This is a genomic window from Anaerorhabdus furcosa (genome assembly GCF_900167375.1).
Classification (GTDB): domain Bacteria; phylum Bacillota_I; class Bacilli_A; order Erysipelotrichales; family Erysipelotrichaceae; genus Anaerorhabdus; species Anaerorhabdus furcosa.
Genome location: NZ_FUWY01000001.1, coordinates 461369 through 576711, shown reverse-complemented (window position 1 = coordinate 576711; position 115343 = coordinate 461369). Strand labels below are relative to the sequence as shown.

At 32.3% G+C, this 115343-nt stretch carries 121 protein-coding genes and 2 other annotated features (2 of these 123 running past the window's edge); of the genes, 98 read left to right on the top strand and 23 right to left on the bottom strand.

The annotated features are described in order from the left end of the window. Positions 1 to 715: the 3' portion of a UDP-N-acetylmuramate dehydrogenase gene (gene murB / locus B5D14_RS02870; RefSeq protein ID WP_078711071.1), read on the top strand. Its footprint begins 203 nt before the window's first position; 715 of the gene's 918 nt are visible here — the last part of the coding sequence; its start codon lies beyond the left edge, outside the window; the stop codon is at positions 713 to 715. Between the two features lie 28 nt (positions 716 to 743). On the opposite strand, the gene B5D14_RS02865 is transcribed toward murB, so the two are convergent. The 3 genes from B5D14_RS02865 to B5D14_RS02855 all read right to left on the bottom strand — a co-directional run bounded on the left by B5D14_RS02865 (position 744) and on the right by B5D14_RS02855 (position 2954). Then, on the bottom strand, positions 744 to 1277 hold the full coding sequence (locus tag B5D14_RS02865; RefSeq protein WP_078711070.1) for a methylated-DNA--[protein]-cysteine S-methyltransferase: 534 nt from the start codon (positions 1275 to 1277) through the stop codon (positions 744 to 746). Positions 1278 to 1285: 8 nt separating this feature from the next. Continuing rightward, on the bottom strand, positions 1286 to 1927 hold the full coding sequence (locus tag B5D14_RS02860) for a DNA-3-methyladenine glycosylase family protein (RefSeq protein ID WP_078711069.1): 642 nt from the start codon (positions 1925 to 1927) through the stop codon (positions 1286 to 1288). Positions 1928 to 2018: 91 nt separating this feature from the next. Beyond that, on the bottom strand, positions 2019 to 2954 hold the full coding sequence (locus tag B5D14_RS02855; RefSeq protein WP_078711068.1) for a glycerophosphodiester phosphodiesterase family protein: 936 nt from the start codon (positions 2952 to 2954) through the stop codon (positions 2019 to 2021). A gap of 189 nt (positions 2955 to 3143) precedes the next feature. Here B5D14_RS02855 and B5D14_RS02850 point away from each other — a divergent pair, with 189 nt between their 5' ends. The 15 genes from B5D14_RS02850 (at position 3144) to B5D14_RS12350 (ending at position 17814) form a co-directional block, all read left to right on the top strand. Next, the gene (locus B5D14_RS02850) at positions 3144 to 3365 is read left to right on the top strand and encodes an acyl carrier protein (protein WP_078711067.1); all 222 of its coding nucleotides are present in this window, start codon (positions 3144 to 3146) and stop codon (positions 3363 to 3365) included. Between the two features lie 31 nt (positions 3366 to 3396). Continuing rightward, the gene (gene accB / locus B5D14_RS02845) at positions 3397 to 3819 is read left to right on the top strand and encodes an acetyl-CoA carboxylase biotin carboxyl carrier protein (RefSeq protein WP_078711066.1); all 423 of its coding nucleotides are present in this window, start codon (positions 3397 to 3399) and stop codon (positions 3817 to 3819) included. Further along, the gene (gene accC / locus B5D14_RS02840) at positions 3819 to 5186 is read left to right on the top strand and encodes an acetyl-CoA carboxylase biotin carboxylase subunit (RefSeq protein WP_078711065.1); all 1368 of its coding nucleotides are present in this window, start codon (positions 3819 to 3821) and stop codon (positions 5184 to 5186) included. Before accB ends, accC begins: the two co-directional genes overlap by 1 nt. Then, positions 5170 to 6042, top strand: coding sequence for an acetyl-CoA carboxylase, carboxyltransferase subunit beta (gene accD / locus B5D14_RS02835; RefSeq protein ID WP_078711064.1), 873 nt, complete (start codon positions 5170 to 5172; stop codon positions 6040 to 6042). The genes accC and accD overlap by 17 nt, the downstream gene beginning before the upstream one ends. Further along, positions 6039 to 6959 carry an acetyl-CoA carboxylase carboxyltransferase subunit alpha gene (locus tag B5D14_RS02830; protein WP_078711063.1) on the top strand — a complete coding sequence of 307 codons (921 nt, stop codon included), beginning with the start codon at positions 6039 to 6041 and terminating at the stop codon, positions 6957 to 6959. The genes accD and B5D14_RS02830 overlap by 4 nt, the downstream gene beginning before the upstream one ends. Next, the gene (locus tag B5D14_RS02825; protein WP_078711062.1) at positions 6952 to 7896 is read left to right on the top strand and encodes a beta-ketoacyl-ACP synthase III; all 945 of its coding nucleotides are present in this window, start codon (positions 6952 to 6954) and stop codon (positions 7894 to 7896) included. The genes B5D14_RS02830 and B5D14_RS02825 overlap by 8 nt, the downstream gene beginning before the upstream one ends. Continuing rightward, complete coding sequence (locus tag B5D14_RS02820) at positions 7896 to 8843, top strand: DUF561 domain-containing protein (RefSeq protein WP_078711061.1); 948 nt, start codon at positions 7896 to 7898, stop codon at positions 8841 to 8843. The genes B5D14_RS02825 and B5D14_RS02820 overlap by 1 nt, the downstream gene beginning before the upstream one ends. After that, entirely contained in the window at positions 8822 to 9886 is a 1065-nt protein-coding gene (locus B5D14_RS02815) for an NAD(P)H-dependent flavin oxidoreductase (protein WP_078711060.1), read from the top strand. The genes B5D14_RS02820 and B5D14_RS02815 overlap by 22 nt, the downstream gene beginning before the upstream one ends. Then, positions 9883 to 10818 carry an ACP S-malonyltransferase gene (locus B5D14_RS02810; RefSeq protein ID WP_078711059.1) on the top strand — a complete coding sequence of 312 codons (936 nt, stop codon included), beginning with the start codon at positions 9883 to 9885 and terminating at the stop codon, positions 10816 to 10818. The genes B5D14_RS02815 and B5D14_RS02810 overlap by 4 nt, the downstream gene beginning before the upstream one ends. Next, positions 10815 to 11543: a 3-oxoacyl-[acyl-carrier-protein] reductase gene (gene fabG, locus B5D14_RS12205; RefSeq protein ID WP_078711058.1), complete on the top strand. Its 729-nt coding sequence runs from the start codon at positions 10815 to 10817 to the stop codon at positions 11541 to 11543. Before B5D14_RS02810 ends, fabG begins: the two co-directional genes overlap by 4 nt. Continuing rightward, positions 11544 to 12770 carry a beta-ketoacyl-ACP synthase II gene (gene fabF, locus B5D14_RS12200; protein WP_078711057.1) on the top strand — a complete coding sequence of 409 codons (1227 nt, stop codon included), beginning with the start codon at positions 11544 to 11546 and terminating at the stop codon, positions 12768 to 12770. Position 12771: 1 nt separating this feature from the next. Next, positions 12772 to 13203 carry a 3-hydroxyacyl-ACP dehydratase FabZ gene (gene fabZ, locus B5D14_RS02795; protein WP_078711056.1) on the top strand — a complete coding sequence of 144 codons (432 nt, stop codon included), beginning with the start codon at positions 12772 to 12774 and terminating at the stop codon, positions 13201 to 13203. Between the two features lie 9 nt (positions 13204 to 13212). Then, the gene (locus tag B5D14_RS02790) at positions 13213 to 13530 is read left to right on the top strand and encodes a holo-ACP synthase (RefSeq protein WP_078711055.1); all 318 of its coding nucleotides are present in this window, start codon (positions 13213 to 13215) and stop codon (positions 13528 to 13530) included. Next, entirely contained in the window at positions 13523 to 14218 is a 696-nt protein-coding gene (locus B5D14_RS02785) for a lysophospholipid acyltransferase family protein (protein WP_159443702.1), read from the top strand. The genes B5D14_RS02790 and B5D14_RS02785 overlap by 8 nt, the downstream gene beginning before the upstream one ends. A 170-nt stretch (positions 14219 to 14388) precedes the next feature. Continuing rightward, positions 14389 to 17814 carry a vWA domain-containing protein gene (locus B5D14_RS12350; protein WP_078711053.1) on the top strand — a complete coding sequence of 1142 codons (3426 nt, stop codon included), beginning with the start codon at positions 14389 to 14391 and terminating at the stop codon, positions 17812 to 17814. A gap of 78 nt (positions 17815 to 17892) precedes the next feature. Here B5D14_RS12350 and B5D14_RS02775 read toward each other — a convergent pair whose 3' ends face one another. After that, positions 17893 to 18417: a DUF1836 domain-containing protein gene (locus B5D14_RS02775; RefSeq protein WP_078711052.1), complete on the bottom strand. Its 525-nt coding sequence runs from the start codon at positions 18415 to 18417 to the stop codon at positions 17893 to 17895. Positions 18418 to 18527: 110 nt separating this feature from the next. Here B5D14_RS02775 and B5D14_RS02770 point away from each other — a divergent pair, with 110 nt between their 5' ends. The 3 genes from B5D14_RS02770 (at position 18528) to B5D14_RS02760 (ending at position 19935) form a co-directional block, all read left to right on the top strand. Next, positions 18528 to 18818, top strand: coding sequence for a hypothetical protein (locus B5D14_RS02770; protein ID WP_078711051.1), 291 nt, complete (start codon positions 18528 to 18530; stop codon positions 18816 to 18818). Beyond that, entirely contained in the window at positions 18808 to 19347 is a 540-nt protein-coding gene (locus tag B5D14_RS02765) for an NUDIX domain-containing protein (RefSeq protein WP_078711050.1), read from the top strand. Before B5D14_RS02770 ends, B5D14_RS02765 begins: the two co-directional genes overlap by 11 nt. A 69-nt stretch (positions 19348 to 19416) precedes the next feature. After that, entirely contained in the window at positions 19417 to 19935 is a 519-nt protein-coding gene (locus tag B5D14_RS02760; RefSeq protein ID WP_200804740.1) for a QueT transporter family protein, read from the top strand. A gap of 37 nt (positions 19936 to 19972) precedes the next feature. On the opposite strand, the gene B5D14_RS02755 is transcribed toward B5D14_RS02760, so the two are convergent. Together B5D14_RS02755 and B5D14_RS02750 are read right to left on the bottom strand one after the other, a co-directional pair. Beyond that, the gene (locus B5D14_RS02755) at positions 19973 to 20980 is read right to left on the bottom strand and encodes a sugar ABC transporter substrate-binding protein (protein ID WP_078711049.1); all 1008 of its coding nucleotides are present in this window, start codon (positions 20978 to 20980) and stop codon (positions 19973 to 19975) included. Beyond that, positions 20977 to 23181, bottom strand: coding sequence for a bifunctional diguanylate cyclase/phosphodiesterase (locus tag B5D14_RS02750; protein WP_143254374.1), 2205 nt, complete (start codon positions 23179 to 23181; stop codon positions 20977 to 20979). The genes B5D14_RS02755 and B5D14_RS02750 overlap by 4 nt, the downstream gene beginning before the upstream one ends. A 242-nt stretch (positions 23182 to 23423) precedes the next feature. Here B5D14_RS02750 and tmk point away from each other — a divergent pair, with 242 nt between their 5' ends. The 11 genes from tmk (at position 23424) to B5D14_RS02695 (ending at position 32428) form a co-directional block, all read left to right on the top strand. Further along, entirely contained in the window at positions 23424 to 24056 is a 633-nt protein-coding gene (gene tmk / locus B5D14_RS02745) for a dTMP kinase (RefSeq protein WP_078711048.1), read from the top strand. Next, the gene (locus B5D14_RS02740) at positions 24043 to 25020 is read left to right on the top strand and encodes a hypothetical protein (protein ID WP_078711047.1); all 978 of its coding nucleotides are present in this window, start codon (positions 24043 to 24045) and stop codon (positions 25018 to 25020) included. The genes tmk and B5D14_RS02740 overlap by 14 nt, the downstream gene beginning before the upstream one ends. Next, positions 25020 to 25901 carry a PSP1 domain-containing protein gene (locus B5D14_RS02735; RefSeq protein WP_078711046.1) on the top strand — a complete coding sequence of 294 codons (882 nt, stop codon included), beginning with the start codon at positions 25020 to 25022 and terminating at the stop codon, positions 25899 to 25901. Before B5D14_RS02740 ends, B5D14_RS02735 begins: the two co-directional genes overlap by 1 nt. Positions 25902 to 25936: 35 nt before the next feature. Next, positions 25937 to 26755 (top strand): 16S rRNA (cytidine(1402)-2'-O)-methyltransferase, encoded by an 819-nt coding sequence (gene rsmI / locus B5D14_RS02730; RefSeq protein ID WP_078711135.1) that lies wholly within the window; start codon positions 25937 to 25939, stop codon positions 26753 to 26755. 323 nt (positions 26756 to 27078) lie between these two features. Next, positions 27079 to 28251 (top strand): hypothetical protein, encoded by a 1173-nt coding sequence (locus tag B5D14_RS02725; protein WP_078711045.1) that lies wholly within the window; start codon positions 27079 to 27081, stop codon positions 28249 to 28251. A gap of 39 nt (positions 28252 to 28290) precedes the next feature. Beyond that, complete coding sequence (locus B5D14_RS02720) at positions 28291 to 29049, top strand: hypothetical protein (RefSeq protein ID WP_078711044.1); 759 nt, start codon at positions 28291 to 28293, stop codon at positions 29047 to 29049. A 177-nt stretch (positions 29050 to 29226) separates the two neighbouring features. Next, positions 29227 to 30180, top strand: a complete 954-nt coding sequence (locus B5D14_RS02715; RefSeq protein ID WP_078711043.1) for a glycosylasparaginase — start codon at positions 29227 to 29229, stop codon at positions 30178 to 30180. A gap of 12 nt (positions 30181 to 30192) precedes the next feature. After that, a complete protein-coding gene (locus tag B5D14_RS02710; RefSeq protein ID WP_200804739.1) occupies positions 30193 to 30930 on the top strand; it encodes a copper homeostasis protein CutC in 738 nt (245 codons plus the stop codon). A gap of 86 nt (positions 30931 to 31016) precedes the next feature. Then, complete coding sequence (locus B5D14_RS02705) at positions 31017 to 31499, top strand: MarR family winged helix-turn-helix transcriptional regulator (RefSeq protein ID WP_078711042.1); 483 nt, start codon at positions 31017 to 31019, stop codon at positions 31497 to 31499. Then, positions 31489 to 31881 carry an FMN-binding protein gene (locus B5D14_RS02700; RefSeq protein WP_078711041.1) on the top strand — a complete coding sequence of 131 codons (393 nt, stop codon included), beginning with the start codon at positions 31489 to 31491 and terminating at the stop codon, positions 31879 to 31881. Before B5D14_RS02705 ends, B5D14_RS02700 begins: the two co-directional genes overlap by 11 nt. Before the next feature lies 1 nt (position 31882). Beyond that, entirely contained in the window at positions 31883 to 32428 is a 546-nt protein-coding gene (locus tag B5D14_RS02695; protein ID WP_078711040.1) for a flavodoxin domain-containing protein, read from the top strand. A 375-nt stretch (positions 32429 to 32803) separates the two neighbouring features. Here B5D14_RS02695 and B5D14_RS02690 read toward each other — a convergent pair whose 3' ends face one another. Beyond that, a complete protein-coding gene (locus B5D14_RS02690) occupies positions 32804 to 34003 on the bottom strand; it encodes an IS30 family transposase (protein ID WP_078711039.1) in 1200 nt (399 codons plus the stop codon). Between the two features lie 195 nt (positions 34004 to 34198). On the opposite strand from B5D14_RS02690, the gene B5D14_RS02685 reads away from it, so the two are divergent. Beyond that, the gene (locus B5D14_RS02685; protein WP_078711038.1) at positions 34199 to 34591 is read left to right on the top strand and encodes a Fur family transcriptional regulator; all 393 of its coding nucleotides are present in this window, start codon (positions 34199 to 34201) and stop codon (positions 34589 to 34591) included. 13 nt (positions 34592 to 34604) lie between these two features. Next, positions 34605 to 35144 carry a rubrerythrin gene (gene rbr, locus B5D14_RS02680; protein WP_078711037.1) on the top strand — a complete coding sequence of 180 codons (540 nt, stop codon included), beginning with the start codon at positions 34605 to 34607 and terminating at the stop codon, positions 35142 to 35144. A 527-nt stretch (positions 35145 to 35671) separates the two neighbouring features. Here rbr and B5D14_RS02675 read toward each other — a convergent pair. Beyond that, positions 35672 to 35992, bottom strand: coding sequence for a putative heavy metal-binding protein (locus B5D14_RS02675; RefSeq protein WP_078711036.1), 321 nt, complete (start codon positions 35990 to 35992; stop codon positions 35672 to 35674). 103 nt (positions 35993 to 36095) lie between these two features. Beyond that, the gene (locus B5D14_RS02670; RefSeq protein WP_078711035.1) at positions 36096 to 36296 is read right to left on the bottom strand and encodes a cold-shock protein; all 201 of its coding nucleotides are present in this window, start codon (positions 36294 to 36296) and stop codon (positions 36096 to 36098) included. A gap of 336 nt (positions 36297 to 36632) precedes the next feature. Next, positions 36633 to 36835 (top strand) — a binding site (T-box leader). A gap of 37 nt (positions 36836 to 36872) precedes the next feature. Between B5D14_RS02670 and metG the strand changes: the two genes are divergently transcribed. The 9 genes from metG (at position 36873) to B5D14_RS02625 (ending at position 45621) form a co-directional block, all read left to right on the top strand. Beyond that, positions 36873 to 38795: a methionine--tRNA ligase gene (gene metG, locus B5D14_RS02665; RefSeq protein WP_078711034.1), complete on the top strand. Its 1923-nt coding sequence runs from the start codon at positions 36873 to 36875 to the stop codon at positions 38793 to 38795. Positions 38796 to 38835: 40 nt separating this feature from the next. After that, on the top strand, positions 38836 to 40071 hold the full coding sequence (locus tag B5D14_RS02660) for a Gfo/Idh/MocA family protein (protein ID WP_078711033.1): 1236 nt from the start codon (positions 38836 to 38838) through the stop codon (positions 40069 to 40071). A 99-nt stretch (positions 40072 to 40170) separates the two neighbouring features. Beyond that, positions 40171 to 40884, top strand: coding sequence for a type II secretion system protein (locus B5D14_RS02655; RefSeq protein WP_078711032.1), 714 nt, complete (start codon positions 40171 to 40173; stop codon positions 40882 to 40884). A gap of 187 nt (positions 40885 to 41071) precedes the next feature. Beyond that, complete coding sequence (locus B5D14_RS02650) at positions 41072 to 42388, top strand: GNAT family N-acetyltransferase (RefSeq protein ID WP_159443701.1); 1317 nt, start codon at positions 41072 to 41074, stop codon at positions 42386 to 42388. A 3-nt stretch (positions 42389 to 42391) separates the two neighbouring features. Then, positions 42392 to 43096 carry a DUF5131 family protein gene (locus B5D14_RS02645; RefSeq protein WP_078711030.1) on the top strand — a complete coding sequence of 235 codons (705 nt, stop codon included), beginning with the start codon at positions 42392 to 42394 and terminating at the stop codon, positions 43094 to 43096. Between the two features lie 79 nt (positions 43097 to 43175). Beyond that, positions 43176 to 44060 carry a helix-turn-helix transcriptional regulator gene (locus B5D14_RS02640; protein ID WP_159443700.1) on the top strand — a complete coding sequence of 295 codons (885 nt, stop codon included), beginning with the start codon at positions 43176 to 43178 and terminating at the stop codon, positions 44058 to 44060. Between the two features lie 6 nt (positions 44061 to 44066). Then, positions 44067 to 44783 (top strand): GyrI-like domain-containing protein, encoded by a 717-nt coding sequence (locus B5D14_RS02635; protein ID WP_245289551.1) that lies wholly within the window; start codon positions 44067 to 44069, stop codon positions 44781 to 44783. Between the two features lies 1 nt (position 44784). Beyond that, on the top strand, positions 44785 to 45198 hold the full coding sequence (locus B5D14_RS02630) for a DUF3788 family protein (protein WP_078711027.1): 414 nt from the start codon (positions 44785 to 44787) through the stop codon (positions 45196 to 45198). A gap of 9 nt (positions 45199 to 45207) precedes the next feature. Further along, complete coding sequence (locus B5D14_RS02625) at positions 45208 to 45621, top strand: DUF3788 domain-containing protein (RefSeq protein WP_078711026.1); 414 nt, start codon at positions 45208 to 45210, stop codon at positions 45619 to 45621. A gap of 23 nt (positions 45622 to 45644) precedes the next feature. Here the strand turns inward: B5D14_RS02625 and B5D14_RS02620 are convergent, their stop codons facing one another. From B5D14_RS02620 to B5D14_RS02600, 5 genes are all read right to left on the bottom strand, one after another. Next, positions 45645 to 46460 (bottom strand): MerR family transcriptional regulator, encoded by an 816-nt coding sequence (locus tag B5D14_RS02620; RefSeq protein ID WP_078711025.1) that lies wholly within the window; start codon positions 46458 to 46460, stop codon positions 45645 to 45647. Between the two features lie 112 nt (positions 46461 to 46572). Then, positions 46573 to 46917 carry a DsrE family protein gene (locus B5D14_RS02615; protein ID WP_159443699.1) on the bottom strand — a complete coding sequence of 115 codons (345 nt, stop codon included), beginning with the start codon at positions 46915 to 46917 and terminating at the stop codon, positions 46573 to 46575. Next, positions 46914 to 47324, bottom strand: a complete 411-nt coding sequence (locus B5D14_RS02610) for a VOC family protein (protein ID WP_078711023.1) — start codon at positions 47322 to 47324, stop codon at positions 46914 to 46916. Before B5D14_RS02610 ends, B5D14_RS02615 begins: the two co-directional genes overlap by 4 nt. An 87-nt stretch (positions 47325 to 47411) precedes the next feature. Beyond that, positions 47412 to 47957: a DJ-1 family glyoxalase III gene (locus B5D14_RS02605; RefSeq protein ID WP_143254373.1), complete on the bottom strand. Its 546-nt coding sequence runs from the start codon at positions 47955 to 47957 to the stop codon at positions 47412 to 47414. Further along, positions 47954 to 48496, bottom strand: coding sequence for a CYTH domain-containing protein (locus tag B5D14_RS02600; RefSeq protein WP_159443698.1), 543 nt, complete (start codon positions 48494 to 48496; stop codon positions 47954 to 47956). The genes B5D14_RS02605 and B5D14_RS02600 overlap by 4 nt, the downstream gene beginning before the upstream one ends. Before the next feature lie 49 nt (positions 48497 to 48545). Between B5D14_RS02600 and B5D14_RS02595 the strand changes: the two genes are divergently transcribed. From B5D14_RS02595 to B5D14_RS02580, 4 genes are all read left to right on the top strand, one after another. Beyond that, a complete protein-coding gene (locus tag B5D14_RS02595; RefSeq protein WP_078711021.1) occupies positions 48546 to 49316 on the top strand; it encodes an NAD kinase in 771 nt (256 codons plus the stop codon). Further along, a complete protein-coding gene (locus B5D14_RS02590) occupies positions 49316 to 49885 on the top strand; it encodes an NUDIX hydrolase (RefSeq protein ID WP_078711020.1) in 570 nt (189 codons plus the stop codon). Before B5D14_RS02595 ends, B5D14_RS02590 begins: the two co-directional genes overlap by 1 nt. A 42-nt stretch (positions 49886 to 49927) precedes the next feature. Further along, positions 49928 to 51475 (top strand): PTS sugar transporter subunit IIBC family protein, encoded by a 1548-nt coding sequence (locus B5D14_RS02585; protein ID WP_078711019.1) that lies wholly within the window; start codon positions 49928 to 49930, stop codon positions 51473 to 51475. Between the two features lie 82 nt (positions 51476 to 51557). After that, positions 51558 to 52583 (top strand): PH domain-containing protein, encoded by a 1026-nt coding sequence (locus tag B5D14_RS02580; protein WP_078711018.1) that lies wholly within the window; start codon positions 51558 to 51560, stop codon positions 52581 to 52583. 52 nt (positions 52584 to 52635) lie between these two features. On the opposite strand, the gene B5D14_RS02575 is transcribed toward B5D14_RS02580, so the two are convergent. Further along, a complete protein-coding gene (locus B5D14_RS02575) occupies positions 52636 to 54030 on the bottom strand; it encodes a hypothetical protein (protein WP_078711017.1) in 1395 nt (464 codons plus the stop codon). Then, positions 54027 to 55451, bottom strand: coding sequence for a hypothetical protein (locus B5D14_RS02570; protein ID WP_078711016.1), 1425 nt, complete (start codon positions 55449 to 55451; stop codon positions 54027 to 54029). The genes B5D14_RS02575 and B5D14_RS02570 overlap by 4 nt, the downstream gene beginning before the upstream one ends. A gap of 183 nt (positions 55452 to 55634) precedes the next feature. Here B5D14_RS02570 and B5D14_RS02565 point away from each other — a divergent pair, with 183 nt between their 5' ends. The 14 genes from B5D14_RS02565 to B5D14_RS02500 all read left to right on the top strand — a co-directional run bounded on the left by B5D14_RS02565 (position 55635) and on the right by B5D14_RS02500 (position 71814). Further along, positions 55635 to 56306, top strand: coding sequence for a hypothetical protein (locus tag B5D14_RS02565; RefSeq protein ID WP_078711015.1), 672 nt, complete (start codon positions 55635 to 55637; stop codon positions 56304 to 56306). A gap of 307 nt (positions 56307 to 56613) precedes the next feature. Beyond that, positions 56614 to 57963, top strand: a complete 1350-nt coding sequence (locus B5D14_RS02560; protein ID WP_078711014.1) for a hypothetical protein — start codon at positions 56614 to 56616, stop codon at positions 57961 to 57963. Beyond that, a complete protein-coding gene (locus B5D14_RS02555) occupies positions 57953 to 58657 on the top strand; it encodes a Bax inhibitor-1/YccA family protein (protein WP_159443697.1) in 705 nt (234 codons plus the stop codon). Before B5D14_RS02560 ends, B5D14_RS02555 begins: the two co-directional genes overlap by 11 nt. Before the next feature lie 27 nt (positions 58658 to 58684). Next, entirely contained in the window at positions 58685 to 59338 is a 654-nt protein-coding gene (locus B5D14_RS02550; RefSeq protein WP_078711012.1) for a hypothetical protein, read from the top strand. Between the two features lie 20 nt (positions 59339 to 59358). Further along, positions 59359 to 60453 (top strand): hypothetical protein, encoded by a 1095-nt coding sequence (locus B5D14_RS02545; protein ID WP_078711011.1) that lies wholly within the window; start codon positions 59359 to 59361, stop codon positions 60451 to 60453. 188 nt (positions 60454 to 60641) lie between these two features. Beyond that, positions 60642 to 62873 (top strand): formate C-acetyltransferase, encoded by a 2232-nt coding sequence (gene pflB / locus B5D14_RS02540; protein WP_078711010.1) that lies wholly within the window; start codon positions 60642 to 60644, stop codon positions 62871 to 62873. Next, entirely contained in the window at positions 62873 to 63586 is a 714-nt protein-coding gene (gene pflA / locus B5D14_RS02535) for a pyruvate formate-lyase-activating protein (RefSeq protein ID WP_159443696.1), read from the top strand. The genes pflB and pflA overlap by 1 nt, the downstream gene beginning before the upstream one ends. A 61-nt stretch (positions 63587 to 63647) precedes the next feature. Next, a complete protein-coding gene (locus tag B5D14_RS02530; RefSeq protein WP_078711008.1) occupies positions 63648 to 66461 on the top strand; it encodes a PTS sugar transporter subunit IIA in 2814 nt (937 codons plus the stop codon). 64 nt (positions 66462 to 66525) lie between these two features. Beyond that, positions 66526 to 67155, top strand: a complete 630-nt coding sequence (locus B5D14_RS02525) for a bifunctional 4-hydroxy-2-oxoglutarate aldolase/2-dehydro-3-deoxy-phosphogluconate aldolase (RefSeq protein ID WP_078711007.1) — start codon at positions 66526 to 66528, stop codon at positions 67153 to 67155. A gap of 4 nt (positions 67156 to 67159) precedes the next feature. Further along, on the top strand, positions 67160 to 67615 hold the full coding sequence (locus tag B5D14_RS02520) for a PTS sugar transporter subunit IIA (protein WP_078711006.1): 456 nt from the start codon (positions 67160 to 67162) through the stop codon (positions 67613 to 67615). A gap of 18 nt (positions 67616 to 67633) precedes the next feature. Then, entirely contained in the window at positions 67634 to 67912 is a 279-nt protein-coding gene (locus B5D14_RS02515; protein ID WP_078711005.1) for a PTS sugar transporter subunit IIB, read from the top strand. Between the two features lie 22 nt (positions 67913 to 67934). Beyond that, complete coding sequence (locus B5D14_RS02510; protein ID WP_078711004.1) at positions 67935 to 69287, top strand: PTS galactitol transporter subunit IIC; 1353 nt, start codon at positions 67935 to 67937, stop codon at positions 69285 to 69287. A 48-nt stretch (positions 69288 to 69335) separates the two neighbouring features. Next, complete coding sequence (ilvD, locus tag B5D14_RS02505) at positions 69336 to 70970, top strand: dihydroxy-acid dehydratase (protein ID WP_078711003.1); 1635 nt, start codon at positions 69336 to 69338, stop codon at positions 70968 to 70970. Between the two features lies 1 nt (position 70971). Next, the gene (locus B5D14_RS02500; protein ID WP_078711002.1) at positions 70972 to 71814 is read left to right on the top strand and encodes an HAD family hydrolase; all 843 of its coding nucleotides are present in this window, start codon (positions 70972 to 70974) and stop codon (positions 71812 to 71814) included. An 80-nt stretch (positions 71815 to 71894) separates the two neighbouring features. Here the strand turns inward: B5D14_RS02500 and B5D14_RS02495 are convergent, their stop codons facing one another. Beyond that, entirely contained in the window at positions 71895 to 72827 is a 933-nt protein-coding gene (locus tag B5D14_RS02495; RefSeq protein WP_078711001.1) for a helix-turn-helix transcriptional regulator, read from the bottom strand. A 97-nt stretch (positions 72828 to 72924) separates the two neighbouring features. Between B5D14_RS02495 and B5D14_RS02490 the strand changes: the two genes are divergently transcribed. Next, positions 72925 to 73410, top strand: coding sequence for a cysteine hydrolase family protein (locus B5D14_RS02490; RefSeq protein WP_078711000.1), 486 nt, complete (start codon positions 72925 to 72927; stop codon positions 73408 to 73410). Positions 73411 to 73548: 138 nt separating this feature from the next. Further along, positions 73549 to 74871: an HdeD family acid-resistance protein gene (locus tag B5D14_RS02485; protein ID WP_078710999.1), complete on the top strand. Its 1323-nt coding sequence runs from the start codon at positions 73549 to 73551 to the stop codon at positions 74869 to 74871. A 33-nt stretch (positions 74872 to 74904) separates the two neighbouring features. Here the strand turns inward: B5D14_RS02485 and B5D14_RS02480 are convergent, their stop codons facing one another. After that, a complete protein-coding gene (locus tag B5D14_RS02480) occupies positions 74905 to 75615 on the bottom strand; it encodes a zinc metallopeptidase (RefSeq protein WP_200804738.1) in 711 nt (236 codons plus the stop codon). A 127-nt stretch (positions 75616 to 75742) separates the two neighbouring features. Between B5D14_RS02480 and rapZ the strand changes: the two genes are divergently transcribed. The 11 genes from rapZ (at position 75743) to B5D14_RS02425 (ending at position 86227) form a co-directional block, all read left to right on the top strand. After that, positions 75743 to 76609, top strand: a complete 867-nt coding sequence (gene rapZ, locus B5D14_RS02475) for an RNase adapter RapZ (protein ID WP_078710997.1) — start codon at positions 75743 to 75745, stop codon at positions 76607 to 76609. Then, complete coding sequence (locus B5D14_RS02470) at positions 76599 to 77585, top strand: gluconeogenesis factor YvcK family protein (protein ID WP_078711132.1); 987 nt, start codon at positions 76599 to 76601, stop codon at positions 77583 to 77585. Before rapZ ends, B5D14_RS02470 begins: the two co-directional genes overlap by 11 nt. Beyond that, positions 77564 to 78517 carry a DNA-binding protein WhiA gene (gene whiA / locus B5D14_RS02465; protein ID WP_078710996.1) on the top strand — a complete coding sequence of 318 codons (954 nt, stop codon included), beginning with the start codon at positions 77564 to 77566 and terminating at the stop codon, positions 78515 to 78517. Before B5D14_RS02470 ends, whiA begins: the two co-directional genes overlap by 22 nt. Positions 78518 to 78551: 34 nt before the next feature. After that, positions 78552 to 78857, top strand: coding sequence for a hypothetical protein (locus B5D14_RS02460; RefSeq protein ID WP_078710995.1), 306 nt, complete (start codon positions 78552 to 78554; stop codon positions 78855 to 78857). Then, complete coding sequence (locus B5D14_RS02455; protein WP_078710994.1) at positions 78844 to 79767, top strand: DUF2156 domain-containing protein; 924 nt, start codon at positions 78844 to 78846, stop codon at positions 79765 to 79767. Before B5D14_RS02460 ends, B5D14_RS02455 begins: the two co-directional genes overlap by 14 nt. After that, the gene (locus B5D14_RS02450) at positions 79760 to 80674 is read left to right on the top strand and encodes a GNAT family N-acetyltransferase (protein WP_200804736.1); all 915 of its coding nucleotides are present in this window, start codon (positions 79760 to 79762) and stop codon (positions 80672 to 80674) included. The genes B5D14_RS02455 and B5D14_RS02450 overlap by 8 nt, the downstream gene beginning before the upstream one ends. A 65-nt stretch (positions 80675 to 80739) precedes the next feature. Continuing rightward, a complete protein-coding gene (locus B5D14_RS02445) occupies positions 80740 to 81906 on the top strand; it encodes a MalY/PatB family protein (protein WP_159443695.1) in 1167 nt (388 codons plus the stop codon). Positions 81907 to 82081: 175 nt separating this feature from the next. Next, positions 82082 to 83098, top strand: a complete 1017-nt coding sequence (gene gap, locus B5D14_RS02440) for a type I glyceraldehyde-3-phosphate dehydrogenase (RefSeq protein WP_078710992.1) — start codon at positions 82082 to 82084, stop codon at positions 83096 to 83098. 185 nt (positions 83099 to 83283) lie between these two features. Continuing rightward, positions 83284 to 85245, top strand: coding sequence for a helix-turn-helix domain-containing protein (locus B5D14_RS02435; protein ID WP_078710991.1), 1962 nt, complete (start codon positions 83284 to 83286; stop codon positions 85243 to 85245). Continuing rightward, positions 85238 to 85432, top strand: coding sequence for a GYF domain-containing protein (locus tag B5D14_RS02430; RefSeq protein WP_078710990.1), 195 nt, complete (start codon positions 85238 to 85240; stop codon positions 85430 to 85432). Before B5D14_RS02435 ends, B5D14_RS02430 begins: the two co-directional genes overlap by 8 nt. A 75-nt stretch (positions 85433 to 85507) precedes the next feature. After that, the gene (locus tag B5D14_RS02425) at positions 85508 to 86227 is read left to right on the top strand and encodes a DUF2238 domain-containing protein (protein WP_078710989.1); all 720 of its coding nucleotides are present in this window, start codon (positions 85508 to 85510) and stop codon (positions 86225 to 86227) included. Positions 86228 to 86260: 33 nt separating this feature from the next. Then, positions 86261 to 86446: a binding site (T-box leader), on the top strand. A gap of 107 nt (positions 86447 to 86553) precedes the next feature. Here the strand turns inward: B5D14_RS02425 and B5D14_RS02420 are convergent. Continuing rightward, positions 86554 to 86910, bottom strand: a complete 357-nt coding sequence (locus tag B5D14_RS02420; protein ID WP_078710988.1) for a VOC family protein — start codon at positions 86908 to 86910, stop codon at positions 86554 to 86556. 217 nt (positions 86911 to 87127) lie between these two features. On the opposite strand from B5D14_RS02420, the gene cysS reads away from it, so the two are divergent. The 20 genes from cysS to B5D14_RS02320 all read left to right on the top strand — a co-directional run bounded on the left by cysS (position 87128) and on the right by B5D14_RS02320 (position 106592). Then, complete coding sequence (cysS, locus tag B5D14_RS02415) at positions 87128 to 88462, top strand: cysteine--tRNA ligase (protein ID WP_078710987.1); 1335 nt, start codon at positions 87128 to 87130, stop codon at positions 88460 to 88462. Then, positions 88462 to 88845 carry a Mini-ribonuclease 3 gene (locus tag B5D14_RS02410; RefSeq protein ID WP_078710986.1) on the top strand — a complete coding sequence of 128 codons (384 nt, stop codon included), beginning with the start codon at positions 88462 to 88464 and terminating at the stop codon, positions 88843 to 88845. The genes cysS and B5D14_RS02410 overlap by 1 nt, the downstream gene beginning before the upstream one ends. 1 nt (position 88846) lies before the next feature. Beyond that, positions 88847 to 89566 carry a 23S rRNA (guanosine(2251)-2'-O)-methyltransferase RlmB gene (gene rlmB / locus B5D14_RS02405; RefSeq protein WP_078710985.1) on the top strand — a complete coding sequence of 240 codons (720 nt, stop codon included), beginning with the start codon at positions 88847 to 88849 and terminating at the stop codon, positions 89564 to 89566. Between the two features lie 12 nt (positions 89567 to 89578). Further along, positions 89579 to 90199, top strand: coding sequence for a sigma-70 family RNA polymerase sigma factor (locus B5D14_RS02400; RefSeq protein ID WP_159443694.1), 621 nt, complete (start codon positions 89579 to 89581; stop codon positions 90197 to 90199). Positions 90200 to 91479: 1280 nt separating this feature from the next. Further along, positions 91480 to 91818: a hypothetical protein gene (locus tag B5D14_RS02395; RefSeq protein ID WP_078710983.1), complete on the top strand. Its 339-nt coding sequence runs from the start codon at positions 91480 to 91482 to the stop codon at positions 91816 to 91818. Next, positions 91805 to 92473: a hypothetical protein gene (locus B5D14_RS02390; protein ID WP_143254372.1), complete on the top strand. Its 669-nt coding sequence runs from the start codon at positions 91805 to 91807 to the stop codon at positions 92471 to 92473. Before B5D14_RS02395 ends, B5D14_RS02390 begins: the two co-directional genes overlap by 14 nt. A gap of 446 nt (positions 92474 to 92919) precedes the next feature. Next, a complete protein-coding gene (gene rpmG, locus B5D14_RS02385) occupies positions 92920 to 93075 on the top strand; it encodes a 50S ribosomal protein L33 (RefSeq protein WP_078710981.1) in 156 nt (51 codons plus the stop codon). Positions 93076 to 93087: 12 nt separating this feature from the next. After that, positions 93088 to 93273 carry a preprotein translocase subunit SecE gene (gene secE, locus B5D14_RS02380; RefSeq protein WP_200804735.1) on the top strand — a complete coding sequence of 62 codons (186 nt, stop codon included), beginning with the start codon at positions 93088 to 93090 and terminating at the stop codon, positions 93271 to 93273. Position 93274: 1 nt separating this feature from the next. Beyond that, positions 93275 to 93847, top strand: a complete 573-nt coding sequence (gene nusG, locus B5D14_RS02375; RefSeq protein ID WP_078710980.1) for a transcription termination/antitermination protein NusG — start codon at positions 93275 to 93277, stop codon at positions 93845 to 93847. A gap of 86 nt (positions 93848 to 93933) precedes the next feature. After that, entirely contained in the window at positions 93934 to 95022 is a 1089-nt protein-coding gene (gene msrB, locus B5D14_RS02370; protein ID WP_078710979.1) for a peptide-methionine (R)-S-oxide reductase MsrB, read from the top strand. 159 nt (positions 95023 to 95181) lie between these two features. Beyond that, complete coding sequence (rplK, locus tag B5D14_RS02365; protein ID WP_078710978.1) at positions 95182 to 95604, top strand: 50S ribosomal protein L11; 423 nt, start codon at positions 95182 to 95184, stop codon at positions 95602 to 95604. A gap of 3 nt (positions 95605 to 95607) precedes the next feature. Further along, positions 95608 to 96285: a 50S ribosomal protein L1 gene (gene rplA, locus B5D14_RS02360; protein WP_078710977.1), complete on the top strand. Its 678-nt coding sequence runs from the start codon at positions 95608 to 95610 to the stop codon at positions 96283 to 96285. Between the two features lie 163 nt (positions 96286 to 96448). Next, entirely contained in the window at positions 96449 to 96880 is a 432-nt protein-coding gene (locus B5D14_RS02355) for a hypothetical protein (RefSeq protein ID WP_200804734.1), read from the top strand. A 38-nt stretch (positions 96881 to 96918) separates the two neighbouring features. Then, a complete protein-coding gene (locus B5D14_RS02350; protein ID WP_078710976.1) occupies positions 96919 to 97581 on the top strand; it encodes a helix-turn-helix transcriptional regulator in 663 nt (220 codons plus the stop codon). A 281-nt stretch (positions 97582 to 97862) separates the two neighbouring features. Beyond that, positions 97863 to 99065 carry a MalY/PatB family protein gene (locus B5D14_RS02345; protein WP_078710975.1) on the top strand — a complete coding sequence of 401 codons (1203 nt, stop codon included), beginning with the start codon at positions 97863 to 97865 and terminating at the stop codon, positions 99063 to 99065. Beyond that, positions 99062 to 100264, top strand: coding sequence for an amidohydrolase (locus tag B5D14_RS02340; RefSeq protein WP_078710974.1), 1203 nt, complete (start codon positions 99062 to 99064; stop codon positions 100262 to 100264). The genes B5D14_RS02345 and B5D14_RS02340 overlap by 4 nt, the downstream gene beginning before the upstream one ends. A 3-nt stretch (positions 100265 to 100267) precedes the next feature. After that, complete coding sequence (locus B5D14_RS02335; RefSeq protein ID WP_078710973.1) at positions 100268 to 101452, top strand: hypothetical protein; 1185 nt, start codon at positions 100268 to 100270, stop codon at positions 101450 to 101452. A 301-nt stretch (positions 101453 to 101753) separates the two neighbouring features. Next, on the top strand, positions 101754 to 102773 hold the full coding sequence (locus B5D14_RS02330; protein ID WP_143254371.1) for a hypothetical protein: 1020 nt from the start codon (positions 101754 to 101756) through the stop codon (positions 102771 to 102773). Next, the gene (locus tag B5D14_RS02325; protein ID WP_078710971.1) at positions 102767 to 103270 is read left to right on the top strand and encodes a flavin reductase family protein; all 504 of its coding nucleotides are present in this window, start codon (positions 102767 to 102769) and stop codon (positions 103268 to 103270) included. Before B5D14_RS02330 ends, B5D14_RS02325 begins: the two co-directional genes overlap by 7 nt. A 10-nt stretch (positions 103271 to 103280) precedes the next feature. Beyond that, positions 103281 to 106592, top strand: coding sequence for a glycoside hydrolase family 2 TIM barrel-domain containing protein (locus B5D14_RS02320; RefSeq protein WP_078710970.1), 3312 nt, complete (start codon positions 103281 to 103283; stop codon positions 106590 to 106592). A gap of 54 nt (positions 106593 to 106646) precedes the next feature. Here the strand turns inward: B5D14_RS02320 and B5D14_RS02315 are convergent, their stop codons facing one another. The 4 genes from B5D14_RS02315 to eda are packed head-to-tail and all read right to left on the bottom strand — an operon-like array spanning position 106647 to position 110130. After that, a complete protein-coding gene (locus tag B5D14_RS02315; protein WP_078710969.1) occupies positions 106647 to 107285 on the bottom strand; it encodes an RpiB/LacA/LacB family sugar-phosphate isomerase in 639 nt (212 codons plus the stop codon). Positions 107286 to 107302: 17 nt separating this feature from the next. Further along, complete coding sequence (locus tag B5D14_RS02310; RefSeq protein WP_078710968.1) at positions 107303 to 108112, bottom strand: gluconate 5-dehydrogenase; 810 nt, start codon at positions 108110 to 108112, stop codon at positions 107303 to 107305. Between the two features lie 10 nt (positions 108113 to 108122). After that, positions 108123 to 109142 (bottom strand): sugar kinase, encoded by a 1020-nt coding sequence (locus B5D14_RS02305; protein WP_078710967.1) that lies wholly within the window; start codon positions 109140 to 109142, stop codon positions 108123 to 108125. 10 nt (positions 109143 to 109152) lie between these two features. Beyond that, entirely contained in the window at positions 109153 to 110130 is a 978-nt protein-coding gene (gene eda / locus B5D14_RS02300; RefSeq protein ID WP_078710966.1) for a bifunctional 4-hydroxy-2-oxoglutarate aldolase/2-dehydro-3-deoxy-phosphogluconate aldolase, read from the bottom strand. A gap of 216 nt (positions 110131 to 110346) precedes the next feature. Here eda and B5D14_RS02295 point away from each other — a divergent pair, with 216 nt between their 5' ends. The 6 genes in view from B5D14_RS02295 to B5D14_RS02270 are tightly spaced (at most 60 nt apart) and all read left to right on the top strand, a layout consistent with a single transcriptional unit that may run on beyond the window. After that, a complete protein-coding gene (locus B5D14_RS02295) occupies positions 110347 to 111528 on the top strand; it encodes a glycoside hydrolase family 88 protein (protein ID WP_078710965.1) in 1182 nt (393 codons plus the stop codon). Positions 111529 to 111543: 15 nt separating this feature from the next. Then, on the top strand, positions 111544 to 112032 hold the full coding sequence (locus tag B5D14_RS02290) for a PTS sugar transporter subunit IIB (protein WP_078710964.1): 489 nt from the start codon (positions 111544 to 111546) through the stop codon (positions 112030 to 112032). A gap of 12 nt (positions 112033 to 112044) precedes the next feature. Beyond that, positions 112045 to 112824: a PTS mannose/fructose/sorbose/N-acetylgalactosamine transporter subunit IIC gene (locus tag B5D14_RS02285; protein WP_078710963.1), complete on the top strand. Its 780-nt coding sequence runs from the start codon at positions 112045 to 112047 to the stop codon at positions 112822 to 112824. After that, a complete protein-coding gene (locus B5D14_RS02280; protein ID WP_078710962.1) occupies positions 112811 to 113629 on the top strand; it encodes a PTS system mannose/fructose/sorbose family transporter subunit IID in 819 nt (272 codons plus the stop codon). Before B5D14_RS02285 ends, B5D14_RS02280 begins: the two co-directional genes overlap by 14 nt. A 60-nt stretch (positions 113630 to 113689) precedes the next feature. Beyond that, the gene (locus tag B5D14_RS02275; RefSeq protein ID WP_078710961.1) at positions 113690 to 115165 is read left to right on the top strand and encodes a heparinase II/III family protein; all 1476 of its coding nucleotides are present in this window, start codon (positions 113690 to 113692) and stop codon (positions 115163 to 115165) included. A gap of 35 nt (positions 115166 to 115200) precedes the next feature. Further along, positions 115201 to 115343, top strand: the 5' portion of a protein-coding gene (locus B5D14_RS02270; protein ID WP_159443693.1) for a hypothetical protein. Its footprint extends 241 nt past the window's final position; 143 of the gene's 384 nt are visible here — the first part of the coding sequence; it begins with the start codon at positions 115201 to 115203; the stop codon falls past the right edge of the window.

Genomic DNA, 115343 nt, shown 5'->3' with positions numbered 1-115343 from the left:
ATCGAATGTTTTATTTAAGGATAAAGTGTATGAAGGAGTAGTATTAGTTTTAGCTAGGAATTTTAAATATGTAGAAGTAAAGGGAAATAAAGTAGTTGCGCAAGCAGGAGCAAACCTAATGGATGTTTGCGAGGTTGTATGTGAACATAGTTTAACAGGACTTGAATTTGCATATGGGATTCCAGGAACTATTGGTGGAGCAATCTATATGAATGCAGGTGCATTCGAAGGAGAAATTAAGGATGTTGTAAAAGAGATAGAATATTTGGATGAAGATGGAACTTTTCATAAAATCCAAGTAACACCAACAGATTTCTCTTATCGTAAAAGTATGTTTACAGATACTCATAAAATTATTCTAAGTGTTGTTCTAGAATTAGAACAGGGTGATTTTACTGAAATAAGATCACTCATGGATCGTTACTTACAAAGAAGAAAAGATAGACAACCATTAGAATATCCAAGTGCAGGATCCGTCTTTAAAAGACCTGAAGGAAATTATGCAAGTGCACTTATTGATCAGTGTGGATTGAAGGGAAAGATGTGTGGTGGTGCTATGGTATCTGAAAAACACGCAGGGTTTCTAATTAATTATAATCAAGCAACAAGTAATGATTTCATTGATCTTATTGAATATGTTCAACAAGATGTTAAAAATAAAACTGGATATGAACTTGAATGCGAAGTGAAAATTATTGCGAATAAGAAAAAATAAAATCACAAATAAAGTGATTTTATTTTAATTACAATGCAGTTCCTTTAGTGGGAAGCTTGTATTGATTAATATTAATTTTTTCTAATTCTAATAAACTCACTTTGAGATGAATACCTCCAGCATAGCCAGTTAGACTCTTGTTTGCTCCAACAACACGATGGCAAGGTATAATGATAGAAATTGGATTATGACCAACAGCTCCGCCAACAGCTTGTGCAGACATGGTCTTTTTATTATGTCTTTGTGCAATTTTCTTAGCAATATCACCATAGGTACAAGTTGTTCCGTAAGGGATATCAAGAAGAACCTTCCATACATCCTCTTGAAACTGAGTACCCTTTGTTGCAAGGGGTAAATCAAAATCAGGTTGTTCTCCAACAAAATAAATGTCTAACCATTTTTTAGCATCATTAAAAATAGAAAGATTTTTTTGCGAGGTTTCTTTTGATAATGTACGAGCAAAGTATTTTTGGTTTTCAAACCACAAACCAGTAATTGCCACGCCATCACTAGCAAGCGTAATATTACCTAAAGGCGACTTATAAAGCGTTGTATATTCCATAAGAATACCTACTTTCTTTTCTTGGGTGCATAGTCTTTATAGCCTTCGTATTTACCACTTGCAATGGCCCAAAAATAAAGACTTGCGACACTGCAATAAGGAGTAAATTTTCTTCGATATGATTCAAATAATTTACGATCAATTTTGCGATGATGATAAACCATACGTAAACCACGTAGAATTGCTAAATCGTTGTAGCTAAACACATTAGGGCGTTCTAAACTAAAAAGTAACATCATTTCTGCAGTCCATTCCCCTATGCCTTTTAGACTTGATAGTTGATTGATGATTTCTTGATCAGATAAGGTGGGTAATAAATCCAAATTAATTTCATTGTTTTTAACCTTATCTGCAAAATCAACAATGTATTGAACCTTGCGATAACTCATACCGAGTGATTGTAATTCATCGATAGTCACAGATAAAATGGTATCCGCATGAATATCTCCAAGTAAGAGATTCATTCTTTCGCATATCGTTTGTTGTGCTTTAGTTGAAATTTGTTGCCCAACAATACTATTCACAATACAAGAAAATAAATCATGATTAACTGATCGTTGAATATGTCCAACTTGGTGAATCACCTGAGCTAGTTTTTCATCTTTGTTTATTAGATAATCTTTTTCTTTGTTTCCATATTTAAAGTACATACATTATTCCTCTAAACTATTTATACAACAAAACTTGAATATGTTTCAACTCTTATTAAGAATAAAAGAAAAAGTTAACAAGAAGTTAACTTTAATAGCCCATATCATTGAGTAAATTAATGAGTAAATCAGGACGATCTGTAATTATTCCATCGGCTCCAACTTGAATACATTTTTTCATATCGCCAATTTCATTGATTGTCCAATAGTGTACAAACATATCATTTTTATGTATTTTGTAAACAAGATAAGACGTATCTAAAGGAATTCCAAACTTGTTCATAGGCAACTGAAATCCAGATTGTGGATAATTCATAAAAATACCATACCCCAAATAATTCGCTATTACAAAGCTAGTTGCTGTTCCCATGTCAAAAGAGGTAATTATTGTTTTAGGAGCAATGGAAATAAAATAATCTAAAGTAGCTTTATCAAAGGATGCAACACAAACATAATTCTCCATATCATATTGTTTGATTAATTCTAGAATTCTTTGTGCAGATTTTTGACCAAGTTCACCATAGTTCTTTAACTCACAAATATATAAGACATCTTTTCCATATTTTTGAAACATTTCTTCTAAATTAGCAGGAGTTAAAGCATCACCATAAGTAATTCTTTCTTGTTCGGTTAATGTTTTATAAGGAAGATTACCCTCTAAATCTTCAAAGTTTTCACCAAAATTATATTGTTTTAAATCAACATAGTTATGTTCAGATACTAGACCCTGTGCATTTGAAAAGTCTTGTAAAGCATCATTATGATAGGTTACTAGTTGATTGTCTTTTGTGATTTGTAGATCCATCTCTAGTACATCAACACCAAGATTGTAGGCATAATCATAAGCCATCCAAGTATTCTCAGGATTCATTAGTTTAGCTCCACCATGTGCAATAACTAAAGGTCTTGATCCAGGTTCTATTTTAAAGGGATTATCCACCTTATTCTTACCAAAAGGGATTACCTGTAATATGACATAAACCACGATAAATACAACTAAAACAGTAAAAAATATCTTCTTTTTCATCTCAAACCTCTTTTTTCATCATTCTATCACAAATGAGATTATACCTTTAAATAAAGGGTTTTACAACGAAAATAGCGCTTTCAAAGTAATATCGCATAGATTGTCATCTATTTTTTAATAAGAGATGATGTTTACAAGTAAAATCGTGAATGCTATAATCAATATGCTCAAAAGAAATGGAGATTATTTATGTTTGAAAAAATTAGAGATGTATTAGTAGAAACCCTAAATGTAGATGCTGACTTAATCACACCTGAAGCTTCATTAAAAGATGATTTGGGAATTGATTCATTGGCAGCTGTTGAATTGTCATTGGAATTAGAAAGCAATTTTGACATCAAAATTGAAGATGAAGAACTTGTTCAATTAAAAACTGTTGGCGATATCGAAAAACTATTAGCGGGGAAATAAAAGGGATTAACTCCCTTTTTTACTAACAAAGATGAAAAAAGAAGATTTAAAAGAACTAATACGCGAATTTGAAGGAACTTCACTTACTAAATTGAGTATTGAAGAAAAAGACTTCAAAGTATGCTTAGAAAAAAACATGGGGAATGCACCAGTTGTTTATGCCAACGAACCACAAGTGCATGCGACTCCAATTGAAAATAAACCAGAAGTTAAGAAACAAATGAAAACAATTAATGCACCACTAGTAGGTACATTTTATTTAACGCGTTCACCTGAAAGTAAAGCGTTAGTTACTGTAGGACAAAAAATAAATATTGGTGATACTGTCGGTATCATTGAAGCAATGAAAGTCATGAATGAAATCCAAGCTGATAAAGAAGGAATTGTAAAAGCAATTCTTGCACCATCAGGTAAACTTGTTGAGTTTGACCAACCGCTACTTGAAATCGAATAATGATTAAAAAGATTTTAATAGCGAATCGTGGTGAAATAGCAGTAAGAATTATTCGTACTTGTAAACTGTTGAATATTAATACTGTAGCGGTATATTCAACAGCAGATAAGGAAGCATATCATACACAACTTGCAGATGAAAGTATATGTATAGGAGATGCTCCAAGTAAGAATAGTTATCTTAATATGGACTCAATTATTGAAGCAGCAAAAGGAACAGGAGCAGATGCTATTCATCCAGGCTTTGGATTTTTGAGTGAGAATAGTACTTTTGCTAGAAAAGTTATTGATGCTGGTATTATCTTTATTGGACCAGAACCAGAAGTTATTGATCGCATGGGTGATAAGTCCAATGCGAGAGCATCAATGATTGCAGCAGGTGTATCTGTAGTACCAGGATCAAAAGAATGCATCGCAACAAAAGATGATTGTATCGAGATGGCAAATAAAATAGGATATCCAGTTATCATCAAAGCCAGCAGTGGTGGCGGTGGTCGTGGTATGCGTATCGTATATGAAGAATCAGACTGTGTTACTGCGTATGAACAAGCCCGTAGTGAAGCGCTAATCTCTTTTGGTGATGATAGTGTTTATATGGAAAAATACTTAGTTAACCCAAAACATATTGAAGTACAACTACTTGGTGATAAACATGGAAATGTTGTTCATCTTTTTGAACGTGATTGCTCAATGCAAAGACGTAATCAAAAAACGGTAGAAGAAGCGCCTTGTGATGTCCTAACACAAGAAGCAAAAGAAAGATTATATGCAGATGCAATTAAAGCAGCAAAATATGTAAATTATGATAGCGTTGGTACCATTGAATTTTTGGTAGATCATCAACAAAATCATTACTTCATGGAAATGAATACACGGATTCAAGTGGAACATACAATTAGTGAAATGATCACGGGGTTGGATTTGATTAAACAACAAATTCGTGTTGCAGAAGGAAAACCACTGGAATTTACACAAGATGAAATCACGTTACAAGGACATGCCATTGAATGTAGGATTAACGCTGAAAATGTGAAAGCAAACTTTGCACCCAACCCAGGGACAATTAAAACTTTCCATGTACCAGGAGGACAAGGAATACGTATTGATAGTGCAGTTTATGCAGGTTATACAATTCCGCCTTTCTATGACTCAATGATTCTTAAATTAATTGTTCATGCACCTACACGATTAGAGGCAATCAAGAGAATGCGAGTTGCATTAGAAGAATTGCTAATTGAAGGAGTAGAGACAAACATAGAATTTCAATATTTATTATTCCATGATCCGATTTTTGTAAGTGGACGATATGATACATCATCTCTTACTAAATTCATTGAAGAGGTAAAGAAAAATGAACTCAGCCTTTAAGGAAAGAAAAGATAGACTACAAGTATTTAGAGACTATCGAGAAAAGTTACTTTCCAAACCTATAAAAAAGATGAATCATCCAGATACATGGCAATGCAATAAATGCGAGAGTGTATTTAATTATCAAGAGATAAGTAAACATTATTTTGTTTGTCCTCATTGCCAACATGTTCATGCCTTAACTGCGCAACAAAGATTAGATTATATCTGTGATGAGAACAGTTTTATCGAAACATTTCATTCGTTAAAAAGAGTAAAGAAAAGTAATTTCCCAGGCTACGAAAATAAAATTTTAAAACTACAAGAAACTCTAAATATGAATGAAGCAGTTGTTTCAGGAGTTGCGAAAATTGGAACTTACCGCGTAGCATTATGCGTGATGGATAATCGATTTTTGATGGGTAGCATGGGTGAAGTTGTTGGAGAAAAAATTACTCGCCATATTGAGTATGCAACAAAGAAAAAGTTACCACTAATTATCTTCAGTTGCTCAGGTGGAGCACGTATGCAAGAAGGAATACTTTCATTAATGCAAATGGCAAAGACAAGTGCAGCATTAGCCAAACATGATGAAGCAGGATTACTCTACATCTCTTATTTAACACACCCGACAACAGGAGGCGTGAGTGCAAGTTTTGCAATGCTTGGTGATATTCAATTAAGTGAACCACAATGTTTAATTGGCTTTGCAGGTAAACGTGTTATTCAATCAACTGTAAATGAGAAATTACCAGATGATTTTCAAACTGCAGAATTTTTGGAGAAAAAAGGATTCTTAGATCAAATTGTTGAACGCGAAAATATGAGATCAACATGTATTCAATTACTGAAGATTCATGAAAGAGGTAAAAAATGAGTTGGTCAAAAACAGAAGAAAAAATACTACTTCTAAGAGAAAAGTTAGAAAACTGTTCTAAAGAAGAAGCAAGTTTAATAAAAAAAGAAATTGAGCAACTAAAAAAAGAAGCGTATTCTCATTTAGATGCTTGGGATATTGTGTGTTTAGCTCGTCATCCAAAACGAATTAAATCAATGGATTTAGTTGAGAGTTTATTTACTGATTTATTCGAACAAAAAGGTGATCGACTTTATGGAGAAGATGGAGCACTTTGGGGAGGAATTGGTAGTTTCTTAGGGAAGCCAGTAACAATTCTTGCGCAAAGAAAAGGAAAAACATTACAAGAAAATATGGAATGCAATTTTGGGATGATGAATCCTGAAGGATATAGAAAAGCATTACGTTTAGCAAAGCAAGCAGAGAAATTCAACCGTCCAATTATTACAATCGTAGATACATCAGGAGCATATCCTGGTAAAGGTGCTGAAGAAAGAGGACAAGCTGAAGCAATTGCTCAATGTCTTAAACAATTTATGACATTAAATGTTCCAGTAATCACGATTGTATTATCTGAAGGTGGTAGTGGAGGAGCATTAGCACTTAGTGTTTCTGATCACATCATGATGTTTGAAAATGCAATTTATTCTATTTTGTCACCAGAAGGATTTGCAAGTATTCTATGGAAAGATGAAACAAGAGTTAAAGAAGCAGCAAAAATGATGGAGTTAACATCAAAGGATTTATATTTAAAAGGTATCGTTGATCAAATCATCAAAGAACCTTTAGGTGGGATACAAGAAAATCCAAATTACTGCATTGAACAAGTTAGACAAGGATTATATGAACAATTAAATAAACTTCAAACTCAAAATGAAAAAGTAAGAAGTAAAAATCGCTATGAGAAATTTAGAAAGTTAGGTGCATGCCATGAGTAAAATTTTGTCAGTTGCAAGTTATGCACCCAATAAAGTATTAACTAATGATGATTTAAGTAAGATGGTTGATACAAATGATGAATGGATTGTTCAACGAACAGGAATACAAAGAAGACATGTTGTCGAAAATGAAACCAATTTGGATATTGCAACAGAAGCTGCAAAAAAAGCAATACTTAAATCAGGGTTAGATAAAGAAGAAATTGATGTTATTTTATTCGCTACAATCACACCAGATTTATTTACACCCTCAATGGCTTGTCAATTAAAAAGAAGACTAGATATTGATCGTAAAAATTTATTGGCGTTTGATATTAATGCAGCGTGTAGTGGATTTGTGGTTGCATTAGAAACTGCACATCACTTACTAAGTAGCTACAAGAATATTTTAATTGTTGCGAGTGATACAATGAGTCGCATTATTGATTGGACTGATCGTGGGACTTGTATTCTCTTTGGTGATGGAGCAGGTGCTGTTGTCTTAACACAAAGTGATTATGAACCAAAGTTTCATAGTTTTACTGAGCATGATATAACTGATAGTTTGAAAACCAATTCAATCTATGATGAAAAAACAAGACTATCTATGAAGGGTACAGACGTGTTTAAGTTTGCGGTGAACGCACTTACAACATGTATAAAAAAAGAATTAGATGATGCACAAATTACAATTGATCAAGTAGATTATATTGTTGCACATCAAGCAAATGTAAGGATTATAAGTCTAGCTAGTAAACAGTTAGGAATAAGCGAAGATAAATTTTATAAAAACATTCAGGAGTATGGAAATACCTCAAGTGCAAGTGTTCCATTGGTTCTTGCGGAAATGGTAGATAAAAAATTAATTCAAAAAGACCAAACGATATTATTTGTAGCATTTGGTTCAGGGTTAACTTATAGCAGTTGCCTTTGGAAGTTAGAAGGAGAAATTAAATAATGAATATCAAAGAAATATTTAATGTAGAATATCCAATTTTACAAGGAGCAATGGCTCATATTGCAACACCTGAATTTGCAGCAGCAGTATCAAATGCAGGAGCACTCGGAATTATTGCAACAGGTGCAATGAAACCAGAAGAAGTAAAAGAAGCAATTAAGAAATGCAAACAATTAACAGCTAAACCATTTGGTGTAAATCTAATGTTAATGAATCCATATTCTGATGAAATTGTAGATATCATCTTAGAAGATAAAGTTGCTTTTGTAACAACGGGTGCTGGAAATCCTGGTAAATATTGTGCACGATTAAAAGAAGCAGGTATAAAAATTTATCCTGTAGTAAATAGTGTGGCACTTGCAAAACGTTTAGTAGACTCAGGTGTTGATGGCATTATTGCAGAAGGCACAGAATCTGGCGGACATGTAGGTGAATTAACAACAATGGCACTTGTTCCACAAATTGTTCAAGCTGTTCATGTTCCAGTTATTGCAGCAGGAGGAATTGCAAGTGGTGCACAACTTAATGCATGTTTAGCACTAGGGGCAGTTGGTGTGCAAATTGGCACAAGATTCCTTGTGAGTGAAGAATGTCCAGTTCACAAGAATTATCAACAAGCAGTAATTAAGGCAAAAGACTTAGATACTATTGTAACTGGAAGAAATCTAGGGGCACCAGTAAGAATTCTAAAGAATCAAATGGCACTTCAATATCGTAAACTTGAACAAGCAAATGCAGAAAAAGAAGAATTAGAAGTTATTACTTTAGGTGCATTACGTCGTGCAGTATTTGATGGTGATATGAAACATGGATCTGTCATGATGGGACAAGTTGCAGGTATGTGTAAAAAAATTCAACCAATTAAAGAAATCCTTGATGAACTAATGCATGAAGCAAAAACAAACAAAGAAGAGTTAAGTAACATATGGCAAGAACTTTCGATTTAACTTTGAATAAATTAGAAATCCCATTAATTCAAGGTGGAATGGGAGTAGGTATATCACTAGGAAGCTTAGCGGGAGCAGTGATGAAGGAAGGTGGAATGGGAGTAATCTCGTTAGCACATCCAGGTTATCGTGATCCAGATTTTATGAAAGATCCATTTAGTGCAAACGTAAAAGCATTAAAGGAAGAAGTAAATAAAGCAAGAGCAATTAGCGAGGGAAAAGGATTACTTGCGATCAATGCAATGTGTGCAATTAATCGTTATGACGAATATGTACAAGCAGCAATTGATGCAGGAGTGGATGTCATTATCAGTGGTGCTGGATTACCTTTATCTTTACCATCACTAACAAAAGATAGAGATTTGCTTGTAGCACCAATTGTTTCAAGCGCTAAAGCTGCACAACTTTTATTAAAGAGTTGGGATCGACATTATAACTGCACAGCAGATTTCATTGTAATTGAAGGTCCTGATGCAGGAGGACATTTGGGATTTAAACCCGAAGAGTTATTAGAACATAGTGCAAAAAATGTTTTAGATATTTTAGAAGAAACAAAACCAGTTGTACGTGAATATGAAGAAAAATATAATTGCATAATTCCTATTTATGTTGCAGGTGGAATGAATACAAAAGAAAAAATTCAAGAGGCAATAAACAAAGGTGCAAAGGGTGTACAAGTTGCAACATCATTTATTCCAACTATTGAATGTGATGCAGATATTAAATTCAAAGAAATGTTTTTGAATCATGATCAACAAGAATTAACATTAATTAAAAGTCCAGTTGGCTATTATGGTAGAGCAATAGCTAATCCATTATCTAAACAACTTGAAAAAGGAAGAGTAGCACCTACTTATTGTGTAAATTGTATTAAGCCTTGTGATTTCAAAGTGACACCATTTTGTATTACAGAAGCATTAATTCAAGCAGCAAAAGGAAATACAACAGATGGATTGATATTTAGTGGAATAACGATTCCAACTCAAACAAAATTACGTTATGTAAAAGAAGTTATTCATGACTTGATGGGAGATATAAAATGAAAATAGCATTTGTATTTGCAGGGCAAGGATCACAATACCTAGGAATGGGTAAAGATTGTTTAGAGAATTCTAATAGTTTTAAAGAAGTATTTGACGTATGCAATAAGAATAATGACTTAGTACATGTTTGTTTTGAAAATAGTGAAAGATTAAATACAACAAGAGATGCACAATGGGCTATTTATAGTATTTCTATGGCTGCAGTAAATATGCTTAAAAATGAAGGAATACATCCCGAAGGTTGTATTGGATTAAGTTTGGGTGAATACAGTGCATATGGATGCGCTGGAGCATATTCAATTGAAGAGGGTATTGCACTAACTAAAAAAAGAGGTGCATTAATGCAAGAAACAATTGAAAAGACAACAAGTGGTATGGCTGCAATTCTATCACTAAGTGCGGATAAGATTGAGCAAGCTTGTCTTGATGCAAGTGATGTGGGCATTGTAAGTGTTGCGAATTACAATGCACCAGATCAAATTGTAATTACTGGTGAAGAAGCAGCACTTGAAAAAGCAATTCAAAATTGTATTGATTTAGGTGCAAGACGTGCAATTCGTCTACAAGTTAGTGGAGCATTCCATAGTACTCTTTTAAACTTAGCAAAAGATGAATTGAGAAAAGCACTCAATGAAGTAAAGTGGAATAAACCACAACTACCAGTTTATACAAATCTAACTGGTGAGGTTACTGACAATATTGTAGATAGTTTAACAGAACAACTTGTATCACCAGTAAGATTTCAAAAAGGAATTGAGAAAATGATGGAAGATGGATTCGATACATTTATAGAAATTGGTCCTAAAACAACATGCTCAAGTTTCATTAAGAAGATTGCACAAGCAAATGAAAAGATAGTAACAATTTGCAATGTGGATGATGTGAAGAGTTTTGAAAAAACAAAAGAGATGATTCAAGGAGGTCAAGTATGACAAGAAAAGTTGCTTTAGTAACAGGGGCAAGTCGTGGTATTGGTGCAGCAATTGCGAAATGCTTAGCCGCAGATCATGATGTAATAATTAATTTTGCAAGTAGAGAAGAACAAGCACTCCAAGTATTGAATACATTACCTACTGGTAATCATTCTATTTATAAATGTGATGTTCAAGATCATGAAGCAGTAAAAGAAATGATGAAATCATTAGTTGAGAAATACGGAAGAATCGATGTGTTAGTAAATAATGCAGGAGTTACTCGCGATAATTTAATGCTAAAAATGAGTGATGAAGATTTTGATAAAGTCATGGCAATCAACACAAAAGGTTGTTTCAATTGTATACAAACAGTAAGTCGTATCATGATGAAACAAAGAGAAGGTAAGATTATCAACATTGCTAGTGTTATTGGATTGATTGGAAATATTGGTCAAGTAAATTATGCAGCTAGTAAAGGTGCTATCATTGCAATGACAAAAGCAAGTGCTAAAGAATTAGGTTCGCGTAATATCCAAGTGAATGCTATAGCTCCGGGGTTTATTGAAACAGAAATGACACAAGTATTAAATGAAAATCTTAAAAATAAAATGATGGATGTTATTCCTTTGAAACGATTTGGACATGCAGAAGAAGTTGCAGGTGTCGCAAAGTTTCTAGCAAGTAAAGATGCAGATTATATTACAGGACAAGTAATTGTAATCGATGGCGGGATGGTGATGTAAATGAAACGTAGAGTTGTTATTACAGGAATGGGTGTTGTATCACCGATTGGAAATACAGTTGAAGAAGTAAAGCAAGCAATCATGGATGGCAAGTGTGGAATTGGTCCAATAACAGCATTTGATACAACAGATTATCGAGTAAAGCTTGCAGCTGAAGTAAAGGACTTAAATATGGATCAATACTTTACAGCTAGAGAACTTAAGTTTAATGATCGATTTACACAATTTGCAAGAATAGCTGCAAAGCAAGCAATTGGTGAAGCAAAAATTGATGAACTAGATAAAGATCGTATTGGTATTATTTTAGGTTCAGGAATTGGTGGGTTATCATCAATTGAAAACGCAACAAAAACTTTGGAAAGTCGTGGACCAACACGTATCTCTCCTTATTTCATACCGATGTCATTGATTAACTTGGCTGCAGGTGAAATAGCAATTGATCATCAAATACATGGTAATGTTCAATGCATCGTAACAGCATGTTCATCAGCAACAGATTCAATTGGTTTGGCATATCAACGCATTCGTGATGGATATGAAGATGTGGTTGTTGCAGGTGGATGTGAAGCAAGTATTACTCCTGTAGGAATTGGTGGATTTATGGCAATGCGAGCATTGTGTGAAAGTACTGACCCTAATCGTGCAAGTATTCCTTTTGATAAAGAAAGAAATGGATTTGTCATGGGAGAGGGTGCAGGAATCTTAGTGTTAGAAGAACTTGAGAGTGCACAAAAACGTGGTGCTAAAATACTTGGTGAAGTTGTAGGGTATGGAAACACATGTGATGCAAATCATATTACTGCACCCGCAGAGCAAGGAGAATTTGCAACCAAAGCAATGCGCAAGGCAATAGAGGATGCAAAGATTAATCCAAGTGATATAAACTATGTCAATGCACATGGGACATCAACAAATCTAAATGATAAAACTGAAAGCAAAGCCATGAATCATTGTTTTGGTGAGCATAAACCTTATGTATCTTCAACAAAATCAATGACTGGACATTTGCTTGGTGCAAGTGGTGCAATTGAAGGAATCATTAGTGTATTAGCATTAGCAAACCAATTTGTTCCACCAACAATTAATCATCAAAATATTGATGAGGAATGCAATGTGAATTTAGTTTTAAACAAAGGTATTCAAGCTGAGTTAAATTATGCAATGTCTAACTCATTTGGGTTTGGTGGACACAATGCTTCAGTAGTGTTCAAAAAGTGGGAGGATTAATATGATTTATAGTAGTGATGATATAAAAAAAATTATTCCTCATCGTTATCCATTTTTATTAGTGGATACAATTGAAGCTATTGAAGGAGAAAAAATAACTGGCAAAAAATGTGTAAGTGCGAATGAAATGCATTTTGTGGGTCACTTTCCAGAAAAGCAAGTGATGCCAGGGGTTCTAATTTTAGAATCGCTAGCTCAAACAGGAGCAGTTCTTTTGCTTTCAATACCAGAAAATAAAGGAAAGATTGCGTTATTTGCGGGCATAAACAAAGCTAGATTTAAACGCCAAGTTGTACCTGGTGATGTTTTGACATTAGAAGTAGAATTAGTAAAAGTACGAATGGGAATCGGTTTTGCAAATGCAAAAGCACTTGTTGATGGTGAATTAGCTTGTGAAGCTGAATTAATGTTTGCGATTGACAATTCTAAATAGAGGTAAAAAATGATAGTTGGTATTGGATGCGATTTATGTAAAATAGAAAGAATTGATGAAAAGATTGCACAAAAAATCTTAACAGAGAATGAGTACAATGAATTTCAAAATCTTTCAAAAACAAGACAAAAAGAATGGCTAGCAGGTCGATTTGCAGCAAAAGAAGCGATTATTAAAGCAACAGTAATACAAACGATGAAAGTTATCGAAATTCAAACAACAAGTGAAGGAAAACCAATCTGTTTAATGGATTATTATAAAATTAATTTATCAATTAGTCATGATGGTGAATATGCAATGGCAATGGTGGTGGCTGAAGATGTTTAGATTAATATTAGGTGCTATTTATGTTTTATGCAGTTATCCTAAAGCTAAAAATGTCAAAAATGCATCATTTGATGTACGTTATTTTGAAGCACGACAAGCTTGTTTAAAGTTTTTGAAGATTGTAAAAACTCCTGTTGAAGTAAATGATATTGAATTACCAGAAGGTCCAACTCTTTTTGTGTCAAATCATCAAGGGACAATTGATCCACTGGTCATTGTTGCAGCATTGAATAAACCAACAACATTTATATCAAAGAAAGAAAATAAAAAAATTCCAGTGATAAGTACTTGGGCTGAAATATTAGATTTAATTTATTTTGATCGAGATGATCAAGCAAGTGCCATCAAGATGTTAAGAGAAGCAACCCGTTGGATGAAAGCAGGTAACTCGGTTTTAGTATTCCCAGAGGGAACTCGTTCAAAATCTAGCGTTGTAAATAATTTTCATGAAGCATCATTGAAACCTGCATATCTTGCAAAAGCAAATATAGTACCGATTACTCTGCACAATGTTTATGGCGACTTCAAAAACATCAAAAATAAAACACCCTATCGCATAACGATTGGAGAAGCAATTTGTTATGATGACTATAAAGACAAAAGTTTAACAGAACTTGCAACATTTTTGCATGATAATATTGATGAAACTATAAAGAAAGTAATTATACAAAGTGGTGTAGAAATATAAGGATATTTAATCAAAACTAGACTAAAAATCTAGTTTTTTTCGATTATTTTTCAAATGTTGGCACATTTTCTGTCTTATTCTAGTCATATTAGAAGATGTTAGAGATATCATCATGTATAATCCCTACTGGGAAAATATAGAGTCAATAGACCAAGACTGGAGTGAGCCAAATGCGTAATAAAATATTAAAAATTTTCTTGTCATTAGCTTTAATGGCAGCATTACTTCCTGTAAATAGCTTTTCTGTTTTTGCTAGGACAATAAATCAAACTGAAGATACAATCGTAGATATGCTTGAAGAAGAAAAAACACCAGAGGAAGATGTAAAACAAGAATCAACAGCATCTCTGAAAGTGATTCATATTTATATTGATGGTGATACCCAAGAGGAAGAAGAAGTTGTTATCGATGATCTACCTATTGGTGAGATGATTAATACGAATGACTATGTTCAACTTAAAGAAGGGTACCAATTGATTGAAAAAGATCAAGAAGAAATAGAAATAAAAGAAACTGGAAATGCAGTTATTTTTAAGTATTTATATATAATTCCAACAGAAGAAGCAACTGATTTAGAAGAATTTGAAGAAGAAATGGTAGATAATTTAGTAAGTATCCATGCATCCAATGCAGATCCAGGAGCTGTTTTTAGTACGAAAGAAGCTTATTGGGTAGATGAGAGTAAAGGAGAAGCTAGAATTGATTTTTCTGTCTTTGGTAATTCAATTCAAGCCCCTTCAGATGTTGTACTTATTTTGGATACATCTGGAAGTATGGCAGCAGCCGATACATATCGGGTTGATGCATTAAAAGAAGCAGTTAAAGATTTAGCAGACATTGTAATTACACCTGAATCCAATATTCGGATAGGGGTAGTTGATTTTGATAGTCAGGCAGGTTATTTAGCAGATAACTTTGGTGGATATGGACCAGAACAAAAAATTGAAATATCCAATTTCTTGCAAGGAACGAAAGATTATTATGAAACCGTAGATTTTTACACCAATGTAATATGGAGCAGGATTAGGTTTGAAGGAGAAACGAACTATGCAGCTGGTATGGAGTATGCTTATAAATTAATCCAATCAAGACCAGAGTCAGAAAAAAATAGGCTTGTCTATGCGATATTTTTGAGTGATGGTGTACCTAATAAAGATGTAGGACTAATTGAATCAAGATCAAACCAACTTAAAAGTGTTGCAACAGTCTATTCCATTGGACTTGAGGTTGGTGAGAAAGCATTTAATGATAATTTAGTGTCTCTAGCTTCTGAACCAAGCTTTGCAATAAATGTAGCAAATAAAAATGATTTATCTGCGGTATATACAAAAATCGCAAATGAAATTCGTATAGCTGGTACCGATGCGGTTATTCGAGACATTATAAATGATGAAGTATTTGAAGTGATGGTTGATGCTGGGGGAGAGCCTCGTTTGAGCACTTCTACAGGAGATGCATCGTATAATCTTACTACCCACGAAGTAGTTTGGAATGTGGGGAATATTTCAGAAGAGAAAGAAACACTATCAATTTATATTAAAGTTAAAGATGATTTTAAAGAAAGTGGATTATTTGAAACAAATAAATCTGCGTCATTAACATACACGGATTATAACAATGATAGTCAAACAAGAGATTATGAAAATCCAACGTTGAATATAGGTAATACTGGATCGATTCATATGAATTTCTATTTAGTAAATGATTCAGGAAAACTTATTGATCAATCAAATAAAATAATTACAGAATTTTCAAAGAGAGTGACACTGCAAAATAAATACTATCTTGAAAACAATAGCCCTGATTTGAGTTTTAATAGTTACTCAGTAATACCTCCACAAACAATTGAAGTTTGGGGTAAATATTATGAGTATGTTCCAAATGCCATAGGGGCAAGTATGGCAACAATTTATTCAGTTGATGCAAGTAATAAACAATATAGTTTATATTATGGATATAAAGAGAGATTAGCACCACTTACATTTGATTATATTGTAGAATATTATTTACAAAATGAAGATGGAACATATACTTTACAAGAACCAACAGAAAATGTTGATGTACCTTACATTGCTGGTGCAGAGGTATTGGCAAGTAATCATGTAAAGAATTTTCAATTCTATACATATACTCCAAATCATCAAGATGCAATCAACTCCATTCAAATGGATAGTGGAGATAATACTTTAAGACTTTACTATGATCGAAATATGGAGACGATTCAATATACAGTCCATCATGTAACTGAAAATCATATAGAATCAAAAATTTATGAAAAAGAAATATGGCAAGGGACATTAGATAAAAGTTTAGAAGTATCAACCAATTCACTTAATTCATTAACGACAGCTGATTATGACGGATATGAAATTAATACAATTCAGGATATCCTTGGAAATGAGATTCACGCTAATGATATCGTAATCAATGGAACAGAAATTACGATAGCCTACAAAAAAATCTTAGTAGAAGTGAATTATAAAGTTGAATATTCCTATGAAGGAAATATAGATTCTAATTTAGAAGAAATTTATACCAATAATGCTTGGATTAATCAACAAGTGATTTCAATTGGAAGGCTTGAAGACAAAGCGAAAATCGGATATAAACTAGAAGGATTTTATGATGGAGTTAACCCAGTTAATTTAGGAGATGAAATTACATCAGGAACTAGTTTAATTGCAAAGTATGTTAAAGATGATGCAATAACAAAACCAATTAAATATGTCGTAGAGCATTGGTTAGAAGGAAACTCAGTAGCGAGTTCAACGGATGTAGTTGAAATTAATGTTTGGATCAATGATCAAGATCAATTGTTAATTACAAGTGATTCTATTTTACCAAAGAAATTTACGGGATATTCCTATTCAAATATGGAACCAGCATTAAAAGCAGGTGACTTAATTAATAACAATAAAGTTATCAAATTGTTTTATATAAAAAATTCAACAATAGTACCAACACCGACAACACAACCAGATGATCCAACACCCAATCCAACGGCAACACCAATTCCAACAAAGACACCAACACCTAATGCAACAACAAATCCTAAAAATCCACCAGTAGAGAAAACACCATCTTTAGAGGTTGTGGCATCACCTGAAACTAAAGATGAAGTAGCGGTTATTGTTAAACCACAAAACCCACCTACAAGTGGTGGTAATAATAACTTAATGATTATTGGTGAAAATGGTATGCCGACAATGGGTATTCTTGGTAATGGGCGCAGTTGGGCATTAGTTAATTTAATAGTAACACTGATTGGACTTTTGTTCACACTACTTTTAATCTTCTCAAAGAAGAAAGATGTGGATGAAGTTGATGAAAACGGAGAGCAATTAGAGGAAAGAAAAGAATGGTATAGAAAACGCATCTATAAAGTTCTGGGCATACTTATTACATTATTTGCATGTATTCTATTTGTACTTACTGAAAATATATTCTTACCAATGGTATATGTTGATAAGTACACACTCATCATGATTGTATTCATGCTATTTAATATTGTAATTTTCTATTTAGGAAGAAGATGGTACGAGGATGAAAAAATAAATAAAGAAGCAATAAAAGAAACAAGTCATAATTTAAAGTAACTCATAAAAAAAACTGTATAAAGTAGAATCGTTATCAAAATGATAATTACATTCTAAGTCAATACAGCTTTTTCATCATTAACTCTTTTTTTGTCTAAGTTCAGGATTTTGCAAATCATTTTGAACACTTAATTTTGTGCAAATACTCATAACTAAATTGCGAATAATATAAACCGCATCTCTTCCTTCATCAAGACTTGGTGTATGTTTAATAGGTTGTCTTAAACATAAGTTTTTAAAACATGATTCAAACTCGGTAATGAAATAATTATAAGCTTGCTCATCTGGATACATTGAAATTTGATATTTAAATAAAGATGAAATCTCTTGAAGACTGAAGACTTGTTTCATAATACAAACAACAACGAGATAAGCTAAATGTTTATTTGAATATCTTTTATTTTCAGGTGCATGAATAATTCCTTGATTAACATAATTATTTATCATTGTTTTTGTAATAAAACTTTCTTGTCCTGAAATCATCAATACACCAAGTACTTGTTGAAGATAATCAACTACTTGATCCATATATAAGTTTAAACTTGGCAATTCATTCCAACGAGGTAAATGCAAATCTTTGATTTCTTGTTCATTTAAGTACATGGTTTTGTTCTCCTTTACTAACTATTATATAAAACAACTTGAATTATAGTCAAACCCAGTTGGGAAAATAATAGAAAAGGTGTATAGTAAATGAAGAAAAGAGGTAATCCATGGAGCGCTTAACAAAGAAAATAAATGGTAAATATGCAGTAGAAAATTTAAATGAAGAAAATGGAAAATTTTATGGTGAAGCAATCGAGAGATTAGCTATTTTTGAAAATATGGTTGAGAAAATCCAACAAGAACAAACTGAATATACAAAGCAAATTGACAATTTGAAAGATCCCTCTTCGAGTAAAGTTCATTGGAGGGTGAAAGAATTAATGGGTAAAAAACTAACGAATAAAGGTATATTATTAGCGTTAAAATATCAGGGTATAGAGGTAGAAGATGAAGCTTAAAGAAATTACATTAAGTAAAGAAATTAAATTTAAAGGTAGATTAATTAATGTTAGACATGATGAGGTTGAGTTGCCCAATGGAGATAAGGGTTTACGAGAAGTAGTAGAGCATCCAGGAGGTGTGGCAATAGCTTTACAAGATATTGATGGAGATTTCTTTGTTGTTAGTCAGTTTCGCTATGCTCAACAAAAAGTATTAATGGAATTTCCAGCTGGAAAGATGGAAAAAGGTGAAGATCCATTAGAAACCGCAAAAAGAGAAGTAATTGAAGAAACGGGATATAGTGGAAAAGATTATCTTTATTTAGGACGAATGATTCCAACAGGTGCTTACTTGGAAGAAAAAATAGAAATGTATTATGCAAAGGTCGATGAATTTAAAGGTCAAAACTTAGATGTAGATGAATTTATGAATGTGACAAAGAAATCAATTCATAATTTAGTAGAAATGATAATGAACAAAGAAATTGAAGATGCAAAGACAATTGCAATGACATTCATGATTAAAGAAATGATGGAAAGAGAATAAAAAAAGTGCTAAACTAGTAAACAGTCAGTCGCGATTCCCTGACTTAAAATAAAACAAGGAGGATTTTTTGTGAACGCTCGATTAAAAAGATTTACAATCATTGCAATGATTGCAGCAGTATACACGGTTGTATCTGTAGCACTTGCACCAATTACTTATGGCAATATACAGGTAAGGATTGCTGAAGCTTTAACATTATTACCAATTATTTATCCACCCGCAATATGGGGAGTAACTCTTGGTTGTGCACTTACTAATTTAGTAGGAGCAATGACGGGGATGAATATCCTAGGATTCATGGATGTCTTTGTGGGTACATTTGCAACTTTCTTAGCGGCAGTATGTACATACCGATTGAGAAACATAGAATTCAAAGGATTACCATTATTGGCTGCGTTTATGCCAGTGCTATTCAATGCAATTATTATTGGATTGGAATTAGCTGTGGTTTTCTTCCCAGCGACAATAACTTCAGGATTTATTATTAGTGCTTTAGAAGTTGGGTTTGGTGAATTGGTATCCTGTTTTGTGATTGGTATTCCATTGATTAAAGTCTTAGCAAAAACTAAAATATTCAAAGAAATTTGATATAAGAAAAGGCGCCTAATTTTAGGTGCCTTTTGTTTTAATTGCCATAAACTTCAGCGTGTGTATAAATTCCTGCTTCAATGATTTCCTTATCAATATTTTCTTTAACAATTACTTTTCCTGCAATTAGATGAGCATTAATTACTTTTGTATAACCTGTATCGACTTCAGAATTAACGGTAGTAGGATTTCCTGTAGCTATATTATAGGCTTCCTGAATTGCCACATTAGCAAGTTCCTTTAAATCTAAACTAAGTGTCATATTTTGTTCACCATTTACAATTCTTTTAATAGCATCAAGGTCAGCATCCATACCTGTTATAATAACAGGATGATCCATATTGAACTCTTTAATTACCTCTGCACAGGCACCAGCAATTTTATCATTTGGTGCTAAGATTGCATCCACATTACCATGATTACTTATAATTGCATCTCTAACGAGTGTCTTTGCTTCATCTGCAGACCAGTTAGGAACAGATGTATCCAAGATAATGTTTATATTATCTTTAATGGGTTCAAGATATCGCATTGCACCATTATAAAGATCAAGTGCATTGTTATCATTAGGATCACCACTTAATAAAATATAATCACCTTGATAAGCTGTTTCTGATAAATATTGTCCCATTGATTGACCAATACGATTACTATCATAGCCAACAATCAAATCAATTGGATTATTCATAATTGTTCTAGCATAACTAATAACAGGAACATTCTTCTTCTTTGCGTAATCAAGTATTTCATCAACATTAAACGCATCTCTTGGTATAAGAATTAATACATCAATTCCGCTATCAATCATTTCTATACAATCTTCTGTTTGAGTTAATGGCGTATCTGTTTTATTTAGCCGAGTTTCAATTTTAATGCCTAACTTGTTTGCTGCTTCTTCCATATATCCTTTTTCTTTTTCCCAACGGATAGCTTCACCAACTCCAAAGGATACACCGATATAAACCTCTTTTTGTTTAGTGGAACAACTTGATAAAGGAATGATAAATACGAAGGCAATTACTAATTTTAAAAATTTTATTTTCATAGTTTACCTTCTTTAAATATGATTTCAAATTGATCGATTGGCATTGGCTTTGCATAATAATAACCTTGAGCTATTGTGCAACCATATTCTTTCATTAAGTTAACATTTTCTTGAGTTTCTACACCTTCAACAACAACTTTGATACCTAAACCAACAGCCATGTTGGTAATTGCTGAAAGAATTACTTTTTGTCTTTCACTCTTCTGAGTATCTTGCAAGAAACCTCTATCAAATTTAATAACATCTATTTCAATATCCTTCAACATATTTAGTGAAGAGTACCCACTACCAAAATCATCCATAGAAATCTGTAAACCATGTTCATGTAAATGGTTAATGAAATCTTCAATGATTTGATAATTATCAAATATTACAGTTTCTGTTAATTCTATTTCAATTAGTTTTGGAGGAATTTGGTATTCATTGATTTTACTTATTAATCGAACAATGAAGTCATGACTCATAAGATGCATTCTAGAAAAGTTGATAGAAATAGGAGTGCAATTAATTCCATCATCAAGACACTTCCTTAAGAACCTTAACGTTTTCTCTAAAATAATAAAATCAATTTCATGAATAAGACCAGTTTTTTCTGATAAAGGAATGAAATCACTTGGCGGAATAATGATTCCTGCTTTGGTAATCCAACGCGCAAGAGCCTCAGCACCTTCAATCTTATTTGTATTAATATTTATTTTAGGTTGGAAGAAAGGAACAATTTCATCATCTTGAATTGCTTTTTCTATGGCACGTTTTGCTTGCTCATTTTGAATAAGTTTCTTATCTAGTTCAACATTATAAAATTCCACTTTCTTGTGGTGGGTACCTTTTGAATTTTTGGAAGCTAAGTTTGCTTTGTCTACCATCAAGTTTACATTTTCATTTGAATCAGTTATTTCGTAAATACCTGCAGACAAATAAACGATGATATTATCAATTGTAATCTCTGAACTAAATAATGAATTTAATCGTTGTGTACTTGCGTCTTCTAATAACATGACAAAGTGATCACTATAAAGACGAGCACATAGTTCATTTGACAATAGTGTTTCAGAGTATAGTTTGTGGATAATTGTAAGAATACTATCACCAATGTTGTATCCATAATAATTATTTATATACTTAAAGTTATCTACATCAAAAGTAAATATAAAGAATTTTTTAGTTGGATTTGATTGGAGAATGCTTTGTAAATCAAATTGGAATTTTGTATATGTATCAAGTCCAGTAACAGGATCAATAAAAGCTAATTTTCTTAGTTTCTTTTCTTGCTCTAATCTTGAATAGAAAAAATAAGATGAAGACAAAAGGAATCCAATAAATAAAACAAAGAGTACAACGTAGAATATTTTAACCACAGTTTGTACATTGGGCAGTACAGCGTTTGTTTTTACACTAGACACAAGATACCAATCATATACTTTGTCTAACGGTGTGTAAGAAGCATATATTTTTGTGCCACGATATGAAACCTTCATAAATCCAGTGGTGTTCGTATTTATATGCTCTTGTAAAATACGTGTTTCATTAGGATTGTCTATAAATAATAATCTAAATAAATTATCAGATTCAGGAGTGTATTCTTCATCTTGTGAACCTATAATGATATACCCATCACTATTTATAATGTAAGTATATCCCTTATCAGTATAGAGGGAAGATGAACATAGATCATACATTTGCTCAAGAGTAAATTGACGTTGAATTGTACCAATGATTTCATTGTTGCTAGTAATTGGAGCACTCATAACAAAGAGAGTTGAACCGTTTGCTCTAGATATCAAACGATCAGAGATGTTACTTTGACCCTCTAAAGCTAAACGAAAATACTTCCTTCCATTAATATCGAGCGATCCTCCATCCGGCAAGTAGGCAATACCATTTGGTAATGCAATAAATAATTGAGATTCATTTTTATCATTCGCGAATTCCGTAAATATCTGTTCTAAAGGAATTTGTTTTTGTGAGTATCTTTCAGACAATTGACTTGAAATAAGGTTTAATTTGTTAACTTCGTTACTAAGACTGTTGTTTATGACATCCTTATTTTGTATAACAATTTCATTTAAATTAGTTTGAATATCAGAATTTAATAAATTTTGTGCATATCCCATCAAGGAAAAAATAGTTAATACTAAAAGCGAATTAACTAAAACTAGTAACAATAAAGGTATATTTTTTACAATTTTGTACTTATGCATATAAAATTAGTTTCTCCCTAAATAAAAACGCATCTAATGGAATCGAGGTATTTGTGAAAAAATAGATATATATACATCTTACACTATTTTTCTCGGTATTTGGGGCAGAGGATGTGTTTTTAATGACATATTGACCAAATGAGCAATGAAAAGTGCACATATTATAAAATAATGCAGTGAAATCGCCTTCTTTATGATAGATTAAAACCATGATATAATTGATAAGAAATGATGGTGAATTTATGAAAAAAGGAATATTTATAACATTTGAAGGACCCGATGGAAGCGGTAAAACAACTGTTTCAAAAGGTGTTTATGATAAATTAATAGCGAACGGGATTGATGCAATATATACCAGGGAACCTGGTGGTATTGAAATTGCAGAAAAAATTCGAGATATTATCTTGGATCCAAAGCACACAACAATGGATGCGAAAACAGAAGCATTACTTTATGCTGCAAGTAGAAGACAGCATCTTGTGGAAAAAGTAAAACCAGCATTGGAGCAAGGTAAAGTAGTTATTTGTGATCGTTTTGTGGACAGCTCGCTTGCATATCAAGGGTGCGGAAGACATCTAGGAATCGATGAAATATGGTCAATTAATAACTTCGCAATTGAAGGGTTCATGCCAGTAAAAACAATTTACTTAGATTTAAGTGCTGAAGATGGATTAAAACGAATTGAAAATAGAGAATTTAAAGATCGTTTGGATCAAGAAACAATTCAATTTCATCATGATGTGCAAGAAGGGTATAAACAAATAGTTGAAAGATTTAAAGAGCGCATGTTAATTGTGGATGCATCAAAAGATGTTGAAACCGTTGTAGATACTGCATATAACCGTGTTCTGGAGATTATCCATGATCAGGGATAAACTTCAAGAAACGCAACCCATTGTATATCAAACATTAAGCAATGCAATTAAAAATAGAAAATTTGCCCATGCTTATTTATTTACTGGTGTAAAAGGCACACCAAAAAAAGAAGCAGCACTGTGGTTTGCTCAAAACTTAATTTGTGAACATACTGAAGATGGCTTTGCGTGTGAACTGTGTGATGAGTGTAGAAGAATAACTGAAAATACATATGCAGACTTAATCTACCTTGATGGAAACGATGCTACGATTAAGAAAGATAGTATACTTCACCTTCAAGAACAATTTTCTAAAACAGCCTTAGAGAAAAGTGGAAAAAAATTCTATATTCTAGATATGGCTGAAAATGCAACAACAGAAGCTTTAAATAGTTTATTGAAATTCTTAGAAGAACCTAATGGTCAAGACACCCAAGCAATTTTAATTGTAGATAGTATTGATCGATTATTGCCAACGATTATTTCTAGATGTCAAATAATTCCATTTAAGCCTTTGAATGTAGAACATTATTATGAAAGTGGTTTAGATTCAGGATTGAGCTCTTTGGATAGTTATGTGTTAAGTCATATTGTTAAAGATGTTGATTATATGAAAGAAATGAGTGAAACAGAAGAATATCAAACAGGCATGGTTGTTGCAGAGAGATTTGTTTCCTTATTTGATGTAGATATCCATCGTTTCTTAGTTTGGTTTGAAACAGAAGTGTTAGGAAATAAAGACAAAGATAAAGATATTGTAAAAATGTTTTTAGAAATTTTACTTATATTCTTTAGAGATGTTGTTTCAAATAAAGAGAGTCAAACAGGATGGTTTGAAAGAGAAGTAAATCGAGTTGCAAATAAAAACATTGCAATAGAAAAAATCTTGTTAATTCTGTTAGAGAGCAAAGACAAATGCAATCGTAGTTATAATTTACAATTAGTTATCGAACAAATGATTTACGAGATAAAGGAGGTTATGTAATGGAAGAAACTATAAATCAAGTTCCAACACAAGAGAGTTATAAATATGTTATTTCTATTCGCTTTAGAAATACAAACAAATGCTATTCTTTTGGAACAAACAATGAAGAAATTGAATATGGTGATTATGTTGTGGTTGAAACTGCAAGGGGTGTTGAATTAGGAGAGGTTGTAAGTCCACTTCGCGAACTTAAAGATGTTGAAGTACGCACACCGCTAAAACCAGTATTAAATAAAGCAACAGCTGAAGATCGTCAACGTTATGCAGAAAACATTGAACTTGCAAAAGAAGCATACACTTATTGTCAAAAAGAAATTGAAAGACTTCAATTGGATATGAATTTAATAAGTGCAGAATATACTTTAGATAGAAGCAAGGTTTTATTTGTTTATGTTGCAGATGAAAGAGTAGACTTTAGAGAATTATTAAAACAACTTGCAAGTGGATTACATTGTCGTATTGAACTTAGACAAATAGGATCACGTGATAAAGCAAAAATTATTGGAGGCATTGGACCATGTGGCATGGAAACATGTTGTTCAAGATTTATGGATGAATTTGATGTTGTTTCGATTAATATGGCAAAGAATCAACTACTAGCTCTAAATATTCAAAAGTTATCAGGGCAATGTGGGAAATTAATGTGTTGTTTAAAATTTGAAGATGATGCATATAAAGAGTTAAGACAAGGATTACCAAAACTAAATGCACAAGTGGAGTATGAAGGGCAAACATATCGAGTTACTTCGATGAATGTTATAGCTCAACAAGCTAAACTTGAAAATCGTGAAACGGTTCAATTTATTTCTTTAGATGATTTAAAGAATAAAGCAAAAGTCAAAAAAGTTGAACCACCTCAACCTAAAAAGGAGGCTGAATAGCCTTGGTTCATCGTCAAAAAAGTTTTGGGAATGAAATGCCAACTCTATATATTGTACCCACTCCAATTGGTAACCTTGATGAAATGACACCACGTGCCATTGAAGTCTTAAAAAATGTTGATGTCATTGCATGTGAAGATACAAGAAATTCAATGAAGTTATTGCAATACTTTGATATCCATACACGCTTTGTACAATATCATAATTTTAATGAACAAGAATCATCAAAAGGATTACTTCAATTATTAGAACAAGGAAAAAATGTTGCAGTTATTTCTGATGCGGGGTATCCATTGATTAGTGATCCAGGACAAGTCATCGTCAACAAAGCAATTGCTCTTGGATACAATGTTGTGCCACTTTCAGGATGCAATGCAATGCTAAATGCCTTGGTTGCTTCAGGGCTCATTACACAACCATTTACATTCATTGGATTTTTACCAGCAAACCAAAAAGAAAGTGTGAAAACTTTAAATTTATATAAACACTATCCAATGACATTGATTTTTTATGAAGCACCACATCGAATTGAAAAAATGCTTGCAAGTGTTCTAGAAGCACTGGGTGATCGTCAAGTATGTGTGGCACGAGAACTAACAAAGAAACATGAAGAATTTATTCGTGGTTGCTGTAGTGAAGTTCTTGAAGAAATAAAAGGTGCTAAAGGAGAAATGGTTGTCGTAGTTGAAGGATTTAATGAAGAATTAAAACCAGCAATTGATATGGGAGAAATTACACTTCTTGTTGAAGAAGCTATTAGCCAAGGTTTAAGTAAATCAGATGCAATTAAAGCAGTAGCTAAACAAACAGGAATGTCGAAAAACGAAATATATAATTACATACATCAAAATTAAATTTCGTGATATCAAAATTTACAAGCTCAATTCAAAGATACATTGTTTTTATAACTTATAAGAAGTTGAAGAGAGGTTAGCTAACCTCTTTTTTATATGAATATTTCAATAATAAAATATTGACACGAAAAGTCTACTGATGTAGAGTGGTAGAGGGAGTTACTTTTATAATATAAAAGTAAGAGATGATATGAACAATTTGAGTAGCGCAAAGAAAATTAAATTGATAATGAATATATTACTATTTATAATTCTTTCTATTTTGTTATTGATATACATCAATTATAACTATTATTCATTGATGAGTAGATATTGGTAAAGCTATGAATAAAATACTTATACGACGCATTATTTTATTAATTCTATATTTCTTGTTATTTATAAATTCACTAGGCGATTATTATGATTATAGAAATTATGCAGATGCCAGAAATTATATACAGTTTACAATTTATTTGATAAGTTTATTCTTTATTGGGTTTGTTACTATTTTTCGCAAAAGATATCAAGGTTTACAAGCATATTTTTTTACTCTGTTTTTAATTTTCATTACTACAATTTATATCATAAGAGACCAATTAGGATTGATTCCAAGAATGATTTTAATTGTGTTTATTATCTTAATTTATTTAATAGAAATATTTGGTAAACATGATGAGGAAGTAATAGATGAAAATATTTTCATAAAAATACTTACGAGTAATTCACTGCTTATTTTTTTGTTGTTATTTGTAATTTATTTTCTTGATGGTTCGGAATTCAAAAACTATTTGAAAGTACAGAGTATTAAAAAAATTGATATATATGATTGCATAAGCAGTTATAAAATTGTAGGACCTTTGGGGTATACAAATTTAAAATTAGAAACAAGCAATGATGAATTGCTTAATTATGCATGTGGTTCACCAATTGTATTGGTTAATGGAGAACCTCTTGAAAAATGGCAATCACCATATACCATAAATTATTTGAACCCAAGAGATGAAGTTATTGTTAAGATGAGTACAAATCAAGAAATAATAGAACATTTTGGCTGGACAATTAATGAGAATATAATGAGAATTATAATTGATGATCGACCAAAAGGTTTATCCAGTTTTGTAGAAATAGAAAACCAATTTGATGTGATAATAGATGAAATTAACGAAGAAAATATTGAGCAGGTACACTCTTTTCTTAACAATAATTCATTGCAATATAAAAAAGATTATGGTGACAAAAACATGATTGACGCAGTATTTTATCATAAACATGAAAAGGATGAGGATGTTTATTTGTCATTGTTTTACAAGATGGAAGATAGGATACTTGAAATAACCATCCTTAATCCATATATTAGTAATGAAGGTAAAATTGAATATACAAATAGTTTTGTATCTAACTATGGTGTCAACAAAATGGTTGAAAGTGTCCTTGAAGAAAATAATGCAAAAGGAATCGATTCTTATCGTAATGAATCCTATGAAAATAGTATTCTTGATGAAGAAAGACATTAAAATGGTTTTATATATTTTTAGAAAATACGGGGCTATATTATGAATAAATTCAGCAAAATTTTACTGTGTATTAGTATTCCGTGCTTGTTATATTCTAGTTTGCTAATTTATACTTTTTATTTTATCGATACAACATATATTGAGATATGGGGATTATTCAAAGCACTATTAATCGTAATGACTTTGATTTTTGTTATCTATTTAGTAATAAAGAATAAAGTATATGGACATCAGAAGTTAATACTAATTTCATTAAGTATACTTCATTTAGCAATGTATTTTTCATTTCTCAAAAATGTTTTCGATGCATTACTAATATATGTATTTCCAATTCAATGTATTATGATCTTTCTTGCAGCGACATTTATGATAAAAGGCAAGGTTGAAAAAGTATCAATATTTGAAGAAATATTAAGTAGTGAAATGTTGAGTTATGTAATTATTATTAGTTATGTTTTTCTATTGCAAAGTAATGGAGTTAGAAATTTGTTAATAGTTGTTTTAGAACAACCAGTAAATGTAAGACAATGTCTAAATTTAAACTGGTATACAGAAGATGTTTTTGGTTTAAATTATAACAATGATGCAAGATGTTCTATAAGGGAAATAGAAGCTTATATAGATGGTGAAGAAGTGAATCTAAATTCTGTGAACTATTTAAGTCCAGATAAGAATATCACATTTGTATTTGGAGAACACTTTCGCGATAGTATACGGTTTGACTTTAAGTTTGATTTTAGCCCAATATCACTAAAACTGGAAAAGAAAGAAATTAGAGATACCTTCAATGAATACTAAGAAAACTAATATACTATTACTTATTGTTTTAATTTTAATATTTCTTATCAGTATTTGGTTTAATCCAAACTATATTATATAAAATCGGGGAAATATGTTGATTAAAATTTTAAAAATTATTATGCTTAACTTAATAAACAGATATATAGTAAACATCTAGTAAAAGGAGAATAAATTATGTGGGGTATCATAGCAACATGGAGAATGGCAAAAGAAGGGCTTGAAAAAAGCGCAATTAGTTTAGAGCAAGGTGGTACTTCTTGTGATGCTATTGAACAAGCGATTATGGAAGTAGAAAATTTTCCGTATTTTAAATCTGTTGGGTATGGTGGACTTCCAAATGAGGAGATGGAAGTAGAATTAGATGCAGCTTATATGGATGGAGATACATTGGATATTGGTGCAGTTGCTGCAATAAAAGATTATGCTAATCCAATTAGTATTGCTAAACGCTTAAGTAAAGAAAAAGTAAATTGCGTGCTTGTAGCAGAAGGTGCTGAAAAGTTTGCACATAAAGAAGGCTTTGAAAGAAAGAACATGCTTACTGATCGTGCAAAAATATTTTATCGTAAGCGTATAAAAGAAATTAAGGAACAAGAATTAAAACCATATAGTGGGCATGATACTGTAGGAATGGTTTGTTTGGATAGACAAGGGAAATTAACGGCAGCAACAAGCACGAGTGGATTGTTTATGAAAAGAAAAGGTCGTGTAGGTGATTCACCAATCGTTGGTTCTGGTTTCTATGCAGATTCAAAGGTTGGAGGAGCAACAGCGACTGGACTAGGCGAAGATCTAATGAAGGGGTGTATATCCTATGAAATTGTGCGGTTAATGAAAGATGGACATCATCCTCAAGCAGCATGTGAAATAGCGGTGAATCAGTTGGATAAAGAATTAAAAGAAAGAAGACAAAAAGCAGGCGATTTATCGGTTATCGCAATGAATAATAAAGGTGAATGGGGAGTGGCAACTAATATTGATGGATTCTCATTTGCAGTTGCGACCGAGAATGAAAAACCAACAGTATATCTAGTTAAAAACACAGATGGAAAATGTATTTGTGAAGTTGCATCACAAGAATGGCTAGATAATTATTTAACTGTTAGAATGGCACCAATAGAAGAATAAAGAGGAAGTAAGATGAAAATTGTTGAAATCTGTTGTGGAAGTTATGAAGATTGTTTAGCTGCATATCATGGAGGAGCTAAACGTGTTGAATTAAATAGTGCTCTACATTTAGGCGGATTAACTCCAAGTGTTGCAAGCTTAGTCAAATCAAAGCAAGATACAGAATTAAAAATAATCGCAATGGTAAGACCACGAGCAGCGGGGTTTAACTATAGTAAAGAAGATATAGAAGTGATGTTTATGGATGCGAAGATACTACTTGAAAATGGCGCTGATGGAATTGCGTTTGGGTTTTTAAACCTAGATGGAACAATTGATATTGAAAATACAAAGAAAATGGTGAATCTTATTAAATCATATAATGGAAAAGAAGCGGTTTTTCATAGAGCTTATGATTGTGTAAAAGATCCATATGTTGCAATTGAACAGCTAATTGAATTAGGTGTAAATCGAATTTTAACAAGTGGTCTTAAAGAAAAAGCAATTCAAGGGAAAGCAATGATCAAGGAACTGGTTTCTAAATATGGTAACAGGATAGAAATCCTTGCAGGAAGTGGAATCAATGATACCAATGTAATTGAATTTATTAAAGAAACGAATATTCAGCAAGTTCATTCATCTTGTAAAGACTGGAAGATTGATCCAACAACGACAATGAATGGCGTGAGTTATGCATATCATAATGAAAATGATTATGAAGTAGTTAGTCTTGATAAAGTAAAAAAAATAATAGAACTTATAAAAGAATGAAGTCTAGAAATAGATTTCATTTTTTATTTGACATACTAGTAACTAGTTACTATAATAATGGTAATAAGTTACGTATGAGGTGCGATATGGAAATTAAACAACTTGCAAAGAAATATGAAGATTCAAGACTTAATCAAGCGAAAGGTATTTTTGCACAATTGAATATTATACAAAATTTGTTGCAAACAACGTTTGATAAAACGTATGGAGTAGTAACGCTGAAACAATTTATGTTGATGATTATGGTGAAACAAAGTACAGAATTTAATGAAGAACTTACTTTGACTGACTATGGTAGATTGTTAGGCTGCTCAAGACAAAATATTAAGAAACTAGCGATTCAATTAGAAACTAAAAATTTTGTAACGGTTAAGCAAAGTAAACATGATCCAAGAGCATTAGCAATCGAATCAAGAAAAGAGCTACATAAATACTTTAAAGAAGTTAATCAAGAAAACAATGAAATATTGCTTAAGTTATTTTCGATTTACAATGATAAAGAATTAGGCATGTTGTATAAGTTACTTGATAAATTACATGAAGGAATTGAATTGATAAATGAAAAATAAAATACTTAGGCGTTTAATTGTTGTGGTTTGTTGTATCTTGGGTTTTGTTATTGCGGTATTTATTGGTTTTGATTTATTTGCAAAAGATGTAATTGGTAAAGTTACAATTGATAGTATTGACCATTCAAATCTTGAGGATGGGGAATATGAAGGTGTAGCAACAGTTGGGCCAGTACATGTTAAATTAACAGTAGTAATGAAAGAAAAAAAGATAGATCAAATTCTAATCACAGAACATATCAACGCTCTTGGAAAGAAAGCAGAAACAATTGTGGAAGAAGTCATTCTCAAGCAATCGATTGATGTTGATTCAATATCTGGGGCTACTACAAGTAGTGTGTGCATTAAGAAGGCAATTGAAAATGCCATAGGAGGAAATTAAGATGAAAAAAGGAATTGTAGTTTTTGGCTCACATTATGGAGCAACAGAAGCGTATGCAAGAGAAATAGCTAAGAGATTAGATTTTGATTGTAAGAACTATAAAGAAGTATCAAAACTAAATGATTATGAAGTGGTTGTTATTGGTGGTGGTCATTATGCAGGTGGTATTACTGGACTGAAAAACACAATAGAAAAAGTAGATACAAATAAAACGTTGGTTTATATTTATTCGGTTGGGCTATCAAGTAGAACAGAAGAAAACTTAAAAGCGATTAGAGAAGCAATACGAAAAGTTGTTCCTGTTGAAAAAGCAGATGATTCAAGAATTTATTATTACCGTGGAAATATGGATTTAAATAAATTAGGATTTATACATCGAAATATGATGAAAATGATGATAAAGATGACAAAGAAGATACCAGAAAATGAAAGAACGGATGATAATCGTGGTGTGATTGAATTAACTGAAAAAAGCATTGATTTCATTCAAGTAAATGATGTCGAAGATATGGTACAACAAATTAATGAACAAATGGAAAAGAAGTAAATAATTGCCCATAGTGCAAGAACCATACAGATGGTAAATGCACATGGGTTTTATTTATAATAGAACAAGTTTGAAACTTCAAAGCAAATAGTTATTTTGCATGGATTTGTGCTTTCTTATCAAAGAAAATTGATTTCGCTTAAATATCAAGGTAAAAGAAACACCCAAGAAAACGCAACAAGAGAAAGGGAAGAACTGAAGAAATCAAAAGAAGAAACAGATTTTTTTCTATGAAAAAAGAGTAAAAGTAGTACAATGAAGATATAAATCAAGGAATGAAGGTATGACAAAAACGAAAGTGGAATAAACGTTTCAAGAAAATGCATCACTTTCGTATTAGTGGATTACCTATGTTTGATGATAAAATAGGATAGCCTATTTTCTAAATAAACTTGGATTTGAAATTACTTGTTGAGGGGCAATTTCGGTATAGCCAAGTTTTTTTATTGCAGTAATTTGAGATTTAGTAAGACATTCAAAAGGTGATTTATCATTTAAACTAGAGCGTTTTGTGGAATTAATGTGATTCATCATGATATCTACATCACACTGACTTAAATGATTGAAAGATGTGCCTTGAGGAAGATAGTAACGAATGAATTCGTGATTTTTTTCTAACTTACCTTTTTGTTGGGAGGCACGAGCGTCACAATAAAAGAAGTTACAACGTTGCAGTTTTCTGTGATTAGCTTCTAAAGCATCCACGTAAGCAAATTCAGAGCCGTTATCACCAAGAACAACGTGGAAGAGAGAAGCGAATTTAGCAAAACCTAAAAGTGATTCCAAGCGATCAAAGATATCGACAACACTTTGGGCATCATTATGATTGCGAAGGAAAGCTAACATAAAATTAGAATTACGGAAAAGCAGAGTAAGCAATACTTTTTCATCTTCACCTTTAGACCCAATGACAGAATCAATTTCACAGATGTATTTACATTTATTATTTTTGATAAAGGTGAGGAAGTCTAGATAAGTCCTATGAATGCGTATCGTTGTATCTTTTGTTACAGTTGATTTAGAAGAACGATGAGGTTTATAACGAACACGACGAGGTAAATCAATATTTTTGATATCATTCAGATAACCTTTGTCAATGTAACGATAAAGGGTACTTTTACTAATACCAAGTTGATTTGAAATGGAAGCGAAAACATGATTAAAAGATTGCCCCTTATCTTTGATTAAAGGGAGTAATAAATCGTTTAGATAATCAAAGGCATCAGAACCACAACCTACTTTATGACGAGAAACAATGAGAGTAGAACGATAATCTTGATCAGCAAACTTAGGAGTATAGAGATATTTATCTTTTTGGCAATGGCCATATCGGTTACAGCCATGGCAAACCCAAGGAGCAGAAGCTAGACGAGAACTATGACAAGAATTAGAATCTCGTTTACGATTAAAACTTTTGGCTTCTGAAAGATAGCGATGATGGGATAGTTCTCTAGAAATAGTGGAAGCACTATAACCAAGGGTTCTACCTATTTTACGCATGGATTTATTTTCGGTAACAAATTGAAGAATAGAAATACGATCATTTAATGATAGATGTTTACTTGATTTAGACATAACAATGTCCTCACTTTCTTATATAGTCAGTTATCACCAAGCATAGGTACATTTATTATAACTGTTTCACCTAACTGCAACACTCTGTTGCGTTTATCTTGAAATTTAAATGAAAATTGATTTCTTATTTTAGAGTATTGTAATCTTAAACAAAAGTGCTATAATGATAACAGTTATCAATAAGGAGGTGACAATATGACCTATAGACAAACTAAACAACGAGAGGAAGTTCTTCAAGTTGTGCAAGGTGTTGATAAACACATGACAGCAGAAGAAGTTTATCAAGAAATTGCGAAGATAAATCCAAATATAGGAATTGCGACAGTTTATCGTAATCTAAATCGTTTAGTGGAAATGAATGTTATTACTCGCATCATTGATAAGGATATTTCTTATTATGATGGGAACAATAAACCTCATTATCATATTCATTGTGTTCAATGTGGAAAATTTCATGATGCTCCAATGATGTACAATGAAACACTTGATCTAGACATAGAGAGTAAGTTGGGTATATCAATATTAGGACATAGTGTTACCTTTGAGTGCATTTGTGATGAATGCAGCAAAAAAATTGAAAAAAACTAGGAGGAAAACAAAAATGGAATTAAAAGGATCAAAGACAGAACAAAATTTACAAACTGCTTTTTCAGGAGAAAGCCAAGCTAGAAATAAATATACTTATTTCGCAAACATGGCTCGTCAAGAAGGTATGGAACAAATCGCAGCTATATTTGAAGAAACTGCACGTAATGAACAAGAACATGCACGCCTATGGTTCCAAGCTCTTCATGGAGATAAAATGCCTAACACAATGGAAGGCTTAAAAATTGCTGCTGAAGGTGAACACTATGAATGGACTGATATGTATGCAGGCTTTGCAGCTACAGCTCGTGAAGAAGGATTTACTAAGATTGCAGCACAAATGGACATGGTTGCTAAAGTTGAAAAAGAACATGAAGAAAGATATTTAGCTCTTCTTAAAAATGTTGAAGAAGGTACAGTATTCTCTAAATCTGAAGACGTTGCTTGGCAATGTGAAATCTGTGGATTTACAATGGTAGGAAAAAATGCTCCTGGAGCTTGTCCTCTATGTGGATATCCAAAATCATTCTTTGAAGTTAGAAAAACAAATTACTAAAAATTAAAAAGTTGATGTATTGAACTACATCAGCTTTTATTTTGAAAAAAAGTACGATTATGAGATTATTTTTATTGTAATTTTCATGAAATATAGTTATTCTATTAATGTAGAAATTAGGAAAAGTTTCTACATGGAGATTATAAAGAGTATTGACTGATTTATTTGTTGCATTGACACAAATTGGTACCCAATGTGTGAATGGAGCAAAGGCAAATCTTGTTCCTTGAAGTTAAGATAAATATACCAGAATTATATCCAAACCCAGCATTATCCAAACACTAGTTATCATACCAATACCTGAATTATCTCTAAATTCTAGAATGTCCCAACTCTCCCTGTTGATATTCTAAGCTAAATTATAGTTGAATGGTAATCTTTAAATTCTTCTCATCTTAACTTCAGTAATTGGAAGATGATTATCAGAAAACTAAAAACAGATGAATCTTAAAGGTTGATAACATGGTGCACCCCATTTGGGGTGCACTTTTATATATAAAAAAGAATTGCAGTCATGCAATTCTTTCTTATTCTACAGTTACTGCAGTTCCAGAAGCAGTTACCATTAACATAGCATTATCTGCACCTAAAACTTCATAATCAAAATCAATGCCAATCACAGCGTTTGCACCATATTTGGTAGCATTTTGCTTTAATTCCTCTAGTGCTTGTTGACGTGCTTCGATTAATTCAGATTCATAACCCTCTGATCTTCCACCAAAGAAATTTCTAAAACCTGCGCCAATATCACGTATAAAGTTTACACCAGTGATGACTTCGCCGAATACGATGCCATGATAAGTGATAACTTTCTTACCTTCAATTGCATTTGTAGTAGTTACTATCATAAATATCTACCTCCATATATAAAATTGTAATGGAGTTAAAATGATAAGTCAAAAAGAAAAGATATCATCGATATCTTTTCAGTTAGCTACTTAATAATATAAATTAAAGTTTCACTACGTTTGTTGCTTGAGGACCGCGATCGCTAGTTGTAACGTCGAAACTTACTGTTTGACCTTCATCTAATGCTTTGAATCCTTCAGTTTGAATTGCAGAGAAATGTACGAAGATGTCTTGACCATCATCACCTGTGATGAATCCGTAACCCTTCTCAGCGTTGAACCATTTTACTTTACCTGTACTCATTTTGTACCTCCATAACCTGTATAGCAAATCTTAAAAAAAATACATCTCAATCAACACTGACCTCGATGTGAAATCCCCGATATTGCTTGAATACGTTTTCATCATAGCATGGTAAAGTCATCGTGTCAAACGATAATGTGCATAAATAAGGGCTTTTTTGAAGATGTGGTGGTTAATTTGATGAATATAGTACAAAGATGAATCATTATTGTAAGAATAAGAGAGTTTATTATCAATCTATTTAGATAAGTAAAAATAGAATTATACAAATTATATAAGAACAATTGAAAAAAGAAGTTATTCTTTACTTAATATCACTTACTATATATAATATCGGTACAGGCTAAGAATAGAAGAGTATCTTGATTATAAAGCAAAGAGAGTATGTGGTTGGTGTAAACATACATGAAATAACAAGAGAACATGGTCTAGGAGCCGATCATTTGATAAGTAAAATGAGACGTGCCTTCGCGTTAAGAAGTTGAGTGTATACTGTAAAGTATAAATTAAGGTGGTACCGCGTAAATCACGTCCTTAGGTTTAAGGGCGTTTTTATTTTATTAGGAGGAAAGCAAAATGGAAAACAAAGGAAAGTATTATATTACAACGGCAATTGCATATACATCAGGAAAACCCCACATTGGGAATGTATATGAAATTGTTTTAGCAGATGCAATTGCACGCTATAAAAGATTAGTTGGATATGATGTTCGCTTTCAAACAGGAACAGATGAACATGGACAAAAAATAGAAGATAAAGCAAAAGAAGCAAATAAAACGCCACAAGAGTATGTGGATGGTGTGGCTGAAATCATAAAGCAACAATTTGATGGTATGAATGTATCCTATGATAAATTTATGCGCACAACAGATCCTTATCATGAAAAACAAGTTCAAAAGATTTTTAAGAAATTGTATGAACAAGGTGATATTTATAAATCAGAATATGAGGGTTTATATTGTAAAGATTGTGAATCATTTTTTACAGAGTCTCAATTAATAGATGGTAAATGTCCAGATTGTGGTAGAGCTGTTGAACCAGCTAAAGAAGAAGCTTATTTCTTTAAGATGAGTAAATATGCAGATCGTTTAATGAAACACATTGAAGAAAATCCTCATTTTATTCAACCAGAATCACGTAAGAATGAAATGGTTAATAATTTTATTAAACCTGGACTACAAGACTTGTGTGTTTCTCGTACATCATTTAAGTGGGGAATACCAGTTGATTTTGATCCAAAACACGTTGTTTATGTTTGGATTGATGCACTTACAAATTACATAACAGGTCTAGGATTTGATCTTGATGGTAATCATGATGAGCTATTTAAACATTACTGGCCTGCAGATGTTCATTTAATTGGTAAGGATATCTTAAGATTTCATACGATTTACTGGCCAATTATGTTAATGGCTTTAGATATTGAACTACCAAAACAAGTATTTGGTCATCCTTGGTTACTTGTAGGTGAGGGCAAGATGAGTAAATCAAAAGGAAATGTGATTTATGCAGATGACTTAAGTCGCTACTTTGGTGTTGATGCGGTTCGTTATATCATGCTACATGAAATGCCATTTGCTCAAGATGGAACAGTAACTTATGAATTAATGATTGAAAGAATCAATTCAGACTTAGCTAATATTTTTGGTAATTTAGTTAATCGTACAATCTCAATGACCAATAAATATTTTAATGGATTAGTTGAGAATACAAAATGTGTTGGTGAGTTTGATGAGGAATTAATACAAGTTGCAAATGATACAGTAATTCATGTAGATAAAAAAATGGATGAATTAAAAGTTGCCGATGCAATTGATGAAATTATTACTTTATTAAGAAGAAGTAATAAATATATTGATGAAACAACTCCTTGGTCTTTAGGAAAAGATGAAGCCCAACATGATCGCTTAAAAACAGTTTTATACAATCTACTTGAAAGTATAAGAATTGCAGCAATATTAATGAAACCATTCTTACCTGAAACATCTGAAAAAATTCTTAATCAAATAAATACAAACAAACGTGATTATGAATCAATTCAAAATTTTGGACAACTTGAATCTGGAATTCATGTAACAGATAAACCAGAAATATTATTTGCACGTTTAGATGAAAAAGAAATACTTGAAACAATTGAAGCAGAAACTGTAAAACCACAAGTTAAGGTATCAAAATTACCTGAAATCACTATTGATGATTTTGCGAAGGTTGAAATGGTTGTTGGACAAGTTATTTCATGCCAAAAACATCCAAAAGCAGATAAGCTACTTGTGTCTCAAATTGATATTGGTGGAGAGATGAGACAAATCGTTTCTGGAATTGCTCAAAGTTACAAACCAGAAGACATGGTGGGTAAGAAAGTAGTTGTGATTATTAATCTTAAACCAGCAAATCTTCGTGGTGTTGAATCTCAAGGGATGATACTTGCAGGAGCAACAGATAAGAAAATTGAAGTGTTAAATATCCAAGATTTACCTCTGGGAACACAAGTACGATAAAGCTCGATTATTCGAGCTTTTATAATAAGGAGAAAAGACAATGAAAACATGCGCAGTAATTGGAGCGGGACTTAGAGGTCAATACGCATACCCACCTTATGTCAAAGAAAATGGCGGACTAAAATTTGTTGCGGTTGCTGACTTAATTCCAGGAAGAGTTGAGTCATTCAAGAAGGAATATCATATTCCAGATAAAATGTGTTTTGAAAGTGGTGAAGAATTGCTAAAACAAGGGAAACTTGCGGATGCAGTTATCATCGCAACGATGGATCAAGATCACTATGCTCAAACAATTGAAGCCATTAAATTAGGTTATGATATTTTACTTGAGAAACCAATTTCACCAAATCTAAAAGAGTGCTTAGAAATTGAAAAACTTGCAAAAGAATACAATACAAAAATTATTGTTTGTCATGTATTGCGCTATACACCTTTCTATAAGAAGATAAAAGAACTATTGGATGAGAAAACAATAGGTCAAATTATTAACGTAGAAGCAATGGAAAATGTAGGGCATTGGCATCAAGCCCATTCATTTGTAAGAGGTAACTGGAGAAAAGAAGAAACATCTTCTCCAATGATTTTACAAAAGTGTTGTCATGATTTAGATATTTATACTTGGCTAATTGGTAGCGAGGCAGAGTCATTATCTAGCTATGGTGATTTAGCTTACTTTAAAAAAGAAAATGCACCAAAAGATGCACCGATTTGTTGTTTAGATCATTGCCCAAACAGAGATAACTGTCGGTATGATGTATATAAAACATATCTAACAGAACATATTGGATGGCCAACGAATGCGATAGGTACAGATATGAGTTTGGATGGAAGAGTAAAGAGCCTTAAAGAAACGATGTATGGTCATTGTGTATTTCATTGTGATAATGATGTAGTAGATCACCAAACAATAAACATTAAATATAAGAATGGTGTTATCATGACATTCACAATGACAGCCTTTACTGAAGAATGTGATCGTACATTAAGAATAATGGGGACACATGGAGAAATAAAAGCAGCTATGAATTCTGGAGTAATTGAAATAACAGAATTCTTAGGTGGAAATAAGACGATAGTGACAATAGAAAAACAAGATAAGGGACATGGTGGCGGAGATTATGGCATTATGCATAATTTTATTGGCATATTAAATGAAGAAATGACGAACTCTAATCCAATAAGCGGATCTGTTCATTCACATGTTTTAGCATTTGCATCAGAAAAGTCAAGAAAATCTGGGGAAACGATAAACATTAAAGAGTATATAGGAAAGTAAGCAAATAACCATTTTTTGACATAAACAGTAAATAAAGTTAAAATTAGGGTGTAAAATTTATGAAATTCATTGAAATGATGTTAGTTGGGAGAAAATATCATGAAAAAGAAAGGATTTACACTTATCGAGTTAATCGTAGTGATTGCGATACTCGCTGTTTTGGGCTTGCTTATTGTACCAAAGGTATTTGGATATATTGAGGCTGGAAAGAGTACAACATGTGCTAATAATAGAAAACTAATAGAACGAGCTATTCTTGTGGCTGAAAGTAAGGGAGTTGATTCAAGAACACTTACAACAGTTGATGCAATTCAAAATGTAGATGGCGGATTATATGCTGGTGGAGAAGTTTGTCCAGATAAAGGTAAAATTGCTATCAATAAGGGAAAAGTATATTGCACAATACATACTGGTATGACAATTGGTGTCGATATTTTTGATATAAACCACGATCTGGAAGATTTATCTACAATTGGTGATTTAAACATAGGTAATGGTGATGTTATATTTTGGAATGGTACTTACTATATAAATGTAAAGGGTAAACCTAATTCAATTACTCCTGCTGATAAGGCGGAAATTGAAAGAATTAAAAAAATGAGTCCAGAACAGTATTTAAGTGAATATTGCGTAAAGGTCAATTTTGATAAGTACTATGATGAAAGTTCAGGAGAAAAACCAAAAATTGGGGATATTAGGAAAAATACTGATATTTCTGGAGATCATTATTTTGTATATTATCCAAATGAATCAAATGTGGATGACCGATATAACTGGATTTATATTCAGCCGAAACCACGAAAATCAAAGTAAGATCTAGTTATTAATAATGAATAAAACAATAAAATGAATGAAACTTGTAGATTTAACAAGAAACATTCATTTTTTTTATTTGTAAATTATTATTAGAATTCTCATCTTTTCTTTTAGGTTTGAAGTAAATGGTTTATTATAATATAAACATGTTTTTTCTTGTTATAGAATAGTGAAGGTGATGTATGTGAAAACATTAGAAACTAGTCGATTAATACTTCGACCATGGAATTTAAAAGATTTAGATGACTTATATGAGTATGCATCAATGGAGGATGTGGGAATACATGCAGGTTGGCTAAAACATGATTCCATTGAAGTCAGTCAACAAATATTGCAATGTTTTATCCAAAGTCATAGTGAATATGCAATTGTATTAAAAGATATAAATAAAACAATCGGATCAATTGGAATTAAAAATGAAATACTCGAAAAATATAAAGACCTTGATCAAAGAGCCATTGGATATTGTTTAAGTAAAGATTATTGGGGTCAAGGAATAATGACTGAAGCTGTTAATCGTATTCATCAATATTTATTTGATGATGTAGGTGTCGATTTGTTGTGGATTGAGCATTTTAAAGGAAATGATAGATCAAGTCGAGTAATCATAAAAACTGGGTATCACTATGAAGAAGATGCTATATTTGATGCAGTGCAACTTGATAAAAAAATTGAATGCAAACGATATGTTATGTTCAAAGAGGATTATCTGAAAAAAAATGGTTTAAGAAAAGAATTTCCTATTTTGGAATTTGATTCCAATCCCAATGCATTTATCAATCCTTCAATTGTGGAAGAAGACAGCAAACCACTGTCAAAAAATCTAGTTGTGTGTTTCTTTCAAGATGTTTTAAGAGCACTACTAGCTGAAGGAATTATTGAATTATATGAAATGATTTCAGGTGAGAATCCTTGTCCAGTGTATCGCTTTAAAGATTATGACTGTATGATTATGCAAGGTGCAGTAGGTGGAGCAGCGTGTGGTGGTGATTTAGAAGAAACCATTCAACTAGGTGCTAGAAACATCATGTTTTGTGGTGGAGCAGGTTCATTGCACAAAGATATTACAGTGGGCAAAATTGTGTTGGTTGATTCCGCAATAAGAGATGAGGGGTTATCTTATCATTACATGGCACCATCAAGAGAAGTTCGATGCAATGATCGAGTATTATCTTTTGTAGAAAATCAGCTTAAAGAGAGAGAAGTGTCATATATAAAGGGAAAAGTATGGACTACGGATGCATTTTATAGAGAAACAAAAGATAAGATTGCATTACGCAATAATGAAAATTGTCTAATGGTTGAAATGGAACAAGCAGGATTATTTGCAGTAACCAATTTTAGAAATGTTAATTATGCCGCACTAATTTATGGTGGCGATGATTTAACTAGTGATAAGTGGGATCAACGCGGATGGAAAAACCGTAGTGATGTTAGAAGAGATTTATTGTTTCTGTGTAAGGATATAGTTCTTGATATAGATAAACATTATAAGGAGTAAAGTATGGCGATGTGGAACTTGTGGCATGGATGTCACAAAAAAAGTGAAGGATGTTTGAATTGTTACATGTTTCGTGGTGATTTTAAACGAGGAAACAATCCTGAAGATATCCACAAAACAAACTCATTTTATGCACCCGTTGCAAAGAATAAAAAAGGGGAATACAAAATAAAAAAAGGATCCATGATTTGGACATGTTTTACGTCAGACTTTTTTATAGAAGAAGCTGACCAGTGGCGTGAAGAAGCATGGCAGATGATAAAAGAGAGAAGTGATTGCCAATTTTTCTTTATCACGAAAAGACCAGAGAGAATTGAAAAAAATCTTCCTGCAGATTGGTTAGATGGTTATGACAATGTATGGATAGGGGTAACTTGTGAAACACAAAAACGTGCAGATGAAAGACTACCCATTTTTAAAGCTCTACCAATTAAAAAGAAAAATATTATTTGCGAACCGATGCTAGAAAAAGTTGATTTCAGTAAATATTTGGATGATGATATTTATCAACTTGTCTGTGGAGGAGAATCAGGAAGTAAGGCAAGACCATGCCATTTTGATTGGATATTGGATTTGAAAATGCAATGTGAGAAAGCAAATGTCAATTTTTGGTTTAAACAAACAGGATATCGATTTGTGAAAGATGGAAAAATGTATCTTGTTCCACGAAAATTTCAACATTCCCAAGCAAGAAAAGCGAATTTGTAGAGCCACGAATGTGGTTCTTTTTTAAATATGACAAAAGATGTCAAGTTAAATGTATAATAATAATTACAGAGGTAATCATATGTCAGCTGAAAGATTATTTAAAATATTAAATCGATTAATCGATAAAAACACATGTACAGCACAAGAACTTGCAGAAGAATTAGAAGTATCGATACGTACAATTTATCGTGATATTGATACACTAACACTTTCTGGTATTCCAGTTATTACAACACAGGGAAAAGGTGGAGGGATTACATTACTAGACAATCACATCATCAATAAAACCTTCCTAACATCAGTTGAGCAGGAACAAATCATTATGGCATTGCAAAGTATTCAAAACACTTCTGCCAGTTCATCAGAACTTGTTTTGAAGTTAAAAAATTTATTTCGTAAGGATACAACGAACTGGATTGAAGTAGACTTAGATGATTGGGGTATGACCAATAATGTATTTGAAATCCTAAGAGAAGCGATATTAGAAAAGTATGTAGTTGAATTATCTTATTGGGGATTAAGTGGAAAAAACACGATAAGAAAAGTAAAACCAGCACGACTGGTATTTAAAGGTAAAGCTTGGTATTTACAAGGGTATTGTTTAAATAGAAAAGATTATCGTACTTTTAAACTTGTAAGAATAGAGAAAGCTCAAATTACAGAAGAGAGATTTACAGATATTCTTAATCCACCCAAAATAATATCAGAAGATGATTCGAATTATGAGAAAGTAATTTTACATTTTGATTATCAATACAAAATGCGTATATTAGAAGAATTCATGGAGTCACAAATTCAATTTTTAGATAACTGGATAGAAGTAGTGATGGAGGTACCCATTGATACTTGGATTAAAGGATACGTTCTATCATTTGGATCACATGTGCAAGTAATCGAGCCTACACATTTAAGACAAGAAGTTGAAGAAGAAATAAAGAAAATGATAGAAAATATTAGTCACTGACAAAAGATGTCATATTTAATATGTGAAGATGAAGTAGTAAAGGAGAAAGTAAGAAGAAATTCTTACTATAAACAGTATATGGTAAACAGTATAGATTATAAGAAATTAGAAAAGGAGTATTACATTCCATCTACAAAACCAAGTATTATATCAATTCCAAAGATGAAGTTTATTGTAGTTGATGGTAAAGGAAACCCAAATACGTCAAAAGAATATAAGGATGCACTTGAAATACTTTATGGATTATCTTATGCAATTAAAATGAGTAAAATGGCAGGAAATCAACCAAAGGGATACTTTGATTATGTTGTACCACCACTTGAAGGATATTGGTGGTTAAAAGATAATGTCTTTAATGGAATCGGTGTCTTTGATAAAGATGATTTTGTTTGGCGATCAATGATTCGTCAACCAGATTTTGTAACAGAAGAGGTATTTGAGTTTGCGAAACAACAAGTATTAAAGAAAAAACCAAACATCGATTTTAGTAAGACAAAATTTGAAGAAATTGAAGAAGGATTGTGTGCTCAAATCATGCATAAAGGGTCATATGATGATGAGCCTGAAACGGTACTTCAACTAGTAGAATTTATTAAAGAAGAAGGATATATTGAAGATATGGAAGAAAGACATCATCATGAAATCTATCTAGGAGATCCAAGAAAAACAAAACCTGAGAATTTGAGGACAGTAATAAGACATCCAATTAAGAGGGCAAAATAATATGATGGTAAATGAACTTAATCAAGAAGAATTAGAGTCGATTATTGGTAAAAAGAAAACCAAGCTTTTTAAAAAATTAAATAGTCAAATTCATAGGTTTTATCAACTGGATGAACTTTGGTGTACTGGGGGTAAAAATTGGGACTATGAGTACAAGATAAAAAGTAAAAGCAAGTCTTTTTGTTCGTTTTTATTTAAAGAAAACGTTCTTGGATTTATGATAATATTTGGTAAAGATGAAAGAGTTAGTGTAGAAGAAAAACGTCTTCAATTTTCAAAAGAAATTTTAGAAAAATATGACAATGCTTCGACATTCCATGATGGCAAATGGGTTTTGTTTGAAATAAATAGTGATAATCTAAATGATCAATTTTTAAAACTCTTAGAAATAAAAAGAAAACCAAATGTGAAATAGGAGATTCATATGTGGAATAAAGAAGATAGTAAACAAGAACCTTCCCTTATCGATTATAGTGAGCATGTTAGGAATAGGAATTGGGATAAATTCATTGAATATATGATGGATGAATATCATATAAAACCTAAATTTGAATTTAGTAAATGTTGCCCCTATGGTTGGAATATAAGCTTTAAAAAATCAAGCAGAGCATTGTGTAGATGTTATCCACTAGATGGATACTTCATTGTTCTTGTTGTGATAGGGAAAAAAGAAAAAGAGCGATTTGAATCAACGCTAAATTCATTCTCGCCATACATGCAAGAATTAGCTCGTTCAACAAATGAAGGAATGGGTCAAAAATGGCTCATGATAGAAGTTGAGGATGAATCCATTCTTGCTGATGTTAAACAATGTATAAAAATAAGAAATGAAAACTGATGCCTATTTCCGCATCAGTTTATTTAATTAATAGGGTAACAAATCTCTGTGACAAATTCATTTGGGTTTTGAGTTTGTCCATAACCCACATGATAGATTGAAAAATCAGGTCCAATAATTTCGTAGTTGTGTTCTGAGATCCAAGTAGCGATATGGATACATACTTCTGTAATATGTTCATATCCACCAGTAAAGGTAACTGATGCTACTTTCATTGGATCAATTGTTTTGAACTTTATATTTTCTGTATCTTGATAGTTTCCAGAAACTTGAATTCTAATTTCGGCATCAACATCTTTTTCTTTATAACCATCATCGTAAAAAACAGTCATTGTCTTTGAATCATTTGGATAATTAATTTTCATATCAAGTGCACTTAATTCACTGGTTAATCCTTTCCATAACAAACCTTCATCTTGGTAAGTTGGAATGATTCCTCGTTTTGCCATGACTTTCATAGCAGGTAATTCTTTTACTTCAACTTTATAACTCATCAACGTTTCCTCCTGTTTGATTTTGTTAATTGTTTTTGTTAAAGAATCAATTTTCTCATTCAAGGATAGTTTTTCATCTTTCATCTCATCTAGCTGTACTTCAAGATATTGGATAATATCTTTCCCGTTTTGAAAAGTAGATAGAATACGTTTTATTTTTACTGTAGAAAAACCAAGATAACTTAAGTAATGAATATGCATTGCAGTTTTGAGTTGTGTTGGTTCGTAATAGCGATAGCCATTATCCTTTACTAAGATTGGTTTTAATAAATCTTGTTCATCATAAAAACGCAACATTCTTATACTAATTCTGGATAGTTTTGAAAAGTCTGATATCTTTAACATTTGGAGGTCCTCCCTCTGAGCTCAACTATAGTGTAAAGTATATCATCATGGTAGAGTCAATGGTTATTTCAAAATAAAAATTCTGTTTGAAATTAATCAAACAGAATCGTTGTTATGGTTTAATGTATGAATAGCCGTTGAATTGTTTTTCAGCTAAATAAACAACACCAGAGGGAATCGTGTGAATATTTTCAAACAATTCTTTTGGATTGATACCTAGGCCTTTCAATGAATGCTCACAGGCTACTACTTGAACATGGAGAGAAATACAATTCAAGAGTTCTTTTTTATAGACAAAGGATGGATTGACTAAATCTGCAACAGCAATACTATTCGCAAGAATATCAATTTCATAACTTAACTGATGTTTTGAATAATATTCGATCATGTTGTGTACATTACTAATTAATAGACCCCATGAATCTGGATGGTCAATATGAAAAACTACTTTTCTCATTGAAATACCAATTGCCATGTTACTTGATATTTATCAGTAACCCATGCACATTTTGTAATGTTAATGGTATCTGTAATTATAGACTCTGGGCCCATCATAACAGTTCCATCCTTAGATAACTTATTGAATAAATCATCAAACTCTTTCTCCTCTTCAAGTTCCATATAGAAAGATGTTGCCCAAGATGTAGTAGGACAATACTCTCTTTCCATATCCATGGCCATAAACGGAGTATCATAAAGCGTAAAACTTGCATTAAGTACATCGCCTTCTACACCACGATCTTCGTTTGTAACATAGATAATGGATTCGATATTTGAGTTAGGGAAAATACTTACATAGAAGTCAATTGCTTCTTTAGTTTGACCACAAAAGGTAATAAATGGAATAATTTTATTTGGATACATATAGGTGCTCGTTTCTAATGAGGTTATCTCATAATTTCATAGTAAAACAAGATGAAAAAGAATGCTAATGATATGATATGCATTCTTTTAATATTGGATTTGTTTTAATACTGTTTCAGCTGTTTCTTTATCTTGAATATTGTTAATAATGCATGCAGCAAACTCGATTGCAGCACCTAATCCTTTACCTGTAATTATATTTCCATCTTGCACAACTTTCTCATCGCTTAGTAATGCACCAGTGCATTTATCTCTAAAAGTAGGGAAACAAGTTGCTTTTTTATTTTGTAGTAAACCTAAAAAGCCAAGGATACTAGGTGCTGCACAAATAGCACAAAGTAGTTTTCCCATTGCATGATGATTTAAAATTACTTTTTGAAGTTTTTCGTTTTCTTGTAGATGGGTAGTACCGGGTTGGCCACCAGGTAAGACAAGGACATCATATTCATTAAAATTAATATCCATAAAACATTCATCCGCAATTATTTTTACGTTGTGTGAACTAATTACCTCTAATTCTTGATTCATTGAAACAATATCGATTTGAATGTTTGCTCTACGCAACAAATCTGTAACAAGCAATGCTTCACATTCTTCAAATCCATTGGCACAAAAAATAGCACATTTCATCATGAAGTCCTCCTTGTTTCTAAGCAGCGTTGTATTTTGGTTCTTTTGTTGGGTATATAGGGAATTTGTGTTTCGTTTAAGATAGTCATAAATTCATTGAACGTATCAACAGTGGAGTCTTTTAATTCGTATTCTACTTCATAATCCACAAGATCATTGTATTCATTTTTATCAATACACAATTCTGCATGTTCAAATTCAACTAAATGCCGAATTGTAAAAAGGGAACCTTTTTCTTCAAGACCATTAATGTGGTATTGATTTAAAACTTCTTGTACAGAAGGCAAACTTAAATCGTTTGATTCAATAGGGAATTCAATTTCAGTGTTTCCCTTTTCTTGTTTAATCTTTAATGTAAAATAATATTGATCATTAATCTCGCGTATTCTACAAGCCATGCCTCGTTCTTTAAGGGAAGGTGTTGTATCGTAGTAAGTATTATTTTGAAATATTACGTTATGATTTGGATAATGTTCAAGTAATCGATTAAACTGTTCTAGAGTCAAAGATACTTTGTATTCAATCTCCAATTTTGAGTGCATTTTATCACTTCCTTCTATGATATAATAACACATATAAGGAAGTGAGTTTATGAAGTCATTCGTTGTTGTACACCGCCCAGATCCACAATCAGAACAATTAGCGATTTATTTAAAAGAAAAACTAAGTTGTTCTCTTGCGTGGGATGAGGAAAATCCCGAGATTTGTTTTACAATTGGGGGAGATGGCACATTTATATATGCAGTAAAAAAATATTGTGAGAAGTTAAACACAGTAAGCTTTGTAGGAATCCATAGCGGGACTTTGGGTTTTTTCACAGACTATCTTAATTCAGAAATTGATGAGTTAATTCAAGATGTATTAAACAAAGATGGAAAGATTGTGGAATCACAACTTTTAGAAGTAACAATAGATCAAAAAGAAAAAGTATACGCAATCAATGAAATGCGTGTAGAGAATAGTATTCGCACACAGATATTGGATATTTATATTAATGATGAGAAACTTGAAACCTATAGAGGTACCGGAATTTGTGTTTGTACACAACTAGGTTCAACGGCGTATAACCGTTCTGTTCAAGGCGCAATTATTCAAGAGGGATTACCTGTGATTCAGGTAGCTGAGATTGCAGGAATACATCATCGAGAATTTCAATCACTTGGTTCACCCATTGTTTTAAAAGAAGATAGTGTAGTCCGACTTGTATCTGATAATTTTGAAGGGGCACTTTTATGTACTGACTCAAATAGTCAAAAACTTGATGGTAAAAGTGAAGTTGTGTGTCAATTAAGCAATCGAAGTGTTCGCATGATGCGCTATCGCCATGTATCTTATTTAGAAAGATTGAAGACATTATTCTAATGATAGGAATTGAAGCAATCAAAAACTATATACCTCAAGATAAACAAGAAGAAGAGGATAAGAAATATATTTTAGAAATGGCTGAAACTCATAGCAATATCTTTACACGAGATTGTTTAGAAGGTCATATGACAAGTACAGGGTTTGTGGTAAATCAAGAACATAACAAAGTCCTCATGGCATTTCACAATATTTATCAATCCTATTCTTGGACAGGTGGGCACAACGATGGCGATGAAAACTGGGCTTACGTAGCTGAAAAAGAGGTACTAGAGGAAACAGGATTAGAAGAAGTAAAACAAATATCATCGATTATTTCATTGGATGACTTACCAGTTGAAGCTCACATTAAACGTGGCAAACCAGTGATAGCACATCGTCACTTTAATGTAACTTATGTCTTCGAGGCAGATGAAGAGGCAGCTCTATGCATTAAAGAAGATGAAAATAGTGCATTAAAGTGGATTCCATTTGATGAGATTGAAAAGTGGGTAAGTGAAAAAGAAATGATTGTCGTATACAAAAAAATCATTGAAAGAGTGAAAAACCTTTCACATTCCTTACGTTGAATCAAAAAGGCAAAAATGATATGATAGACTGCGAGGTGGCGTATGAAGAGATGGCATACATTTTATGAAGTATTACAATTACCATTGAAAATGCTTTTTCTTGCGATTCTATTCCTAGGAATAGGGAACTTAATTACAAATCCTGTATTTAGTCCTTATTGGAGCATAGATAATCAATATGTAATATTATTTGCGGAAGCAATCACAAGAATAGGCAATTTCCTTGTAATATATTTTCCTTTCCTTTTCTTCTTACGGTTAGTATCAAGAAAAAGTAATGGGATTACTACAATTCTTATTGGATTGATGGGGTATTTTACATTTATTATTTTTACAATTTTCTTTGCAAGTTCAACTTTACCTTCAACTGCATTCTCATCGTTGTTTGGTATTTCACTACCAACATCACAATTAGCTGCATTTGCAGGGAAGATACAATATCCTGTTCAAACAGGAATGGTTGGAGTTATTTTAATTACAATTACAACACGTATTGCTTACAAACAATCAAGAAATAAATCTTCTTATGGTTTATTTGCGTTTGTGGATCGTGATATGTGGGCAATGATTTTAAATTTTATTTACTCAATAATTGTTGCGTTTGTGGTTTGTTTTATTTGGCAATATCTATTTCAAAGCATTGATCAAATGTCTAAATTTATTGCGAGTGATATATCAAACCCAATTAATATTTTCGTTTATGGGGTATCGGATCGTTTGTTCTCGGTATTTGGCTTAGGATCATTTATTCGTTCACCATTTTGGTATGGTAGTCTAGGTGGTACTTGGATTAATTTAGTGGGAGAAAGTATTGCGGGCGATGTTGGAATTTGGACAACAATGGTTTCACAAAACCTTGTACCTGCAACAGCTGGCCGATTTATTACTCCATATTATGTATTGAATTTATTTGCTATTCCTGGAATGATTTGGGCTTTCTATACGGTTTATACAGATAAAATTGAGAAAAGAAGAATTAGGTTATTCTTTGTTTTAGCAACAATTGTTTCGTTGTTTTCAGGAACACTATTACCTTTAGAAATCTTATTAATCTTGCTTTGTCCATTACTGTTCTTGTTCCATATCACCTATACAGGGATGTTGTTTGGATTATTCCAAGCCTTGAAAATCGCATTGGGATTTAGTTATAGTGGCAATGTCGTTATAGGACTCCCGGGAAATATCTTGGAATTTATGAATTTTGTTCGTAATCCAAATTATAGTAATGTTGTTATTACGATTGCAATTGTAGGTGTCATTAGTTTGATAGTATATTTCTTAGCTACGAAAGTATACTTTAAATATCTAGCGGTTGATTTATTCAACAGTGGGTCAAGTCGTCATGTTGTTGACAAGACAATTGAGGCGATGGGTGGCACAAGCAATATCAAAATGCTTCAAGCTTCAATTAATCGTTTAACAATTCAAGTTTTTGATCCATCCATATTAAATTTATCAATTCTAGCTGATTTAGGTGCAACACGAATAGTAGAAACTAGGGCAGGATATTCTATTGATTATGGAGCAGGTTCAACCATGATTAAGCGAGGAATTGAAAAGCAATTAAGAGCTGTTCAAAAAAACACATAAACCATCAGAAATGATGGTTTTTTTCAAAGGTTGCATAAAATCGATGTACAATGTAAACTATTTAAATGCATAGGAAGGTTGAATGTCTATGAATGAAAAACAAGGGATATTACCAATCGTTATTACAATATTAAGATACATAGGCACTTTAGTTTGTATTGGTGTTGGTATTTTTATAAGTTTGGGTAATACAAATTCTATGGTTGGAGCAACAATGGCTTTTATGTGTGCTATTATGTTGTGCCCACTTGTTGATTGGGTATTAAATAAGATGAATTTGCACTATGACACGTCATTTAAAGCACTCGCGGTAATTATCATTGTAGTAGTGGATATTGTGTCATCTAAAAGTCAATATTGGTTATGGATTAATTTAGGTGTATCACTAGTTTTGATAATTTCGTTTGGAATTTTATCCAATATCAAAAAGCCGAATAAAGCTAAAAAAGAGCGTATACACAAAGAGGAATCTAGAGAAGAAGTGGTTTCACCTTATCAAATGCCAATTGAAAATTATGGATATAGTCCAGAACCACAATTTCAAAATGAGATAAAAACACCATTACCAGAAAAACCTAAACAACCTGAAAAATCACTATTAGAGAAATTCACAATCTTTGAGGAAGAAGAACCTGTTCAAAAACCTGCCAAGATTGAGTTGATTGATACACCAGAGAAGTGTTATGAATATATTATGAACCACGGGTATGGTCAAGGCTTTGACGAAAGTGTAATTCTTGAAAACACGGCGTTAATTCTACATGTACTATCACCAAAAGAGAAAATCTTATTCACATTTATGGGCAACCATCAATATGTATCTGAATTTAATCATTTAGGTGCTTATGCATATGCCCTTACAAACCGTAGATTAATCTTTGCGAAAAAAGGAAGTAATGGACAAAGTATTCAAGCAATGCCACTTAGTAAAATGGAAAGTGTTACTCTTAGAAAAGGAGTAATTGATAGTGTTATGACAGTTAAGTCAGGTAATACGACAATAGCTGTAGGAATGGATAATGATAGTTGTAGAAAAATTGCAGCTAGAATTCACCGCTTTATTGAAGAAATTCACCGCTTAAAAAAAGCACAAGAAAAGAAAATCTAAATAAAGAACCCCATAAAGCTCACTCGCTGTGACTTTTATGGGGTTTTATAATTTATAAGGATTTTATCGATACAATTTTAGGTGTGTCACCCGCTGTATCAATTATAATCTCAAGAGAATCAAATTGATTTTTAAGAGAATTAATTACTTCAGGTAATGAACTTTTTTTATGAATAAGGAAAAAATTTCCTAAGTTATTGAGTATATAATCGTTATTTCTAACACCTGCATAGTCTTCTCTTACAAAATAAGGTAGCACAGTGTAAATATGTGATGTTCCATTAGTTTTTATTGATTCAATGTAGATGCCATTCAGTGTCATTTTGTAGTCACTTGCGTAATGAAGTAACGTAATATAAGCGTCTAAATCCAAACTTTGGCTTACATAGTAAGAAAGCAGACGATCCTTATCAATTTGGAAATGTATATTTGATGAGAAGCGTTCTGTAAATAATTGATTCAGATAATTAGTAGAATAAAAGGTGTAACGTTGATTGTCTGGGATATCTATCGATGTAAGAGGAAATAGTTCACTTGTGTTGGAAAAATAGCATGAAGTATTTTTACTTTTAATGCGAAGTGATTCTAATTGAGAATAATATGGATCGGATGTATTTTCCGGTTTATAACAGGTATATTCACCGGGATACAGTTGATTAATATAAGAAAAATAAGTTTCAAATGAAATATCATCAAAAGAAGTTATGGGGCTATCAATAAATGATGCAAACGCCACCAATTGCATCTCTTTATCTAAGTTAAGTATTTTTGTAGGTTCATCATCATTAATTCTTAATGTGATATGAGAATATGCTGAACTAGGCAAGAATCGGAAAAATTCAGAAGTTTCATCTATTATGGGAAATGTTTTATATTTATACAAAACGATTTCATCATGAATGATAGAGGAAGCTAACGAGTTGGCAGAAGCGGTGGAATTGAAGAGGGAGTTATATTCAATGTATTGATTTTTGAAGTAGGGTAGCAGGTTTAGTTGATAGGATTCGTCTAAAAGTGCAGGAGTATTTGTTTTTGTATTCAATATGATATCCGACGTAGGATCATATGAGAGAAATAAATCTGGTTGATTGTTTTGTCTTAATACTGAATGGATAAGCTTATCAGTTAATCCTTTTTCCGTAAATTCATATGAATAAATAAGAGTATGTATTTTTCCATCAATGATTAATTTATCTTTTATCTTTTGTTTAAAATCAAATCCTTTGGAATAATTCAAAGAAATATAAAGATTATCTGAACTTAATATTAAGGATTTATTTCCTATTTTGTAACTTAGAAAATCATTGTGATGATGAAAGTCCTCATTTTGTACAATCGATTGGATAATTATCTTTTTTTCTTTATCTTTTAAAATGACATTTGTATTGTTTGAGGTACATCCACCTAAAAGTAATAAAGTACATAGTAACAAAATTATTTTTTTCATTTTGACTCCAATCTAATTTTTTTTGCTGAAAGTATTCGATAGAAATCCAAGGCATCGTTATTTTCTAAAGTAAGTTCCCAGGATTGAAATTTATCTAAATGATCCACAATATACTCATTCATATTGACTTCATTAAAAATTAGTTCAGGATATAGTATTTCACCTTCACCTGTTTCAATATAACAATCTTGACTATTTAATAACCAATTAAAATTAACGCGATAAGGTGTGACATGTAATAACAACTTATTATTGGAATTACTAATTACTTCGATATATAATTTATCAAAAGCTTCATAGTTTAAGTAACTCTTTTTATGATTAATAAAATATGCATTATTTTCTTCGATTTGAACAATTCCATCAACTCTAAGTAGTGTTTGTTCAATGTTGAAATTTTGAAAATTTGCAAAAAGTGCAGATAATTGTAGGTTTAATGTTGTTACATCCAAACCTTGGATGAAATAAAGGTTCAAATTTTTATCTAACGTGAATGTGAATTCATTCGTTTCGAAATTCGTTGTGCATTTCTGCTTAATACAGAATATGTTTGGCTTAATAGATAGTAGTGTTTGGAGTAAACTATCTCTTTGATAACAAGTTGAATCGTTAATTTCATTCTCCAAGTAAAATAAAATAGATGCAGTATTGTATAATTTCGCGGTATCCCAATTTGAAACTGAGAAGTATTCATCAGGAACTAAAAAGAGAAGTTTATCAAAATGAGGGGTGTATGCCGTATCATAATTCGCGTTATCAGAATCAACATTATATATGGTTGAGATTTTTTCAATGTTAGGATTATAATACAAAGGACCAAAATTGATTAAAGATAAAAAACTATCTTTAAAGGATTGCAATGATAATAAGAATAAATGAAAACTTTGATATTCATCAACCACTTGATGAATGATTTCCAATTGTAGACGATCATCGAGTTCAAGATTCGTAGTATTGTAAAAATTGTAAGACAGCGTGTTGTTGTTATTATAGACAATATCAAAAGGTTCATCCTGATTTAATTGCACCTTAAGATAAATGCCTCGAAAGTATGCTTCGCTATCAATGGATAATTCCAAATTAACTAAAGTAGAACTGCCCTTTTCATCATATGTAAAAGAAATATCATCAAAATTATATACCAAATCAATTTCACCTTCATAATTAATAAGAACCTGTATCTTTCTTGACCCATTTAAGTTAATGGATAATCCTAGTTCATTGATATCCCAGTTTATATCATCGAGGCTATTTACAAAAGGTGTGAAATAATTATCTTCATTAAAAAGTTTTTTTATTTCATTTTCTTCATAGGTTGTAAGCTTAAAAGTGGATGAATCTGTTGAAACCAGAAGATTATTTTGAGTAGAACATCCACAAAGGAGTAATCCACAAAGTAAATAGTTAACTAAATTTTTCATATATTACCTCTAATAAAGTTTACATCAGTAGACTCGAAATAGTCAACAAGAGGTTATGGTTATATGAATGTTTAACTTTTATCAAAATTGCATCAATTTGGCAACTAAAAACTAACTTTTCACAACTTTGACAAGAAGAGGCAATATGGTATAATGATTAGGCACGCAAAGGAGAAATAAAACATGAAGAAATTCATTTTTATGCTCTGTTTGTTGGTCTGTTTCTTGGGTTTAAGTGGATTTAAGTCTGAGGAATTTACAATAGAAAATCTAGATCAATACAACAAAGAGTTTAAAACAGAAGAAATTGAAGTTTGTTCTACATCTTCAACAAAAACATATATGCCTTATACTGCGATTACTGCAAAAGGGTCAAAGCAATATAAATACATTCAAAATCACATGACTGTGGATCCAACTACAGGTATGTTATATGATGAGGATGGATTTATAGGTGCGGCACTTGGATACAGTTTTGGTGATATTGGATCAAGATATTACTTTACACTTGATTCAGGCATTATCTTACCTATCGTTAAAGTTGATGCAAAAGCTTCGCAAGATGCTCCTAATGGATGCTCACACGCAGCTGACGCAAGTGTAATCGAGTTTGTTATTGATTCAGCTATCGCAACAGAATACTTTGGAGCTGGTCCTACAGGATTAGTAAAACAAGGTAACTTCAACAATGATTCTCGATTCAAAGGAAGCATTACAAAGATTGAAAAAGTATTGGGCGAAAAAATTGAAGAAGGTGTTTACTACGAAAAATCAGTAGATACTCAAGAAAGTGAAAAAAATCTTATCGGTGAAGCTGATACAGAACTTCAACTTGTTGGCGGAATAACACAATAAAGAGTTAAAATAAAGCCTGTTGACTTAAAAATAGTCAGCTGGTTTTTTTGTGCAATTGGATGAGTGAATTTATAATTAAAAACATGTAATTAACCAGTAAAACGAGCAAATTAACCTAATCTAACCATAATATAACCAGAAAAAAGTAAACTAATTAAGAACATACTGCGGATTTTAAGAAATCGGTAAGTATACTTTTGATGATATTTGAAGAAGTTAAACTAAAAATAGCTTCTTAACAATAGATAGCGATGTTTTCTAAAAAAATACATTGAAGGTCAAATTAATTTGTAGGGGAGAATAAGTAATGAAAAAAATAAAGTCACTGTTATTTAACAGTTCTAAAAAACTTTTGATTTCTTTAGTGGTATCATTGGTTTTATTAGTAATTGTTCCAGTGCTAGGCTCAACAATAGGGCAGTCAAATGAATCGCTGGAGTTTGTATTTATAATAGCGTTGGTATTAGTAATATACGCTGCATTGATTTTCTTAATTTTAGTAATCATTGGATTAATTCGATATTTAACAACAATGAACCTTTTTAAGAAAAGAATAAAAGAAGAAGGTATTGAAATTGATGAAGAAGAATTTGAATTAGTTCATAAACGTCTTTATGTTTCTAAAAATTATATTCTTTATAACTTATTAGGGGGATCATTTGTCTTACATAAAACTTGGATTGATCGAATAGAAGACAAAGAAATATTTAAAGGGAATACATTTTTACCAGTTATAGAAATAATGGCGAAAAATAAAAAGTACATGATTCAATATAGCATGAAAAAGAAATCGAATCGTGAACTTGCAATGAATAAATTGCAATCAATGGTAAATCCACTTGCGATTGTTCAAAAATCAACCGAGGAAAATGTACAACCAAATCAAAAGACAAGTGTTAACCTTACAGAGAAACAAGGTGGATTGAATCTAATTACATTTGCGTTGTTATCAGTAATTTTATTTGTCATCTTTGGCTTTGGTTACTACTATGTCAGTGAAAATTTTATGAGTAAGCAAAGTCCTACCATAAAAGATGAATCAAATAATGATAGTCCGTTTAGAAATGTTGATTTTAGTGAAAATGGTGAAATAGAAGTAACATATGAAATCATCGATAATGAGACAGTACTATATTTCTATAACAATTCAGAATATGCATTTAAGGGTAAACTCATGGTTACAACAGATAGTGCCATGGAAAACATTGAAACTTATTGGATAAGACCACAAGGATATGATTATGTACCATTGAAAAACAAAGGTACACCAGAGCAATACAACATTAATGTTGAGCTATATCGTGAATTGGTGAAACCAAGTACAGTGGATTATTATATTTATTTCTCTACACTAGTGGATGGTTATGCATTCGATGTAGTTGTAGATGAAAGCATGTCATTAGATTCAATTAAAGAAATTGCAATTGATCAAGGAATGTATTCGAATTTGGAAGAAGTGGCAAGTCTTAAACTACTGTTCCATGATATGGATGTAGCAACTTTTCTGCAAGAGTCACCACCTGAAGACTTAAGTACACTTCGATATATTGTCGAAATTAATACAGGAACAAAAGAAGCGGTTATCTATGAAGCGACACAAGATAATCAACAAGAGATTGAAAGATTCAATTATGAGGAGGCTTACAATGAAAGATAGTTTATATTTAGATGCTTATTCTTTACAAAAGCACATGGTTAAAAGTTTTATTTGGATGGCATTGGGACTAATTATTACAGCAGGGGTAGCGTTTGTTATGTATGACACAGGTGCTTACTTCCAAATTATGTATAGTTTAGCTCAATCAGGACTAAGTATTCTATTTTTATTACCATTATTTATTCAATTAGGGGTAGCCATCTTCTTATCATCAAGATTATATAAAATGGCTCCAATAACTTCAAAAGTATTATTTATTGTTTATTCAGTAATCACGGGTGTAACGTTTTCAACACTACCAGTTATCTATGGTATGTCACAAATATTTACAGCTTTCGCATTGACATCGATTTTGTTTGTATCCTTGGTATTCATTGGGATGACATTAAAATTTGATTTAACAAAATATTCAAGTCTATTACTGGGTGGGCTAATCACATTAGTTATCGCATCAGTAATTGGTATGTTTATGAGAATTGCAGCTTTTGATATGTTCATCTGTTATGGAGGGATCTTCTTGTTCTTGGTGATTACTGCATACGATGTACAAAAGATGAAGAAAAATTATGAAATTGCACAACAGGATGAAACCATGTTGGATAAGTTAGCTATTTATGGAGCGTTCGAATTATATTTAGATTTTATTAATATCTTCTTATATGTACTTCGAATTCTAGGAAGAAAAAGCAACTAATTGCAATTTGTAGAGAGAGGGAAGAAAATGAAGAAAATAATCTTAAGTTTATTGGCATTACTTTTAATTACAGGATGTACAGCAGCACCAAAACCAGTAGCAACACCAGAACCTACAGTTGAACCAACAGTGGAACCAACACCTACTGCTAACACAGAGACAGGTAATTATGAAAAAGGAACATGGACAGATACAGCGTATGAAAGTAAAACATTAAACATTCGTTTTACATTACCAGAAGGTTGGGCTATACAAAGTGATGAATACCAACAAGCTATTTTAGATGCTGGTTCAGAAGTAATGGGAACTGAAGGAGAAACTCAAGAAGATCTTTACTTAGAGTTCTTATTAACATCAGCAAATGGAAAAGCTAATGTTCAAGCTATGTCTTCATATGTTGGACCTATGGCTAAATCATTTTCTCTTACATTATTGTCAGAGACTATGAAAGCTCAATTAACTGCAGTTGAAGAATTTAACTATGAAGTTGTTGAAGAAGGAACAGTTAATCTTGGTGGAGAAGAATATGGATTTATCTATCTACATGAAACAAACTATGATCTACACCAAAAAGTTTATTTTAGAGTTGTAGGAGAATACTTGTTCAATATTACTGTAAGTGCAGATGAAGCAAATATCGCAGATGCTGATGCATTTATTAGTAGTATTGCAGCATATTAGTGATAAAGGGCACGGGAAAAATGAAAAAAATTTGTTTGGCTTTACTGGCATTACTTTTGATTACAGGTTGTTCAACTGGTGGTGGAAAACCAACGCTTGTAAATCAAAAATCAAATGAGGATGCATACCAAACATTAATGGAAGCCAAATTGTTATCAGAAACTGAAACTAAAGATGGTGAAGAAACAATTAAAATGATTGCATATATTCCTGAAACTTCAAATAGTAGTAACTATGGAGATAATGCTTATTCTTATTTAAATGGCGTTATGGTAAATGTATCATTTAATGGCTACTATTATGAAGATGGTGATTATGCTGATGATGTAGTAAAAGAAGAATTAGAGTATATTGAAGAAACATATGATTTAATTGAAACAGTTTCAGTATCAGAAGTCACAGTAGATGATAAAAGAGAAGAAGCTTATTTTGAAGCATCTCAACTCGTTGAAAATTATAACTATGAAGCAAGTGGAGTTTATAAATTTGTCTATGCGAAAGAATTATCAAAAGATCAACGATTTGTTCTTCGAATTGAAATAGAATTAGATGAATGTAATAAAAATACTGCTCAAGTTATTACTGAGTTAGAAGAATACTATGGAATTAAATTAGGGTTCAATCAAGAAGAATTACAGAAAGCAGTCGATGAATTTAATGCTAATCCACCAGCAACTAAAACAGTTTCTGAAGGTGGGTTAAAATATGATATTCCAAGAGAATTTGATTTGGATTATGCTGAAACTGATATTTCCGATGATTACTATGCTTATGGTTTAGATGGTGATTCTTATGATGTTGAAAACAATGTATCTGTGATGATTCTATCAGAAGTGAAAGTCACATTAACAAATGAAGAATTACTAGACACTGTAAAAAGTTTACTTGCAGATGATGAAAGTGGTGCATTTACAGTGACGGCTTCAGACATTACACTTGATGGTATTGCTACTGCTAGATGTACAATCGTGGATAGTGGTATTAAGCGTGATGGCTATGTGGTTAATGTTGATGGATACTTGGCTTATGTCTTTACTGATGGTTCAGAAACAATGCCACAAGAACAGTTAGATGTAGTGGTACAATTAGTAAAATCCATTAAATCTGCATATTAATTATTTAACAAACTTGACTTTAGTTTCTGAAATGATAAACTAGGGTAGTAAAAGCGAATACTTGCCTATTGCTGATGGAATGTGAGCACACAATGCAATAGGGTAAACAAGCAAAGTCGACCATCTGGGCAATTCAATTTCTTTTGAATTGCCTTTTGTTTATACTAGTGCATAGGAGGGTAAAGTTTATGACAAATGCATACCGTGAGTTTAAAGGAAATAAATGGCAAGAAAGCATTGATGTAAGAGATTTTATAATTTCCAATTACAAAGAATATACTGGAGATGATCAATTCTTAAAAGATGCAACAGCACGCACAAATAAATTAATGGAAGAAGTTAACTCATTGTTAAAAAAAGAACACGAAAACAATGGGGTTTTAAGTGTAGATACAGAAGTAATTACTTCATTAACAAATTATGAACCAGGTTATATTGATAAAGAATTAGAACTTATTGTTGGGTTACAAACAGATGAACCACTAAAGCGTGGCGTTAATCCATTTGGTGGTATTCGTATGGCTAGAAGTGCAGTTGAAGCATATGGTTATAAGTTATCCGATACAATAGAAGAACAATTCAAATATAAAACAACTCACAATGATGGAGTTTTTAGAGCATATACAGATGAAATGAGAGCTGCTCGTAAAGTAGGTCTTATTACAGGATTACCTGATGCTTATGGTAGAGGAAGAATCATTGGAGACTATCGTAGAGTAGCGTTATATGGTATTGATAAATTAATTGAAGAGAAGAAAAAAGACAAAAATGCTTTAGGACAAGTAAGTCTAGGGCAAGATGAAATTCGTCAATTGGAAGAGTTATATCAACAAATTACATTCTTAGGTAAACTTAAAGAGATGGCTCAAATGCATGGATATGATATTTCTAAACCAGCACAAAATGCAAAAGAAGCTATCCAATGGACATATTTTGGTTATCTTGGTGCAATAAAAGAACAAAATGGTGCTGCAATGTCATTAGGTAGAGTTAGTACATTCTTTGATATTTATTTTGAAAGAGATATCGAAGAGGGGACACTTACTGAAGAAGAAGCACAAGAGTTAATGGATCAATTTGTTATTAAATTGCGATTAGCTCGTCATTTAAGAACACCTGATTATAATGAACTATTTGGTGGAGATCCAATGTGGATTACCGAGGTATTAGGTGGTATTTCACTTGAGGGTAAGAGTTTAGTAACAAAGTCTAGTTTTCGAATGTTGCATACACTCATTAATCTAGGCTCAGCTCCTGAACCAAATTTAACAATTTTATGGTCTCAGAAATTACCAGTAGGATTTAAAAACTTCTGTAGTAAAATATCAATTCTTACAGATTCTATTCAATATGAAAATGATGATGTGATGCGTCCAATTTATGGTGATGATTATGCAATCGCATGTTGTGTATCGGCTATGAAGATAGGTAAGCAAATGCAATTTTTTGGTGCTAGATGTAATTTGCCTAAATTATTACTACTTGCGCTCAATGGTGGAATCGAAGAGAAAAAAGGTGTTGAACTAGGACCTAAAATGGATTCACTTGCGAATGGGCAACCACTTCGTTATGAAGAAGTAGTTAGCCGTTTAGATTCATACATGTCTTGGCTTGCTGGTTTGTATGTAAATACAATGAATATCATCCACTATATGCATGATAAATATGCATATGAAAAAACACAAATGGCATTGCATGATACTGAAGTAGAACGCTTCATGGCATTTGGTGTTGCAGGAATTTCTGTAATTGCGGATTCATTAAGTGCAATTAAATATGCTAAGGTAACACCAGTTTTAGGTGAAAATGGAATCATTGAAGATTTTACAATTGAAGGTGATTTCCCTAAATATGGTAATGATGATGACCGTGTCGATTTTATCGCTAAAGAATTAGTAGAAAAATTTATTACAGAGTTAAGAAAACATAAAACATATCGTAAATCAATTCATACATTATCAGTTCTTACAATTACATCGAATGTAGTTTATGGTAAGAAAACAGGTGCTACACCTGATGGTAGAAAAGCAGGAGAAGCTTTTGCACCTGGTGCAAATCCAATGCACAATAGAGAAACAAATGGAGCAATTGCTGCATTAAACAGTGTGGCAAAGATTCCATATGATGCATGTCGTGATGGAATATCAAACACGTTCTCAATTGTTCCAAACTCATTGGGATCTAAGGAAGAAGAGAGAATAGTTAACTTGGTGAACTTAATGGATGGATACTTTATCCAAAATGCACATCACTTAAATGTGAATGTATTAAACAAGGAACAACTTATGGATGCTTATGAGAATCCAGATAAATATCCTAATCTTACAATACGTGTATCCGGTTATGCTGTAAATTTTCATCGCTTATCTCGTGAACAACAAAAAGAAGTAATTCAACGTACATTCCATACAACATTATGATGGGTAGAATAAATTCATTTCATTCCTTCTCAACGAGTGATGGACCTGGCATCCGTGCAGTTATTTTTATGCAAGGATGCCCGCTTCGATGCAAATGTTGTCATAACCCGGAAACATGGGAATTTGAAAATGGCATTGAAATAAGTATTGAAGAAGTTATTGATAAAATTAAAAAAGGAATTACCTTCTATAAAAATGGAGGTGTAACTTGTAGTGGTGGAGAAGCATTACTTCAATCACAATTCGTTACAGAATTATTTAAAGAATGTCATAAACTAAATTTACACACTGCACTTGATACTAGTGGATGTGTATTAAATGATGATGTCAAAGAACTAATTAAGTACACGGATTTAGTTTTATTGGATGTTAAAATGACCACAGAAGAAAAGTATGATGCTTTTGCAAAAGGTTCCTTAAAACAAACTCTGGAATTTTTACAATATCTTGAAAAGATTCAATGCAAGACATGGATTCGTCATGTTGTTATACCGACAATCAATGATACGCAAGAAGAAACAAGGCAACTGAAAGACTTACTTCAAGGATATACATGCATAGAAAAGGTAGACTTCCTGCCTTATCGATCCCTGTGTGATTCTAAGTATGAAGAATTAAATATTGCTTATCCATACATTGATATACCGGATGCAACAAATGAAGATATAGTAAGAATCGAACAATGGTATAATAATGAACCACTTCAAAATTAGAAGTGGTTTTCTTTTATTCTTGAGCTATAATAGTGTGGACTGAGTATTGGGGTGAACTAAAGTGAATATTAAAAACGAAATTAATCATTGTATTGAAATTGAAGATAAAAAAAATCCGTTTACTGATGAAAATATTGCAGATAAATTAGATCTTTCCCGTGAGGTTGTAACAAGAATTAGAAAAGAATTAAAAATACCTGATTCAAGAGAAAGAAGAAAAAATGAATTGGTTAGAGTAATACAAGAATATCTAGCTAAAGATGCAACCTTATCAGATCGCGCATTAACTAAATGTTTAAATGATTCCCAATTTGTTGTTGGTAAATATGTAGTAGCCAAAATAAGATCGGAATTAAAAATAAAAGAACCAAAATCAAATGATTCGGGAAATTCTTTTAGTCATATATTAGGAGAAAAAGGATCGCTTAAAAATGTAATTCAACAAGTTGTGGCAGCAGTTAGTTATCCTCCCTTTGGATTGCATTGTTGTTTATCAGGTGGGTTTGGTAGTGGAAGAAGTATTATTGTCTATGCGATGGCGGAGTATGCGAAGTCACTTAATCAAGATAAAACAGTTTATGTTTATGAAGTTGATTGCATTGATTACTTAGAAAGACCTCTTGATTTGCTAGAGTTTTTATTTGGTAAAGAATCTCAAAAAGGTTGTATAGAACAAGAAGAATTGAATTTTGTGTATATCAAGAACATTGAATTCTTTCCACCACAGGGATTAGAGTCATTGTATCGATATCTTGATAAAAGACAGTTGACTAGACTAAATGATAATTTAACAATACGAACGAGTAAAGCGCTTATTATTGCAAGTATTCATGCAAAGGCATCATCAACAGTCAGTAAAGAAGTATTGCGTCATTTTGCGATGAAAATAGAAATGCCGAGATTTATTGAGCGATCTCTTCTAGAAAGAATAGAATTCATAAAACAAGCTTTTATGCTTGAAAGTCAACAAATGAAATTGGATATCACTGTTAAAAGAGATGTATTGATTGCTTTAGCAAGCCAAGATTATGCCGAGAATATGCGACAGTTATTTGCGGAGGTTAAGATAGCTTGTGCAAAAGCGTTTGTTGAAAGTAAAGTTACTGAGAAAAAAGAGTTAATCATAGAATCAAGATTTTTAAGCGAAACCTTTATAAATCAAAGAGTACAAGTTGAAAAAGATGTTAACACATGGATAAGAGGAGATTTGGTCTTCATTTCAAAAGAAGAGAAAGTTTTTTCACGTACAAAAATAAATGATAGTTGGGATAATTACAGCAAACTAGAAAAGAGATTCTCAGAATTAAAACAAGCAGGGCTTCCTAGTTTGGAAGTTGAAAAACAATTATCAGAGGAAATTGAAATTAGTCTTCTACAACAAATCCGTGATGTTCAAAAAAATAAACTTTCTAGAGAAGAAATATCAATAATAGCAGGCGAGGAAATATTGAACTTATCACAATCAATTTATGAAAGAGCGAAATTGGAATTACCATTTTTAAATGAAGCAATTGTTTTCCCACTCGCAGTTCATTTGAAAATGTTGAAAGATCGACAATCAACAAAACAACATGTATCAAGTGAATTGAAACAAATTAAAGATAACTGTCCAAAAGAATTTTTTGTCGCAAGAAATATCTTAGAGAATTTGTCCACAAAAGTAAAAATTCCTCATTTGAATGAAGAAGCAGGTTATTTGGCAATTTACTTTCAAAAGTTTCAAAGCAACTACAATGTAGACTCAAAACGAATTGCGGTGTTAGTGGTATCGCATGGTCATGTTGCAACAGCAATGGCAGAAGCAGCTAATGTTATTTTAGGTGAAAATCACGCTCATGGATTAGATTTAGAATATGAAGATACACCAAAGATTATGTGTGATAAAGTCATTGCTAAAGTAAAACAAATTGATGAAGGGAAAGGAACGATTATCTTAGCGGATATGGGTTCTTTGCTTCAGGTAAGAGCGAAGATTGAAGAAACTTTGGATATTCATGTAGGCGTGTTGGGAAGAACAGACACACTTTTGGTAATTGAATGCATGCGAAAAACATTGTGGACTCAAGACTCATTGGATGAGATTTTAACATCCATTGATTCCAAAGAAACAATGAACATTTATGAAAATCAAAATTCACCAAAATCAAAAAAGCCAGCTATACTTACATGTTGCATAACAGGAGAAGGAGCAGCGATTCACTTAGAGAATTACATTCGTCATCAATTCGAAACAGTATTTAAGAAGTTGGAGTGGTTGCATATTGGGTATGTTGATGAGTCGAAGATTCAAGACAAGATTAATATGCTATCAAAAGAATATGATCTTGTTGCGTGTGTTGGAACAATCAATCCCAATGTAATTGATTTACCATTCTTCTCAGCAGAAGAGATTCATCAAAGAGAAGGATTGGAGCGATTAAAGAATTTGGTTATTAATAATACAAATTTCTATAATCCACTGGAAGATGTATTGCATGAAGATTGTATTCTAATTGAACACAGCAAAGTTAGTAAAGAGGAAATATTGGATAAAATTGTTAAAAAATTATCGATGGATGGTTATGTAACAGAATCTTTTTTACTAAGTGTTTATAAAAGAGAAGCATTTTTGCCAACATATTTAAAAGGAAACATGGCAATTCCTCATGGAGAAACAAAATTTGTTACAAAATCAGTCATTCATATCACAAAATTAGACAAACCAATCTGTTGGGATGGAGATAATATGGTCGACTTTATCTTCACGATTGCGATAGATGAAAGCCATAGAACAGCCTTTGAAGAGTTATATCAACACATTAAAGAGCCTGAATTTATGGAGTTATTAAAAGCGTGTAAATCAGAAAAAGAAATATTTAAAAAATTCTTTGGATAATACAGTATTGGACAATGAAAGGTCCCTCTTCGCACATATACTAATAGCGAAGGGGGACTTTTATATGACAGAGATTTTAGATTTCCCTAAAGTTACTGTAATTTTAAGAGGATATAACTATGAAAGTGTTCGTGCTGTTGTTAAGTCGATGGTTGGAACAAGATTACGTTCTGTTGAAATTACGATGAATTCTGAAGGTGCAATTGATATGATTCGGAAGATTGTTGATGAATTTGGTGGTCAAATCTTAGTTGGTGCAGGAACAGTTTTAACACTAGAGCAAGTTAAGCAATGCATTGATGCAAAAGTAAAATTCATCCTATCACCAACCATGTTAAGTAAAGAAATATTAGATTATTGTAAAGCCCATCATGTGGTTACAGTACCAGGCGCATTTTCACCTACTGAAATTAAACAATCATTTGAAGACGGTGCAGACATTGTAAAAATATTTCCAGCAGCTCGTTTAGGTTCAAAATATATCCAAGATATATTTGCGCCACTTGGGGTTATGCCCATCATGGTAGTAGGTGGAATTAATTGTGAGAATGTTAGTGAATTTTTACAAGCAGGTGCAAGCTATGCAGGTATTGGATCAGGGATATTCAATAAACAAGATATTATTGAATGCAATGAAGAAGAATTAAAGAAACAAATTGAATATTTCGAATCAAAAATGAATTGGGGAGAGTAGATGAATGACAAACTATAATGAATCACAAATCATAGTAATTGAAGAAGAATTACCTAAAGAAGAAGTTCTTCAAAAAATGGCAAAACTTCTAGAAAGTAAGAAATTGGTTAAGGATACCTATTTAAATGCAATTTTGGAAAGAGAAAAAACATATCCTACAGGTATTGATACAGAAGGAATCAATGTAGCAATCCCTCATTGTGATATTGCAAATGTGAATGAAGCAGCTTTGTGCGTTGGGGTTTTAAAACATCCAGTAGAATTTGCGAAAATGGATGATCCCGATACAAATATTAAAGTATCTATGGTGATTATGATGGCCCTTACTGAGCCACATGGACATATTGAAATGTTACAAAAAATTATTGCTTTGATTCAAGATCAGGATATATTATCGAAGATCACAATGACAAATGATCCGAAAATAGTCTTTGACTTGACTAAAGATAAGTTAATTTAACGGAAAAGGAGAGAGAAAATGAAAAGAATTTTAATCGCATGTGGAAATGGTGTTGCAACATCAACAGTAGTCGCTAGCAAAATCAAAGATAAATGTGAAGCTGAAGGTATTGCTGTAAATGTAGTACAATGTAAACTTTTAGAAGTTGAATCAAAAGCATCAGATTTTGATTTACTAGTCACTACAGGTAAATATTCTAATGATGATATTAATATTCCAGTTGTGGGTGCTATTGCATTACTAACAGGAATTAATGAAGAAGAAACATTAGAAAATATTGTAAGTCATTTGAAATAAGGAAAAAGGGAGATAGACAAAAATGGAAGCAATTTTAGATATAATCTATGCAGGGTTCCAAACAATCTTAAATGCAGGATCACTAGTTATGCTACCAATAATCATCACATTAATTGGATTAATATTTGGTGTAAAATTTTCAAAAGCATTTAAGTCTGGGGTAACAATTGCAATTGGTTTTGCAGGTATTAACTTAGTTGTAAATTTATTAAAAAGTAATATTGGACCAGCGGCACAAGCAATGGTTCAAAACTTTGGAATTAATCTAGATATTATTGATGTTGGGTGGGGTGCAATTGCATCAGTAACTTGGGCATCACCAATTATCGCTATTCTAGTATTTGAAATTTTATTTATTAACATTGTTATGCTTACTTTTAAGTTAACAGATACAATGGATGTGGATATTTGGAATTACCACCACATGGCAATTGTTGGGATTATGGTGTACTTCTCAACGAACAGTGTGTTCTTAGCAATGGGAGCATCTGCAGTAATGGCAGTTGTAACATTTAAATTATCTGACTGGACACAACCACTCGTTGAAAAATATTTTGGGATACCGGATGTATCCTTGCCAACAGTATCAGCAGTATCATCAGTTATTATTGCAGCACCAATGAACTGGTTAATTGATAGAATTCCAGTAATCAATAAAATTGATTTCTCTATTTCAAGTGCTAAAAAATATTTAGGATTCTTTGGAGAACCAATGATGCTAGGTATTATCTTAGGTGTTGGGATTGGTTTATTAGCAAAATATGATCTTGCTCAATCATTTAATTTAGGTGTTAACATGGCAGCAGTCATGGTATTGATTCCAAAGATGACTTCATTATTTATGGAAGGGTTAATGCCGATTTCTGAAGCAGCAAAAAAATTCACTCAATCAAGATTCAAAGGAAGAAAATTATTTATTGGTTTAGATGCAGCAGTTGTTGTTGGTAATGAAAATGTTATTACAACTTCTCTAATTTTAACTCCACTTGTTATTGCATTAGCAGTTATTCTTCCAGGAAACCGTGTGTTACCATTTGCAGATCTTGCAGTATTAACATTCCGTGTTGCTCTTGTTGTTGCAATTTGTAAAGGTAATTTATTTAGAAGTATTATTATAGGATTAGTTACAATGGCAGCAGTTTTATTAGCAGGAACAATTACATCACCAGTTCTTACAGCTCTTGCTACATCAGTAGGATTACAATTTGATGGTGGTATCGCTTCGTTTGCAGCAACAGCACTGACTGAAAGTTTCTTAGTGTTTGAAGCATTTACAAAGAACCCAATGATATCTATACCAGTACTTCTACTTGTCTTTGGAATCGTATGGTTCTTTATGAGTAAAAAGAAGAAAGTAGCACAAACTGAAGAATAATTAAAAGAGGGTGAAAATCCTCTTTATCTATTTGAAAAAGGAGAACATATGAAAAGAGCAATTGATAAATTAGAACCATTTCAAAAAGCAATATCAAAAGCACATCTAGCAGCTGCAGGAGTATCAATTGATGCTCTTAATGAGAAACCATTAATAGCAATTGCGAATAGTTGGAATGAAATTTGTCCAGGACACGAACCTCTAAGAAAATTAGCAGAAGAAGTAAAAAAAGGAATCTTAGAAGCAGGTGGCGAACCAGTTGAGTTCAATACAATTGCAATGTGTGATGGTATAGCTCAAGGACATTCAGGAATGCGATATTGTCTTCCTCATCGTGAAATTATTACTGATTCTTGTGAAGCAATGATTGTTGGAGAAGGTGTGTTTGATGGTGTTGTCTATTTAGCAGCATGCGATAAGATTGTTCCTGCAATGCTCAATGCAGCAGCTCGAATAAATCTTCCAAGTATACTTGTAACATCAGGTCCATGCTATGCAGAAATCAAACCGAATGAATCAAAAGAATTAAGACAAAAATTTCTTCGAGGTGAAATAAGCGAACGAGAAGTTATTGAAGGAACATTAAAATATTATACAGGGCCTGGTATTTGTCCTTTCTTAGGCACTGCCAATACAATGGGCTGCTTATGTGAGGCGTTAGGAATGATGCTACCTTATGGATCACTCATTCCAAGTTCAACAAGTATGAGACGTTTTAGCGCTAGAGATAGTGGGATTGCATTGATGAATCTTGTAAGAAATGGCATTACCCCTTCCCAAATCATGACACAAGATGCACTAAACAATGCAGTAACTGTTTTGAGCGCAATTGGAGGCTCTTTGAATGCACTGATTCATTTGCCAGCGTTAGCACATGAATTGAATTTAAAACTTGAATGGAAAGACTTTGCAGATACAACAAGTCGAGTTCCAGTTATTTGCAATATTGTTCCAAATGGAAATTTAACTTGTGTTGATTTGTACAAAGCAGGAGGAGTACCTGCAATTATGAAATCAGTTGAACAGTTCTTAGATACAGATTGTCTAACTGTAACAGGGAAGACAATAAAAGAAGAATTGAGTAAAAAAATAGATGTGGATCGAAATATAATAAGGACGGTTGATGATGAAAAATCAGTTGCTAATGGAATCCAAGTTTTATATGGTAACTTAGCACCAGAGGGAGCATTGGTAAAAACAAGTGCAGTACCTACTGAATTGCATCAATTTGAGGGTGTTGCAAAAGTATTTAATTCTGAGGAAGAATGTTTTGAAGCATTCAATAAGAAGTTAATACAATCAGGAGATGCATTAATCGTTCGATATGAGGGGCCAAAAGGTGGTCCTGGTATGAAAGAACTTCATCGTATTACAGAAGTTATGAAAGCTATTCCCAATACAGCTATTATCACCGATGGTAGATTTTCAGGTGCCTCTGGTGGTTTGAGTATAGGCTATCTATGCCCTGAAGCTGCCGAAGATGGTCCAATATCAATCATTGAAGATGGCGATAAAATACAGGTTGATTTGGCGCAAAATAAAATTTCTGTTGATTTAACAGACGAAGAGATACAAAATAGAATAAGGATGAAAAAAACATTTAGCCATCAACAAGAAAAAGGTTTACTTGGACGTTATGCAAAATTGGTAAATTCTGCAAAAGAAGGAGCAATACTTAAATAGTATGTTGAAAATGATTGTATCAGATTTAGATGGAACTTTTCTTACAGAAGATAAAAAAATATCTCAAGAAAATCATGAGTTATTAGAAAAGTGTCATCAAAATAATATTTTATTTATACCTGCATCAGGAAGACTTTTGTCTGGGATGAGTCATGAAATTATTAACCACCCAAGTGTTTTGTATGCAATCTGTGGAAATGGTTCATCTATCTATAGTGTTAAAGATAAAAAAGAATTATTCTTTTGTGGACTTTCGAACAACTTGGTTATTGACTTATACAACAAGTTAAACCATTTTGATATTACTTTTGATATTTTTTCAGATAATGAAGTATATACACAAAAAAGTGTAATGGATCGACTTCATGAGTTTAATTTAGATCAAGGAATTTATCATTATGTAGTATCAAGTAGAAAAGTTGTAGAGAGTGACATGATTCAATTTATACGATCATGCCCACAAATAGATCGTTTGAATATTTTTTATAAAGATGAAGATACCAAACGTAAAGTAATTGAGATTATAAAGCAATTCTCTGAACTAACAACATCGTCATCACTTAAAACTAATATAGAAGTTATGAACAAAAAAGCATCAAAGGGCAATGCGCTAAAGTGGTTATGTGAACGTCTTGATGTGAATTGTAAAGATGTAGTTGCGTTTGGAGATGCGAATAATGATGTTACCTTACTTCAAAATGCGGGAATCAAAGTAGCAATGGAAAATGCATGCATTGAATTAAAATTAATTGCGGATACAATCACTACCTCAAATGAAGAATCGGGGGTAGCGAAGTATTGTTTCAAACACTTTGAAGAATTTAAAGATAGTAATTTAGAATAATATGTAAAAAGACTTACAGGTGAAGTGTACTTCATTTGTAAGTCTTTCTTTGTAAAAAAATGTAAAGGAGCAAACTCATATTAATCTTTATAAAGAGAAAGTGTATCGTATAGTTTACTCTTCAAATTTGTACGGAAATGTGGTGGTTCCAAACATTCGCATTTATCAGCAAAACTTAAAAGTATATCGTAGTGATAATCATTTTCTACAAAAGGAAAATCAACAATAAAGTAGTCATCTCCATCTGGGGAGAAATTGTCATAACTACAATAATCAAGAACTCTATCTAAGATGCATTTGTGAATACGAATTTTTATTTTTGTTTGCATTGTTTGTAAAACTTCAGAGAATTCTAATTGAGGTTTTTGGTAATCGCGTCGTATAAAGCATTCATTCTTAATTTGTAGATTTAGCATGCGGGATAATTTGAACATGCGAAAGTCGTTTCTTTGATAGCAGTATCCATAGAGATACCAATGACTGTTCTTCAAAACTAATTGATAGGGTTCAACAATACGATTTGTTATATTTCCATGATGAGCTATGTATTCAAATGAAGTTAGATTGTTTGACTGCAAAGCTGTTTTGATATCTTCTAAGTAGGGTTGAATATTTGAATTAACATTCCATGAGTTTAAATCAACATAAATTTGATTTACTTTTAGTTCAATTTCTTTTGCTCTTTCAGGGGGGATAAAGCTTTTAATTTTAGCAAGGGCGTTCATTAACTCATCGCCTTTTATCATGTTGGTAAGACTAGAAAGTCCAGTAAGAATTGCAGTAAGGTCAGAGGGTGAAAAAACGTTTTTATCTATTTTGTAATTTGGCATAATTTCAAAGCCACCACCAACACCCGGAGTTGAATAAATAGGAACACCAGCTAAATCAATGGCATCGATATCACGGTATATTGTACGGAGTGAAACTTCAAACATATCCGCCAACTCTTTTGCACTAATACGTTTTTTATCAAGGAGAACGAAGACAATACTCATGAGTCGATCGATTTTCATTAGATGACCACCTTCCAAATTTAACTAATTATATATTGTTGACATAATGATGTCAACAATCGTCTGATATACTCAAAATATGAAAAGGAGATTTAAAATGCAAAAGAAAGCTTTAGTTGTAATTGACATTCAAAATGATATGACAAAGAATTATAAGGACATTATTGAGAAGATAAATAATTCTATTAATTGGGCGGTCCAAAATGATATTTATGTGATTTACATAAAACATTTCAATCTATCAGAAGGAACGAGAACATTTAAACCAGATACAAAGGGATCAGAATTAGTTCCTGATTTAAATGTAGTGTCCAACAATATTTTTACAAAGACAAAAGGCAATGTATTAACCAGTGAGGGATTTGTCGACTTCATAAATAAAAATGAAATAGGCGAGTTTTATATAGCAGGAGCAGATGCAGTGGCTTGTATTAAATCAAGTACATATAATTTAGCAAAAGCAAATTATATCGTACATGTAGTAGCAGATTGTATAACTAGCTATGATAAAAAGAAAATAAGTGAAATGCTTCGTTATTATGAGAGCAAGGGATGTAAATTGATTGACTCAACTCAATTATAGATGATGTTAAGCTCCTTTTTTATAATGACAACGTATCAAATTTATTATAGTATTAACAGAAATAAAATATGAAGAGTGTCCTATCACAATTTTTTCGGATTTCGAGTTATACTAAAAATAAAGAGGAGTATTAAAATTATGGAAAAAATAGAAGGAAAATTGGTGCGTCAATATATTGGAGTAGGCTCTTTGGGGTTTACAGCTTTGCTCTATATTATATCGGGTATTTCATTTTTGATTTGGAAAACAGAAATACCTAAAATTGTACGACTTATTATCTTTGGATATTCAATGGTTATGGGGATTACAGGGCTTTTGGGATGTTTAAATAACTTTAGTTTTTCAAAAGTTATCCGTGGTGTGATGCCGATTGTCTTTGGGATTACAATCCTTGCCTTTATTAATCAATTCTCAACGCTCTACGCTTTGTTTTTAGGAATTTATATTTTAATTATTGCGATTGTAAAAACGATTGACTATGTAATCCAAAGATCGAATAAAACTCCTGGAAGAAGCATGGTTTTGCTTAGTGCAATTGTGATTTACTTATTTGCATTACCTTTGTTATTTGCACCAGGAATAAATCAAAGAAGAGCATTTTTAATTACAGGAATCTTCTGTATATTTTATGGGTTCTCTTTGTTAGGAGATTTTATAGTAGAGGTAGCACCAATTAAACAAACAAATCGTTTCAAAAAAAGAATTCGTGTTAATTTGCCAGTCTTCATGACAATGTTGATGCCAAAAAAAGCAATTAGTTACATCAACAACCTCGTTGCGGTTGATGATGATGGAGTAATTGAAGAAGATAGCTTTAAAGTAGATAAAATACCTGACATTGAAATTTTTGTGCACGTTACAGAAAAAGGATTTGGAACAATAGGCCATGCAGATTTATATTTTGAGGGTAAAGTATATTGTTATGGAAATTATGATTTTCAATCAACAAAACTCTTTGGTTCTATTGGAGATGGTGTCTTATTTACAGCCAACAATCGTGATGAATATATCAAGTTCTGTGCTAAGGCTACAGGAGATTCAATTTTTGCATTTGGTTTAAGTTTAACGGACAAACAAAAACAAGCAATTAGAGATCGCTTGAGTGAGTTATTTACACATGTGTATCCATGGGAAAGTTTGTATCAAAAATATGAAGAAGGTAAATATCAAAGTGAAACAGTTCCAAATGACTATGCAAGTGAATTATATAAAGCAACTCATGCATCAATGTATAAATTTAAGGACACAAGTTTCAAAACATATTTCGTTCTAACCACAAATTGTGTAAAACTATCAGACTATGTAATTCGTGCTACTGGAATTGCTGCTGCAAATCCAAATGGTATTATGTCACCTGGATCATATTATGATTACCTCAATGAACAATATCGTTTAAAAAATTCGATTGTCATATCGAAACAAACTTATCATCACAGTGTTGAAATTGAACATGAAAAATAATAAATGTGCCAAGCAAGTGCTTGACACATTTTTTTAATCTCGATTGCCTCTTCTTCCTACTAATAAAAGTAGTCTTAAGAATTGCATAACTGTTACAGATAGTGCAGCAACATAGGTTAATGCAGCAGCATTCAATACTTTTCTAGAACCTTCAATTTCATCGGCATCCAAAATAGCACTGCTTTCAAGAGCGGCTATGGCACGATGGCTTGCATTGTACTCTGTAGGAAGAGTAACGAGTTGGAAAACTACACAAAGTCCAAACAATGCAACCCCAATGTAAGCAATATTAACCCAAATTTGTCCACTTGCAGAGAAGAGAATTCCTAATAGAATTAATGGGATTGATAATTGAGAACCAATGTTTGTTATATTTACAATGGCAGCACGAAATTTAATGGGACCATAATTTTGTGCGTATTGTATTGCATGCCCAGCTTCATGACAAGCAACCCCTATCGCTGCAGTAGAAGTGCTACCGTACACAGCGTCGGATAAGCGAATAATATTTTGGCGTGGATCATAATGATCAGTTAAGTGACCTTGTACACGTACAATTTGTACACTACCACAACCATTTTCATCTAATACTTTTCGACAAGCAGCTTCCGCTGTAATACCACGTCTTGAATATTGAGATGAGTAACGCTTGTAAGTGCTATTTACCCTAGAACTTGCCCAAATTGAGAAAATAACTGCGGGGGTAACTAATAAAATATAATACCAATCAATATAGAAAAACATAAACATATCCTCCTTGTTAAGTCTATCATAGGTTTGAGAAGATATTGTATCAAATGATTATGTGAACATTATGGTATTCGTTGAGAAACACCAGGGTACGTGGTAGAATAAAAATGAGGTGAAAACCATGAATAAAAAAAGAGTAATTTTAGTTAGTGGAATGTCAGGAGCTGGTAAAACTAGTGCAACCAATATTCTTGAAGATATGGGATATCATTGCATCGACCAATTCCCAGTACAAATTCTTGCTAACCTTGTGGATGTGATTGAATCAAGCACAGATCCGCGTTTTGATTATACAGCACTCGCAACATCTGCGATTGATTTCCCAGAGTTTTTAAGAGCTTTTAAGGGTGCCGATATGGATGTAAGAGTGTTGTTTCTCGATGCATCAGATGATGTGTTATTGCATCGCTACAAATCAACACGAAGAACACACCCGCTTTTAATAAGTAACACAGTGAATACATTAGAAGAAGCAATTAATGTTGAACGTCAAATGTTTATGAATTCAAAAGATAATACATTTGTAACAATTGATACAACCTTTACAGATTTTAAAGGTTTAAAAGGTAAAATTGAGAATTATTTCAAATTAAGAGAAGCACCTACATTCTCAATAAGCTTTGTTTCTTTTGGATATAAAAATGGTGTACCAATGGATGCGGATTTAATGCTGGATGTACGGTTTTTACCAAACCCATATTGGGTACAAGAATTAAGACCTTATTCAGGTGATGATAAGGTTGTCTATGACTATGTCATGGAGAATCAACAGACCAAAGAATTCATTAAAAGACTTGTGTCTTTCTTAGACTATGCCTTTGATGAATATGTAAAAGAAGGAAAGAATCACTTTACAGTAGCGATTGGTTGTACAGGGGGACAACATCGTTCAGTAGCGGTTACAAATTATCTTTATGAACTTTATCATAAAAAATATAATTGTTACAAAGAACATAGAGACAAAAAGGGCTTAAATGATGAAAAATAAAAAAGTAGTTGTGATTGGTGGGGGACATGGACAATCGACAATACTTAGGGGGATAAAACACATTGAAGATATTGATATCACAGCTATTGTAACAGTGGCTGATGATGGAGGGTCAACAGGAAGACTTCGACAATTTTTCAATATGCCTGCAATGGGAGACATTCGTGGGGTATTAATAGCATTAGCTGAAAGTGAAACATTATTAAGTACATTAATGGATTATCGTTTTGTTTCAAATGATGATAATGTAGTAGGACAACAAGATATTATTGGTCACAATTTAGGTAATTTAATCTTAGTAGCACTTACACAATCAAGTGGAAGCTTTGTGGAAAGTATCGAAATATTATCTAAAGTTTTAAATGTAAGAGGAAATATTATTCCCTCTACTTCACAAGTAATCACACTATTTGCCATTATGGAAGATGGAACAATTGTACGTGGAGAAGATAATATTCCAAGAATTCACAATCGAATTAAACGTGTTTTTTATCAAGATGAAGTACGTGCAAGTGAAAAAGCGATTGATGCAATTAAAGAAGCTGATTTAATTATTTATGGAATTGGTTCAGTCTATACAAGTATTCTTCCAAACATTATTATTCCAGAAATTAAAGATGCTTTACAAAAAGCAAAAGGTGAAAAAATATATATTTGTAATGCGATGACACAACCTGGAGAAACAACTAATTATGAAGTTGAGGATCATGTTGATGCGTTGATTGATCATGGGGCATATGTCGATAAAGTCGTTGTGAACAATGATGTTATTCCTGACTACATCATACAACGATATAAAGATGAAGATAGTACACCAGTAAAAATTGTAAGAGAACGACATAGCTATGAAATTGTAGAAGCTAGTTTACTAGACTTTTCAAACAATTTGGTTCGCCATGATAGTATGAAAATAAAATCAGTGGTTGAAAGCTTATTAAAGGATGTGGAAAATACATGTCATTCACAACAGAAGTAAAACAAGAAATAGCATTTAATGAATTGAAAGATTGTTGCAAGAAGGCGGAGCTATCAGCGCTAATTCAATTGTGTTCAACTTTATCAATATCAAACAAAGGGTTAACTTTACTCATTAAAACTGAAAATGCTACAACAGCGAAGAGAACATGGAAAATGTTAAAAGAATGTTATGGTGTTGAGACAGATTTATCGGTAATGAAAAAGATGAATTTAAAGAAGAATAATATCTATTACATTCGTGTATTAAACAAAGCAAAAGAAATCTTAGAAGATTTGGGATTGTATTCAACAAGAGGATTACTATCAAGGCCACTACAAAGTATTGTTACAAAAGAGTGCTGTGCAAGAGCCTATCTTGCAGGTGCTTTTATGGCGATGGGTAGCGTCAATGCACCACAAAGAACAAGTTATCATTTGGAAATAGGTACAATTAGTGAAGAACATGCAGAATTCATTATTAAAGTAATGAATCGCTTTGAATTACCCGCTAAATCAATTTTAAGAAGAAATCAAATTGTAGTTTATATCAAGGCTGCAGATAAGATTGCAGACTTTTTACGACTTATTGGTGCATTTGAATCACTCATGAAATTTGAGGATATTCGTATTCATCGTGATTTTAAAAACAGTTTAACGCGCTTAGATAATTGTGAAGTAGCAAATGAAATGAAAAGTCAAAATGCTGCAAAAAAACAATTGGATGATATTCAAATTATTGAGGATGCTGGTAAATTGGACCAACTCGATGAGCGATTACTTGAAATTGTTGTGCTAAGAAAAGAAAATCCTGAACTTAGTTTAAATGAACTGAGTAAAGAATATGAAAGACAAAAAGGAGTTGTGATGAGTAAATCTGGAATGAAGCACAGATTTACAAAAATCCAAGAATTAGCTGACAAAATTAAGATGCAAACTAGTGTACATTCCTAATTTGTACATTATAATGTAATGGAGGAAAAATAATATGAGACTAATATATTTCTTACTAACAGTATTTACATTCATTGTACTATTTCAAATATTCTGGCCACTTATCTTAGTGTTTGGATTATTCATTGTGGGTATTTTTGCATACCTCAATTATAAAGCTAAACAAGCATTTAAAAATAGTGATCAAACAGGCTATTATGAATCACAATCGAATGAACAACCAACATTCCAAAACCCATATCAACAAGAAGATGATTCAAACATTGAAAAACCAGTGAATACTGGAAATGTTATTGATGCAGAATATACGGAAAGAAGTCAGAACGATGACAGAAATTGAAATAGAAATGTATCATGATTTTCTTCCTGTCTCAAAAGAGCAGTGGGAGAAAATCAAAGAATATTTAAGTATTAATCATTACGAGGAGAGCAATCATAATTTAGTTAATATGATTTTATGGTTGGAGTGGTATCCCTTATTTTGTGTTGAACATGAACATTATCTATTGTTGCTAGGTATTCACGAAGGTGAATTATTTCTTTATATGCCTCTTTGCAAAGATGAATACTTTAATGAAGCAATTGTTAAGGCAAAATCGATTTTTGATCATTATGGTGTGAAATTTGTCTTGAGTTGTTTTACGAAGGAAGCGATGGATAAAGTGTTGATGATTTATCCTGAATATTGTGCTTGTCCTGCAAGAGAAAGTTATGACTATGTTTATAGAGTAGAAAAGTTGATGAGTTTTTCAGGAAAGAAGTTACAAAAGAAGAGAAATCATTTAAATGCATTCTACAAGGATTATGAAAACCGATTTGTATATGAAGCAATGAACAAGGAAAATGTTGTTGAATGCAAAGCATTTTTAGAAAAATGGAAAGCAGAAGATGAAGATGCATTCCTACAATCAGATCGAAAAGGTACAATGAGAATATTGGATTTGTTTGGTGAGATTGAATATCGTGGTGGTTGTATACGCATTGATGGAGAAATCAAGGCATTCGCAATTGGATCGATCTTGTCAAAAAGAATGTGTCAAGAAAATATAGAAAAGGCAGACCCAACTATTCGTGGGTTGTATCAAGCATTAATTAAAGAATTTCTGAGTCATGAGTTTAGTGAGTTTGAATATGTAAATCGAGAAGATGATATGGGGTATGATAACCTAAGACAAGCAAAGATGGCATATTATCCAGAATTTATGATTGAGAAATATCGATTATGCAGAGAGGGTGAAAATCGTGATTAAAAGAGTAGAAGTAGGACAAACAAATACAATTAAAAAAATGTGGCTTCAATGTTTTCCACAAGAAGAGGAAAGTTATATTGATTACTATTTCGAAGAGATTTATAAACCTGAGAATACAATCATTCTTTTGGAAAACGGTATTGTCCAATCATCCCTTCAAAGAATCCCTCATGAAATGATGTTCAATAATCGAGTCATTCGCACTTCGATGATTGTTGGTGTAGCAACATTACCACAATTTCAAAAACAAGGAAATATGAAAAAACTAATGCAAGTCGCATTAGATGAAAGTGAACATCAAGAATTAATTAGTTTAATCCAAGCATATAACCCGGCATTGTATGAACCTTATGGTTACAAAATGATATACAATCATAAAGAAACAACATTTACACGAAACCATGTTCAAAAACTAAGTAATGAAGGATGTAGCTATAATGTAAGTAGTGAAGATATGTTACAACTTTATGCAACATTTGTGAAAAGATTTAATGGATACTACATTCGTGATGTTGAAAACTTTAATCAAATGAAAAAAGAAAATGCGAGTCAAGGTGGAAAAATCTTAGCGTATTATAATGAAAAAGGTCATCTTCAAGCGTATGCAACTTGCTTGTTCACAAACAAAGAAGTGATTATGGAAGAATGCATTTACTTGAATAGTCTTGCGTTGACAAAGTTAATTAATTTGGGATTACAAATAAGATCTGTTGTAAAGGTGCATACAAGTGAGGTAGAAGATTTAAGAATTATCTATCCAGGAGTTGAAGTAAAAGACTATGGATTTACAATGGCAAAGATTAATGATTATGATTTATTTAATCGCTTATTTCAAATCAATGCAACAACGATTGAGGAAGTATTTGCATCAAGTGGTAAACCTTTATTTATGAATGAATTTTATTAGAACTCCTTAAGTGGAGTTTTAATTTGGTTTTGTGTAGAATGATTGTAGAGAAGTGAGGAAAGATGATGAAATATGATTTTGAAACACGAGTAAATCGTTCTGGAACTGGATCACTAAAATGGAAAAATGCTGAAAGAAGTTTAAACAAACCTTGTACAATACCACCACTATCAACTGCAGATATGGAATTTATCATGTGCCCAAGTGTTGTGGAAAGTATACAAAATGCAATTTCTAATCAAGGTATATTTGGGTATACATCTTGTCCGAAAGGATATACTGATGTAGTTATCAATTGGCTTAAAAATGAACATGATACAGCGATTAAAGAAGAATGGATACTTCAAACCTATGGTGTAATTCAAGCGATCCATCATATCGTAAATTGCTTTACTAAAGAAAATGATGGCATCATTATTCAAACACCGGTGTATCATCAATTCAAGAAAATCATTGATCATACACATCGTACATGCGTTGAAAATCCTTTGAAAATAGTTGAAGGACGCTATGTGATGGATTTTGATGATTTGGAAGAAAAAGCAAAACAGGCAAAGATGTTGATTCTATGTAGCCCACACAATCCAATAGGAAGAGTTTGGAGTCAAGAAGAGCTACAACGTATAAAAGACATTGTCGTGAAATATGATTTAATTTTAGTAGCAGATGAAATTCATTTTGATTTCATTCATAAGGGTAAACATACCGTGTTTACAGAATTACTTCAAGATCAATTAATTTTATGTACATCATCGAGTAAGACATTTAATCTTGCAGGACTAAATCTTGCGAATATCATCATTCCTAATGAAAAAATAAAACAAGCATTAGAACAACATTTGGATGAAAATGATGTGCATTACCAAACATATTTTGGCTACTATGCATGTATGGGTGCTTATAGTAAAGAAGGTAGTGAGTGGAAGAATGAGTTAAATCAAGTCATTCAAAGTAATTTTGATTTGTTGAAAACATTTTGTGAAAAATCACTGCCAACATGTTTTTTAAGTGATTTAGAAGGTACTTATCTTGCGTGGTTAGACTTAAATTCTTTAGGCTTAAGTGAAGATGAAATAATAGAACGACTTAATAAAAATGAAATTTTTGTGGATAGAGGATCTACTTTTGGTCAAAATGGGGTCGGGTATATTCGCATCAATTTAGCTTGTCCAACAGGTGTTATTTTGGAAGTAATCAATAGGTTTGAGACTAGTTTTGCGGATAAAATATAAAAATCGGATTTGAGTTAAAAAAAGTTTAATAATTTATCACACTTATGTAAGCGCTTAATTGCGATAAATAGCGATTGCAAGGGCTTTTTTTGGTTAATAATTAGTTTTTTCACAATTGACAATTGGGGTCTAAAAAGACTATAATTTTATTGCATCATAGAGGAGGTCAATTAAAATGGCAGATGTTAAAGTAGCAATTAATGGTTTCGGTCGTATTGGACGTTTAGCGTTCAGACAAATGTTTGGGGCAGCAGGATATGAAGTTGTGGCAATCAACGACTTAACAGATCCAAAAATGCTTGCACACTTATTAAAATATGATTCAGCTCAAGGTCGTTATGACGGGCATACAGTTGTAGCTGGTGAAGCTTCAATTACAGTTGATGGAAAAGAAATCAAAATTTTCAAAGAAGCAGACGCTTCTAAACTTCCTTGGGGAGATTTAGGTGTTGATGTAGTTCTTGAATGTACAGGTTTCTATTTAACAAAAGCAAAAGCAGAAGCTCATATCACTGCTGGTGCTAAGAAAGTTGTTATTTCAGCTCCTGCTGGAAACGATTTACCAACAATCGTATTCGGTGTTAACGAAGGTACTCTTACTGCTGCAGATACAATTATCTCAGCTGCATCTTGTACAACAAACTGCTTAGCTCCTATGGCTAACACATTAAACAAATATGCTCCAATCGCTAGTGGTATCATGACTACAGTTCATGCTTACACTGGTGACCAAATGGTTCTTGACGGACCTCACCGTAAAGGTGACTTACGTCGTGCTCGTGCTGCAGCTTGCAATATCGTTCCTAACTCAACAGGAGCAGCTAAAGCTATCGGTCTAGTTATCCCTGAATTAAACGGTAAACTTATCGGTTCTGCACAACGTGTACCAGTTCCTACAGGTTCATCTACAATTTTAGTAGCTGTAGTTAAAGGAACAGACGTTACTAAAGAAGGAATCAACGCTGCAATGAAAGCTGCTGCAAATGATTCATTTGGTTACACTGAAGAAGAATTAGTATCAAGTGATATCATTGGGGAATCTCATGGTTCATTATTCGATGCTACACAAACAATGGTAACTAAAGTTGATGACAATACATTCCAAGTACAAGTAGTTTCTTGGTATGATAATGAAAACAGCTACACTAGCCAAATGGTTAGAACAATCAAATACTTCTCAAACATTAAATAATTAAACAATGTTTAGTATTTAAACCGGTAGAAAAATCTATCGGTTTTTTTAATTTGTATAAAGGTTGTAAAATGACAAAAAAGCTTATCATATCGGCAGTTTTGAACTAAAGATTTGCTAAAAGAGTAAAAAGAAAGTAAAATAAAAGTGGTCTTAGGACGAATGAAATTTAAGGAGTGACAAGCATGGTAAATAAACTACCAGAGAAGCTATTATTATTAAGAAAACACTTTGGTTTTTCGCAACAAGAAATTGCGGATAAAATGGGTGTTAATGTTGTTGAATATATGGGTTGGGAAAACGGACGTAGTATCTGTAACTTAGCTCAATTTAAGCGTTTATCAAGCATCTTCCAAATCTCGTTGGATGATATGTTGAAAAACTCAGCAGATATTCCTTTGCCAAATTTATCATTAGAGGATAGTATACAAATTCCATTTATGAAAGATAGTGAAGCAAAAGATATCGAAATTCCAAGCATGGTTAATCCACAAAAACCAAAAGTAAACATGGAAGCAACAGCTCAAATTAAACGTGTTAGTGAAGTGGAAAAGAAACCACAAGAACAACCAAAACCACAAAATACAATTCATCGCGTTGATATTAATCAAAAACCAACTAAAAAAAGCAAAAGCAACAAGAAGTTATTTGCGATTATTGGTGGAGTAATTGGTGCTATTGTCCTTGTTGCGGGTATTTTCTGGTTATTAAATATGAATAAGGGTAATGGAGGATTGAGTTTAAAACTATCTCAAGCTAACCGTTTAAGTACAACAGAAAAATTCACAGTTTATATTCGTGATGATCAAAAAGTTGCGATTTATGGACAAGGAATCACAATGACAGACTTTACAGATCTTGTAAAAATATCTGCATATAAAGATTCAGTTGTAGGTTTAAAATCAGATGGCACTCTTGTTGCTGCTGGTTCAAATACAAATGGACAATTAGATATTAAGAAAATAGAAAAAGCTGTGGATGTATCCCTAGGTGCTAAACATACAGCCGTTGCATTAGAAGATGGTAAGGTAACTTGTGTTGGTGATAATTCACAAGGTGCATGTAATGTTGATGCATGGGAAAATATTGTTGATGTTGAAGCAGGAAATGGGTTTACGATTGGTATTGATTCTACAGGTAATGTAAAAGTTGCAGGTAGTGTAACAAACTCAAGTTCAATGGAATCAATTAAAAGTGTAAAAAGTGTTTCAATTGGAACAAATGAAGTCGCATTTCTAAATACTTCTCAAACTGTAACTACAGTTTCTTATACAGGTGCAACAGCAACCAATGTATCAACATTAAAGAATATTACTCAAGTTGCAGTAGGAAATGGCTTTGTTGCAGGACTTGGAAGTGATGGTAAAGTTCAAATTGTTACGACTAATGAAGATTTGAAAAAATCAGTAGAAGCTTGGACTGGAATTGGAGTCATCTCAGCTTACAACAATACACTTGTAGGCTTTACAACAACTGGTAAAATGGTCGGTGCAGGTGATAACCAATACAACCAATATACCAATGAAGCAGAATCAACAACAAAAGAAAAATTAGAAAAAGTTAAAAATCTTCAAGTATCTTATGATAAATCCAAAGTAAAATTAACTTGGGATAAAGTTGAAGGTGCAGATTATTATGAAGTTTCAATTGATACGAGTCCAGTTTATACTGCAAAAGCAGTAGATAACACATTAACGATTGATCAATCAAAATTAGTTGATGGTCAAAAGTACGTGATTACAATCATTGCAGCTTCTAATACAGATAAAGAATTAAATTCAGAAGTATATTCAGTGGATTTCTCTTACACAGCACCAACAGCTGAACCAACAGCTACACCAGCGTTTACACTTACAATAAAATATGTTTATGATGACAATGTAAATGCGAATATATATCAAGATTATGTGATGACTTATAATGTGGGGGATACTTACCGTGTTGAAAGTCCAAAAATAGATGGATATGAAGCATTAAGGACAGTGGTAGAAGGAACTATGGGATCTAAAAACGAAGAAATTACCGTTCGTTATAAAGCGAAACCAGCACCAACACCAACGCCACCAACACCAACGCCGGAAGTGACACCAGTGCCACCACCAACTGATCCTGGAACTGGTGGAACAGGAGGGGACAACAATGGATAAAATATGGTATGTACGTAGTTCAAAACGAAAAGGTGGTCCTTTCACTGAAGAGGAATTAATACGACTTATTCGTCAAGAAATTATTGATGAAGAATATGAAATATGGAATCCAGAAATGAAGGGTTGGATGAAACTAGTAGATAGTGTATATAGTTTCTATATCCCAGAAAAGGAAAATGAGGAGTGATATCACTCCTTTTCTTATGTATTAAATTACTTGTGTTAATAAAAGAAGAAATGTAAAATAATTTCAGGTGATAAAATGAAAAAATTAAAAGAGTTGAATTGGGAAAAGTTTATCTTTATCTTTGTAATGGCGAGTTTGATTATATCGACTGTATTTATAGGGTATAAAATGATTGTGGCACCAGCTACAATTGAAGCTGGTATGGAGTACGCACGTGTTAAATCAGATTATACACTCATGTTCTTCCAATGTTTATTGGGTATAGTAGCAATGGTTTTACCAAGTATCTTTGAAAAAAGATTCAAAGTTATTATTCCAAGTTATATGTTAATTTTGTATGTTATTTTCTTATATTGCGCAATTTTCTTGGGTGAAGTAAGAAGTTATTATTATACAGTGAATCATTGGGATACAATCTTACATACATTTAGTGGGGGTATGTTGGGAGCACTTGGCTTCTCTTTTGTTTCTTTATTAAATCAAAGTGAAAAAGTACCAATGAATTTATCGCCATTGTTTGTCGCAATCTTTGCGTTCTGTTTTGCGATTACATTGGGTGTTATTTGGGAAATTTATGAATTTACATTTGATGGTGTCCTTGGATTGAATATGCAAAAATTCATGTTAGAAGATGGTACACAATTAATAGGTAGAGCTGCACTAATGGATACCATGAAGGATTTAATTGTTGATGCCGCAGGAGCATTAGTTGTTTCTGTCATTGGCTATGTTTCGATGAAAACACAAAAAGATTGGTTACAAAAAGTACAATTTAAACGTGCTCATCTAAAATAGCCTTGTATCAAAAAATAAAGTAAGCTATACTAATATAAACTGATGAATAGAAGAGTAGAACTAAAGCAATCGGTAGAGATAACTGGGTTGGTGAAACAGTTAGTGCGATTTAGTTTGAAATGCATCTAGGAGGGTTTGTCCGATAAGTAGGATGAAACGTTTCTCGCGTTAAGAGTTCAAGAAGTAAGAAAAGTGGAACCACGCAATGGCGTCTTTTTATAGGATGCCATTTTTATTTTATCAAAACAAGGAAACTGTATTGTTTTAAAGAACGACTAAATGATTTCAAATAAAAACCCTGTTTCAAAACAGGGTGTGCTTGTTATTTATTCTTTTACTACAACAAAGTAATTGCCTTCTGGATCAGAGAAGTTAAAAGATGGATGTCCATCAATTTCCATCGTCATACTTGCTGTTTTGATTCGTTGGTGCAATTCATCAAACTCGTTTGTATAAAGCATTAATGATGGGACTGCATCGATAACTTCAGGCGAATATTTTTTAATGAATTCCTTATTAAACAAAGATATTTCAATTGTTGGGGATAAAGAAAGCACTTTGTTTGTGAATCCATCAGGAAGCTCGTTTGTTTCAATAATTTCAGCATTGAATGCAAACTTCCAAAATTCACTTAATTTGTCAATGTCGTTTCCGTAAAGCATAATTCTTGTTTTGTTAATCATATAGGTCTCCTTGAGAAGTTTTCCACTTCATCTAATTTCAGTATAGCACTCGTTGTTTTTTTGAGCATTTATAACGATTTTGATTTTTGAGTTTGTTGGCTTAATTTGATACAATGAGGTATGAAGTGAGTAGTTATAACCAAGAAGAGTAAACCAAAAGAATGGATTGTTAGTAAAATTAGATTTTAAGCAAAGTATATTTTGAGGAGGATAAGCTATGCGATTATATAATACTAGAACATTAAAGATTGAAGAATTTAAGCCTTTAGTAGAAGGTGAAGTGAGTATGTATGTATGTGGACCTACTGTCTACAACCACATCCATATTGGAAATGCCAGACCCATCATAGTATTTGATACACTACGCCGAGTATTTGAAGCAGAAGGCTATAAGGTGAAGTATGTTTCGAACTATACAGATGTCGATGATAAGATTATCAACAAAGCGATAGAAGAGCACAAACATGAAGCAGAAATAACGGAAGAATACATTCAAGCTTATAACGAAGTAAGACATAAATTAAATGCACACGATTTGTACAAGACACCTCGCGTAACAGAAACGATGGATGAAATCATTAAATTTATTGATGAATTAATTGAAACAGGTCATGCGTATGAAGTTGACGGTGATGTTTTCTTTAGAGTTAACAGTGTTGAATCTTATGGAGAAATATCACATCAAAACATTGATGATTTACAAGTCGGTGCAAGAATAGAAGAAAATGATAAAAAAGAATCCCCTTTGGATTTCGCTCTGTGGAAGAAAACAGATATGGGTATTAAGTGGAATACAAAATGGGGAGATGGAAGACCAGGATGGCATACGGAATGCGTTGTCATGATCAATAAAGAATTTGGTAAAGATTTAATTGATATTCATGGTGGTGGTATGGATTTACGTTTCCCTCATCACGAAAATGAAGTTGCGCAATGCCGTGCTTTACACAACACAACACTCGCAAATTTTTGGTTACACAATGGGATGATAAATATCGATGGTGTAAAAATGAGTAAATCATTAGGAAACTTTACACTTGCAAAAGATGTACTAAAGCAATTTAGCCCACAACTAGTACGTTGGTTGATGTTGTCTGTACATTATCGTATGGAACTAAATTTTAGTGATGAAGTATTTGAAACTGCACAAAAAGAATTGGATAAAGTTTTAACTCCACTAAAACAAGCTACAGTAAAATTAGCATTAGCAAACGAAACAATAAAAGAAGGATTGGATAAAGAATTAGTTCAACAATTCTTAGATGCAATGGATGATGATTTGAATACACCAAATGCTTATGCAGTTATTTTTGAAACAGTAAAAAAACTAAACCAAGTATTACGTGTTAAAGACATTGATGCTTATGAAGTAAGTAAATATATTAATACAGTTGAAAAAATGTTAGATGTTTTAGGGATAGAATATCATCGCATTAGTTTAACTGAAGAAGATAAAAATTTATTTGCAATGTGGAATAGCGCAAAACAAGAAAAGAATTTTGATGAAGCTGACAAAGTGAGAAATCAATTAATTGAAAGAGGATTATTGTAATGAAGACAAATGAAATCTCTGGAAGTACTTTAGCGTATTTAGGAGATGCAGTTTGGTCACTTTATGTAAGAGAATATCTTGTAGAAAAAGGATACAATCGTGCCAATGATTTACAAACTAAAAGTGTTCGCTTCGTTAGTGCAAAAGCACAAGCGAGTTTCTATCATAAACTCGTAGAAGAAGAATTCTTTAGTGAAACTGAGTTGGATATTTTTAAGCGTGGAAGAAATTTTAAAAGTGATAGCGTACCGAAGAATACAGATGTAACAACTTATAGAACATCAACAGGATTTGAAGCTGTACTTGGTTACTGGTATGTTGAGAAGATGTGTAATAGACTTGATGAATGCTGGGAAAAAGTCAAGACTTTTGTGGAGGTATAGTATGGCACAATACGTGTATGGGAAAAATGTTATTCAACAATTACTCCAAGATAATAAAAAAATTGATGTTTTATATCTAATGGATAATCAAAAAGATATTGAACAAAACGCAAGAAAAAAAGGAATACGTATTGAAAAAGTGGACCGCAAGTATCTTGATAAATTATCAAAAAATGGTAATCATCAAGGATTGGTTGCTAAAATTGAAGAATATAAAACGGTCACAATCGATAAAATATTAAGCGATATTCCTGAAGAGAAATTAGGATTTTTGGTATTGTTGGATGAGTTAGAAGATCCACATAATTTAGGAGCTATTTTAAGAACAGCAGATGCAGTCGGTGTTGATGGTGTCATCATCAAAAAGAACAATGCTGTGGGTTTAACATCCACTGTTGCGAAAGTTTCAGTAGGAGCCATTGAAACGGTTCCAGTAGCTGAAGTGGTTAATTTAACACAGACTCTAAAACAGTTAAAGGAAAAAGGGTATTGGGTTGTAGGGACTGATATGAAAAATGCACAAGATTATCGTCAACCTAAATATGATACGCCAATTGTTTTAGTAATAGGAAATGAAGGAAAAGGAATTTCTCGTCTAGTGAAAGAGGAATGTGATTTTTTAGTTAAATTGCCAATGGTTGGTAAAATATCTTCACTTAATGCATCAGTAGCGTGTGGAATTTTAATGTATGAGGTATATAACAAACGTTTCCCTTTGTAGAGGAGAATGAATATGTGGTTGTTTTATCCAAATGATTTTGAGTTATTGTATTATTGTCTACAAAATGATGAGTGGGCATTGAGGACACTTGTCAGAAAGTATACTCCCTATTCTAGAAAAATAGTAAAAGAGAGTTTGAATGGATACAAAGTTTTAGAAATGTTTAAAGATGATTTTGTGTTAGAGGCACTACTAGCAATTACGGATGCAATACATTGTTATCGAGATCAAAAAGAATGTAAATTTGGAACTTTCTTTTACCAATGCGCCCTAAGACGAGTAAAGACACTGCTTCGACATCATTTGAGGGAGAGTAATCAAATTAATCTTTATTCAATATCGCTTGATGTTTTTCCTACTGAAGATGACAATGTTTTTCGATACAAGGGCAAGGCTTTAGAAGATTGGCGCAGTCCAAATTATTGTTTGGATTACAAAGAGGCATCGCTTAGAGTTCAAGAGACGATTCAAAGTTTAAATGATGCGGACAAACGTGTTTTAGACTTATATTTATTGGATTACACCTATGCAGAAGCTTCCCAGATAATAGGGAAGAGTGTTAAAAACTATGATAATCGAGTTCAAAAGATTAAGAAATTAATAAAAAAGAAAGTATATTTGAATATTCAATAAACGATATCCTTTAAGAAGGGTGATAAATAAAAAGTGACTATAGAATGAGTCTGGTTATTTAGATAAAAAGAAAATAAGCTTGATTAAGCAATTAGTAAGGATTGATTTCTGTATTGAACAGAGATTACTCCTTTTAATTTTGTGGTTATTTTTGTGTGGTATAACAATTAATCATGGAGTATCTATAAAACCTATACATAATCATTTTATTTGAAACTAGTTACAATTGATTTCTATTAATCGCTTATACATAATTATTGGAAACACCATCTAACATTAATTATTAAAACGTGAATAAACGGTTTGTAAAATATATGATTAATTTAAAATAAATGTTATTTAGCCCATAATAATGCAAGTTAGCCCAAATGTATTGTTAATCTTAAAGAGCAATGATATATATTAATCAAAAGAGTATACACTTGAATTGTTTAAGGTAAGTATTTTGTCTTGTCAGATAACTAATTTATCTATTCAAACCAAAAATCTGCCTATTCGAACCAAATCTATTGATAAATTAGCATTTGGTTTTATATGATAAAAACAAAGAATAGAAGGGGGGAAAACTATGAGTAGTAAAATTCTTAATTTCCTTAAAACTGCATCGATGTTCATGACGATTATTGGAAATGGAACAATGTCTAAATTTGGACGGTGTCAACTCGAAAAAGAATAGTTGTAAATAGATCGAGTAGTATTCAAAAAATGCAAAACAAGAATAAGTGTAAAACAGAGTTCATAACAAAACTCCCTCAAAATGAGTAGGAGTAATCTTGATTGCTATCTAATGATATTTATTCAAATTGATACAATCAATGATAAGTGTCAAAGCTCTGAGTTCTATTTATTTGTGCTTGAAAAGATGGGAATGACTCATATGATTTAAAATATTCAAAGTACAAATTACATACTCTTCTTCTCGTGATCTGTAGATTACCACTTCTCATTAATATCGTAGCAAGGAGTGACTGCAAATGAAAGATTAGGAAGTTTAGTGTAATGCTTGAATTCCAAAACCATGATATTCGCTATGTTCGCTGAAAGGGCAATTGATGATGCCCTCTTTATCGATAGAATTTGATATTTTTAATTAGAAACGTTAGAGAATATTTTTTAAATAGGTACTTTAACCGCGCTTTATTTATTTTTTCTCGAACATAATTACTTTAAAGTATATGTTAAACTGGAATTAACAAAAAAGATAAAAATCAGCAGATACAAGAATGGAGATTCAAAAATTGAATAGTAAAAAAATAAAATGAAAAGAGGAGAAGATGATTATGAAAAAAATTAAAATAATGTTGTGCGCAACTCTATGTTTTTTTGCTACTATGTCCATCAACACTTTAGCGGAAACTCAAAAAAGTGAAAAAGACTCAATTATAGATGAAAAAATAGAAATTGAACCACGAATTTATACTACTGACGTAGAACAAGCTTGTGATGGAATTTACTACAATGGTGGTTTTGAGCGATTTGAAAATTGTACATATAAGAAGATTACCTACTGGAATGGATTTAATCAATTTGGACATAAAGGAAACGATATCTCTACTCGCTCAGATAGAGAATATGGTATTACAAGATATCGTTATACATTTACATATGAAACTTACTAATAAGATAATTTGCTTTGCCTTACTCTCTGTTTTGCTAGTAGGTTGTGCGAAAGAAGATAAGAAAGTTGATTTTAGTAAATATGATAATCATGAATTGATAGTTCGTTATTCTGAATTGCTTAATGACAATAAAGATATAAGAGGATTAATTCAAGAAAATCTAGTTTCAAATCAATATACATATGAATATGATAGTCATGAAAATGACATGAATAAGTTATCTGTTTCGGATAAAGATAAGGGTTTATTGGCTAATCTAGGAGAATCTTCTACTTGTCAAAATATTGTCTATGATAATGGAAATTCAATTTCATGTAATCAAGAAATGAGTATAAATAAAATAGAAGCAATAATTCCTGATTTCCCTGAGAAAGAAACAATTTTAAATGAAATCAACAAATTAAAAACTGATGTTAAATTTAGTTATTCGTTAAGTGAAAGTATGACACACAAAGTTTATATTGAAATTACAGCAGAAGGAACCGAGGAAGAACTATTATCTACTTTCGAAGTAATTTTAAAGAATTTAGTGAAATATGAAAATATGAAAGTAGAAGACAAGAACATAATCATTGATACAAATGAAATTGATATGAATATAGCTCTAGCTAATAATCAATTAATATATAGTGTGACTTTGACAATGTTACCTTAACTCTTGTTAGTTACAAGATGAATTATTTAAGCAATAGTAATTCAATTAGTTCTATACTATTCAATAGTATGAAAACGGGATTGAGCATAGAAGATGATTTTTGTATTTAACAAGAGTCATCTTTTCTAGTATACAGAGCATAGTGACTATCTAATTAATGAAAGTTCAACTGAAAATAATAACTGCGAAGTGAGGGGACGACAAATCATTAACGGTGAGGGTAGGGATGAAGGAAGCGGAGTAGTGTACAAATGGAAACTTGAACTAGTGGTGGATAAGATTGTTTTACTGTATAAGTTCATACTAACCCTTTCAAATCCATGATTCGACTTTTACTTTTCATTTCAATACAAGTTTGCATGGTCAAGAAGAATGACTTTATTGACTGGGGAATTTCTTTATGGTAGAGTTAATAAGCGTAGAAACTGAAAGGAGTTGTTTTAATCGTGGCAAAAGAAGATAAAGTAATTCTAACTTGTACGGTGTGTTTGTCTCGTAACTATACAACTCATCGTAATAAAAAAAGTTCAAATGAACGACTTGAATTAAAGAAGTTTTGCAAGAAATGTGGAGAACATACCCTCCATAAAGAAACAAAGTAGGAGGACATCACAATGTTGAAATGGTTTAGTTTTAGTGGAATATCAAAAGAGGCAAAACGTGTACGTTGGCCAAAGACAAAAGACTTAATGTCAAGTACTGCAGAAGTTTTGATTTTTATTGTATTCTTTGGAGCGTTCTTTGTAGGATGTGAATTTCTAATTACATTCTTCTTAAAATTGATTGGAATAGGTGCATAATATGACTGATGTAGAAAAAAATAGTATAGATGGTGTTGAAAAGAACTGGTATGTAGTCAATACATATGCAGGACATGAGAATAGAGTAAAAGAAAATCTTGAACGTCGTGTTGAATCAATGGGAATTTCAGATTATTTGTTTAGAATTCTTGTGGTTGAGGAAAGTGAAATAGAATATAAGAACGGTAAAGAAGTGGAAAAGATGAGAAATCTATTTCCTGGGTATTTATTCGTTGAAATGATTATGACTGATGATGCTTGGTATGTTGTTCGTAATACACCAGGAGTTACAGGATTTATTGGTTCATCTGGAGGAGGAGCAAAACCATTCCCAGTATCACCAGATGAAATTGAATCAATCTTAAGAAGAATTGGTATTGGCGATAGTGTAGTTAATGTTAATTTCAAGGTTGGTGATACAGTTAAGATTTTATCTGGACCATTCTCAGGAATGGAAGGTAAAGTGAATGCAATGAATGATAAAGACAGAGTTGCATCTGTGCTTACAATATTATTCGGGCGTGAAACACCAACTGATATTGCTTACACTGATTTAGTAAAAGCTGATTATTAATAAACAGGAGTAAAATCCTGTTTTTATTATGGGCATTTGAATTGCAAACATCATTCAATAAGTGTTTACTTAAAGCAGGTGAAGAAATGAAAAAAATAATACTAGCTTTAATTGTTGTTGCATCATTTATGTTAAGTTCATGTACAACGAGTCAAGAAAGTAATGAAAGAGAGGTTTATGATATTAGTATGATAGGAAAAGATGCAAGTTATGAGAAAAAAGAAGGAACAGAGATTATTTATTTAGCTGGAGGTTGTTTTTGGGGTATTGAAAAATTAGTTCAAAGTATTCCGGGAGTAATTTCAGGTATATCAGGTTATGCAAATGGAAAAGGTGTAAATCCAACTTATCAACAAGTTTCAAATGGAAATACCGGCTTTAGAGAAACAGTAAGAGTTGAATATGATCCAAATGTTGTAAGTTTAGAAAAAATATTATATGCCTATTTCTCAGTGATTGATCCAACGATTGAAAATCGTCAAGGAAATGATATTGGAACTCAATATCAAACAGGTGTTTATTACGCTGATGAAAACAGTATGAATATTGTAAAAGAAGTAGTAGAAAATGAGAAATCAAGAGTAGCAAATTTCATGGTAGAAGTAAAACCTTTAGAGAGTTTCTATGAAGCTGAAGAATATCATCAAGATTATTTGGATAAGAATCCACAAGGATATTGCCATATTCCACAAGCAAAATTTGATAAAGTAAAGAAAATGATGATTGATCCGGCAGAGTATACAAAGCCAGCGGCAGATGAAATAAGTAAAAATCTATCTCCAATGGAATATCAAGTAACACAAAAAGCCGCAACTGAAAAACCATTTTCTCATGAATATGATGAGTTATTTGATGATGGTATTTATGTAGATATTGTTACTGGAGAACCTTTATTTTCTTCTAGAGACAAATATGACAGTGGATGTGGATGGCCAGCTTTTACCAAAACAATTGATGAAAGTACAGTTGTTGAGAAGAAAGATAGTTCATTGGGAATGGTTCGAACAGAAGTTGTCAGTCGTGTGGGGAATTCTCATTTAGGGCATAAATTCGAAGGTGACTCAACTTCTCCAAATGGAATTCGATATTGTATTAATGGATCTTCTTTGAAGTTTATTCCAAAAGATGAGATGGAAAAAGAGGGTTATGGTGACTTATTAAGTCTATTTGAGTAAATATCCTTTATTTTAAAGGGTATTTTTACTTTTAAGATTGACTCGAAGGGTTATTTGAGATATTATATTTAATGCACACATGTGCATTCTTTGCGTGGGAGGACTGCAACTAGTCCACTATACCACTGCACTGACAACAAATTATAGGAGGTATGTCAAGTGAGTAAAAAAGTTGCAAAAGTCTGCAAGCTACAATTTCCAGCTGGCGGAGCAAAACCAGGACCAGCATTAGCTTCAGCTGGTATCAACATGCCACAATTCTGTACAGCATTTAACGATGCTACTAAGGAACGTGGAGGAGACATCGTACCAGTAATCATTACTGCGTATGAAGACAAGTCATTCGACTTCGTATTAAAAACAACACCTGCTGCAGCATTATTAAAGAAAGCAGCAAAAGTTGCAAAAGCATCAGGAAGCCCTAAGGCAGTTAAAGCAGGGAAAATCACATTGGAACAATGTAGAGAAATCGCTGAATACAAAATGCCAGATTTAAATGCTAATGATGTTGAATCAGCAATGCGTATTATTGCAGGTACTGCACGTAATATGGGAATTGTTGTAGAAGGCATGGAGGACTAATTGATGGCTGGTAAGAAATATTTAGAAGCTGCAAAATTAATTGATAGCAGCAAAACTTATAGCTATACAGAAGCTGTAGAACTTGCAAAGAAAACAAGTACTACAAAATTTGATTCATCTGTAGAAGCTTGCTTTAATTTAAACGTTGATCCTCGTCACGCTGATCAACAAATCCGTGGAGCTATCGTGCTTCCAAACGGAACAGGTAAAACTCAAAAGGTTTTAGTTGTTACTCAAGGTGCTAAAGAACAAGAAGCTAAAGATGCTGGCGCAGATTTTGTTGGTGGAAAAGAAATTCTTGAAGAAATTAAAAAAGGTTGGTTTGAATTCGATATTATCGTAGCTACTCCAGATATGATGGGTGAGCTTGGTAAATTAGGTAAAGTATTGGGACCTAAAGGATTAATGCCAAACCCTAAGACAGGAACAGTTACTATGGATGTAACAAAAGCTGTTAATGAAATCAAAAAAGGTAAAATTGAATACCGTGTTGATAAAGAAGGTAACATCAATGTTGCGATCGGTAAAGTATCATTTACTGCTGAACAACTTGCTGAAAACTTCAAAGCTCTATACGATGTAATCGCAAAAGCTAGACCTGCTGCTGTTAAAGGTATCTATATGACATCTGTAACATTAGCTACAACAATGGGTCCTGGAATTAGAGTTACAGTAGAATAGTTCAAAGAGAATGTCGAAAGACATTCTTTTTTTTCGAAATAATCGATGAAAATAATGATATAATAACATTACAAAAAATTTAGAAAATTAATAATTGGAAATACTTAGGTGTAGTAGTGGGTGTAGTTATCAATAGAATAAAGATTTATTCATGAGGTAATTTATGGAATGGTTGAATGTGTTTGGATTGATAATGATAATCATAATTATGATTCCTAATATTGTATATGGATTTAAAAATAAAAGTGTAGAGAGTAAATATCAAAATAAATTGATGGAAGCAATTGAACAAATAGGGCGCTACGGTTCTATGTTTTTAATGATTATTAATCTACCTATCTTAAGTTATGGTTATTTATTTGAGAATGGGAATACCATGTATATCGTAGTAATAAGTATACTTGCGATATTTTATTGTTTAATTTGGATATTCTTCTTTCGCAAGGAAACACTACCAAGAGCAATACTTCTAGCGATTATACCAACACTTATTTTCGTTATAAGTGGTGTCTTCACTCAACGATATTTATTAGTTCTAATGGGAATAATTTTTGGAATTGGACATATAACAATAACCTACAATAACAACAAATAAATTATGATATAATTTTATTAGAAGAGGATGGATAAGATATGAATGAAATTTTGATTGAACAGTATAAGAAAATAGCAAAATTCCTTGCAGCATGTTTGGGAGAAGATTATGAAATAGCTATCCATGAAATAAAGAATGAAGAATTAAAGTTAGTTCATATTGAAAATGGAGATATCTCAAAAAGAACGTTGAAGGCCCCATTGAGTGAATTAGCTTTGAAATTTATAAATGAGAAAAAATATGAAGAATCTGATTATGAAGTTAACTATAAAGGTTTATCTGGAAATAAGGTTTTGCGCAGTTCAACCTTCTTTATCAAGAATGAGAAAGAGGAACTTATTGGATTATTGTGTATCAATTTTAACTTGGATCATATTAATAAAAGCATAAATAAGATTAATGAAGAGTTAAAAGAACTATTTAATCTAGTGGATGATAAAACTAGTTATGTTGAAGAAAGTTCAGTTGAATACTTTACAGAAGAAATATCAACTGTTATTCACAATATTATTGCGCCAATTGTAGAAGAAAAGAATTTACCACTTGCAAGACTTAGTTTTAATGAAAAAATGATACTGATTGAAGAGTTGAAAAAACAAGGCGTGTTCTTATTAAAGGGTGCGGTAAGTGAAGCAGCAGTTCAACTTCACTCTTCAGAAGCGAGTATCTATCGATATCTAAAGAAAACACAAGATGCTTAACTGATTCAGTCGGTTAAGTTTTTTTTATGTTGAAATCAACAAATGATAAATAATTATTGACGTGATAAAAAATTATCACTATAATAAAAATATGAAATAGATTTAAAAAAGCGAAAGAAAATCAGTTAAGGAAATTTCCACAAATTATAACTTACAATTTATTAATTAAAAAATGTTCTCACTAAAACATTCTTTTAATTATGCTTTGTTTGAACTGTTTCTAGCTTTTTTAACTATTTAGTGGAAAGGGAAACTATGAAAATAGAATAAGGTAGAAAAATATGAATTATGATTTTGAATCTTTGATCAATAGGAAAAAACTGGGTTCTTCTAAATGGTTAGGTATGATTGATAAAAAACCAGATGTTTCGGAAAATGTTGTGCCATTTTCAGTTGCAGATATGGAATTTAAGAATGCTCCTGAAATCATGGAGGGATTAAAAACTTATTTAGATGAAACAATCTTGGGCTATACAAGTCCAACAAATGAGTATTTAGATGCAGTTGTAAATTTTATGAAACGTCAGCATGATTGGTCAATAAATAAAGAATGGATTGTTCCAGCCCCTGGTGTAGTGCCTGCTTTAGCTCATGCAATAAGAGGTTTTACTGAACCAGGAGATGGAGTAATTATCATGTCTCCAGTTTATTATCCATTTTTCTCCTGTGTAGAAATGAATCACAGAGTAATTGTTGAAAACCCATTAATTAATAACGGCGAAAAATATGAAATAGATTTTGATGATCTAGAAATTAAGGCGAGTAATCCAAAGAATAAAATTTTATTATTTTGCTCTCCTCATAATCCAGTGGGACGAGTATGGAAAAAAGAAGAATTGATTCGATTAGTAGATATTTGTTTAAAACATGATGTTCTAATCATATCAGATGAAATTCACTTTGATTTGATCATGCCAGGTTATAAACATACCGTATTGGCTACGATATCAGAAGAGATTGAAAATCGTTGTATTGTTTGCACTGCTCCATCGAAAACATTTAATCTTGCAGGTATGCAAACAAGTAATCTTATTATTAAGAATGAAAATCTTAGAAATAAGATGAAACAAGTGATGTTGGAAGTTGCGTTTATGAGTTGTGGAACATTGGGTTATAAAGCATGTGAACTTGCCTATACACATTGTGATAAGTGGCTAGATGAGTTAATTTTAAAAATTGATGAAAATAGAAACATAGTAGAAGAATTCTGTAAAAAATATATACCTGAAATAAAAGTATACCCATTGGAGGGAACGTATTTACAATGGTTAGATCTACGTTCGTTCGGTTTAAGTAAAGAACAACTCGAAAAAGAAATGATTCAAGAATGTGAATTATTCTTTGATGAGGGATATATTTTTGGTGAAGCTGCGGAAGGATTTGAAAGAATAAATATTGCGTGTCCAACTGATATTTTATTAGAAGGATTAAATCGATTATTGAAATGGGCCCAAAGACATAGAAAGGAAAGAAGTGGTGTATGAAATTTGAAAAAGCTTTCCAAAGTGTTGAGGATTATGTAATAAAAACAAGAAGAGAACTACATTGTTTAGCTGAACCAAGTGACGAAGAAAAAAATACATTTGCTTATATAATTGAAGAAATTAAAAACATTGGATTTAACTATGAAATCATAGAAGAGTTCACGGTTGTCGCGAGGTTAGAAACAGGGAAACCAGGAAAGGTAATAGCACTACGTGCAGACATTGATGGGTTACCAGTAACAGAAAATTCCTATAATTTAAAAAGAGAAAGAACATGTGTTTCAAAGAATAAGAATGCAAGTCATGCATGTGGGCATGATGCTCATGCTGCAATGTTACTTGCATCAATGAAAGTGTTAAATGAAATAAAAGAAGAACTTGTTGGAACGTATTATTTTTGTTTTGAACAAGGTGAAGAATTGGGAAGAAAAAAGGGAGTAACATCTATCCTTGATTACTTAGAAGGAAAACGTGTGGATACTGTATGGGCAATTCATGTTTACAACAAATTAGAATCAGGGAAAATTTGTGTTGATGAAGGACCAAGAATGGCTGGAGTTGCTGGAACAATGGTGAAAGTAATTGGTAAGGGTGGACATGGTTCTAGACCAGACTTATCAAACAATCCAGTATTTGCTGCAGCGAATATTTTAGTTAATTTAGGAGGAGTTCTTGTTAACAAAATTGATGCAAATGAAACAGTGACTTGTGGTATTACCACTTTAAATGGTGGAGGTACACCCAATGTCTTTAGTGACGAAGCTACAATAGCAGGGACATTTAGATTCTTTAATGTAGAAGAAGGTAGAAAAGCAGTCGACTTATTTAAAAGTGTTAGTGAGCATACAGCTGCCATGTATGATTGCTTTGTAGAATTTGATGAAAAAACAAAAGTTATTGGAGTACCGGTAATTACAGATAAAGAATGTAGCGAGTTTGCGAAAAAAGAATTAATTGAATATATAGGAGAAGAAAAAATCGCATCATGCGATAAGTGGTATGCATCCGAATCGTTCTCCGCATACACACATAGATATCCATCAATTTTTGCGTTTTTAGGAATTAAAAATGAGGAAGAAGGTACGGGAGCAGAACATCATAGTGAGTTCTTTGATGTTGATGAAAATGTATTAATGTTAGGTGTAAAAGCAACAGTTGGATATGCAGTTAGCTTTGCAAAGAAGGATAAGGAGGATTAAGATATGTGGGATATTAGTACTGGGTTTGCAGTTATCGCTATTATTATGTTAGTTGGAGAAATCATATCTTCAAAAACGGGTGGTAAATTACCACAAATGTTCATTGTTGCAACTTTATTTCTCTTTGGATATTGGACATTCTTGCCTAAAGATATATTAACGATATCAGGATTAAGTGTTGTAGCAGAAATTTGTAAAATATTTATACTAATTCATGTAGGATCAATGTTTAATGTAAAATCATTAATAAAGGATTGGCGTGTAGTTGTAACAACTCTTTGTGCGATTGTAGGGATTCTAGCACTTGTGTTAACAATTGGTACAGTAATCTTTGGTAAAGATATGGCAATTATTGCTGCAGCTCCATTGACGGGTGGAGGTATGGCAGCGATGATTATGAATGAAGGTGCAATAGCGATTGGAAAAAGTGCATTGGGAGTAGTAGCGTTTGTAATCTTCATTATGCAAGGATTTGTAGGATTTCCAGTTACAGCTTTCTTTTTGAGAAAAGAGGGTGAACGATTAGTAGAAGAAATTAGAAACAATCCAAATTTAATTAAAGAATCAAGCACTAAGAGTGAAGGAGAACAAGCGACAAGTAAGAAGAAAATTTATGAGTATGTACCAACTAAAATTTGTACACCTACTTATTATTTGACAGTAATGGGTGTATTGGGTTGTTTAGGTTTAATAATCTTTAAACTTCTTAATGGTGCCATTGATCGTAGTATTGTTATGATTATTGTTGGTGTAGCTGCAAGTCAATTTGGATTGATTCCACCAAATCCAATGAATAAATCTGATTCAGCAGGTATATTGAATTTAGCGTTATTTGCAAGTTTCATGTCAGGATTTGCAGATACAACACCAGCATCAATAGGACAAATGGTTATCGTTGTATTTGGCTTACTCATAATTGCAACTGTGGGTATTCTATTGTTCTCGATTCCAGTTGGAAAGAAGTTTGGCTATTCAACATGGATGGCATCAGCAATCGGTTTAAACTGTTTCTTGGGATTTCCATATAATTACAACTTAACCAATGAAGCAGTAGATGTTGTAGCAAAAACAGAAGAAGAAAAAACATACTTAACTGAACAGATGCTTCCAAAAATGATTATTGGTAGTGTTGTAGCGGTAACTCTTGTTAGCTGTATTGTTGCAGGAGTCTTAGTTAAAATGTTATAAGAGATTTAAAAAATTGATCGACTTACTTGTAGTTTAAAGTCGATCTTTTTATTGCGTTCAAGTTAGATTGGTTTAAATTTCAAATCATTCCTTAATAATTGTATTAATTTTTCAATAGAAACTATAAATAAGAAAGATAAACTTTAAAATAAGTTGAATATCTTGATATAATTAAAGAGAAAATGAAGGGCGATAAAGAATAATAAAAAATTAAATATTAGAATCGCAGTTCTCTATCGTTTCAATAAGTAGAAAGGAAAGATATAATGTCATTTTTTACAAGGATATTAAACCAAAATTAATGGACTATAAAAAGCTAACTAGATTTATTTCGATAATTGCTTTGAGTTTGATTGTATTTTATGTGTGGATTTGTATTATTTCACTAGTTGATATTAGGGCAAAAGATAATCCGGTATTGAATTTCATAGTAGTTATCCTTCCGTTATTTGCTACTTATTTTACGGTGTGTGGAATTTTAGAGGGAATGAAATATTATACGAAGAAAAAGATGAATAATTTGTTAAAGGAATTAAAAAGTGAAACTAGTAAAGAAAATATTCTATTCAACATAAAATTACTAGATAATAAAATGAAATACAGCTTAAATGAATTACGTAAAGGTATCTTAATTCAAAGGGAAGCAGAAGCAAGACTGAAGATAAATTACTTTGAAAATATAGATACTTTACTCAAAGAATATACAAAGTTAGATAATGCATCAAGTGAACTTAAAAAGTTGATGACAGAACTTTTATCGAAAATATTATTAAGTAAAAATGAGACTGATGATGAATTTAGTAATTCAATCAAAGTTAAATTAAATATTATCGTAAAAAAGAAATATGAATTAATGATTGCTGCTACAATAATTATTGCGTTCATTCTAAGCGTTATAGAAATCACGACAGTCAATATTGGGTTGTTTGGAATCTCATGTATTATCACAGTTATCTCTTTATTAGGTGTATATTATCTAATCTATCATCACTATATGATTCAGTTTGATGAAGAGGGAATGAAGTCCAATCATGCGTTTCTAAATGAGATAGAGTGGATTGATATTATCAATGCAGGAATAATAAAAAAGGATAGTGCAAATCGATATTACTTTGTTTTTGAATTAAGGAATGCTTTAACTTATTATTCAAAAAATAGATTACAAATTCCAAAGGAAGTTTTAGAGATTGATAAGGAAAAGGGTTTTGTTATTTTCATTGAAGCGATTGAATCAAAATTATCTCAAACAGAATTACAGCAAAAAATCAATACAATGATAAAAAGATCAAGAAAAAATAAAGAAGGAGAAAAAACATGCTAAAACAAATCAACATATCAGAACTTAGTAACAATGTATTCGAACTTATATCAAAAGATTGGGGAATTCTTACAGTTCAGACTGGAGAAAAAGCAAATGGCATGACAGTGAGTTGGCTACAAATGGGTCATTTGTGGAACAAGAATGTGATCACGGTTTATGTAAGGCCTCAACGTTATACCTATCCATTTATTAATGATGAAGATACATTTTCTCTTGCATTCTTCGATGAGAAATATCGCAAGGAATTAAGTTATTTAGGTTCAAAATCTGGAAGAGATTTCGATAAACTAGCCCAATGTGAAATGACATCTAGTGTTGTGGATAACACACCAGTAATAAATGAAGCTAAATTAGTGTTTGTGTGTAAGAAGTTATACGTACACGATTTGAAGGAAGAAGAATTTTTAAATAAAGATATAGATAAGAAAGAATATGCAAAGAAAGATTATCATCGAGTTTATGTAGGAGAAATTACAAGTGTCTTAGTTCAAGAATAGGGGGATTAGAATGCGTAAAATTATATTGTGCTTAGGTATTCTAATAATTTTAAGTGGATGTTCGAAAGCACCATCACAGTTTGTTGAGCCTAGTGGAACACCAAGACCAAGTATAGTGCCACTTGAACCAGACGCATCCTTCGTAAGTGAAGAGTGGTATGACAACTATGAAATATTTGAAATTAACCGTGAATTAGCACATGCGAGTTTTACGCCTTACTCTTCTATTGAAGAAGCTCTAGAAATTGAGAAAAGTAGTTTGGATCAATTTGATATGTTTTCATCACCCTATGTTCAATCGCTTAACGGCACATGGGGATTTTATTATGCATCAAAACCAAGTGATCGATTAAAAAATATAGCGGGATTTGATGCGTTTACGTATTGGGAAGATTGGGATGACACACTCTTTGAACCCATTGTAGTTCCATCAAATATTCAAACGATTCGTAATGAGGATGGAACATTTAAATATGAGAATCCAATTTACATTAATCAAATTTATCCTTGGCTAAACTTTGAAGTAATTCAATATGGATTTCAAGGTGTACCTCTTGCACCCACAGCTGTAAATAGCGTAGGGCATTATAAACGTGAATTTGAATTGGATGAATCACTTAAAGGCAGAAATGTATTCTTAAGTTTTAAAGGTATAGAATCGGCGTTCTATGTTTATGTAAATGGGCAACGAGTTGGCTATAGTGAAGATAGTTATACAACAGCAGATTTTAATATTACTCCATATCTTAAAGAAGGAAAGAATACGCTAGCAGTAGAAGTGTATCGTTGGTCAACGGGTAGTTATTTTGAGAATCAAGATTTTATTCGTCTTAGTGGTATTTTTAGAGATGTTCTTCTTTATTCTAAAGATGATATAGAAATAAGAGATTACTTTGTGACGACAAAACTAAATGATGATTATACAGAAGCTTTTATTAATGTTGATGCATCAATTAGAAATTTAACTTCTGATTCCAAAAGTAATTACTCTTTACTAATTGATATTTATGATCAAACAGAAAACAAATCTGTTTTAGATAAACCGGTAATACAAGAAATAGAAACGCTTCAATCCTATAAGAGTATTAAGGATGAGGGAATAAATATAAACGAGGGAATACAACTTAAACAACCCAAACTATGGAGCAGCGAGAAACCTAATTTATATCGATTGGTTATACAACTAATTGATGAAGAAGGAAATCCAGTTGAAACGGTTTGTAGTCGAATTGGTATAAGAGAAGTTGAAGTGAAAGAAATAAATGGGAAATCTCAAATTGTACTAAATGGAAAACCGATAATGTTGAAGGGTGTTAATCGCCATGAAACAAGTTTGATGAATGGTAGAGTGCTAACAAAAGATGAAATAATTCAAGATTTAGAAATAATGAAATCATATAATATAAATTCATTTAGAACTGCACATTATCCAAATCAAGAAATAACATATGATATAGCAGATGAGTTAGGTATATATGTAGTAGATGAAGCAAATATCGAAACGCATATTGGTGAAAAAGAATTAGGTGTCCCAGGAAATAACCCAATCTATACGCCACTTATTTTAGATCGAACAATGAATATGGTAGAACGTGATAAAAATCATGCGAGTATTTTATTTTGGTCACTTGGCAATGAAGCGACTTACAAAGAATATCCAATGGATGAAAATTATCCGTTCTATGTGACAACAATGTGGGTATTAAATAGAGATCCAAGTCGTTTGCGTGTCTATGAAAGAGATAATCGTATAGGTAAGACAAGAGAAGAATCAATGGTTGATGTGGTGAGCAGTCAATATTGGACACTTGATCAAATTAATGAGTATGGCAAAAAAGAAAAGAATGCATTCTTCCAATCAGAATATGGTCATGGTATGGGCAATGCTTTGGGTAACTTTGAAGAATACTATGATAGTTATCGTCAATACGAAAATATCCAAGGAGGATTTATTTGGGATTTCATTGATCAATCAATTTATACAACAGATGAAAATGGAATTGCGTTCTATGGTAATGGAAGTGATTGGGGAACACTTTTACATGATGGTGATTTCTGTGGTAATGGTTTAATCAGTGCAAACCGAGTACCACAAGCAGAAATTGAAGAGGTTAAAAAAGTTCAACAAGATTTTCAAATGAGTTATAAGAATAATTTATTATCGATTGAAAGTGAATGCGTTGATACAAATTTAAATGAGTTTGATGTGACAGTTGAATTGTTACATGATGGTAAAAGTATTTATAATAAGAAACTATCAAATGAAGAAACAGATTTAAAACCGTTAGTAACAAGAGTTATTAAATTGATGTTGCCAGATTTAAGTAGTTACACAGGTGAAGTATTGCTTAATGTGTTTGTAACTTATCGCTATGATCAAAAGTGGGCCAATGAATACGGTGGTAAAAAAGGTGATGTAAATTCCAAGGAACAGTTTATTCTTCAAGAGTACAAACCTACGATCAATTTTGTTGAAAGTAAAATGGTTAAAGCAAATGAAGATGATAAAGAAATCGTGATTCATGGAGAACAGTTTGAAATTATATTTAATAAATCTAAGGGCATTATTTCAAGCTATTCCATAAACGGTGAAGAATTATTTTCTAATGGTCCTCGAGTAAGTTTTTATCGCTCACCTGTATCGAATGATATTGAATTTAGTGAGGAAGTTAAAAATGCAGATACAACTTATGTTCCAAATAAAATCAGTTTTAGTGTAGAAGATAAATATGTTGTCGTTATTAGTGAGGGAATAATAGAATCCACAAATACTTCTCTAAAGACTATCTATACAGTGAATGGGGAGGGTGAAGTGTTAATAGAACCATCCATAAAGATTCCAACAGTCAAATCTGTTGGAGAAATCGCGAGAGTTGGCTTGGTACTAGATTTGTCCAATGGAATGACTCAGTATACACTATATGGTAGAGGTCCATTTGAAAATTATGTGGATCGTAATTCAGCTTCTTTTATTGGTATTTATACAGGTAATGTAGATGAATGGTTTAATGATACATACTTAACACCACAAGATAGTGGAAATAAAACAGATATTCGATGGATTGAAGTGAGTAGTGATAATTCGAAATTAAGGTTTGCATCAAATCAAGAATTTGGTGTAAATATCTTGCCTTACTCAGATCAAGATATTTCAAATGTGAAGCATTATTATGAACTAGAAGGAAAAGAAAAAACAACAATGCATTTGGATGTCATGCAACGAGGACTGGGAAATGGCAGTTGGGGTGCAGAACCACTTGAACAATATAAGATTAAACAAGGGAAAACAATTAAAATAAAATTCCTTATCAGTCCAAAATAAAAAGGGTTAAGTACAGAGTTTGTACTTAATCCTTTTAGTTGGAAAGGGGATATCTTATTTTAAAACTTCTTTTAAGTAAGTTGCAATTTCTTCATCTTGGCAATTGTTGAAAAATAGATCTTTGAATTCTGGGTAATCAATTGTATCTTTTAAGAATTGTTGATCCATTTCTTTTAAAATCTTAATCATAGGTTGGTGTGTTACTAACTTTACTTGATCTAGGATTTTTTTATTTGCTTGTTCAGGGATAACGCGTTCTTTTGGATAACCTCCACCAAAAGGTTCAGAGAATAATTTTTCAAAAGTATAACGAAGGTTTAATTCACCACCCCATCCAAATCCTTGAGCAAAAGGCATAGCGATACAATTGCCATCGTTTACTTGTCCAAATAGATAAGCATCCAAAGAATCAACAATATGACCGCATAATACATTAGGGAATGAGTTACATGCAAGCATTGCGCCTTGCCCAGTTCCACAACCTGTTACAACAAAATCAACTGCCTTTGCGTTAAGTAAGATAGCTGCAAGTAATCCGTTTTTAACATAAGTTAGTTGGTGTGTATCTTCTGCAGAGTACATACCATAGTTATGAACTGTATAATTTAGTTTTGATGCAACTGCGTTTAATTCATTGTAAACAATACTGTTTTTTGCTGCTTGAGAATTCTCATTAATTAGTGCGATTTTCATTTTCTATTTTCTCCCTTTTAGTTTGGTTGTTTACCAATATAAGCTAAGATACCACCGTCAACATATAAGATATGCCCATTAACAAAGTTACTTGCATCACTTGCTAAGAATACTGCAGGACCCATTAGATCTTCAGCAATCCCCCAACGAGCTGCAGGTGTTCTTGAAATAATAAATTGATCAAATGGATGACGACTTCCATCAGCTTGTTTTTCACGAAGTGGTGCAGTTTGAACTGTTTCGATGTATCCAGGTCCAATTCCATTGCATTGAATATTGTTTTCGCCATATTCAGCTGCGATATTTTTTGTAAGCATTTTTAAGCCGCCTTTTGCTGCTGCATAGGCACTCACTGTTTCTCTTCCAAGTTCTGACATCATTGAACAAATGTTAATAATCTTTCCATGTCCTTTTTTAATCATTGATGGAATACATGCTTTCGCCATAATGAATGGTGCGTTAAGATCTACATCAATGACTTTTCTAAAATCATCAGCACTCATTTCGTGCATAGGGACACGTTTGATAATACCTGCATTATTTACTAAGATATCAACAACTCCTACTTCTTTTTCGATTTTTTGAATCATTTCTTGTACTTGTGTTTCATTTGTTACGTCACATACATAACCATGGGCAGTAATACCTGCTTCTTTATATGCTTCTATTCCTTTGTTAACTAAATCTTGATTGATATCATTGAATACGATTTGTGCTCCTGCTTTTGCAAAACCTGAAGCAAGTGAGAATCCAATACCATAAGATCCTCCTGTTACGAGTGCTACTTTACCTTCAAGTGAGAAGGCATTCATATTAAATTGTGTCATATATTTTCTCCTATCTTTGTACTCTACCTGTTGTATCACCTTGACATAAGGCTTCAACCTCAGCTTCACTCACTAAATTGAAATCCCCAGGAATCGTATGCTTCAATGCTGAGGCTGCTACCGCAAACTCCAACGCTTCTTGCTTACTTTCCTTTGTCAGTAATCCATGAATCATTCCTCCAGAGAAACTATCTCCTCCACCTACTCGATCGATGATGGGTTCGATATCATATCTCTTTGATTGGTAGAACTTTTCTCCATCATACAGTAATGCTTTCCATCCATTGTGGTTTGCACTATAACTTTCTCTTAGTGTTGAGGTTACAATCTTGAAGTTGAAGGTTTCTTTCATCTCTTTGAAGATTTCATAATATCCTTCTGCTCCTGTTTCTCCTTTTTCTACATTTGCTGTAGGTTTAAATCCTAAGCATAACTCTGCATCTTCCTCATTCCCTATACAAACATCCACATACGCCATTAAGGGTTTCATAATAGATTGTGCTTTCTCTTTACTCCATAATTTCTTTCTGAAGTTTAAATCAACTGAAACTGTGACATTGTTCTTCTTAGCTGCAATACATGCCTTCTCTACAAGTTTTGCTGCTGTGTCACTAATCGCTGGTGTTATTCCTGACCAGTGGAACCAGTCTGCATCTTTCATGATGGCATCAAAGTCAAAGTCATCTTCACTAGCTTCTGCTATGGCAGAGTGGGAACGGTCATAGATAACTTTACTAGCTCGCATACTTGCGCCTGTTTCTAAGAAGTAGATTCCAACACGTTCCCCACCTCTTGTAATGTAGTCAGTATGTACTCCAACTTGTCTTAGTGCATTCACTGCTGCTTGTCCTACTTCGTGTTGTGGTAGTTTGGTTACGAAGTAAGCATCATGTCCATAGTTCGCTAACGATACTGCGACATTTGCTTCTCCTCCTCCATACACCACATCAAACTCATTACTTTGTGTGATTCTACTATTTCCCGGGGTTGATAATCTCAACATGATTTCTCCCATGGTTATGATTTTCATATTGTACCTCCTACATCTTTACATCGGGATTGATTAAGTGAAACTTAAATCCTGCGATGTCTAAATCAAGATAAGCAAAATTGATTTTGCTTGTTTTTTTATTTCTTGTAATTGTATCTTCTAATACGTTGATTCCTAATTTAGCTAATTGATAAATAGCACGTTCTGGATAGGGAGTATAAATTGCAATATGACCATGATCCCCTGGACCAGGTGCATTTAATAATTCAAATCCTTCTCCAGCAAAAGTACTTTTTGGTTTTTCATATAATTTAAAGCCGAAGCATGTGGATAGAAGTGTGGCATATTTAGAGGCATCATCTTTTGAATTGGTGTTAATTCCGATGTGAATTAAGCGGTAATTTAATAAGCTAGTGATGGCTTCTTTTGCTTTTGCTTCAATACCATCCCAATTTTTACTATCAATTAATTCTTGTGGTAACATAAATGATCCGCCGATAGCGTCGACACATGGAAGTGATAAATAATCATGCATATTGTTTTGGTTAATTCCACCAGTCGGGATAAAATGCATTTTTGTATAAGGTGCGCTTAAGTCTTTAATGCGTTTAGCACCACCGCTGCTTTCGGCAGGAAAAAATTTTACTGTGTCTAAACCAAGAGTCATGGCTTTTTCGATTTCTGATGCAGTTGAGATACCAGGGATAATTAATACATCATGATCAATGCACCATTTCACTACTTCTTCATTGAGACCTGGAGAAATAATGAACTTTGCACCAGCTTCAATTGCTTCTTGCGCTTGTTGGATGGTTAAGACTGTACCTGCACCCACAAGGATTTCAGGATAAGTTTTCGAGATATCTGAAATAGCTTGTTTTGCGTGCTCACTTCTAAATGTGATTTCAGCACAATTGATTCCACCTTTATTTAAAGCATTAATCATAGGTAGTGTGTCGCTAGGGTTATCGATTCTAATGACGGGTATAATACCGATGTTTGATAATTCTTGTAATATTGGATGCATAAATTACGACCTTTCTATAAATAATCCTAGTAAACCATAGTAAACTGGTTTATACGATACTATAATAGTCGTATTTCTAAATAAAGTCAAGTTATTAAAAAATCCCAATAAACGAGCATTTAAAAGGTTTTTATAAAAAGTATTTGACAAGTTATAAATTATAAATATATAATGACATTGCGAAGTAAACTAGTTTAATAGAAAGGTGAAAAGAGAATGAGAACAATTGCTATTGAAGAAATCAGTAAGAAACAAGAGTTTTTAGAAACCATGCCACTTTCAAAAGAAGAATTAAACCAAGCAATCCAAGAAGTGTTGAAACAAATCGATTTAAATATGGAGTATTTAAAGGATAAATTTCCGGCACCAGCTACAAAAGGACTGAAATATCCAGTAATTGATTGTATTGAGTGGACAGATGGATTTTGGACAGGAATGCTATGGTTAGCTTACGAAGTAACTGGTGATGAAAAATATAGAACTGCTGCTGAAGCAAACATTCTTACATTTAAACATCGTATTGAAAATCGTATTGAGGTGGATCATCATGATTTGGGATTTTTATACACGCCTACATGTGTGGCAGCTTATAAGTTAACAGGTAGTGAAATTGCGAAAGAAACAGCAATTATGGCTGCGGACAAACTTATTGAGCGTTACCAAGATAAAGGAGAATTCATCCAAGCGTGGGGAGAATTTAATAATCCGGATCATTATCGTTTTATCATTGACTGTTTGTTAAATATTCCATTGTTGTATTGGGCAACAGAGGTAACAGGAGATAAGAAATATGAAGAAATTGCACGTAAACACTTTGAAACCAGCATCAAATATGTAATTAGAGATGATGCAAGTGCATTCCATACTTTCTATATGAACCACGAAACAGGAGAACCACTAAGAGGTGCAACACGCCAAGGATATAGTGATGATTCTTCTTGGGCAAGAGGACAAGCGTGGGGTGTTTATGGATTAGCATTAAATTATAAATATACACATGAAAAATCAATCTTTGGTCTTTATGAGGGAATGACAAACTATTTCTTGAATCGTTTACCAGATGATAATGTTTGCTACTGGGATTTGATTTTCCTTAATGAAGCAAAACAATCAAGAGATTCAAGTGCAGCGGCAATTGCATGTTGTGGAATGGATGAAATGAGTAAATATCTAAGTGATGATAATTCAAAGATTTATATGGGAGCAACTCATAATATCTTACGTTCATTGATTCATAACTACACTAGCAAAATGCATGAAGCAGGAGATCCCGTTTTATTCCATGGAGTCTATTCTTGGCACAGTGGTAAAGGCGTGGATGAAGGAAATACATGGGGTGATTACTTCTATTTTGAGGCGTTAGTTCGTCAAGCAAAAAAGTGGAATCCATATTGGTAGAAAAGGAGACAATATATGAGCACACCAAATATTATCATGACTAGAATTGACGAGCGTTTAATTCACGGTCAAGGACAAATTTGGATAAAAGTTTTAGGGTGTAATACTGTTATCGTTGCTAATGATAACGTTGCGGAATCACCTGTAGAACAAACACTAATGAAAACTGTTGTTCCTACTTCAGTTGCAGTTAGATTCTTTCCAATCCAAAAAGTTATCGATGTTATTCACAATGCAAGTTCACAGCAAACAATATTCTTAATCATTAAGAATTTAGAAGATGCAAAGAAACTTGTAGAGGGGGGAGTTCCAATAACTCACATCAATATTGGAAATATTCATAATGCTGAGGGCAAAGAAAAAGTAACACGCTCAATTTTCTTGTCAGAAGCAGACAAACAGATACTTCGTACTTTAGTTGAACACAAGGTAACGTTTGATACAAAAACAGTGCCAAATGAAGGAAACAGTAGTGCAGAAGTTGATATCACAAAATATATATAGGAGAAAAAGTATATGGAAATTACAATTGTACAAGCAGTTCTAATTGGACTGTGGACGGCGTTCTGTTTCTCGGGAATGTTGTTAGGAATTTATACAAATCGTTGTATCATCTTATCATTTGGAGTTGGGTTAATTCTTAATGATATGCCAACGGCACTTGCTATGGGGGCATTAGCAGAACTTGCTTATATGGGGTTTGGAGTTGGTGCTGGGGGAACAGTTCCACCCAATCCTATTGGTCCTGGAATCTTTGGAACATTAATGGCTATAACAAGCAAAGGCAACATTACGCCAGAAGCAGCATTGGCATTATCAACACCGATTGCGGTAGCTATACAATTTGCACAAACATTTGCTTACACAGCATGTGCTGGCACACCAGAAAGTGCTAAAAAAGCAATTCTTGCAGGGAATTTTAAGAAATTCAAGGTTTCAGCGAATACAACGATTGTATTGTTTGCAGTAATTGGATTTGCACTAGGTTTTGGAGGAGCGATATCAATGGATACAATTATTAAATTAGTTGATTATATTCCACCTCTTTTACTTAATGGATTAACTGTAGCGGGTAAGATGTTGCCAGCAATTGGTTTCGCAATGATCTTATCAGTTATGGGTAAAAAAGAACTTGTACCATTTGTGTTGTTGGGATATGTATGTGCTTCATATTTAAAACTACCAGTAATAGGTATAGCAATAGTAGGTACAATCTTTGCTTTAATAGATTACTATAGAGAACCAAAAGTTGTAGAAGTAGTGGCTGAAGGAGGAAAACAAGATGACTGGATCTAATAGACTAACTAAAAAAGATTATATTATTACTTCACTTCGCGCTTTCTTCCTGCAAAATGGATTTAACTATAGTAACTATCAGGGGACAGGATATGCAAATATTATTTATCCTGCAATTAAAAAGATTTACGCAGATAATCCAGAAAAATTAAAACAAACCATGGTAGATAGTTGTGATTTCTACAACACAAATCCTCATTTCTTACCTTTTATTACTAGCTTGCATTTGGTTATGTTGGATAGTGGGTTAAGTGAAGAAGAATCACGTGGAATTAAAATGGCATTAATGGGACCTCTAGCAGGGATTGGAGATTCATTATCACAATTCTGTTTGGCACCTTTATTCTCAACGATTGCTGCATCATTAGCTGCAGAGGGATTAATTGCAGGGCCAATTCTATTTATAGTGGCAATGAATTTTATCTTAACAACAATCAAATTAACGACTGGTTTATATGGCTATAAATTAGGTGTTAGTGTTGTGGATAAATTGAGCAAACAAATGAGTACAATTTCAAAAATCGCAAACACAATTGGTGTAACGGTTATCGCTGGACTTGCAGCAACATTTGTAAAAATAAATGTTCCAATCTCATTTGCAGCAGGAGAATTGAATGCTGATGTGAATCAATCGATTGTAACAATACAAGGGATGTTAGATAAAATAGCTCCAAGTCTACTTCCTATGTTATATACATTAATCGTTTATTATTTAATCAAGAAAAAAGGATGGACAACTTATAAGTTAGTTATTCTTACTGTTATCATTGGTATAGCGGGTTACGGTTTAGGAATATTATCATAAACGTTAAGAAATCTACTCAGTGTAGATTTCTTTTCAATAAAAGGAAGGTGTAGTATACGTATGAAAAAATATTTACAAAACGAAGAAGAGAATAATAAAATCGTAAACTATGCAAATGAGATAATTTATCACCAGTTTTCATTTGATAAGACATGGGATATGGAACGATGTATAAAAAAATATCAGTTACCGAAAAGTATTAATTGGAATCAAGTATACAATGAAGATGAAGAATGGGTGTTTATGCTCAATCGTTTTAGTTTCCTAAAAGATTTGGCAATAGCATATTTAATAACTGATAAAAAAGAATACTTGGATAAAGCAAAAGAGTTAATAATCCAATGGGTTGATGCACATCCAACGATAGAATATACTTTATCAACACGTACGTTAGATACAGGTATTAGAATTGAACTATTTGTAACAATCACTCAATTTTTAGAAGAAAATAAACTCTTGTCAATGAATGAAAAAAATAAAATTATTTCAAGTATATTTCTTCAAATAAAGTATTTAAGAGAAAATTATATTACGAAATATCGATTAAGTAATTGGGGGAGTATTCAATTATTGACTCTACTTTATATCATTCCTCAGATTGATCTCAATTATAAAATAAATAAAATTTATTTATGGGCAAAAGAAGAAGCAAGGAAACAAATTGAAATTCAAATCTACCCAGATGGCATGCATTGGGAACAATCAACAATGTATCATGTGGAAGTATTAAATACGTTGTTAAGAATGATTCAAATGAATAAAAAGAATCTGATTGAGATTGATGAAATTTATATTAAAATAGCGTACGAGATGACGGATGTATTGTATGGATTAACCTTGCCTCAGGGATACATTGAAACTTTTGGTGATAGTGATAGAGTAACAACTCATGATATTTTTATAAAAGCGTGTAGCATTCTAAATACGAACCGTTGGAAGAAAAATAAATGGAGGGTTGAAGCTGAAACGATTTTTGATTTAGGTGAGGCTTTGGTAAGACGATATAATCAGCTAGATATAAATGAAGAGTTACCGTTAAATTTTGATGGGGTTGATTCTGGAATATTTGTAACGAAGAGTTCTAATTCAAAAGATGCTTCCAGTACTATGTTTTTAAATGGTTCATTAGGAAGTGGACATGGACATTGTGATAATTTACATGTTTCCTTCTCTATGGAAGGAATACCGTTTTTAATTGATAATGGGAGATATACTTATAGGGAAGATAGTCAGGATCGCATACGACTTAAATCGATGAATTCGCATAATGTATTAGTGATTGATGAAAAACCACATTCAATAGCAAATGGTAGTTGGAGCAATAAAGCGTTTTGTAGACCCACAAAAACATATTATCGACATGTTGATAAGTTTCACACTTATGAATCAGGTGTTACAGTTTTATCTGAGGGATCAAGCATTTTTAGAAAATTGATTGTTATCGACAGAATATATGGGTTTTTGCAGATGAAATTTTCTATAGTGGAAATCATCAAGCAAAAGCTTATTATCATTTTGATCCTGAAGTACAAGTGAATGAAAATTTATTACTTAAATCAGGAGATAAATACTTGAAAATGGAAGTTGATGGAAACTATATAATCAAAGAAGATGAATGTTCGTTACGTTATAATGAGATGTCTAAACAAAAAGTTGTAGAAGTAAAGCATCAATTTACGAATTATCTTTTATCTATTACAGAGTTTATGGAAAA

What these genes read in the sequence shown, in the direction of transcription:
- B5D14_RS02865 (WP_078711070.1), bottom strand. Translation starts at nt 1,277, where the DNA reads ATGGAATATACAACGCTTTATAAGTCGCCTTTAGGTAATATTACGCTT.
- B5D14_RS02860 (WP_078711069.1), bottom strand. Translation starts at nt 1,927, where the DNA reads ATGTACTTTAAATATGGAAACAAAGAAAAAGATTATCTAATAAACAAA.
- B5D14_RS02855 (WP_078711068.1), bottom strand. Translation starts at nt 2,954, where the DNA reads ATGAAAAAGAAGATATTTTTTACTGTTTTAGTTGTATTTATCGTGGTT.
- B5D14_RS02850 (WP_078711067.1), top strand. Translation starts at nt 3,144, where the DNA reads ATGTTTGAAAAAATTAGAGATGTATTAGTAGAAACCCTAAATGTAGAT.
- accB (WP_078711066.1), top strand. Translation starts at nt 3,397, where the DNA reads ATGAAAAAAGAAGATTTAAAAGAACTAATACGCGAATTTGAAGGAACT.
- accC (WP_078711065.1), top strand. Translation starts at nt 3,819, where the DNA reads ATGATTAAAAAGATTTTAATAGCGAATCGTGGTGAAATAGCAGTAAGA.
- accD (WP_078711064.1), top strand. Translation starts at nt 5,170, where the DNA reads ATGAACTCAGCCTTTAAGGAAAGAAAAGATAGACTACAAGTATTTAGA.
- B5D14_RS02830 (WP_078711063.1), top strand. Translation starts at nt 6,039, where the DNA reads ATGAGTTGGTCAAAAACAGAAGAAAAAATACTACTTCTAAGAGAAAAG.
- B5D14_RS02825 (WP_078711062.1), top strand. Translation starts at nt 6,952, where the DNA reads ATGAGTAAAATTTTGTCAGTTGCAAGTTATGCACCCAATAAAGTATTA.
- B5D14_RS02820 (WP_078711061.1), top strand. Translation starts at nt 7,896, where the DNA reads ATGAATATCAAAGAAATATTTAATGTAGAATATCCAATTTTACAAGGA.
- B5D14_RS02815 (WP_078711060.1), top strand. Translation starts at nt 8,822, where the DNA reads ATGGCAAGAACTTTCGATTTAACTTTGAATAAATTAGAAATCCCATTA.
- B5D14_RS02810 (WP_078711059.1), top strand. Translation starts at nt 9,883, where the DNA reads ATGAAAATAGCATTTGTATTTGCAGGGCAAGGATCACAATACCTAGGA.
- fabG (WP_078711058.1), top strand. Translation starts at nt 10,815, where the DNA reads ATGACAAGAAAAGTTGCTTTAGTAACAGGGGCAAGTCGTGGTATTGGT.
- fabF (WP_078711057.1), top strand. Translation starts at nt 11,544, where the DNA reads ATGAAACGTAGAGTTGTTATTACAGGAATGGGTGTTGTATCACCGATT.
- fabZ (WP_078711056.1), top strand. Translation starts at nt 12,772, where the DNA reads ATGATTTATAGTAGTGATGATATAAAAAAAATTATTCCTCATCGTTAT.
- B5D14_RS02790 (WP_078711055.1), top strand. Translation starts at nt 13,213, where the DNA reads ATGATAGTTGGTATTGGATGCGATTTATGTAAAATAGAAAGAATTGAT.
- B5D14_RS02785 (WP_159443702.1), top strand. Translation starts at nt 13,523, where the DNA reads ATGTTTAGATTAATATTAGGTGCTATTTATGTTTTATGCAGTTATCCT.
- B5D14_RS12350 (WP_078711053.1), top strand. Translation starts at nt 14,389, where the DNA reads ATGCGTAATAAAATATTAAAAATTTTCTTGTCATTAGCTTTAATGGCA.
- B5D14_RS02775 (WP_078711052.1), bottom strand. Translation starts at nt 18,417, where the DNA reads ATGTACTTAAATGAACAAGAAATCAAAGATTTGCATTTACCTCGTTGG.
- B5D14_RS02770 (WP_078711051.1), top strand. Translation starts at nt 18,528, where the DNA reads ATGGAGCGCTTAACAAAGAAAATAAATGGTAAATATGCAGTAGAAAAT.
- B5D14_RS02765 (WP_078711050.1), top strand. Translation starts at nt 18,808, where the DNA reads ATGAAGCTTAAAGAAATTACATTAAGTAAAGAAATTAAATTTAAAGGT.
- B5D14_RS02755 (WP_078711049.1), bottom strand. Translation starts at nt 20,980, where the DNA reads ATGAAAATAAAATTTTTAAAATTAGTAATTGCCTTCGTATTTATCATT.
- B5D14_RS02750 (WP_143254374.1), bottom strand. Translation starts at nt 23,181, where the DNA reads ATGCATAAGTACAAAATTGTAAAAAATATACCTTTATTGTTACTAGTT.
- tmk (WP_078711048.1), top strand. Translation starts at nt 23,424, where the DNA reads ATGAAAAAAGGAATATTTATAACATTTGAAGGACCCGATGGAAGCGGT.
- B5D14_RS02740 (WP_078711047.1), top strand. Translation starts at nt 24,043, where the DNA reads ATGATCAGGGATAAACTTCAAGAAACGCAACCCATTGTATATCAAACA.
- B5D14_RS02735 (WP_078711046.1), top strand. Translation starts at nt 25,020, where the DNA reads ATGGAAGAAACTATAAATCAAGTTCCAACACAAGAGAGTTATAAATAT.
- rsmI (WP_078711135.1), top strand. Translation starts at nt 25,937, where the DNA reads ATGCCAACTCTATATATTGTACCCACTCCAATTGGTAACCTTGATGAA.
- B5D14_RS02725 (WP_078711045.1), top strand. Translation starts at nt 27,079, where the DNA reads ATGAATAAAATACTTATACGACGCATTATTTTATTAATTCTATATTTC.
- B5D14_RS02720 (WP_078711044.1), top strand. Translation starts at nt 28,291, where the DNA reads ATGAATAAATTCAGCAAAATTTTACTGTGTATTAGTATTCCGTGCTTG.
- B5D14_RS02715 (WP_078711043.1), top strand. Translation starts at nt 29,227, where the DNA reads ATGTGGGGTATCATAGCAACATGGAGAATGGCAAAAGAAGGGCTTGAA.
- B5D14_RS02710 (WP_200804739.1), top strand. Translation starts at nt 30,193, where the DNA reads ATGAAAATTGTTGAAATCTGTTGTGGAAGTTATGAAGATTGTTTAGCT.
- B5D14_RS02705 (WP_078711042.1), top strand. Translation starts at nt 31,017, where the DNA reads ATGGAAATTAAACAACTTGCAAAGAAATATGAAGATTCAAGACTTAAT.
- B5D14_RS02700 (WP_078711041.1), top strand. Translation starts at nt 31,489, where the DNA reads ATGAAAAATAAAATACTTAGGCGTTTAATTGTTGTGGTTTGTTGTATC.
- B5D14_RS02695 (WP_078711040.1), top strand. Translation starts at nt 31,883, where the DNA reads ATGAAAAAAGGAATTGTAGTTTTTGGCTCACATTATGGAGCAACAGAA.
- B5D14_RS02690 (WP_078711039.1), bottom strand. Translation starts at nt 34,003, where the DNA reads ATGTCTAAATCAAGTAAACATCTATCATTAAATGATCGTATTTCTATT.
- B5D14_RS02685 (WP_078711038.1), top strand. Translation starts at nt 34,199, where the DNA reads ATGACCTATAGACAAACTAAACAACGAGAGGAAGTTCTTCAAGTTGTG.
- rbr (WP_078711037.1), top strand. Translation starts at nt 34,605, where the DNA reads ATGGAATTAAAAGGATCAAAGACAGAACAAAATTTACAAACTGCTTTT.
- B5D14_RS02675 (WP_078711036.1), bottom strand. Translation starts at nt 35,992, where the DNA reads ATGATAGTAACTACTACAAATGCAATTGAAGGTAAGAAAGTTATCACT.
- B5D14_RS02670 (WP_078711035.1), bottom strand. Translation starts at nt 36,296, where the DNA reads ATGAGTACAGGTAAAGTAAAATGGTTCAACGCTGAGAAGGGTTACGGA.
- metG (WP_078711034.1), top strand. Translation starts at nt 36,873, where the DNA reads ATGGAAAACAAAGGAAAGTATTATATTACAACGGCAATTGCATATACA.
- B5D14_RS02660 (WP_078711033.1), top strand. Translation starts at nt 38,836, where the DNA reads ATGAAAACATGCGCAGTAATTGGAGCGGGACTTAGAGGTCAATACGCA.
- B5D14_RS02655 (WP_078711032.1), top strand. Translation starts at nt 40,171, where the DNA reads ATGAAAAAGAAAGGATTTACACTTATCGAGTTAATCGTAGTGATTGCG.
- B5D14_RS02645 (WP_078711030.1), top strand. Translation starts at nt 42,392, where the DNA reads ATGGCGATGTGGAACTTGTGGCATGGATGTCACAAAAAAAGTGAAGGA.
- B5D14_RS02640 (WP_159443700.1), top strand. Translation starts at nt 43,176, where the DNA reads ATGTCAGCTGAAAGATTATTTAAAATATTAAATCGATTAATCGATAAA.
- B5D14_RS02635 (WP_245289551.1), top strand. Translation starts at nt 44,067, where the DNA reads ATGTCATATTTAATATGTGAAGATGAAGTAGTAAAGGAGAAAGTAAGA.
- B5D14_RS02630 (WP_078711027.1), top strand. Translation starts at nt 44,785, where the DNA reads ATGATGGTAAATGAACTTAATCAAGAAGAATTAGAGTCGATTATTGGT.
- B5D14_RS02625 (WP_078711026.1), top strand. Translation starts at nt 45,208, where the DNA reads ATGTGGAATAAAGAAGATAGTAAACAAGAACCTTCCCTTATCGATTAT.
- B5D14_RS02620 (WP_078711025.1), bottom strand. Translation starts at nt 46,460, where the DNA reads ATGTTAAAGATATCAGACTTTTCAAAACTATCCAGAATTAGTATAAGA.
- B5D14_RS02615 (WP_159443699.1), bottom strand. Translation starts at nt 46,917, where the DNA reads ATGAGAAAAGTAGTTTTTCATATTGACCATCCAGATTCATGGGGTCTA.
- B5D14_RS02610 (WP_078711023.1), bottom strand. Translation starts at nt 47,324, where the DNA reads ATGTATCCAAATAAAATTATTCCATTTATTACCTTTTGTGGTCAAACT.
- B5D14_RS02605 (WP_143254373.1), bottom strand. Translation starts at nt 47,957, where the DNA reads ATGATGAAATGTGCTATTTTTTGTGCCAATGGATTTGAAGAATGTGAA.
- B5D14_RS02600 (WP_159443698.1), bottom strand. Translation starts at nt 48,496, where the DNA reads ATGCACTCAAAATTGGAGATTGAATACAAAGTATCTTTGACTCTAGAA.
- B5D14_RS02595 (WP_078711021.1), top strand. Translation starts at nt 48,546, where the DNA reads ATGAAGTCATTCGTTGTTGTACACCGCCCAGATCCACAATCAGAACAA.
- B5D14_RS02590 (WP_078711020.1), top strand. Translation starts at nt 49,316, where the DNA reads ATGATAGGAATTGAAGCAATCAAAAACTATATACCTCAAGATAAACAA.
- B5D14_RS02585 (WP_078711019.1), top strand. Translation starts at nt 49,928, where the DNA reads ATGAAGAGATGGCATACATTTTATGAAGTATTACAATTACCATTGAAA.
- B5D14_RS02580 (WP_078711018.1), top strand. Translation starts at nt 51,558, where the DNA reads ATGTCTATGAATGAAAAACAAGGGATATTACCAATCGTTATTACAATA.
- B5D14_RS02575 (WP_078711017.1), bottom strand. Translation starts at nt 54,030, where the DNA reads ATGAAAAAAATAATTTTGTTACTATGTACTTTATTACTTTTAGGTGGA.
- B5D14_RS02570 (WP_078711016.1), bottom strand. Translation starts at nt 55,451, where the DNA reads ATGAAAAATTTAGTTAACTATTTACTTTGTGGATTACTCCTTTGTGGA.
- B5D14_RS02565 (WP_078711015.1), top strand. Translation starts at nt 55,635, where the DNA reads ATGAAGAAATTCATTTTTATGCTCTGTTTGTTGGTCTGTTTCTTGGGT.
- B5D14_RS02560 (WP_078711014.1), top strand. Translation starts at nt 56,614, where the DNA reads ATGAAAAAAATAAAGTCACTGTTATTTAACAGTTCTAAAAAACTTTTG.
- B5D14_RS02555 (WP_159443697.1), top strand. Translation starts at nt 57,953, where the DNA reads ATGAAAGATAGTTTATATTTAGATGCTTATTCTTTACAAAAGCACATG.
- B5D14_RS02550 (WP_078711012.1), top strand. Translation starts at nt 58,685, where the DNA reads ATGAAGAAAATAATCTTAAGTTTATTGGCATTACTTTTAATTACAGGA.
- B5D14_RS02545 (WP_078711011.1), top strand. Translation starts at nt 59,359, where the DNA reads ATGAAAAAAATTTGTTTGGCTTTACTGGCATTACTTTTGATTACAGGT.
- pflB (WP_078711010.1), top strand. Translation starts at nt 60,642, where the DNA reads ATGACAAATGCATACCGTGAGTTTAAAGGAAATAAATGGCAAGAAAGC.
- pflA (WP_159443696.1), top strand. Translation starts at nt 62,873, where the DNA reads ATGGGTAGAATAAATTCATTTCATTCCTTCTCAACGAGTGATGGACCT.
- B5D14_RS02525 (WP_078711007.1), top strand. Translation starts at nt 66,526, where the DNA reads ATGACAGAGATTTTAGATTTCCCTAAAGTTACTGTAATTTTAAGAGGA.
- B5D14_RS02520 (WP_078711006.1), top strand. Translation starts at nt 67,160, where the DNA reads ATGACAAACTATAATGAATCACAAATCATAGTAATTGAAGAAGAATTA.
- B5D14_RS02515 (WP_078711005.1), top strand. Translation starts at nt 67,634, where the DNA reads ATGAAAAGAATTTTAATCGCATGTGGAAATGGTGTTGCAACATCAACA.
- B5D14_RS02510 (WP_078711004.1), top strand. Translation starts at nt 67,935, where the DNA reads ATGGAAGCAATTTTAGATATAATCTATGCAGGGTTCCAAACAATCTTA.
- ilvD (WP_078711003.1), top strand. Translation starts at nt 69,336, where the DNA reads ATGAAAAGAGCAATTGATAAATTAGAACCATTTCAAAAAGCAATATCA.
- B5D14_RS02500 (WP_078711002.1), top strand. Translation starts at nt 70,972, where the DNA reads ATGTTGAAAATGATTGTATCAGATTTAGATGGAACTTTTCTTACAGAA.
- B5D14_RS02495 (WP_078711001.1), bottom strand. Translation starts at nt 72,827, where the DNA reads ATGAAAATCGATCGACTCATGAGTATTGTCTTCGTTCTCCTTGATAAA.
- B5D14_RS02490 (WP_078711000.1), top strand. Translation starts at nt 72,925, where the DNA reads ATGCAAAAGAAAGCTTTAGTTGTAATTGACATTCAAAATGATATGACA.
- B5D14_RS02485 (WP_078710999.1), top strand. Translation starts at nt 73,549, where the DNA reads ATGGAAAAAATAGAAGGAAAATTGGTGCGTCAATATATTGGAGTAGGC.
- B5D14_RS02480 (WP_200804738.1), bottom strand. Translation starts at nt 75,615, where the DNA reads ATGTTTTTCTATATTGATTGGTATTATATTTTATTAGTTACCCCCGCA.
- rapZ (WP_078710997.1), top strand. Translation starts at nt 75,743, where the DNA reads ATGAATAAAAAAAGAGTAATTTTAGTTAGTGGAATGTCAGGAGCTGGT.
- B5D14_RS02470 (WP_078711132.1), top strand. Translation starts at nt 76,599, where the DNA reads ATGAAAAATAAAAAAGTAGTTGTGATTGGTGGGGGACATGGACAATCG.
- whiA (WP_078710996.1), top strand. Translation starts at nt 77,564, where the DNA reads ATGTCATTCACAACAGAAGTAAAACAAGAAATAGCATTTAATGAATTG.
- B5D14_RS02460 (WP_078710995.1), top strand. Translation starts at nt 78,552, where the DNA reads ATGAGACTAATATATTTCTTACTAACAGTATTTACATTCATTGTACTA.
- B5D14_RS02455 (WP_078710994.1), top strand. Translation starts at nt 78,844, where the DNA reads ATGACAGAAATTGAAATAGAAATGTATCATGATTTTCTTCCTGTCTCA.
- B5D14_RS02445 (WP_159443695.1), top strand. Translation starts at nt 80,740, where the DNA reads ATGAAATATGATTTTGAAACACGAGTAAATCGTTCTGGAACTGGATCA.
- gap (WP_078710992.1), top strand. Translation starts at nt 82,082, where the DNA reads ATGGCAGATGTTAAAGTAGCAATTAATGGTTTCGGTCGTATTGGACGT.
- B5D14_RS02435 (WP_078710991.1), top strand. Translation starts at nt 83,284, where the DNA reads ATGGTAAATAAACTACCAGAGAAGCTATTATTATTAAGAAAACACTTT.
- B5D14_RS02430 (WP_078710990.1), top strand. Translation starts at nt 85,238, where the DNA reads ATGGATAAAATATGGTATGTACGTAGTTCAAAACGAAAAGGTGGTCCT.
- B5D14_RS02425 (WP_078710989.1), top strand. Translation starts at nt 85,508, where the DNA reads ATGAAAAAATTAAAAGAGTTGAATTGGGAAAAGTTTATCTTTATCTTT.
- B5D14_RS02420 (WP_078710988.1), bottom strand. Translation starts at nt 86,910, where the DNA reads ATGATTAACAAAACAAGAATTATGCTTTACGGAAACGACATTGACAAA.
- cysS (WP_078710987.1), top strand. Translation starts at nt 87,128, where the DNA reads ATGCGATTATATAATACTAGAACATTAAAGATTGAAGAATTTAAGCCT.
- B5D14_RS02410 (WP_078710986.1), top strand. Translation starts at nt 88,462, where the DNA reads ATGAAGACAAATGAAATCTCTGGAAGTACTTTAGCGTATTTAGGAGAT.
- rlmB (WP_078710985.1), top strand. Translation starts at nt 88,847, where the DNA reads ATGGCACAATACGTGTATGGGAAAAATGTTATTCAACAATTACTCCAA.
- B5D14_RS02400 (WP_159443694.1), top strand. Translation starts at nt 89,579, where the DNA reads ATGTGGTTGTTTTATCCAAATGATTTTGAGTTATTGTATTATTGTCTA.
- B5D14_RS02395 (WP_078710983.1), top strand. Translation starts at nt 91,480, where the DNA reads ATGAAAAAAATTAAAATAATGTTGTGCGCAACTCTATGTTTTTTTGCT.
- B5D14_RS02390 (WP_143254372.1), top strand. Translation starts at nt 91,805, where the DNA reads ATGAAACTTACTAATAAGATAATTTGCTTTGCCTTACTCTCTGTTTTG.
- secE (WP_200804735.1), top strand. Translation starts at nt 93,088, where the DNA reads ATGTTGAAATGGTTTAGTTTTAGTGGAATATCAAAAGAGGCAAAACGT.
- nusG (WP_078710980.1), top strand. Translation starts at nt 93,275, where the DNA reads ATGACTGATGTAGAAAAAAATAGTATAGATGGTGTTGAAAAGAACTGG.
- msrB (WP_078710979.1), top strand. Translation starts at nt 93,934, where the DNA reads ATGAAAAAAATAATACTAGCTTTAATTGTTGTTGCATCATTTATGTTA.
- rplA (WP_078710977.1), top strand. Translation starts at nt 95,608, where the DNA reads ATGGCTGGTAAGAAATATTTAGAAGCTGCAAAATTAATTGATAGCAGC.
- B5D14_RS02355 (WP_200804734.1), top strand. Translation starts at nt 96,449, where the DNA reads ATGGAATGGTTGAATGTGTTTGGATTGATAATGATAATCATAATTATG.
- B5D14_RS02350 (WP_078710976.1), top strand. Translation starts at nt 96,919, where the DNA reads ATGAATGAAATTTTGATTGAACAGTATAAGAAAATAGCAAAATTCCTT.
- B5D14_RS02345 (WP_078710975.1), top strand. Translation starts at nt 97,863, where the DNA reads ATGAATTATGATTTTGAATCTTTGATCAATAGGAAAAAACTGGGTTCT.
- B5D14_RS02340 (WP_078710974.1), top strand. Translation starts at nt 99,062, where the DNA reads ATGAAATTTGAAAAAGCTTTCCAAAGTGTTGAGGATTATGTAATAAAA.
- B5D14_RS02335 (WP_078710973.1), top strand. Translation starts at nt 100,268, where the DNA reads ATGTGGGATATTAGTACTGGGTTTGCAGTTATCGCTATTATTATGTTA.
- B5D14_RS02330 (WP_143254371.1), top strand. Translation starts at nt 101,754, where the DNA reads ATGGACTATAAAAAGCTAACTAGATTTATTTCGATAATTGCTTTGAGT.
- B5D14_RS02325 (WP_078710971.1), top strand. Translation starts at nt 102,767, where the DNA reads ATGCTAAAACAAATCAACATATCAGAACTTAGTAACAATGTATTCGAA.
- B5D14_RS02320 (WP_078710970.1), top strand. Translation starts at nt 103,281, where the DNA reads ATGCGTAAAATTATATTGTGCTTAGGTATTCTAATAATTTTAAGTGGA.
- B5D14_RS02315 (WP_078710969.1), bottom strand. Translation starts at nt 107,285, where the DNA reads ATGAAAATCGCACTAATTAATGAGAATTCTCAAGCAGCAAAAAACAGT.
- B5D14_RS02310 (WP_078710968.1), bottom strand. Translation starts at nt 108,112, where the DNA reads ATGACACAATTTAATATGAATGCCTTCTCACTTGAAGGTAAAGTAGCA.
- B5D14_RS02305 (WP_078710967.1), bottom strand. Translation starts at nt 109,142, where the DNA reads ATGAAAATCATAACCATGGGAGAAATCATGTTGAGATTATCAACCCCG.
- eda (WP_078710966.1), bottom strand. Translation starts at nt 110,130, where the DNA reads ATGCATCCAATATTACAAGAATTATCAAACATCGGTATTATACCCGTC.
- B5D14_RS02295 (WP_078710965.1), top strand. Translation starts at nt 110,347, where the DNA reads ATGAGAACAATTGCTATTGAAGAAATCAGTAAGAAACAAGAGTTTTTA.
- B5D14_RS02290 (WP_078710964.1), top strand. Translation starts at nt 111,544, where the DNA reads ATGAGCACACCAAATATTATCATGACTAGAATTGACGAGCGTTTAATT.
- B5D14_RS02285 (WP_078710963.1), top strand. Translation starts at nt 112,045, where the DNA reads ATGGAAATTACAATTGTACAAGCAGTTCTAATTGGACTGTGGACGGCG.
- B5D14_RS02280 (WP_078710962.1), top strand. Translation starts at nt 112,811, where the DNA reads ATGACTGGATCTAATAGACTAACTAAAAAAGATTATATTATTACTTCA.
- B5D14_RS02275 (WP_078710961.1), top strand. Translation starts at nt 113,690, where the DNA reads ATGAAAAAATATTTACAAAACGAAGAAGAGAATAATAAAATCGTAAAC.